Genomic DNA, 97,489 nt, shown 5'->3' on the forward strand with positions numbered 1-97,489 from the left:
CATTGGGCCCAGCTTCCGAAACCTACGACATGATCCGCAGCCTGCATGAAGCCGGGGCAGACGTGTTCCGCCTGAACATGAGCCACGGCAGCCACGACGAGATTCGCGAAAAGCACCGGATCATCCGCCAGGTCGAGAAGGATCTGCAAAGCCCGATCGCCATTTTGGCTGACCTTCAGGGGCCAAAATTGCGGGTGGGTGTGTTTGCCAACGGCGAAGAAGAACTTGTGGATGGCGCGAAGTTCCGTTTGGACCTTGATAAAGCAGAAGGCGACGTGAACCGCGTGTGCCTGCCGCACCCCGAAATTTTTGCCGCCCTGAAAGACGGCGCAAACCTGCTGGTCAACGATGGCAAGATCCGCCTGAAAGTTGAAAGCTGTGGCGATGACTTCGCCAACTGTGTTGTGACCACCGGCGGCACCATCTCCAACCGCAAAGGCGTGAACGTGCCGGACGTGGTTCTGCCGCTGGCCGCGCTGTCAGAAAAAGACCGCGACGATCTGGAATTTGTCTGTGGACTGGGTGTGGACTGGCTGGCGCTGTCCTTTGTGCAGCGTGCCGAAGACGTCGCTGAAGCGCGTGAGTTGGCTCAAGGGCGTGCAGCGCTTTTGTCCAAAATCGAAAAACCTGCGGCTGTTGAAGCCTTTGATGAAATCCTTGCCGCGTCCGATGGCATTATGGTGGCCCGTGGCGATCTGGGTGTGGAACTGCCGGTCAGTGCAGTGCCGCCAATCCAGAAACGTCTGGTGCGCAAGTGCCGCAATGTGGCCAAACCGGTGATTGTGGCGACACAGATGCTGGAAAGCATGATCGAAAGCCCGATGCCAACCCGCGCCGAAGTGAGCGACGTAGCCACAGCGATTTACGAAGGCTCCGACGCCATCATGTTGTCGGCTGAATCAGCGGCAGGCAGCTTCCCGATTGAAGCCGTGACCACAATGAACAATGTGGCCATCGAAGTGGAAAGTGACCCGACCTATCGCGAGATCATCGAAGCCAGCCGCAGCGCACCACGCTCCGGTGTGGCGGATGCTATTGTTGTTGCGGCACGGGAGATTGCGGAAACCACCGAGGTTGCGGCGATTTGCTGCTTTAGCCAATCCGGCACCACCGCCCTGTTGATTGCCCGCGAACGCCCTCGGGTACCCATCATCGCGATGACCTCTTTGCGTGGCACTGCGCGCCGTCTGGCGCTGAGCTGGGGCACAAACTGTGTGATCACCTCCAACGTCAGCCGCTTTAAAATGGCAGTTGTGGCGTCGGCCCGCGCGGCCCGTGATTTGGGCTACGCAGAGGAGCAGGATCAGATTGTTGTGACCGCCGGCCTGCCGTTCAACGTGCCCGGTACCACCAATATCCTGCGGGTGTCTCCCTGTGACGAGCGTTTGATTTTCAACCTCGAGTCGGAGTAGCGTCAGCCGAAAGGGCGTCCCTCAAGAAGGGCCAAGGGCAGGCATGGCAACAGACTATCTGATCACCGCTGGACTGGTTGTGGGGTTATTTTCCATTCCCGCCATGCTCGCGGCCTATGCCGACAGCCGTTTGCCACACAGAGCAATGGCGGCGTTTATCCTGTCAGCAGCGGTAATCACCGTGGCAATAACCTTGGATCCGACACGCTACAGCGTGGCAGATTTGCCCAATGTGGTGATCCGCGTGATCGCGGACATCATCCGCTAGAAACCTCACAAAAACGAGTCGATTAGGCCTTGCGTGCCTGACCCATGCGCTCTATACGGCGCCTCTATTCGCGCGACCGGCTGTATGGCATGCCGAGTCGCGTTTGTCACCGACCGAATACAAAGGAGACGGAAATGCCTAAGATGAAGACTAAGTCGAGCGCCAAAAAGCGCTTTAAGGTCACTGCCACCGGCAAAGTGCTTGCTGGCCAAGCTGGTAAACGCCACGGCATGATCAAACGCACCCGTAAATTCATTCGTAACGCCCGTGGCACTACGACCCTGTCCGCCCCCGACGCTAAGATCGTCAAGGGCTTCATGCCCTACGACCGCTAAGAGGAGATAAGATATGTCCCGCGTTAAAGGTGGTACCGTAACCCACGCCCGTCACAAGAAGATCATCAAAGCCGCCAAAGGTTATTATGGTCGTCGCAAGAACACTTTCCGCGTTGCATCGCAGGCCGTCGACAAGGCGAACCAGTACGCAACACGTGACCGTAAGAATCGGAAGCGTAATTTCCGTGCGCTCTGGATCCAGCGTATCAACGCTGCTGTGCGCGCACACGACGAAGCCCTGACCTACTCCCGCTTCATCAATGGCCTGAACCTGGCCGGTATCGAAGTGGACCGTAAGGTTCTGGCTGACCTGGCCGTACATGAGCCAGCCGCGTTCAACGCGATCGTGGATCAGGCGAAAGCCGCTCTGGCTGCCTAAGCCAAGTCGCTTCAAAGATTAGAAAAGCCCGTGCCATTGGCGCGGGCTTTTCTTTTGCGATTTGGTCAAAGAGAGAACATTAAACGATCTTAGGCCGCACAAAGATAGAACAAAAGAAAAACAAGTTACGCTTTATTTACCATTGCACCCCCATAATGCCTCCACGGCGTGTGTTTGCCGCGAGAGTTACCAGTTATTTGGAGGTTAGAATGGCCCGTATCAGCGAGCTGCATTATTCCAATGCCTATGCGCAGCGTTCCGGAGTTGAGGAGTTTTTAGAAGTCGCCTTGGCGTTTGACGAAGACCCCGGCGACTTTGTGGTATCTTTTTATCAGGCGGACGGCTCTGTTGGCATTGAGATCCCCCTGACCCACCCGGATGTACTGACCTCCATCGATCCGGACACAAACGAGCAGGTGCTGGTGATTTCTGGCTCGCATTTTCCAATCCTGCTGACCGATCCGGACGGGCGGGGCGAAGGGAACTACGAGGCCTATGCCCTGATCAACAGCAGCACCGGCGAGGTGGCGGATTTCTACGACATTGGCGGCGGCACACAGAACATCCTCGCCATTGACGGTGCGGCAGCGGGCGCCACGTCCCAAAACCTATCGGTACTGGCCTCCCCCGGCAGCACAACAACCAGCATTCAGTTTAATCAACCAACTCCGGACCAACGCAGCGATGCGGCTGTCGGCGCAGGTGATACCGGGGTGGCGTGTTTTGTCGAAGGCACCCGCATCCGCACCGAGGTTGGTTATCAGCTGATCGACACATTGTGCGAAGGTGATCTGATCTGGACACGTGACAATGGGTTGCAGCCGGTTCGCTGGATCGGGCGGCGCACGGTGCCGGGCACCGGGAAATATGCGCCGGTGCAAATTGCGCCGGAAACTTTTGGCGCCATCAAGCCGCATCAGGTCTCTCAAAACCATCGCATGCTGATCACCGGCTGGCGGGCGCAGTTGCTGTTTGGCGAGGACGAAATTCTCGTGGCAGCCAAAGCGCTGGTGGATGATTGTGACGTGCGAATTTGCGAGTGTGACCGGGTCACCTACTACCACCTGCTGTTTGACGACCATCAGATCATCAGCGGAGACGGAGTGTTGAGCGAAAGCTTCTTCCCTGGGAAGGAAGCGATGAAGGCGATCAACTGCAGCACCCAGCGGGAAATGTTTGCCCTGTTTCCGGAACTGGCCACCGGTGTTCTGGTGCAAACGCAAACCGCGCGTCCAGTGGCGCCAGCCAGCCTTGGGCCGCTGTTGATGCGCAATTGATCCAACAGGGGGCAGTTTCCATGGCGGCGCGCCTCAGCACGCTTGCAATCAAGGGGCCGTATGATAGGAGGTCTGCGGTAATTTCTCATCTTGGGACGGCCCTGCCATGGACGAACTGCGCACCAAATACATCGAAGCAATTGCTGCCGCGGCAGACGAAGCCGCGCTCGAAGAGCTGCGCGTGCAAGCCGTGGGCAAGAAAGGTGAAGTCAGCCTGAAAATGCGCGAGCTGGGCAAGATGACCCCGGAAGAGCGCCAAGTCGCTGGCCCGGCCCTCAATGCGTTGAAGAATGAGATCAACTCCGCCCTTGCCGCCAAAAAAGTGGCGCTGGCTGACGCCGCACTAGACGCGCGCCTGGCCACAGAGTGGCTGGATGTGACATTGCCCGCACGGACCCGCCGCGTGGGCACCATCCACCCGATCAGCCAGGTGACCGAAGAGGTCACCGCGATCTTTGCCGACATGGGGTTTGCCGTGGCCGAGGGCCCGCAGATCGAGACCGATTGGTACAACTTTGACGCCCTCAACATTCCCGGCCACCACCCGGCCCGCGCCGAGATGGACACGTTCTACACCCACCGTGCCGAAGGGGACGAGCGCCCACCACATGTGTTGCGCACGCACACCAGCCCGGTGCAGATCCGCTCCATGGAAAAAACCGGCGCGCCAATCCGCATCATCTGTCCGGGTCGCGTGTACCGCGCGGACTATGACCAGACCCACACCCCGATGTTCCACCAGGTTGAAGGTCTTGCCCTTGGCAAAGACATCTCAATGGCGAACCTCAAGTGGGTGTTGGAAGAGTTCTTCTCCGCCTTCTTTGGCACCGATGTGAAAACCCGCTTCCGCGCGTCCCACTTCCCCTTCACGGAACCATCCGCCGAGGTCGACATCCAGTGCAGCTGGGAAGGTGGCACTGTGAAGGTTGGCGAAGGCGACGACTGGCTCGAGGTGCTGGGTTCCGGCATGGTGCACCCCAACGTGCTTAAGGCAGGTGGGATTGACTCAGACGAGTATCAGGGTTTTGCCTTTGGCATGGGCATCGATCGTTTGGCGATGCTGAAGTACGGCATCCCGGACCTGCGCGCCTTCTTTGACAGCGACCTACGCTGGCTGCGTCACTACGGCTTTGCAAGCTTGGATCAGCCGACGCTGCATGGCGGCCTAAATCGGTGAAGAAAGCCATCCTACTCCCCTTCAAACGCGTTACCGCGGATGATGGTTCGGAGTGGGTGGCTGCCTGGGGCTTGGAAGACGCCGATATAGCGCTGGCCAGCGCCTATGTTGGCGTAGAGCTTTCCGCCGGTGATCGGGTCGGAACAATATGCCTCGTCGATCCAAAACATCGGGAACGCCACAACTTCCAAGTTTATGATTGTGAGAGCCATTTGTGGGCGTACACAGAGTTGAGCAATGGTGTCTGGGCGCAGGCCATTCGCGGCAAAAGCGCGCCAGCACCAAAGTCAATCGGCAATCTAATTTGGCAATGGCTCAGCAGGAGATAGGCTTCAGGCTGCCGCAACCTCAGAGGCCATCGCCATTTTTTTACTGAGCGCGGTCATTTTGCTGACCCGGTTTTCCTTGTCCGGCTCGATGATCCCACGTACTTTTTTGTTCACCATACCCGCCATCAATTTGCCCATCAGCTTGGAGGAGGTGATCTTGGTGTAGCGCAGCTTCACCATCGTCCCGTCGCCCATTTCATTGAGTTCAATGGTTTCCAGCATGCGCATGCCCATCGGCATGTTATAGCGCCCGGTGACATATTCGCCCGGATTCCAGTCCAAAATCTCAAACGGGAACAAATCATCGCCGTGATAGCAATGATAGAGCGTGCCCGGCTCGATTTTGCCCTTGTTGGTGTTGAGCATGTCGACTTTATCCGCGCCAATCCATTCGGCGCGCAGATCGGGGCGCGTCATGATTGTGAAAGCCACCTCCGGTGATACCGGCAATGGCACCATCCATTCCTCAAGCAGCAGATCATCGCCGGGTTCCACAAACGTGCGTTCCGTATGACGTCGCCGCTCCCAGGCCGCGCGCATGTCACGCACCACGTATTCGACCTCGCCGATGTGCTCGATATCCTCGGTGAAGAACTCTTTTTCATCAAAGTAGTCGACAATATCCATGGCCTTCAGCGCCTTACACGAAATCAGCGTGTAGGCAGTCAAGCCGGTATTCTCTTTCACCAAGTTCTTCAAAAGCCGGAAAGCGGTGATCACATCTTGGCCTGCCAGTTCCTGACGTCCGCCGGTATCCTGAATCACGCATTCGCCATGGTGAACAACAATCTTAAGCTCCAATTCGTCCAGGTTGGCGCAGGCATCACAAGGACAACTGGTGTTGAGGATCATCTTTTCTTTTGCGCGGGCGAATACACAATAAAGTTGCTCAGAGAAGTCGAGGATGAATTGCTTTGTCAGTACATCGCTTTCAAAGGCATAGGCAAAAACCGCATCGCCTTGCAAACCTGAGACTTCAAGCGGCGCCCGGATTGCCGGGACCAATTCCCCAAACAGCGCTTCCAATATCCCTTTGGCATGCTCAATTGGTGTTTCGGCCATAAACTTGGTGTAGCCGGAAATATCCGCGATAACAAAAAAGGCCGTCTGAATGCCACTGTCTTGCGGTGCCATTTCTCCCTCCCTTACTGCGTCTCCCGCCACTATGCGCCAGATTTGCGGAATCGCAAAATCGGGCTGAAGTTTCAGGCCAAACGGCGCCTTCCGTGGCACGCTTTCGATCGTTTGCATTCAATGTGGTCTTTCCCCTATGGCGCTAATCCGTTAAACGGCTTTCTGACCCTTATTTGACTGGCGGACCGACGCGATGAAATTCACTCTTTCCTGGTTGAAAGACCACCTTGAGACCGACGCAAGCGTTGACGAGATTGTCGAAGCGCTGACCGACCTTGGCCTTGAAGTTGAAGATGTCTCCAACCCTGCTGAGCGGCTTGCTGACTTTACGCTGGGCAAAGTTGTACATGCCGAGAAGCACCCGGACGCTGATAAGCTGCGGGTGTGCAAAGTGGCCACCGACGAAGGCGAGCTGCAGATCATCTGTGGCGCGCCCAATGCTCGTGAAGGCATCACCGTCGTTGTCTGCAAGCCTGGCATGTATATTCCAGGGCTGGATATCACCATTTCCGTTGGCAAGATCCGTGGTGTTGAAAGCTATGGCATGATGGCCTCTGAGCGCGAGTTGGAGCTGTCTGACGAGCATGATGGCATCATTGAACTGCCATCTGGCGAAGTCGGCGACAGGTTTGTCGATTGGCTGGCGCAAAACGATCCGTCCAAAGTCGACACTATGATCGAGATTGCGATCACCCCCAACCGTCCGGATGCGCTGGGTGTGCGTGGTATTGCCTTGGATCTGGCCGCGCGCGGCTTGGGCCAAATGAAACCTGCCAAGACAGCCTCAATCGAGGGTGGCTTTGAAAGCCCGATCTCCATCGCGATTGACAAAAGCGCGGCCAAAGAGGGTTGCGAAGTGTTTGCCGGACGCCTGATCAAAGGTGTGAAAAACGGCCCGTCGCCGCAATGGTTACAAGACCGCCTGACAGCCATTGGCCTGCGTCCAATTTCGGCACTGGTGGACATCACCAACTTTTTCACATTTGATCGCAACCGCCCGCTGCACGTGTTTGATGCGGACAAGGTCAAAGGCAACCTGCGTGTCCATCGCGCCGCAGGCGGTGAGACCCTCGTTGGTCTTGATGAGAAAGAATACACGCTCAATGAAGGCATGGTTGTCATCTCTGACGACGTAGGTGTCGAATCCATCGGCGGCATCATGGGCGGTTTGCCCACCGGCTGTACCGCGGACACAACCAATGTCTTCCTAGAGGCAGCCGTTTGGGATCACATCCAAATCGCCTACACGGGTCGTGGTTTGAAAATCAACTCAGACGCGCGCTATCGCAACGAACGTGGCATTGATCCGGCCTACAATATGCAGGCCATGGATGACGCAACGCAGATGATTATTGATCTTTGTGGTGGCGAGCCCAGCAACATTGTGACCGCCGGCGAAGTGCCGGATGTGTCCCGCGCTTATAAGCTGGACACCGATCGAGTTCAGTCCTTGGTGGGCATGGAAATTCCAGCTGAAACGCAGCACGCCACTTTGGAAGCGCTAGGCTTCACCATCGAAGGCGACATGGCCCATGTGCCAAGCTGGCGTCCCGATGTCCGTGGGTCCGCTGATCTGGTTGAAGAAGTGGCGCGCATTGCGTCGCTGACCAAATTGGAAGGCAAACCGTTGCCACGGGTCAAAGCTGGAGTGCCTGAGCAGATCTTGTCGCCCATACAGAAGCGCGAGCAGATCGCGCGCCGCACAACGGCGAGCCTTGGCTACAATGAATGTGTGACCTACAGCTTCATCGACAAAGCCGCAGCTGAGCTCTTTGGTGGCGGCAGTGATGCCACAATGCTTGAGAACCCAATTTCCAGCGAGATGAGCCACATGCGCCCATCCCTGCTGCCTGGGCTTTTGCAAGCTGCAGCGCGCAATCAGGCGCGCGGCTTTATGGATATGGCCCTGTTTGAATGCGGCGCGGTATTCCATGGCGGCGAACCAGGTGAGCAGGAAAACCTGCTGACCGGCATTTTGGTGGGTCGCACCGTTGGCAAAGACATTCACGGTGAGAGCCGTGGCGTCGACATCTATGATGCCAAGGCCGACATGGAAGCGGTGATGAATGCGCTCGGCGCGCCAACCAAACTGACCTACAATCGTGGCACAAATGGCTGGTGGCATCCCGGTCGCAGTGCGAAGGTGGGGCTCGGTCCGAAAAAGATCCTCGGTGCCTTTGGCGAAATTCATCCCAAAGTGCTGGACGCGTTGAACGTAAAAGGACCTGTTGTGGCCTTTGCCATTCACACCGCGGAAATCCCGATGCCGCGGAAAAAGTCTGCGTCTAAGGGCGCTGTGACCATGGCGGACCTACAGGCGGTTGAACGTGACTTTGCCTTTGTGGTGAATGCTGATGTCGAAGCGTTGACGGTGGTCAATGCCGCCGCTGGCGTCGACAAGGCGCTGATTGAAGACGTGCGCGTCTTTGACGAGTTCATTGGCGGCGCACTTGGGGAAGGAAAAAAATCTCTCGCCATCACCGTGCGTCTACAACCAACAGACAAGACGCTGAAAGAAGCCGACATTGAGGCCGTAGCCGCCAAGATTGTCGCCAAAGTTAGCAAGGCCACCGGCGGTACGCTGCGTGGCTGATGCATCACAGCCGCGTCTGGCGCGGGCCGAGGAGGCCCCTGCCATCGCGCGGCTGATCGATGCCGCCTACCAACCTTATCGCGATCAAAACATTGCTCTGCCGGATGTCTCCGGCGGAGTATCTAATGCTATTGGCGACGGGCAGGTTTGGGTTATGGACGACCTTTCCGGTGCCCTCATGCTCTCTACCGCACCGCCGACAGCGCACCTGATGAATGTGGCTGTGGCCGCCCAAGCACGGGGACGGGGCCTTGGAGGGGTGTTGATCCGATTTGCCTTGAAGCTGGCTCAAGACGCTGGCTGCGAAAACATCGCTTTGGCGACGCATGTAGATATGCCGGACAATATCGCGCTTTATACACATCTAGGCTGGAAAGAGACCGAGCGTGACGAGAGCCGCGTGAGAATGATGCGCCCGCTTTCCTAGTTTTCCGTCAGGTAATCAGCCAGCGTGTCAAACACCAGACGTATGCGTCGACTGGTGTGCAGCTCGCGGTGCGTGGTCAGCCAAATTGGGAATACGATAGGCGCCAAATCGGGCAAAATCCGCTCAATGCCAGGCGTGGTTTCCGCCACATCGTCAGCCATGGGTGCGATGCCAAACCCCTGCTTGCACATCTCCCAGGCCACCAGCCCGCTGTCTGATCCGGTGCGGAAGTTGTCCAGATCAATCGGGAAGCCCATCGGTTTGAGATACTCTAACATGCGGGGCACATCACCGGAGCCAATAAAATCATGGTGTTTGAGATCCGCTACGGTTTTTGGGCGTCCGCGCAAATCCAGATACTCGGTTGACGCGTAGAAATATCCTTTCGCTTCCCGCACCAGTCGCGCGATCAAATCCGGTTGCTCCGGTCGCACATGGCGGATGGCGATGTCCGCTTCGCGCCGCATAAGATCCTGCACATCGTCTGACGCAACCACGTCAATAATCAAACGTGGCGCTTTCACTCGCAGCTCTCGAAGGATTGGGGGCAAAAGATGCACCGAATATACATCCGACGCCGTAATGGCCACACGTCCCTCGACATCCTGATTTTGCCCGGAAGCCACCAAAGCCACCCGGTCGGCGGCTTCCCGCATGGCGCGGACATGTTCCAAAAGCTCTCCGCCAGCGACGGTCAATTCAAGTGTTCTGCCGACCCGCTCAAACAGCATAACACCCAAGTCTTCTTCCAACGACGCGACTTGCCGGCCCAAAGTCGGCTGTGTCTGACCAAGCTGACGTGCCGCAGCCGACAACGAGCCCTCCTCCGCCGTGGTCAAAAACGCGCGGATGTGGTTCCAGTCAAAGGTGGTCTTGGGATCAATCATGCAAATACGTATATCAACACTGCGAATTTCGGCAATTTATATTGCATTCCTGCATAGGTATCTATGTCCTCGAAAGGAGAACAGCCATGCAAGCAGCAGCAAAGTTTTGGGATGGGGTGGCACAGAAATACGCCAAGTCCGCCATCAGTGACATGCAATCTTATGAGTATACGCTGGGGCGGACACGGTCTTACCTCAAAGAGACCGACGTGGTGATGGAGCTTGGGTGTGGCACCGCGTCAACAGCCATCAAACTCGCGGACGCCGTGACCGAGATGGTAGCGACGGATGTGTCGTCAGGCATGTTGGAGGTTGGCCGGGAGCGGGTGAACGAAGCCGGCGCCAAAAACATCCGCCTGGTCCAAGCCACGCCGGAAAGCGCGCCGGAAGGTCCGTTTGATGTGGTGTTGGCACACAACCTCATCCACCTCCTGGAAGATGGCGACATAGCAGTAGCCGAGATCGCCAAACGGGTGAAACCGGGCGGGCTATTCATCAGCAAAACCCCATGCCTGAGCGAGAACATGCGCTCCATAAAGTTTCGCCTTTTGAAAACGGCAATTCCGTTGATGCAATTTTTTGGCAAAGCCCCGTTTGTGCGGTTCTTTTCCATTGCTGAGTTGGAGCGTTCGATCACCGACGCAGGGTTTCGCATCATCGAAAGTGGAAATTTTCCCGCCGACCCGCCCAGCCGCTATCTGGTGGCACGCAAGCTTTGACCGGCGGCATTTGAAACTGCTTCAAGTCGTGAGGGATTGGAGCACAGCGCCGGACAGGTTATGACCTTGCGCAAGCAAGAGAGGATACCCCATGAGCCTAAACGTCTACCTGTCCGGCGAAATTCACACTGACTGGCGAGAACAAATCACCAAGGGGGCTGCTGATCTCGATGTCAGCTTCAACAGCCCTGTCACCAACCATGAGGCGTCCGATGACTGCGGCGTCGCCATTTTGGGCACCGAAGAGAACAAGTACTGGCACGACCACAAAGGCGCGATGGTGAACGCTATTCGCACACGCAAAGGCATTGAAGACGCGGATGTTGTCGTGGTGCGGTTTGGCGAGAAATACCGCCAGTGGAACGCCGCCTTTGATGCGGGCTATGCAGCGGCACTTGGCAAGTCCATCATTGTCCTGTCGATGCCGGATCAGCAGCACGCGCTCAAAGAAGTGCATGCCGCAGCTTTGGCCGTGGCAGAAGAACCCGCGCAAGTTGTTGAAATCCTGCGCTACGTCCTGACAAGCGAACTGCCAAACAGCTAAGTCCGCTGAGCGGTAGCTGCGCGCTTACGTCGCGTTAGACTTGCCTGATGAAATTGCCCCCTCCTAGGCTAAGGTTCAGCACGGGAGGGTGGCATGGAATTTGACTACATCATCGTGGGCGGTGGATCCGCTGGATGTGTGCTTGCCGCGCGTCTCAGTGAAGATCCCAAGACCACTGTCTGCTTGATTGAAGCTGGCCGCAAAGGCGAAAGCATCTTTATCCGCGCACCGGCATTGATCGCTGCCATGATTTCTGGCCGGCCCAAGATCAACAACTGGGCGCTCAAGACCGTTCCGCAGAAACAGCTCAACAATCGCCGCGGTTTTCAACCGCGCGGGAAAGCCTTGGGCGGCAGCTCAGCCATCAATGCTATGCTGTACGTGCGGGGGCATAAATCTGACTATGATGAATGGGCGCAACTTGGGTGTGACGGGTGGGACTGGGACAGCGTTCTACCGTATTTCAAAAAATCGGAAGGCAACCAACGTGGGGGCGATGCCCTGCACGGTGACGATGGCCCCCTCCAAGTGGGGGATCAGGCTGAACCGCGCGCCATCAATGATGCCTTTATCGCGGCCTGCAACGCCCATCAAATTCGCACCAACACTGATTTTAATGGACCGGAACAGGAAGGCGCCGGGCATTATCAGGTCACACAATTCTTTGACGGCACCCACAAAGGCGAGCGCTGCTCGGCGGCGGCGGCGTACTTGCGTGACAGCCTGCATCGGCCAAATTTAACGGTCTACACTAAAACGCTGGCGCGCAAGGTGCTCATGGAAAAGAGCCGTGCGGTTGGCTTGGAGATAGAACGCAAAGGAAACGTCGAGGCACTGAAGGCCAAGAAGGAGGTCATTGTTTCCAGCGGGGCGTTTGGCTCACCTCAACTCCTGTTGCTGTCAGGCATTGGACCACGAGAGGAAGTCGAGCAACACGGCATTTCCTTGGTCCACGATTTGCCGGGGGTCGGACAAAACCTACAAGATCACCTCGACCACATCCTGAGCTATCGCAACAAAAAGAAGGACACCGTTGGCCTGACACCCTCCGGTTTGGCAAAAATGACCAAGGCGGCATTGCGCTGGCGAAAAACCGGGACCGGGCTGTTTGCCTCTCCATTTGCCGAAAGCGGCGCGTTTTTCAAAACGGATCCGAGCCTAGAGAAGCCCGACATTCAGCTGCACTTTGTTGTCGGGATTGTTGACGACCATAACCGAAAGATGCACCTGCCATATGGCTACAGTTGCCACGTGTGCGTGCTGCGCCCACAGAGTCGCGGCACGGTTACGTTGCGCTCATCAGACCCCTCCAAGCCGCCCAAAATTGACCCGCGTTTTCTAGAGGACAACCGGGATCTGCACGTGTTGAAGAGAGCTGTGAAGATGCTCAACAACATCATGGAAGACAGCGCGTTCGAAGGCTGGCGCGGGGAACGGTATTATGAACATGATGGGACTGATGCGGCCTGGGAAGCCGACATTCGCGCCCGTGCGGACACAATCTACCATCCGGTTGGCACCTGCAAAATGGGGACCGATGAATTGGCAGTGGTTGACTCGCACTGCCGAGTGCGCGGGCTAGAGGGACTTCGGGTTGTGGACGCGTCGATTATACCAACCCTGATTGGCGGAAATACCAATGCGCCCACGATTATGATGGGCGAGAAGATCGCCGACCTCATCCGCGCAGGCACCTAAAATGGGGAGCCTAAGCTCCCCTCGTGTGCTTAAGCCGGAACGGCTGGTGTTTTCAGACCACCCTGCACTGCCGGACGGGCCAAGAAGCGCTCCAGGTAGGCGTTGACGCTTGGATAGCCTCCCCAGCCAACCGCATCTTTTGCCCCATAATAATCCAAGGCACGGAGCCAGGGCGCGGTGGCGATATCCGCAATCGAGTACGTGCCGGTGATCCAGTCGCGCCCTTCCAGCTGTTTCTCCAGCACGGACAGCAACCGTTTGGCCTCATTCTGATAGCGTTCGCGTGGACGCGGGTCTTCGATCTCGGCGCCGGCAAATTTGGTGAAAAAGCCAAGCTGGCCAAACATCGGGCCAACGCCAGCCATCTGGAACATGACCCACTGGATGGCTTCATATTTTTCGGCCGGTGTGCTGCCAATCAGCTTGCCGGTTTTTTCCGCCAAATAGATCAGGATGGCGCCGCTTTCGAACAAGCTCAGCGGCTGCCCATCCGGGCCATCAGGGTCAATGATGGCCGGGATCTTGTTATTAGGGTTCAGCGCCAAGAACTCAGGGCTTTTGACATCTGCATCACTCAACGTGACCAAATGGGCCTCATACGGCAGGCCAATTTCCTCCAGCATGATCGAGACCTTCACACCGTTTGGCGTTGGGAAAGCATAAAGCTGCAAAACACTTGGGTCGTTTGCCGCCCAGCGGCTGTTGATCGGGTGGTCCGTGACAGTTGTCATCATTTCTCTCCTGTTGCGCGTTAGGGGATAGATAAGGGCTTTTTCCCATCACACCACCGCGCTATTCGTGCAAATCAGAGCATATACCTGTGCGCATGTGCAGAGTAAGCTCATCAAATAACGCCCAAAAAGGGCACGTTAATCGGGGGAAGTCCGTTGGAATCCATTGTAGAACAGGCACAGGGCTTTGGCCCCTTGCTGATCACCGCAGCCAAAGCTTTGGTTGTCTTGATTATTGGTTGGATGGTGGCAGGTGCGATCAGCCGCATGGTGCGCAACCGTGTAAACAATACACCAGAAATTGATGCAACGCTTGGCAACTTTGCCGCCAGCATCGTGCGCTGGGTCATCTTGTTGATGGTGCTGGTCGCCATCTTGGGTATTTTTGGCATTGAAGCCACGTCATTGGTCGCAATGATGGGCGCAGCCACATTGGCCATTGGTCTGGCTTTGCAAGGCACGCTTGCCGATCTGGCCGCTGGCTTTATGCTCATCCTGTTCCGTCCTTACAAAATTGGGCAGTATGTTGATGTTGGTGGCACTGCTGGCACAGTTGTTGACCTGAACCTGTTCGTGACCGAGTTGGTCACCCCGGACAATGTCCAAATCATCATCCCAAATGGTCAGGCTTGGGGTTCCGTCATCACCAACTTCTCCGCGCATGAAACCCGTCGTGTGGATGTGGTGTTCGGCATTGACTACGGTGACGACGCCGAAAAAGCCAAACAGATCATTCTGGACACAGCCAACGCGGACGAGCGTGTGCTGAAAGACCCAGAGGCCTGGGCCCGCGTGACCAACCTGGGTGACAGCTCGGTGGACATCACCATGCGCGTTTGGTGTGTGGCGGACGATTTCTGGGAACTGAAGTTTGGTCTGACACAAGCGATCAAAGAAGCCTTCGACAAAGACGGCATTTCGATCCCTTACCCACACACCGTAGAAATCAAGCGCGAAGCTTAATGCTTCCAAGCGTGGAAAAGGCGGCCAAAGGGGCCGCCTTTTTTGTTTGCGCTACATGAGAATGATGTTTGAAGATCCAGACTCTTCGCGCAGGGCGTGCACCTCTGCCAGCTCCGGATCGTTGATCCACGCTTTGGCAGCCGCGCGATCCGGAAAGGTCAGGATCACAGCCACAGTGGGGGCAGTTGCGGTCCCTTCGATCACCTCAGAGTCCTTGGACACTTCCAAAGGTGCACCGCCATGCCTCTTAAGCGCGTCCCCTGCCCGCTCGCGATAGGCGGCAAAGCTGTCGGGATTGGTGATGGTCAGATTGACAAATGCGTATGCGGTCATTTTGAACTCCTTAGCGTGTACCCGCATAAGTAAGGGTCTCAGCTTGAGAAAAAACGATCATTGATGCACATCGCTTGTGCAAATATGGTCACCCCATGCTAAATTGGGATGACCTGAAATTTGTACTGGAGACCGCGCGCAATGGCGGAACAAGCGGCGCGGCCCGTGCTTTGGGTGTGAACCACGCCACCGTTGCCCGGCGCATCACGGCCGCGGAAGAGGCCCTTGGGACACGGCTGTTTGATCGCCTGGCCAGCGGGTATGTCCCAACAGAAGCCGGTTTGGAAGCGGTGCGCACCGCCGAATCGATGTCCAGCTTAGAACGCGGGTTGGATCGGCAGATTGCGGCACGAGACACAACGGTCAGCGGACCCCTGAAGGTCACAGCTTCAGAGCTGATCATTGAGCGTGTTCTGGCCCCTATTGTCGCGGATTTTGTCGCTGACCATCCAGAAATCGATCTGACGTTGCTGGCGACAAACGACACGCTCAATCTGGCACAACGAGAGGCGGATGTTGCGATCCGGTTTGCCAAAACACCACCAGACACATTGGTGGGCCGGCGCCTGTTTGATTTGAAGGGGGCTGTTTATGCCAACCGTGATGTGTTGGCGCGCGATCAAGGCGGAGCGGCGCCTTTGGATTGGATTCGATTTGCCCATTGGCCGGGACCACCTGCCGAAATCAGAGCCATTCGGCCCAACTTAAACACACGATTGACCGTGGATGACATGAGTGCCGCCATTGGCGCGGCCCGTGCAGGCATAGGAGCAACGCGCATGGCTTGCTTCTTGGGGGATACTGATCCGCAGTTGGCGCGGGTGCCGGACCTGCCGCTGTTTACGCAGGCGCCGCTGTGGATTTTGACCCACGCGGATCTGCGCCGCGTGCCTCGGGTCCGGGCGTTCACAGAGTTTGCTGCAGCGCGGCTAAAAGCGCTGCAGCCGTTGTTTGAAGGGATGACCCCTTAAGATTTCAATGCCAGCGATGGCGAGATCACATCAATGCCCAGCGCTTTGCCAACTGCGTAATAGGTCAACTGACCTGCATGCACGTTTAGGCCGTTCAGCAGATGTGGGTCATCTTCGCAGGCCTGTTTCCAGCCTTTGTTGGCCAGGTTGAGCAAAAACGGCAGTGTCGCATTGCCCAGCGCCTGCGTGGAGGTGCGCGCAACCGCACCCGGCATGTTGGCCACACAGTAGTGCATGACGCCGTCAACTTCGTAGATCGGATCTGCGTGCGTCGTGGCGCGGGAGGTTTCAAAACACCCGCCTTGGTCGATGGCAACGTCTACCAGCACCGCACCGGGTTTCATTTCAGAAAGCTGCGCGCGGGCCACCAGCTTTGGCGCTGCCGCACCCGGGATCAGAACCGCGCCAATCACCATATCAGCCTCACGCACCAAATCAGCTGTCGCACCGGCGGTGGAATACTGGTTTTTAAATGTGCCACCATAGACGTCGTCAAGATACCGCAAACGCGGCAAGGATCGATCCAACACGGTCACATCTGCGCCCATGCCCGCTGCAATTTTCGCCGCGTGTGTACCAACCACACCGCCACCGATCACAACAACTTTGGCCGGTGCCACGCCAGGCACGCCGCCCATGAGCACGCCGCGACCCCCATTGGCTTTTTGCAGGGTGTATGCCCCGACCTGTGGCGCAAGACGACCAGCAACTTCAGACATTGGAGCCAGCAATGGCAAGCCACCACGATCATCCGTCACGGTTTCATAGGCAATTGCGGTACATCCGCTTTCCAGCAAATCGACAGTTTGCTCCGGGTCCGGTGCCAGGTGCAGGTAGGTAAACAGCAACTGACCTTCGCGAAGCATCTTGCGCTCCACAGCCTGAGGTTCTTTCACCTTCACGATCATATCGGCTTGGGCAAAGACCTCCTCTGCGGTGCCGATCATTTTCGCACCAGCAGCAACGTAGTCTTCGTCGGTGAAGCCAGCGCCAACACCAGCACCAGACTGGATCAGCACCTCGTGACCGTGATTAACCGCTTCACGCGCCGCATCAGGTGTCATACCAACGCGGAATTCCTGGGGTTTGATTTCTGTGGGGCAACCGATTTTCATGCGCCGTCTCCAATGTAAACTAGGATCACCTTAGGAAGCTTCGACACGAAGTTGCTTGAAATTTAGGCAGTTTAAGAACTCGCGATTGCAAGAACCTTCGAATACTGTATTCAAACGCGCAAGGAGCTTTCGCCATATGTCACTTGATCAAACAGATCGTCGGATTCTCACCGTCTTGCAAAAACAAGGTCGGATTTCAAACGCCGAGCTTGCCGAGCGTGTAAACCTGTCCCAATCCGCCTGCCACCGCCGTGTGCATCGGCTGGAGAAAGACGGCTACATCAAGGACTATGTTGCGCTTCTGGATCCGCGCAAATTGGATGTGCCCACAACGGTGTTTGTCGAAATCACCCTCTCTGGTCAAGCCGATGAGGTGCTGGATGCGTTTGAAAAAGCTGTGTCACGTATTCCCGATGTTCTGGAATGCCACCTTATGGCCGGCACAGCGGACTACATTCTAAAAGTTGTGGCGGAAAACACCGACGACTTTGCCCGCATCCACCGGCGACACCTCGCGCGCCTGCCCGGCGTGGCTCAGATGCAATCCAGTTTTGCGCTGCGCACTGTGTTCAAAACCACGGCTCTGCCGGTTTAATTTCACAACAGCTGTCACAAACTCAGGGCCTGCATCGTCTTCTTTACAACACAAAGGAGACCAAACCATGAGCAGACCCCTTTTGTATGGGTTGTCCATCTACTTTTTCACAAATGCAGCCCTCATGTGGGCGGCACCGCAATTTTGGTATGAAATGGTGCCAGGCGTGCTGCAGACTGGCGGCTTTAACAGCCACTTTATCCGCGATGTTGCGCTGGCTTTTGTTGTATCCGCGCTCGCCCTCGCCTCTGCGGCCCACCTCAGAGATCAAAGGCTGGCCCTGTTTGGTGCAGCCTGGCCGGGGTTACATGCAGTGTTCCACATCTGGATTTGGGCGATGCACCGGGAGGCCACAATCGACCTGATTTCCCTGACCAACCTGCTGGGCATTCAAGTGCCAGCCTGGGCCGCGTTTTACGCAGCGATCCAACTCAACACCGAGGAGGCATCCCAATGATCCGTTCCTTTCTACATTCCGGCACCCGAAGCTTTGGCAAAAAATTCGACTATGATGTTGGCTATATGCATGAGGTGATCGATGCCTCCAGCAAAGCCGGTATCGCCCTGACATTGTTGCCGATGTTGACCCAATACAAAGGCCCCGAAGAGGCTCGCGCTGTTTGGGCTGGAGCGCTCCTGGCGTCCACGTTGGACGGGGATTGCGGACCTTGCGGACAATTGGTGGTGTCTTTCGCCCTGGAAGAAGGCGTTGACGAAGACGCCTTGCTTTCCGCCATTGAAGGCCGGTTTGAGGAGGCCGGCGATGTGGGACTGGGCTTTCAATTTGCGCAACACACAATCTCCGGCTCATATGAGACAAACACATTTGGGGACACCATACGCACACGCTATGGCAAGCAGGCCCTGATCGCAGCCAGCTTTGCTGCGGGATCAGGGCGGTTTTACCCGGTCTTCAAACGCGGGTTGGGCGAAGGACAGGCCTGCCAACAATTGACGGTCAATGGCCGTATCGGAAAGGTGGCGGTCTAAATGGACCACAACACATCAATCTTTGAACAGGAGCGCCCCGCGCTCCTGTCGATCTCCTACCGGATGCTGGGCGAGATCAGTTCTGCGGAGGACGTTGTTCAGGAGGCTTGGCTTCGGTTCTCGGCCTCCGACGTTGCGAACATCGAAAACCCCGGCGCCTGGCTGCGCCGTGTGGCCACAAATATCGCTCTTGATACGCTGAAGTCTGCACGTGCGCGGCGCGAAAACTATGTTGGACCCTGGCTGCCAGAACCGGTCATTTCAGAGCACACCCCTTCCACCGAAAGCCAATTTCAATTGGCGCAGGAATGTGAGTTAGCGTTGCTTTGGGCGATGGAGCGGCTCGCACCAACAGAGCGCGCGGCTTTTGTATTGAGAGAAGCTTTTGATGCCGACTACTCTGAAATCGCAACAACGCTTGGCAAATCAGAGGCGGCCTGTCGGCAAATGGTCAGCCGGGCGCACAAACGCTTGCAAACCAGCGGTCCGCGATTTGACGTGAGCCCTGAAGAGGCGGCCAAGGCTGTAGAAACCTTTTTCTTCGCGGCCACACAGGACCATGAACAGGCCATCAAAATGGTTTCCAAGGAAGCCGTGGCAATCACCGACGGGGGTGGCAAGGCGTCTGCGGCCTTCCGAATTCTGTACGGGCCGCAGGATATCGTTACGGTCACCCAAGCTGTGATGGAGAAATCGAAAGACTTGCCCAACGTGTCCTACGCTCTGGTTTTTGCAAATTCTCAGCCCGCATTGGCGCGTTATACCGGCGGTGTCTTAGACACATTGACCCTGGTTTTGCCGGATTCCAATGGGGCTGCGCAGTGGATCTACGTGATGCGCAATCCTGACAAACTGGCAATGCCCTCTCCCACCGCTCCAAATGTCAGACAAATGAATTGACTTACCCGCCGCTTCGCCGTTTTCTCCTCTGTGGAGCGAGGGGAAGTGAAATATGGACTGGGATCACATTGTTGTAGGTGCAGGCAGCGCAGGCTGTGTTGTCGCGGCACGGCTTGCGGAAGCTGGGCGGCGGGTTTTGCTTTTGGAAGCGGGCGGCAAAGACAACTACCACTGGATACATATCCCGATGGGTTACCTCTATTGTATTGGCAACCCGCGCACCGACTGGATGTATAAGACAGCGCCGGAGCGGGGCTTGAATGGCCGGCAACTGCTCTATCCACGTGGCAAAGTGCTGGGCGGCTGCTCCTCCATCAACGGGATGTTGTATCTGCGTGGGCAAGCGGCGGATTATGACGGCTGGCGGCAAATGGGTTTGCCTGGGTGGTCCTGGCATGACGTGCTGCCCCTGTTCAAAAAGTCCGAGGACTACATGGATGGCCCCTCCGATTTGCACGGTGCCGGCGGCCCCTGGCACGTGAAAAATCAGCGCCTGCAATGGGATGTGTTGGACGATTGGATGGCGGCAGCCGAAGCCATCGGCGTGCCACGCACAGATGACTTTAATCGCGGCAACAACGAAGGGGTTGGCTATTTTAAGGTGAACCAGCACCGTGGTTTCCGCTGGAACACCTCCAAGGCCTTCCTGCGACCTCAAAAAGACGGCCGCATCAAAATCGAAACCAACGCCCACACCACGCGACTTCTGATCGATGGCAGCAAGGTTGTTGGCGTCGAGTATCGTCAGAACGGCACTTTGCATCATGCGCGCTGCGGTGGGGATGTTGTGCTCTCGGCAGGTGCGGTGAACTCCCCACAGATTTTGCAGCTTTCTGGCATCGGGTCTGGCGCATTGTTACAAAGGCACGGCATTGATGTGCAGGTTGATCAACCTGAGATCGGCAACAATCTGCAGGATCACTTGCAACTGCGGTGCGCGTGGAAACTCGATGGCGCCAAAACCCTCAACACCATGGCCAATTCACTGTTTGGCAAAGCCAAAATTGGCATGGAATACCTGCTGAAGCGCAGCGGCCCAATGTCGATGGCCCCAAGTCAGCTTGGGGCATTTACAAAGTCGCGTCCGGACGTGGCGACGCCTGACCTTGAATACCATGTGCAACCGCTGTCGTTGGAGGCCTTTGGACAACCGCTGCATGACTTCCCGGCCGTGACCGCCAGCGTGTGCAATCTGCGCCCCGAAAGCCGAGGGACCGTGCAAATCACGTCACCTGATCCAACCACACCTCCGAAAATCGCGCCCAACTACTTGTCTACCGAAGGCGACCGCGCCACAGCGGTTGCCGCAATCCGCCAAGCGCGCAGCATTATGGCGCAGGGTCCAATGGCCAAATATGCGCCTGAGGAAATGAAACCCGGCATCACTGCACAAGATGATACAGACCTGGCTCAAGCCGCTGGGGACATTGGCACCACCATTTTCCACCCAGTTGGGACGGTGCGCATGGGCAGTGATGCAGCCGCGCCTCTGGATGCGGAGCTTCGTCTGCGTGGCGTCGGTGGCTTGCGTGTCGTGGATGCATCAATCATGCCAAAGATCACCAGCGGAAACACAAACTCGCCTTGCATTATGATTGGGGAGAAGGCGGCCGAGCTGATGCTGTCTGCAGACTAGAGGCTGGCCCTCAAAGTGGCCAGCTTCACGCCAAAGCCCACAAAGACCGCTCCTGTCACACCTTTCAACACCCGCTGAAATCGGCCGCTTTGCGCTGCCTGCGTGAGCTGCGCAAACAACAGGACCATGACGGCGAACCAAATTGCGTTGATGCTGGCATGTACGGTCACCAAGGTAAAAGCCGCGTAGACCGACGACTCGCCAACTGCCAGGAACTGTGGAAAAGCAGCCAGATAGAACATTGAGACTTTGGGATTGAGACCATTGGTCAAAGCGCCTTCGCCAAAAGCCCTCCATAGTGTGCGTTTGCCTTTAGCGGGCGCAACCTCTGCCGCTGGTTCCACACCACGGCAAGCTGCCAAAAGCGCCTTAATGCCGATCCAGCAAAGATAAGCAGCGCCCAAAAACTTCAGGATGGAAAAAGCTACGGCGGACTGCACCAACAGGACCGAAATCCCCAACACGGACAGTGCCCCGTGGCCGTAAAAGGCGGCGACAAAACCCGCGACGTTGGCGAACCCCGCCGCACGGCCAGACGTTGGGACAGTTTTGGCAATCAAAACCCCGTTGGGACCAGGGGACATCACCAACAGGCTGGCGACCAGTGCAAACGTCAAAACCTCAGACCACGCCATTGGCACACCTCTCTGTTGTTTCGCCCAAACTGAAAGGAAAGGTCGCGGCGCAGCAATACAATCATTGTGTCGGGCACAAAAAAGGCGCTGCCTTTGTAAGCAGCGCCAAGAATTCACATTCCGAAAATATCCCAGAGTTGTCACATCTCTGATGTGACGGGGGCAGCGCCCCTTATTCAGCCGCCTCTGGCTCGAGCTTATCCTGCGTGCGCGCTTCGAAGTCTTCAGCGGCATGGCGCTCGCGAAGTTGTTCATTCAACTCCCCCCACGCACGGTTCACCATACGGCCACGTTTCACAGCAGGACGGGCATCAATCGCCTCAGCCCAGCGCACCACGTTTTTGTAGCTCGCCACGTCCAGGAATTCGGCCGCCTCATACAAGCGCCCCAGAGCCAGCTGCCCGTACCATGACCAAATTGCGATATCAGCGACCGTGTACTCTTCACCGGAAATGTAAGTGTTTTCCGCCAACTGACGATCCAACACGTCCAACTGGCGCTTCGCTTCCATTGCAAAGCGATCAATTGGGTACTGCCATTTTTCCGGTGCGTAGGCATAGAAGTGACCAAAGCCACCGCCCAAGTAAGGCGCGCTGCCCATCTGCCAGAACAGCCAGCTGATCATCTCGGCACGGTTTTCTTTTGGACCGAGGAATGCGTCAAATTTCTCGGCCAGATGCAGAAGGATCGCGCCGCTTTCAAATACGCGCACCTCTTTTTCGCCGCTCACATCCATCAGCGCCGGAATTTTGGAGTTCGGGTTCACGTCGACAAACCCAGAGGAAAACTGATCGCCTTCGCCGATGTTGATTAGATAGGCGTCATACTCCGCGCCTTTGTGGCCTGCTTCCAGCAGTTCCTCAAACATCACGGTGACTTTAACGCCGTTGGGCGTGGCCAGAGAGTAAAGCTGGAACGGGTGCTGGCCGCGCGCCAGCTCTTCGTCATGGGTCGGCCCAGCAATGGGGCGGTTGATGTTGGCAAATTTTCCGCCGCTCTCGGCGTCCCAAGTCCAAACTTTTGGAGGAGTGTATGTGTCGGTCATGTGATCGCGCCCTGTAGCATGATTGATTTCTGTTAACTTAAGGCATTCTCAGCGGTTTCAAACCGCGTGGCGCAAAATGTTAGAAACTTTCACCTCACATCCTTGTTAACGCTTTTTGTCACAGCCCTATACATGCCTAAAAAATTGGGCTAAACGCTGCGCTTCTTGCCACATATGATGTTGAGAGCGGTTCAGAGTTTGAGGGAGCCCGCCGACGCCGTCACGCTGGCACCCCTCTGATACAAAGTAGACATCACTGTGAAACAAGCAATCCAAGCCGCGCTGGACGCCAAAGGCTATGACAAACTGACGCCGGTTCAAGAAGCCGTCATGAACCCAGAACTAGAAGGCAAAGACCTTCTGGTGTCCGCCCAAACCGGCTCCGGCAAAACCATTGGCTTTGGCCTTGCCATTGCCTCCACACTTTTGGGCGAAGGCGAAAATTTCCCACAGGCAGGTGCACCGCTTGCCTTGATCATTGCCCCAACCCGTGAACTTGCGCTTCAAGTGAAACGCGAGCTCACGTGGCTCTATGCTCAAGCTGGCGCCAAAGTTGCGTCCTGTGTGGGCGGCATGGACATGCGCGATGAACGTCGCGCCTTGGCACGGGGTGCGCATATTGTTGTCGCAACACCGGGTCGCCTTCGGGATCACATTGACCGTGGTTCCATTGATCTGCTGGACGTGCGTGCTGTGGTTCTGGATGAAGCCGATGAAATGCTGGATCTTGGCTTCCGCGAAGAGCTGGAGTTCATTCTTGAGCAGGTTCCGGAGGATCGCCAGACGCTGCTGTTCTCAGCCACCGTGCCAAAAATGATTGCGCAGCTGGCCAAAAGCTACCAGCGCGACGCCATTCGTGTGGAAACCAAATCCAAAGAGAAACAGCACGCCGACATCACCTACCGCGCCATGACGGTGACCGATCGCGACGGCGAAAACGCCGTGATCAACACTTTGCGGTATTACGAAGCGCCCAACGCCATTGTGTTTGCCAACACCCGCGCCATGGTGGCCCGCCTGACCACGCGCCTCTCAAACCGCGGTTTTCAGGTGGTATCATTGTCTGGCGAGCTGTCGCAATCAGAGCGCACCAACGCACTTCAAGCCATGCGCGACGGTCGCGCACGTGTGTGTGTTGCCACCGACGTAGCTGCGCGCGGCATCGATTTGCCCAACCTTGATCTGGTGGTGCATGCGGAACTGCCCAACAACCACGAAACTTTGCTGCACCGATCCGGCCGTACCGGTCGTGCTGGTCGCAAAGGCGTCTCTGCGCTGATCGTGACCCGCAAGTCGCGCAACAAAGCTGAGCGTCTCTTGCGCTTTGCCAAACTAGACGCCGAATGGTCTGGCGCGCCTTCTGCGGAAGAAGTCAGCACGCAAGATCACGCCCGCATGTTTGCGGACCCGGATTGGACCGTCGACATTACAGAGTCCGAAACGCCTCTAATTGAATCTTTACTTGGAACATTTAGCGCCGAGCAAGTGGCTGCCGCCTACCTGCGCCTTTACAATTCCAAACATTCCGCACCGGAAGAGATCACCGCCTCCGACGCAAAACCAACGCCGCGCAAAGACTTTGGCAAAAGCGTTTGGTTCTCCATTGAAGGCGGCCGTGATAAAAACGCCGAGCCACGCCGCCTGCTGCCAATGCTGTGCAAAGCTGGCGATCTGACCAAAGACGACATTGGTGCCATTCGCATCAATCAGTCCGAAAGCTACGTGCAGGTTCTCGAAAGCAGCGTTCCAGGCTTCCTGGCTGCGGTTGGACCGGCGATGACACTGGAAGAAGGGGCCAAACTGGCTCAAATGGACAAAGACCCCGTCTTTGATCGTGGTCCGGCCCGTGCCCCGCGCGAAGGCGGCGACCGCAAGCCTTACAACAAGAACAAAGGCCCGCGCAAAGAGCATCGTGGCGGTGGCAAGTTCGATAAAGACAATTCTGACCGCCCTTATCGCGGCAAATCATCGGATGACAAGCCTGCTTACGACAAGCCAAAGTCGGAAAAATTTAGCGAAAACAAAGGTAAAAAGCCCAGCAGCGGTGCCAAGCGTGGGAGATCTACGCCGCCAACCGACTGGAATGACGATCCAGCACCGCGCTTCAAGAAACCGAAGTCCTCAGCCAAGTTCTCCAAGCCCAAAGCAGGTGGCGATGCGGCTCCACGACGCAAGGCCATGTCAGACGGCGCCTTGAGCGAAGCCAAACCAAGCCGCAAGCCCAAAGGCCCACCGCCGCCAAAAGGCAAAGCCAACAGCAAGAAGAACAAAGCCCGCGCCGCAGCAGCCAAAGCCGCAAAAGGCAAGAGCGGCAAGTAAGTCTCAGCCGGACATGACACCGGACGGGAGCGCCTCAAGCGCGCTTCCGTCCGGCCCCGTGAGAGTAAGCATTTTGGTCGCCTCTGCGCGCCCTCTCAGCGTAGCCTCCTCGACCACATCAATGCCCATCCCCATAGGCATTGTGATGCCACGCGCGGTCTCCGCATCCAAAATCACCGACAAATCGTGACGCTTGCAGGCCTCCTGCATACGCTTGGCTTTGTTGATGGTGTCGCCAATGTAGACCACTTGGCGTTTTTCCCAGCCACACTCCCCGACCGCCACAGGACCACCTGCGATCCCCAAACGTAGCGTTGGCGCCACCCCGTACTTTCTTAGGTAATGGGCTTGGCGGACCGACAGGATCTGAAAAACCTCATCGATGCATTTTAACAATCGCATATTGCCGTCTGGTCCACGATCCAGCCAGCTCATGATGATTTCGTCACCAACGTAGTTGTGGATTACACCTCGGTGCTTTTTGATCGCGGGGTCAATGTCCAGAAACACGCCGGTAATCAATTCCAGCGCCTTCTGATCCCCCAGTTTCTCCGTAATCGATGTTGAATCCTTGAGGTCAGCTAATACAAAAATCCGGCGTTCTTCTGTTGGCCGCGCATACCGTCCCAACAGGAAATACGTCAGCGTACGTCCACCAATCAGCCGTCGGGCTTGCAACATGATCTGAATGACCACCCCTGCTCCCAGGGCAAACAAGAAATCAGGAGCAAACCCGTTTTGGAACCACTGAACATAGATTTCCTTGTCGGCGATCAACACAAGGTGCGATCCCGCCAAGGCGACATAAATGATCAAACAGGTGATGATCACGCGCAATGCCACGCCACGGCGGAACTTCACACTGCGCTGCCACCGCCCGATGGCGCTGTTGCTGATCCACACCTCAAGCACCACGGCCACTGACGCAACCACCATACCGCGGACGGCACCACGAATTGGCGCCTTTAGCCCCCAATTGCGGTCTAGAATCTCATTTATCATGAGGCCGTAGAGCGCGCCAATGATGGCGCCCGCCACCAGCACAAACACAAACGAGCCAAAGGTGCGCTTCATTTTTAGTCCTGTCCTACTCTCTTCAGAGCCTTTGCCCGGTGGTTACACGCATGTAAGCACAAATTCTGTCGCGACAACAAAAGAGAAACCCCCATGGCCGGGCCATGGGGGTGTCAATTCTTGTGTCCAAAGCTGGAAAAGATGTGCTTAGAGCATACCTTCGCGCTGTGCTTTCTTACGTGCCAGTTTACGGGCACGGCGGATCGCTTCAGCTTTTTCGCGTGCTTTTTTCTCGGACGGCTTCTCGAAATGTTGCTTGAGCTTCATTTCGCGGAATACGCCTTCACGCTGCAGCTTTTTCTTCAGAGCGCGAAGCGCCTGATCGACATTGTTGTCACGAACACTAACCTGCATGTGGTTTTCACCACCTTTCTAAGTTTGAGTTGCAATGAAATTGCAGGAAGCGCGCGTATAGCAACTTGCCTGTGCTTTGTCTAGTATGGCTGCAACAGCCTCATCGCAAAGCGAGTTCCGCCATGTCAGAAACAGCGCAAACCGACGTCAAATCCCTTCTTTTGGATGCCGCAGAGATGCATGTGCCCTTTGATGGTTGGTCCGACGCAACATTTAAGGCCGCCATTGACGACAGTGGAGTGGACCCGGTTGTGGCCAAAGCGCTCTGCCCGCGTGGCGCGGTGGATTTGGCGGTGGCCTATCACAAGCGCGGTGATTCTCAGATGGTCGCGGCCCTCAGTGAAGACGTACTTTCCGAGATGAAAATCCGCGAGAAAATTACCTTTGCGGTGCGCACCCGGCTTGAGCTGTGCCCCGACCGTGAAATTGTACGCCGGGGCAGCACGCTCTTTGCCCTGCCCCAACATGCAGCCACGGGCGCGCAGCTGATTTGGGGCACGGCGGATGCCATTTGGACCGCCATTGGCGATACGTCACAAGACATCAACTGGTACTCCAAACGGGCAACGCTTTCTGCAGTTTACTCTGCAACGGTGCTATATTGGTTGGGAGATGACAGCGACGGACACGCCGCCACTTGGGCGTTTCTGGACCGGCGCATCGAAAATGTTATGCAGTTTGAAAAAACCAAAGCGCAATTCAACAACAGCCCTGTTGGCAAATTGATGTCAGGCCCACTGGGCGCGCTCTCCAAACTGCGTGCGCCAACCTTCCCGGGAAACATGCCGGGCCACTGGGGACAGAAGGGCAGCTAAGCCGACCTGTCTCGCATCACATCCCGAAGGCCTAAAAACACAAAACCCGATAGAGTCCGCACTCTATCGGGTTTGTTTTTTTGTAGCTTGAAGTGTTTGGCAGCTTTAAGCGGCCAACCCTTTGGAGCCAATGTCGAGGAATTTTTTGCGACGATCGGCCACCAGGTCCTCTTTGGACTTGCCTTCCAGCTCCCCAAGCATTGTTTCAATCGCAGAGGCAACACTTTGCATGGTTGCCTCGCGGTCACGATGCGCGCCGCCCATTGGCTCTGCAATCACGCGATCCGCCACACCGAGCTGCTCCAGATCTTGTGCGGTCACACGCAACGCTTCGGCCGCTTCGCGCATCTTGGTGCTGTCTTTCCAAAGGATCGACGCGCAACCCTCTGGGCTGATCACCGAGTATACAGAGTGCTCCAACATCGCGACCCGGTTGGCCGTTGCGAAGGCCACGGCACCGCCGGAGCCACCTTCACCGATGATCACGGAGATCAACGGCACACCGATCTGCAGACACATCTCAGTGGAACGCGCGATCGCTTCGGATTGACCACGCTCCTCGGCGCCTTTGCCGGGGTAGGCACCAGCCGTGTCGACCAACGTCACAACAGGCAGGCCAAACTTATCCGCCATTTCCATCAAACGCACCGCTTTACGGTAGCCTTCAGGACGGGCCATGCCAAAGTTGTGGGAAATCCGCGACTTGGTGTCGTGGCCTTTCTCCTGGCCAATCACCACAACCGGTTGATCGTTGAATCGCGCCAAGCCACCCATGACGGCAAGATCATCAGCAAAGTTTCTGTCCCCAGCCAACGGCGTGTAATCTGTGAACAGTTCATTGAGATAGTCCCGGCAATGCGGGCGCTCCGGATGACGCGCCACCTGGCATTTACGCCAAGGGGTCAGGTCTTTGTAGAGCTCTTCGAGCAGTTCCGCCGCCTTGCGGTCCAACGCCGCGGCTTCGTCTTTGACATCCATCTCTTCGTTCTGCTGCGCAAGCGCCCGCAGTTCTTCGGCTTTGCCCTCAATCTCTGCGAGCGGTTTTTCGAAGTCGAGATAGTTGGTCATTGTGCACTCCACACACTGGTTTCTTGACAAGGCTATATGACGCTGACTTTGGGCAATTGCAACGGGAAGCGCACTTTGCCCTGCCAGATCGGCCCCTGAAACCTGTTTCTAGCCAGCTGTTATCATCGGAGCGACCACCGGATAAAGAGACAGAACAAGCAATCCTGCCATGGTCCAGTTGAACGCCGTCAAACGTGCCGGGGAGGTCAGCCAGCGTCGCATTTGCTGCCCCAACACCGTCCAGCTTGAGACACATGGCAGGTTCACGGCCCCAAAGGCGGCAGACACCAAGAGCACTGCAGTCAAAGACCGGTCGGGGGCATAGAGCGTGACAGCGGTGAGCGCCATGGTCCAAGCCTTTGGATTGACCCACTGAAAGGCCGCGGCCTGCAGGAAAGTCATGGGGGTGCCGCCGGTTCCCTCCCCTTCGTCAGGCGCGCCGGCGTTGGCAACTTTCCACGCCAGCCAAAGCAAGTAGGTCACAGACGCAACAGCCAAAACCGTGTGAGCAACCGGGTAGCGGTCAAAGACCTGCATCAGCCCGACGCCCACCAGGGCCACCATGACCACAAAGCCAATACCGACGCCCAGCATATGCGGAATGGTGCGGGCGAAGCCAAAATTGGCACCGGAGGCCATGAGCATGAGGTTGTTGGGCCCCGGTGTGATTGAAGACACGAAGGCAAACAGAAGAAGAGCGGTCAGGATATCGTAGGTCATGGAAAAAGCCTGACGCAAAACCCGCGCATTTGAGTTGCGTTTTTGTGCGCAAGGCATGTAAATTCACAACTTATGACGACGCTTGATCAAATTGACGAACATATATTGCGCGAACTCTCCAAAGATGGGCGCATGAGCAATCTGGCTTTGGCAGAGAAAGTGGGCCTGTCGCCCTCTGCCTGTTTGCGGCGGGTCGCCTCTCTGGAGAAGACAGGGATCATCACTGGCTATCGCGCGGTTCTGGATCGAGCAGCCTTGGGGACCGGGTTTGTCGCCTACATCACCGTGGGGTTAAACAAACACACCAAAGACTCTCAACTGGCGTTTGAACGGGCGATGGCGTTGGCGCCGGAGGTGCGGGAGTGTCACAACATCACTGGGCAGGTGGAGTACCTGTTGCGGGTAGAGGCGGCGGATTTGCCGTCTTACAAGCGCTTCCATACCGAGGTTTTGGGCACAGTCGAACAGGTGCATTCGATCACAAGCTACGTGGTGATGGGCTCGCCAAAAGACGAACGCGCTTAAGCGATTTCGCCAAAAGGAAAACGCCCAAAAATTTAAAACTCACGGGCGCTTCTGCATTCTTATCAAAGCCTTACGGTCATCCTGCGGCGATCAATTCCGCCTGTGCCACGATCACTTCGGCTTGTTTGATAGACGCAATATCGACCAAGCGGCCTTTGTACACAGTGGCACCCTCGCCGTTGGCTTTGGCCTGTTCCATTGCAGCGAGGATCTCACGCGCTTCGTTAACTGCGTCGTCAGACGGTGTGAACACGTCGTTGGCAAGGCCAATCTGTTTTGGGTGGATTGCCCATTTGCCCACCATGCCCAGAGTGGCAGAGCGTTTGGCCTGCGCGATGTAACCTTCATCATCAGAGAAATCGCCAAATGGGCCGTCCACTGGCAGCACGCCGTGAGTCCGACACGCAGCCACAATTGCGGCCTGCGCCCAGTGCCATGGGTCTGACCAGTGCTTCTGTCCATCATGCATCATGTAGTAATTTTCTTGCGTGCCACCAATACCAGTAGTCTGCATCCCCATGGACGCGGCGAAGTCGGCGGCGCCGAGGGACATGGCTTCGAGTCTTGGGGAAGCGGCGGCGATGGCTTCTACGTGGGCGATGCCGGCGGCCGATTCGATAATGACTTCAAATGCGATGCGCTTTTTCCGACCTTTGGCGGCTTCAATCGCCGTGACCAAAGCGTCCACGGCGTAGATGTCTTCGGCGCAGCCTACCTTGGGGATCATGATCTGATCGAGGCGCTCACCGGCCTGCTCCAGCAGGTCGACCACGTCGCGGTACCAGTACGGCGTGTCCAGACTGTTGATACGCACCGACAGGGTCTTTTTACCCCAATCGATTGAATTGATTGCCTCAATTGCGTTGGCGCGGGCCATGTCTTTGTCCGAAGGGGCAACGGAATCTTCCAGATCGATGTTGATCACATCCGCAGCAGAGGCCGCCATTTTGGCAAACAGCTTGGTGTTGGACGCCGGACCAAACAACTGACAGCGGTTGGGGCGGGCGGGGGCGGCAGGCTGAAGACGGAAGCTCATGACGTCACTCTCTAGGTAAGGATATTACGTTTTTCTGACGCCGATTGTTAGGAAGTTGCGCGCTTGACCGCAAGTAAATTGTGCGCGCGCGGCATTAATTTCGCTGCGTCGCGGCGCAAATGCGTGGTTTGGCACGTCGGTATTACGTCGGTATCGCAGCTGTAAAACGGAGGTGCGAAATTCGCGCTGGCGCAGCAAGGTTCTTTCATTAACGCGACTCTATTTCGAAGATTTTTGCAAAGACATGCTGCATGGCAGCAACATTTGAGAACCTGATCCACCGCCCAGCGCATAAACTTTGTCCGTTAACTGGGGATGATACAAAAAGGACGCGCGATGATCGAAACTCCATACCTTCTGTTCTTGGGTGATGCACCGGACCAACTGGCCGCCAAAGTGGCGCAGGGCATCAAAGACTGGCGTCCAGAAAATGCCGTGGGTCAATTCCGCATGGAGGGCTGCAAGGCCGATATGGGACTGACCGACATGAGCCTGGTGGAAGCCCGTGAAGCGGGGGCAAAAACGCTGGTGATTGGCGTGGCCAACCGCGGCGGCGTGATTTCCCAGGAGTGGAAAAAAGTGCTGGTGATGGCGCTGGAGGAGGGTTTTGATCTGGCCTCCGGCCTGCACAACCTGCTGTGTGACGAGCCGGACCTGGTCGCTGTGGCTGAAGCCACCGGCCAGAAGCTGCACGATGTGCGCGTGCCGGACGTGGAATACCCGATTGCGAACGGCAAGAAGCGCAGCGGCAAACGGGTGCTGGCCGTGGGCACAGATTGCTCTGTGGGCAAGATGTACACGGCGTTGTGCATGGATGCGGAAATGCGAAAGCGGGGCATGAAGTCGACCTTCCGTGCCACCGGTCAGACCGGCATTCTGGTGACCGGCGACGGTGTACCTCTGGACGCGGTTGTGGCTGACTTTATGGCTGGCTCTGTCGAGTGGCTGACGCCGGACAATGACGCAGACCACTGGGACCACATCGAAGGTCAGGGCAGCCTGTTCCACGTGTCTTACTCAGGCGTAACCATGGCGTTGATCCATGGCGGCCAGCCGGACGCATTGATCCTGGCGCATGAGCCAACCCGCGAGCACATGCGTGGCCTGCCGGAATATCAGCAGCCAAGCCTGCAAGAGCTGCGCGATCTCGCGCTGCCGCTGGCCAAAGTCGCCAACCCGGCCTGTGAGGTTGTGGGCGTGTCGGTGAACACCCAGCACATGGCAGAAGACGAGGCAAAGGCCTATCTGGCCAAGGTTGAGACCGACATGGGCCTGCCCGCCACCGATCCGTTCCGTTTTGGCGCGGGCAAGCTGGTGGATGCACTCTCAGCGCTGTAAAGTTGCGACAACAAGCCGGGGGTGCTGCCCCCGGATCCCCGGGATAATCCGGCAAGAAGAATATGGGCAGGCGCGTCTGAACGCCTGTCAAATGGCAAAAGCGCGACCTGAAAGGCTGTCCATGCAAATTTCCGTCACCCCTGATGTGTTCAAACTGGCGCAGGTGTTCACCATTTCCCGTGGCTCGCGCACCGAGGCCAAGGTTCTGACCGTGAAGGTCGAGGAAGACGGATATGTCGGTTGGGGCGAATGTGTGCCCTATGCGCGCTATGGCGAGACATTGGAGAATGTCACGCAGCTGATCGAAAGCGTGAAAGGCCCGGTGAACCGTGAAGGTCTGTACACCCTTCCAGCGGGCGCGGCGCGCAATGCGCTGGACTGTGCGCTGTGGGATCTGGAGTGCAAGAAGGCTGGCAAACGCGCCTGGGAATTGGCTGGCTTGCCCAAACCGGGACCGGAGATCACCGCCTATACGCTGTCCTTGGCGGAACCGGCAGAGATGCAGGCCCAAGCGGCGAAAAACGCGCATCGGCCATTGTTGAAAATCAAACTGGGCACGCCGGATGACATGGCGCGTCTGGAAGCGGTGCGCGCGGGTGCGCCAAAATCCACCATCATTGTGGATGCCAACGAAGGTTGGTCCGCCGAAGTCTATGCCGACCTGGCGCCACATCTGGTAAGGCTGGGTGTGGCGCTGGTGGAGCAGCCGCTGCCTGCTGGGGATGATGATGCGCTGATTGGTATGGAACGTCCGGTGCCTGTGTGCGCGGATGAGAGCGCGCATGACTGTTCAACCCTGTCCAAGCTCAAAGGCAAATATGATGTGGTGAACATCAAACTCGACAAAACCGGCGGGCTGACCGAGGCGCTGCGTCTGCGCGAGGCGGCTTTGGCAGAAGGCTATAAGGTGATGGTTGGCTGCATGGTTGGCAGCTCCCTGGCGATGGCCCCGGCGACATTAGTGGCGCAAGGCGCGATGGTGACTGATCTGGACGGACCTCTGTTGTTGGCCGAAGATCGGGACGTGCCGTTGGTGTTTGACGCAGACGGCGTGCATCCGCCCAGCGCGGCGCTTTGGGGCTAAGCCATGGCAGACCGGTGGGCAGTGATGTCCGACGTCCATGGCAATGTGGACGCGTTGCGGGCGGTGTTGGCCGAGGTTGACCGGCTGGGCTGTTCCCGCATCCTGAACCTTGGCGACCACGCAAGCGGGCCTTTGGCGGCAGCGGAAACGCTGGATGTGCTTATGGCGCGGGATGATATGGTTTCTGTGCGCGGCAACCATGACCGCTATCTTTTGAAACCACCGGAGACGCTGGGCCCATCGGATGCGGTGGCGGCGGCGCAGTTGACGGACGCCCACATGGAATGGCTTGCGGCGCTGCCAACAACAGCCTTGGTGGACGACGTCTTCCTGTGCCATGGCACACCGGACAGTGACGAGACCTATTGGTTGCATGATGTGACGCCACGGGGGGATTTGGTGGACCGCAGCGGTCCCACAGTAGCGGCATTGGCAGCAACCGCACCAATTGAGGCACAAGTGCTGCTGTGTGGCCATACCCATTTGCCGCGCATTGTGCAGCTTTCCAATGGCGCAGTGATGCTCAACCCCGGCAGCGTTGGTTTGCCCGCGTATGATGATGTCACTCCGGTGCCGCATGTGGTGCAAAGTGGCGATCCGGCGGCGCGGTTTGCGATGATGGAGCGTAGATCCCGTGGCTGGGACCTCTCGCTGCACCGCGTGGCCTATGACGCGAGCCGGATGGTGGCGCTTGCGCAGGCGCACAACCGCCCAGACTGGGCGCACCCGTTGCAAACCGGATGGTTTGACAGCTGAGATTTCGAAACACGCTTGACCTGTGGTGCAGCGCACCCGACAAAGCAGCAAGATTGCTAGGAGAGACACATGAGCCGCACTGTTTACGTCAATGGCGACTACCTGCCCGAAGAAGACGCCAAGATTTCGATTTTCGACCGGGGCTTCCTGATGGCGGATGCGGTCTATGAAGTGACCTCCGTGCTGGACGGGAAGCTGATTGATTTTGACGGCCATGCGGTGCGTTTGAAGCGCTCGCTCGATGAGCTGGAGATGGCGGAGCCCTGCAGCAAAGATGAGCTGCTGGCGATCCACCGCAAGCTGGTGGAAGAGAACGCCATTGTGGAAGGGCTGATCTATTTGCAGGTCACACGCGGGTCAGACGGCGACCGGGATTTTGTCTTCCCGTCTGAGGACACGCCGCCGTCCATCGTGCTGTTTACGCAGAACAAACCAGGTCTGGCGGACAACCCCGCCGCCAAGAAAGGTGCCAAGATCATCTCGATTGAGGACATTCGCTGGGGTCGTCGCGACATCAAGACTGTGCAGTTGCTGTACCCGTCGATGGGTAAGATGATGGCGAAGAAGGCCGGTGCGGATGATGCCTGGCTGGTGGAAGACGGCTTTGTGACCGAGGGCACCTCCAACAACGCGTATTTTGTGAAAGACGGTGTGATTGTGACACGTCCGCTGAGCAATGACATCCTGCACGGCATTACGCGTAAGGCGGTGTTGCGCATGGCAGCAGAGGCGCAGCTAAAGATCGAAGAGCGGCTGTTCACGATTGAGGAAGCGCAGGGCGCGGATGAGGCGTTTACCACCTCTGCCAGTGCGTTTGTGATGCCGGTGGTGGAGATTGACGGCGTGGCGCTTGGCGATGGCACACCGGGGCCAATTGCAACCCGTTTGCGCGAAATCTATCTGGACGAGAGCCTGAAAGCGGCGATCTAAGATTGGCCTTACAGCGAGAAAATGGGAAGGGCTGGAGTGGCAACGCTCCGGCCTTTTTTGTGGGCTTAAACCTGCGCAAATTACAGTAAAAGCGCGAAGCGTCCCGTGAGCGGGGCATGGCATGCTGATTGTAAGCTAGCGTGAGTGGTGGCAATCAGCATGGATAGAATTGAGTAAACCCATGGTCGCCGAGATTGGATCTCAAGTCAACCATTGGTTGCTCTAGCCGCGCCACACACCCTAGTTTATTGGATTGCTTAGCTTGTGCTGCGCGCTTGATGGCGTTGCCACAGCCACTCTGCCAGACGGCGGATGCCGATGCCGGTGCGAATCTCAAACGCCTCGTAGTGGAAATTGCGCTGGGAGACACCCTGTTTCGGCAGGCCTTTGGACAGCGCGCGGCGCATCGGGACGGGGCCACAGAAGAGCACTTTGTGGTTTGCGATGTCCGCGACAAACTCCGGCAGAGCGGCGGCAGTGAAACGGCCACGGTCGGCGCTTTGCCAGATTATCAGCGTCAGGTTGGGTTTTTCTGCAGCCAATGCCTCGAGCTCGGCCAGATGTGGGGCATTCGATGTGTCACGCACACAGTAGATCAGCGTGACCGGTGCGGCCTCAGCCGGCAGAGCCTGAGCCAACGCCACAAACGGGGTGACCCCAACGCCAGCAGCAATCCAGACCTGCGCGCCTTTGGCCCGTCCGAAGTGGCCATAAGGACCATCGGCTTGCACCGCTTGCCCGACGGCAAGGCTGCGCGAGACGCGGTTGGTCAGATCGCCCAGCGGTGCAACCGTGATGCGCAGGGCGCCGTCATCGGTAGGCGCGGAGGAAATAGTGAAGGGATGCGGCTCGTTCAGGCCTGCTCCGGAGAAGCGGAAGAAGGCAAACTGACCTGCGCGATGGCGCAAGGGACGGCCGGTGGCTTTCATGTCCACGGCGATCGCGTCACCCTGCTTGGTCACAGCGGAGATTTTGTACTGCTTACGGGGCCGCATGCCGCGCGGTGCGGAGGTCCAGGCATAGGCCACGGTGCCAATGATGCAGACCGCCCACATATAGAGCCCCAGCGGATCGCCATTTTTGAAAGGCTTCAGAATGTAGAGATAGTGAAAGGCGCCAAACAGGAAGAAAATCCCGATGAAGCGGTGGGTCCATTTCCACAGGTGATAGGGGATGAAGGTCGCAACCGTGATCACCACAAGCATCAGCAGGCCGTAGAGGCTGACTTCGCCGAGTGTTTCCGCCAGATCGACCAGCATGGTTTCACGCCCTAGCCCCTTCATGTCGGCATCAATTGTGTCGTGCAGCAGAATTGCCACCATCGATCCGATGCCGAGCCATTTGTGCAAACGGTAAGACTGGTCCATTGGACCAAAGATCATCTCAACGCCGGGCCAGCGGGTGGCGATCACGTGGGAAAACGCCATGGCAATCAGCGCGCCAAGACCGAGATACTGACTGAACAATGCCAAGCCGTCGCGCCCTTGGGCAATTTCAGGCCACCACACAAACGGCAGCGCCAAAGCCACTGCCACCAAAAGAAGTCCAAGTTTTTTCACGGTTCTGTTCCCACTTCGTGCCTAGGCCACACATGACCATCAGTTCGCGCGGACTACATGCCCCAAGGGCAGCCTTGGTGGGAAGGGGGTATTCCGCCAAAAATAGCGGAAAAAACCGGAGTTTAGGCCACTTTCATCACGATTTTGCCGATATGGCCGCTGCTTTCCATACGTTGGTGCGCCGCCACGGCATCCGCCAGGGCAAACTCACTGTCCATCACTGGTGCGACGCGGCCGCTTTCCAGAAGCGGCCAGACATCGGCGCGCAGGGCGTCGGCGATCTTGGCTTTGGCGAGATCACTTTGTGGGCGCAACGTGGAGCCGGTGATGGTCAAACGGCGCATCATCACATGGGCAAAGTTGAGTTGAATCTGCGGACCTTGCAGGAAGGCGATTTGTACCAGTCGCCCGTCATCGGCGAGGGCCTTCACATTGCGCGGCAGGTAGTCGCCGCCAACCATATCTAGGATCAGGTTTGCGCCACCTTCGGCACGCAGCACATCGACAAAATCTTCTGCGCGGTAGTTGATCGCTTTTTCAGCGCCAAGTTTCAGGCAAGCTTCGCATTTTTCGTCAGAGCCTGCGGTGGTGAACACACGCGCGCCAAAAGCACTGGCAAGCTGGATGGCGGTTGTGCCAATGCCAGAGGATCCGCCGTGTACGAGAAATTTTTCGCCAGCTTTGAGACCCCCACGTTGGAAGACGTTGGAATAGACGGTGAAGAAAGTTTCCGGCAGACAAGCCGCTTCTTTCATGCCCATCCCTTCGGGCACTGGCAGACAATGCGCAGCTGGGGTGAGGACATATTCGGCATAGCCGCCACCAGGAAGAAGGGCGCAAACCGAGTCGCCTTCGGACCATTCACTCACGCCTGCCCCAACTGCGGCGATGGTGCCCGAGGCCTCAAGCCCCGGCAGGTCGGAGGCATTGGCAGGTGGGTTGTAAAGTCCGGCACGTTGCAACACGTCCGGGCGGTTCACGCCAGAATAGGCCACTTTGATCAGCACCTCACCAGGACCGGGAGTGGGAATGGGCCGTTGCACCATTTTGAGCACATCCGCGGCACCGGGTTTTGAAATTTCAACGGCGTTCATGGTCTGTGTCATGGTGGTCTCCCTGTGTTGCGCTTTCTGTCTAACAGAGCGCAGGCATTGGGGAACAGGCACTTTTGTCGCGCTGACGTGGCGACGGGGTCTCTTGCCCTTTGACACATCAAGACTAGGGTGGCGCTATGTTACGAATTCTCAAACACCCAGCCTTCGCCAAGTTGTTTGCCGCCCAAGTTGTGGCCCTAGCTGGCACCGGACTGTTGACCATCGCCCTAGGCCTCTTGGCTTATGATCTGGCAGGCCCAGCCGCCGGTGCCGTTTTGGGCACCGCTTATGCCATCAAAATGGTGGCCTATGTCGGCTTGTCTCCGGTTTTGGGGGCACTGGCGGCGCGCCTCCCCCGCCGGGGTGTTTTAATTTTTGCAGATTTGGTGCGCTTTGGCGTGGCGCTGTTTTTGCCGTTTGTCGACTCAGTGGCACAGATTTATGTGCTGATCTTTTTGCTACAAAGCGCGTCAGCCCTGTTCACCCCCACGTTTCAGGCGATCATTCCGGACATCCTAACCGAAGAAGACGACTACACGCGGGCGTTGTCATTGTCGCGTCTGGCTTATGATCTGGAGAATCTGTTGTCGCCAGCACTGGCCGGTGTTCTGCTGTTGGTAATGAGCTATCATGGGCTGTTTGTGGGCACCGCCGCAGGCTTTTTGATCTCAACTCTGTTGATCTTGATAACAACGCTGCCGCCCCGTCCCGAAAGCAAAGACCGACCGTTTCGCGAGCGCCTGACCCGTGGTGCATGGATTTATCTTGCCACTCCGCGCTTGCGCGGATTGCTGGCGTTCAACATGGCAGCAGCGGCCAGTGTGTCCTACGTGCTGGTGAACACCGTGGTGTTGGTGCGCGACGCCTATGACCTGGGCGAGACAGGCCTGGCGCTGGCCATGGGCGCGTTTGGCGCGGGCAGCATGGTGGCCGCGGTGTCATTGCCGCGCTTATTAGAGCAACTGCCGGACCGGCGGATCATGGGCACCAGCGCGGTGGCCTTGGCCGGGATTACGGTGGTGCATGGGCTTTGGATGCAAAGCGTAGGCATATTGAGCTGGCCTGCGTTTTTGGTGCTCTGGGCTGTTGTTGGAGCGCTGTTCAGTGCGATCTTGACCCCTTCGGGCCGCCTATTACGCCGATCGGCACATGCGGCGGACCGCCCTGCGGTGTTCACCGCGCAATTTGCTTTGAGCCACGTGTGCTGGCTCGTCGCCTATCCACTGGCTGGATGGAGCGCGACACAGGGGTCGCAAGCGGTGTCTCTGTTGGTGCTGGGCGTGGTTGGCTTGATCAGTGTGGCGGTAGGTTATTGGGTTTGGACCCCGGCCCCCAAAGAGGTGTTGCATGAGCATCCCGAGCTTCCTGAGGATCATCCTCACCTTCAGGAACATGGTGGGCGGCGCCATGCACATGCGTTTGTGATTGATGACGAACATCATGTGTGGCCGACACACGGCTGAGGCCAGTTAGCGGGCCAGAAGGCGCAGACCTTGGGTCACGTCAGAGCGCACCGCAAGGCGCAACCCAGGTTCATCGCCGGCTTTGAGCGCGGCGATGATCAGACGATGGTAGTGCGGCGGTTCGGTTTGGCGCAAGCGGCCGTAAAGCGCGCGCATGGTGGGGCCAAGCTGGAGCCACACGGTTTCTGCCATGGCCAGCATCGCTGGGGCTTGGGCGCGTAAGTACAGCGTGCGGTGGAACTCAAGATTGGCGCGAATATAGGCCACAGAGTCGCGGCGGCTGACCGCATCAGCCACGGTGCCATTGATTGCAATAAGGCGATCTATCAGTGCCATATGGGCCCGCGGCAAAGCCCGGCTGGCCAATTCAACTTCGATGAGAGCCCGCAGAGCGGCAAGTTCTTCAAGACGTTCGCTGCTGAGTTCCGGCGTGGCTACGCGGCCAGAGTTGGATAGGGTGAGTGCGCCTTCCGCGACCAAACGTCGTACGGCCTCACGGGCCGGGGTCATAGAGACGTCAAACTGCTTGCCAATGCCGCGCAGGGTCAGTGCAGCGCCTGGAGCAAGCTCGCCATACATGATGCTGGTGCGCAAAGCACGATACACGCGGTCATGCGCGGCGGCGGACTGATCTGGGGCGGGACGACTGGATGGGATCATGTCGCCTTTGTGATCACAAAGACGAAAAAGGTCAATGCAGGGTCACGTTGCGAATTGGTAGCGGTGCAGTTCCTGACCCTGGGTGCGCAGCCACAGACGTGGGGTCTCATAAGGTCCATGGATGATGGTGACCTCGTTCCAAAACGCCTGTGAGTGGTTCATTTCCTTGAGATGCGCCACTTCATGCGCGGCGACATAGTCCAGCACATCAGGCGACGCCATCACCAAACGCCACGAAAACATCAACGCCCCGGTGGAGGTGCAGGACCCCCAACGGGAACGGGTGTCGCGCAGGGTGAGTTTGGTCGGCTGTCGGCCAAGACGCGCGCCGTAATGGTCGACGGCTTCGACAAGTCGGTGGCGGGCCAGCTCTTTGAGAAAGCCCTGTACCTTACGCCCCACCTGCTCCGGCTTGCCGGGCACGGCAAGCTCATCCGCCCCCAACTGCACAGAGCGCCCTGCCCCTGGCACAATCAAGCGCGCGCGCCCCGCAACGGGCACCGCAGCCCCATGCGCCACCACAACTGTCTCCGGCTGTTGCGCTACCTGCCTGCGCAGCCAATCTTGCTTTTCATGGGCAAAGGCCATCGCCTCGTGTTCTGACACGCTGGAGGGAATCGTCAGCGTCACCTTGCCATCAAGTCGCGAAACTCTGAGGCTGATGCGCCGCGCCCGGCTGGATCGGCGCAAAGCCACCGTCACGGGAGGTGTTCCGGAGATGATATGTTGCGCCATCTACGCTCCTATAGAGACAATGCGATGTTACCCTTTGACACGGGGCCATTGTTATGGCACCTCCCCCAAATCGTCGAGAGAGACTCAACCGATTGAAGGGGACAACCCATGCCCAAGGAAGAATGGGGCGTCAAGCGCGTTTGCCCAACCACCGGCAAGCGATTCTATGACCTGAACAAAAACCCAGTCATCAGCCCCTACACGGGCGATGTCGTGGAAGTAGAAGCCGGCAAGAGCCGGATGATTGCTGCTGACGAAGCCGATGCAGCAACACTGAAAGCCAAAGCGGCTGACGCGGACAACGCGGATGACGTGTTGGATGATGATGACACCGTTGATCTGGAACTCGATGATGATGTTCTGGACGACGACGAAGATGACGACAACGTTTCGCTGGATGAAATCGCGGATGTTGCGTCTGACGACGAAGAAAACTGATCGTCGAAAAAAGTTACACCGGGGCGGAATTTTTCGCTTGAACCCGCCCCGGGATGCGCCTAATTAGGCGCCCACAGGCAGAGATGCCTGACTGGTTTGGGGCCTTAGCTCAGCTGGGAGAGCGCTTCGCTGGCAGCGAAGAGGTCAGGAGTTCGATCCTCCTAGGCTCCACCAAACCACCTTCAAAAAAGTCAACAAACCGCCGCGTTCATAGGCAGGGTTTGCGCCCGCTATCTCGCGAAAACGCGATCTTGGGCGTCACACCTTGGGAACATCGCAGCAGCAAGAATACCCCGTCAAGCGTCCACCCTGGCGGCAACAAGAGCGCGCATCCGGGTCTTGATTTCGGCGTATTTTCGACGACTGATCGGAGCTTCATCGCCATTGCTCAACAGGCACATGTAGGCACTGCCTTTTTTCTTGATCTCCACGACGTGGGACAAGCGGACCCAATGGGAGCGATGACAGTGGATGCCGTCGAGGTCCGCTAGCTTTTCGACACACTCTCCAAACTGCTCAGACAGCAGGCTGCGTCCTTGTGTCGTGACCACCTCAACATAGTGGTCTTGGGCGTGTATGCGAATGATGTCGTCGCCCAAGTGTGCTGGTGCGGTTGCAATAAGACTTCTCAGCGCAACAGTTTTTGGCGCATCCGGTGACACGGGCGAAACTAAGGTGTCACGCGGAGACGGCTCACCGCGCAGCAGGTATATCAATGCCCCGGCGATCACAAAGCTTGCCGGCGTGATAGCTACGATCTCGTCGCGCAGTAATCCGAGAAAAGTTGCCGCCTCTTGCTCGCCTTCTTCTGGATTGCCAAAGCCATAGTCCAGCGCCATGGAAACGCAGCCAAACAGGATCGGCAATAGCAGAGTTGAAACAATGGTTGGCCAAGGGCGGGGCCACCCCAGGCGTTGGAAACCAGCCACGCCAGACAAGAAGAGCAAGGACCCAAAAAACAAGTGTGTCACCCACAACCCATATGCCGCCAAAATCGGCAGGCTTGACGTGTGTTCGGGCTGCAAAACCAACACAACGACAGCCCCGGCAGCAGATGCGATGAGCGTGGTTTTCACCATTTGGGGAGTGAGGGCAATCTTCTGCGAAATCATGTCCCTTCGTTAACACCTGCTCCGCGACCGGTCCAGAAACGACCGTTCGCGAAATCCGCATAACCACACACGGAGATAGCAGGCCGCTCAAGCATCTGTGCTGGATCGAGACCTGCCCTTTGCGCAAGTCCTCCCTCACCGCCGCTCTGCGCCGCCAGCGCACTGTCGCGACCCAATACAAATGGCTCAGCAGCAGCAGTACCGATGAACACGAAGTGCGCTCACGCCGCCGCAACAGGCACGCAGGGAACCAGAACAGGATGGACTTGATGACGTCGACACAACTCGCCCAAAGCGATCGTTTTTCCGATAACGCTCATCGCAGATGGAACACAACAACGCGGCAAGCGCGCCTTCGAGCCTTGCTCTGGCTACTCTTGATGACGGCAGTGTTTCAGGCATTGTTCGCCTCCGTGCCTTCCTTCGATTTGTGGGTGTCATCGTTGTTCTGGACCGCGGAAGGCGGGTTCCACTTTACCAGCCTCGACAGCCTGAAACAGCTTCGAGCGATTGGATACCACGCCTTCACCGCGATGGCGGTGCTGGCGTTGATCGGCGCTTTGGTGGCGCTGAAGCAACTCAAACTCCTCACAATTCCAGGCAGCGTTTGGCTCTTCATCGTCGGAGTTTATGTCTTTGGGCCGGGCTTGCTGGTGCACAGCATCTTAAAGGCGCACTGGGGGCGCGCGCGACCGGCGCAGGTTCTGGAGTTTGGTGGAGACCTGTTGTTTTCGCCACCCTTTGAAATCGCAGCTCAATGTACCGCCAACTGTTCGTTTGTGTCCGGAGAAGCGGCAGGCGCCACGGCCTTTGCAATTGCCGCCTACTCTTTGACCCGCTTTGTAAGTTCTCCAGCTCTACGACGCACATTGTTTGGTCTGGCGCTTTGCCTTGCCGTATCCTGCGCCTTTCTCCGCGTGGTTTTTGGCGGGCACTTCCTGTCTGACGTGATCTTTTCAGCGCTGTTTGTGTCTCTGATCGCTGTAGGGCTCTCGTTCTTCCTTAGCGATCGGACAGGTGCTCTCACCTCGCGCCCAAAATGGACCACACAGAAATAGAGACCGCTCTGGCTGTTTCAGAATGCAAAAACCCCGGCGCATCGCTGCACCGGGGTTTCGTTTTTCTTCACTGCGCCGGAGCGCCGCGTGGCTTTAGAAGTGTGCCGACTTGGTGTTTGCAGGGGCCAGTGGCGGGGCAAATTTGGTCAGGTCGATGCCTTCAACAGCAGCCTTGTACTCTTCCAGCGTTGGGGTGCGGCCCAGGATGGCAGAGAGTACAACCAGCGGTGTGGACGCCAGCAACGATTCACCTTTTTTCTCAGGCAGGTCGCCCACAACACGGCCCTGGAACAGGCGGGTCGAGGTGGCCAGCACGGTGTCACCCTTTGCGGCTTTTTCCTGGTTACCCATGCAGAGGTTACAGCCCGGACGCTCGAGATAGAGAATGTTCTCATACTCTGTACGTGCCTGCTGTTTTGGGAACATGTCGTCAAAGGTGAAGCCTGAGTAGCGCTCAAGGATTTCCCAGTCGCCCTCTTCCTTCATCTCGTCGATGATGTTGTAGGTTGGAGCCGCCACAACCAAAGGTGCCTTGAACTCGACTTTGCCGTTGGTTGCTTCGAGGTTCTTCAGCATCTGCGCCACGATCTTCATGTCGCCCTTGTGCACCATGCAGGAGCCCACAAAGCCCAGATCGATCTTCTTATCAGCGTTGTAGTAGCTGATTGGGCGGATGGTGTCGTGGGTGTAGCGCTTGGACACGTCGTCGTTGTTCACGTCCGGGTCGGCGATCATGGGCTCAACGATCTGGTCCAGATCCACAACCACTTCAGCGAAGTACTTGGCGTCCGCATCCGGCTTCAGTGCAGAGTTGGCGCCGGATTTGATGTCGGCAATCCGCGCGTCAGCTTTGTCAACCAGGCCTTGCAGCAGCGCAGCTTCGTTGTCCATGCCTTTGTCGATCATGATCTGGATGCGGCCTTTGGCCAGTTCCAGCGAGCCGATCAGGGTCTCATCGTTGGAGATACAGACAGAGGCTTTGGCCTTCATCTCGGCGGTCCAGTCGGTGAAGGTGAAGGCTTGGTCCGCCAGCAGCGTGCCAATGTGCACCTCGATCACGCGGCCCTGGAAGACGTTGTCACCGTGCTGATCCAGCATCTGCGCCTGGGTGGCGTGTACCACATCGCGGAAGTCCATGTGCTCCGCCATTTGGCCTTTGAAGGTCACCTTCACAGATTCAGGGATCGGCATGGAGGCTTCGCCGGTGGCCAAAGCCAAAGCAACGGTGCCAGAGTCCGCACCAAAGGCGACGCCCTTGGACATACGGGTGTGGCTGTCGCCGCCCACAATCACGTCCCAGTCATCCACGGTGATGTCGTTCAGCACCTTGTGGATCACGTCGGTCATCGCGTGATACTCGCCCTCTGGGTCACGCGCGGTGATCAGGCCGAAGTCGTTCATGAACTTCATCAGCTTAGGAATGTTGGCCTGCGCCTTGGTGTCCCAAACCGACGCAGTGTGACAGCCGGACTGATAGCCCACGTCCACGGACGGGGAGATCACGGTGGCGGCCATTGCCTCAAGTTCCTGCGCAGTCATCGGACCGGTGGTGTCCTGAGAGCCAACAACGTTCACTTTCACGCGCACGTCAGAGCCGGCATGCAGGGTGACACCTGGGGTGCTGCCCAATGCATTGCGGTTGAAGATTTTTTCAACGGCGGTCAGGCCCTGGCCTTCAACAGACAATTCTTTGGATGGCGCATAGGCAGATTTCAGCTCCTGACCAAGTGCGCCTGCGGCAAATGTCTGCAGCTTCTTGCCAAAGACCACAGCGTAAGAACCGCCCGCCTTCATGAACTCCACTTTTTGTGGGGTGAAGGCAGCTGAGATGTCTTTCAGCACATTGCCGTCTGCATCCTGCAGGGTCTTGGTTTTGGTATTGATGGTCAGCACGGTGCCGGTGGCCACGGAATAGGCCTCTTCCAGCACGGCTTCGCCGTCTTCATCGACCACAACATTGCCGTCCGCGTCGGTCTTTTTGACCCAGTTGTCCAGATCAATGCCGATGCCGCCGGTCACGCCAACGGTGGTCAGGAAGATCGGGGAGATGCCGTTGGTGCCCGCCACAACAGGGGCGATGTTGATGAATGGTACATAAGGCGATGCCTTCTTACCGGTCCACAGCGCCACGTTGTTCACGCCGGACATACGGGAGGAGCCCACACCCATGGTGCCTTTTTCCGCAATCAGCATCACACGTGCATCAGGGTTCTGTTTCTGCAGTTCCTGAATGGCCACCTGATCTTCCGGCGAGCACATGCATTTGCCGTGCAGCTCACGGTCGGCGCGGGAGTGCGCTTCGGCACCGGGCGACAGAAGGTCGGTCGAGATGTCACCGATACCGGCGATGAAGGTCACAACCTTGATCTCTTCGTCCACTTCGGGAAGCTTGGTGAAGAATTCCGCCTTGGCGTAGCTTTCCAGCAGGTCCTTGGCGACTGCATTGCCCGCCTTAAACGCTTCTTCAAGACGGTCCGTGTCCGCTTCATAGAGGAAGACCTGAGTCTTCAACACGTCCGCAGCCTGAGCCGCAATCGCGGCATCTTCGCCCAGCGCCAGGTCGAGCAGCACGCGCACGGATGGGCCACCCTTCATGTGCGACAGCAGTTCAAAGGCGAACTCAGGGGTGATTTCGGCCACGTCAGCCGCGCCGAGAATGATCTCTTTGAGGAAGTCTGCCTTCACGCCGGCAGCGCTCGTGGTACCTGGCAAAGTGTTGTAAATGAAGAACTTCAGAGAGTCTTCGCGGTGGGCGTTGGCGGTGTCTTTGATCTGTTCGATCAGTTCGCTGACCAGCGCGCCGCTATCAATTGGCTTTGGATTCAGACCTTCGGATTTCCGGGTCTCAATCTCATTCAGATAATCTGTATACAAGCTCATGATGATCCTAGCGATTTGAGGTTGGCTTAAGCATGAACGCCCTGTCTTTAAAGCAATAGCGAGTCACAGGGCAGGTATTGTATGCCGATGTATACCAAGCTTGGAAAAGACGCAAGTTGCCCTTCGGAACAATTGTCTTGGCCTCCCCCAAATGTGATGGCGCAGTGCGGCGTATGGCCCCCAATGTAGGCTGCCCTGTCCGGTTTTTCCAGCGCACGACCACCTTCCAAGCCGCACAGATTGGGAAGCAGTTTCCGGTTAAGACACGCTTTGCCAAGCTGTGGGGATTGTATTCAAACAATATCTTGTGATCCATGACGCGAGGTGTCGCAGCATTTTGTTTTCGTCGGCGTAGAATGGCTATTGACTCAGGCGCCGGTTTGCCCGACTTGGAAAGGGATGGTTCCCGAACGACGTCAGTCAACCGGGATGAAAAGGGAATACGGTGCGGCCCATTTAGTGAGCCAATTCCGTGACTGCCCCCGCAACTGTAAGCGGTAAGCGACCCCGAGAATACCACTGAACGCACCGCGTTTGGGAAGGTTCGGGAAAGCCAAAATCCGCGAGTCAGGAGACCTGCCATCAAAACAATAACTTCAACCCGGGCGGGGCGTCCGGACAGGAGGCCATGATGGCTTTACGGTTTGAACCGTGTGAAAAATTGACTGTGCTTGCCCCGCGCTATCGCGGAGGGCGAGATGGCCACCCCCAATCACCGAATTTCGATATGCACGTCCTGCAAACATGTCGGCGAAAACTGCCGGCCTGGCTATGAGCTGATCAAGCGCTTGCGCGCTGCCATCGATATGGCGGGCGATGCGATCACGGAAGAGTTCGAGATTTCCGGCGTGGCCTGTATGGCGGGCTGCAAACATCCTTGCACGGTCGCCTATCACAGCACCCGCAAGGCGACCTATCTGTTTGGCGACATAACACCGGAACAGGACATCGAGGATCTGGTGTCCTTTGCGCAGCAATATGCGGTGCTGGGTGATGGCTGGTGCTCCTCCGTGGATCGACCCGGCAAGTTGCGCAAACACACGTTGGCACGGGTGCCATCGATGATGTTGGCGATTGAAGACAGCGCGGAGCGGCTGACGTGAGTGCCGGACATTTGGTGGCCAAAGACATCTGTTGGCGACCGGGTAAAAGCCAGCCCTTCCTGCTGCATCCAGTGAGCTTTGAGGTTTACCCAGGTCGCGTGCTGGGCGTGGTGGGTCCCAATGGCGCGGGCAAGTCAACGCTTTTGCGGATGGTCTATCACTATCAAAAGCCGACCTCGGGGCAGATCATGGTGGATGGACAAGACCTCTGGGGCATGTCCGCCAAAGTCGCAGCACGCAAGGTGGCGGCCGTGTTGCAGGAACAACCGGGCGCCTTTGGTCTTTCGGTACGCGATATTGTGGCGCTCGGGCGCACGCCCCACCGCAGTGGCTTTTCGTCAGATGGCGCGCGTGACGCGGAGATCATCGACGCTGCGCTTAAACGGATGCAGTTAGAGCCTTTGGTCAACCGCGATTTTGACACCCTATCAGGGGGCGAGCGGCAACGGGTGATGGTGGCACGGGCCTTGGCGCAGCAACCGCAAGTGCTGGTAATGGACGAGCCCACCAACCACCTCGACATTCGCCATCAGCTCGAAATCCTCTCATTGATCCGGTCGCTTGGGCTGACCATTGTGGTCTCCCTGCACGATCTGAACATGGCCGCAGATGTCTGTGACGCCATTCTGCTTCTGAAAGACGGACACTGCCAAGGTTTTGGCAGCGCTGATGACGTGCTCAGCGAACAGCTTGTCTCTGACACGTTTTCCGTCAACGCCCAGCGCCAAATGCTGAGCGTCAGCCAAAACCAACACCTTACTTTTCACCTCCCGACCTAAAGGACCCAATTTATGACCTCCAAATTGACCACCGTCGCTGTCAGCGCCCTAATGGCCCTGACCACCACCGCTGCGCTGGCGGAAACCACCGTGGACAGCTGCAACCGCCAAGTGACCTTTGACGCGCCGCCCAAGGCCGCCATTTCCAATGACGTGAACCTGACCGAGATGATGCTGGTGCTGGGTCTGGCGGATCGCATGGTCGGCTACACCGGCATTTCCGGCTGGAAAACGCTGGACGAAGAGATGCGCGCTGGTGTGGAAGAACTGCCGGAGCTGTCCGCAAAATATCCGTCCAAAGAAGTGCTGATCGGTGCGGATGCGGACTTCTTCTTTGCCGGTTGGAACTACGGCATGAAGGTCGGCGGCGAAGTCACGCCAGAGACGCTCGCGCCGTTTGACATCAAGGTTTATGAGCTGACCGAGAGCTGCATACACATTGGCGAGAAAGACGCCGCCAGCATGGATGACATGTACACCGACATCCAAAACCTCGGCGCGATCTTTGACGTAAAAGACAAGGCGGATGCGCTGGTGGATGGCTACAAAGCGGATCTTGCGGCCTTCACCGATGGTTTGGCCCCGCTGGAAAGTGCGCCACGTGTGTTTGTCTATGACAGCGGCGAAGACACGCCGTTCACTGCTGGCCGCTATGCGATGCCAAACGCGTTGATTGAAGCGGCGGGTGGCACCAACATCATGAACGATCTTGAAAAGAGCTGGGCCAAGGTCGGCTGGGAGCCTGTTGTGGAGCGCAACCCGGAGGTCATTGTGATTGTGAACTACGGTAAGGTGACGGCTGAGGAAAAACGCGCCTTCATGATGAACAACCCGGCTTTTGCGGAGATGGACGCGGTGAAGAACGACCGGTTTGTGACGCTTGAGTATGTTGAAGCGACCCCGGGTCCGCGCAACATCGCTGCGGTCAAAACCCTCGCAGAAGCGTTCCGGGCGAAATAAATGACAGGAAGAGCAGCAGGACAGCCAAAGAGCAGGTTTCCTTATGTGATCGGCGCAGGGGTGCTCCTGTTGCTTTTCTCGATTTCGGTCGCAATCAGTGTGGGGGCAGTCTCTGTGCCCCTGCACACGGTCTGGAGCATCCTGATCAACCAGGTGACGCCGGGAATAATTGAACAGGACTGGTCCAAGGGACGCGAATCGATTGTCTGGGACATTCGCTTTCCACGTGCTTTGCTGGCCTGTCTGGTCGGTGCGGGTTTGGCGGTTGTGGGCGGCAGCTTGCAGGCCGTAACACGCAACCCATTGGCAGATCCACATTTGCTGGGGATTTCTTCCGGCGCGGCCTTTGGGGCGATCATGGTCCTGATGCACACAGGCATGTTTTGGGGGCTCATTACAGTGCCGTTGTTTGCCTTTGGCGGGGCCTTGGCGGCAACTTTGCTGGTGCTGGCTGTGTCGCAATTTGCTTCGGCCACCAGCGCGGATCGGTTGATCCTGGCGGGCGTGGCGGTGTCGTTCATAGTGATGTCGCTGGCCAATGTGTTGATTTTTCTCGGCGATCCAAGGGCCACCCACACGGTGGTGTTCTGGATGCTGGGTGGTCTGGGTTTGGCGCAGTGGAGCCATTTGGTTTTCCCACTGGCGGTGCTCGTCGTCTGCGGCACCTACATCTGGCTTAACGCACGGAAGCTGAATGCGATGACGGTGGGCGATGAAACAGCCTCTACACTGGGCATTCCAGTGGCGCGGTTTCGATTGATCATCTTTGTTGTCGGCGCGCTGATCACCGGGGTGATGGTTGCGTTTTCGGGCATGATTGGTTTTGTTGGCCTGATGGTGCCACATATCGTGCGTATGCTTGTGGGCGGGGACTATGCCCGCGTGATCCCGGCCTCCGCGCTCTTTGGGGCGATCTACCTTTTGTGGTCCGACATCATCGCGCGCACCATTATGGCACCAGAAGACATGCCAATTGGCATTGTCACCGGCTTGGTCGGCGGCATGTTCTTTGTCTGGCTTTTGCGGCGGCGGGCGCGGTAAAGCGCCCTGCCCTATTTGCGTCAGAGAAGCGGATAGTTTTCCGAGTTCTCCAACGCGTAGTGCCACCATTCATAGGGGTTCATCTCAAAACCGGCACCCACCATGAGACCCAGCAGAATCAAGCGATTTTGCAGAGCTTCACGGCAGATGTCGATCCTGGAGTGATGCGATTGTTGCAATGCAGCGTCAAAGTCTGTGCCCATATCGAGTACAGTGCCACCTGACGTGGTCAGCGTCAGATCCACGGCGGTGCCGCGGCTGTGATCTGAGCCAATGGCCGGATCTGCAACAAATTCTGGGTCGGGCCGTACCTCCCACAAGCGGCGTTGCACCGCTTGTGGGCGATAGGCGTCCAGCAACAGAAGGCGCAGTCCAAGGGCGGCAGCGCGATCAGCGGCATGAAAGAGGGCATCGGCGGCATGTCTGTGCAGGCGCGCCTGTTGATCCTCCGGCGTGGTATAAAGCACCTCACCGGCGAAGTTTTGGGTGGTCGCATAAGCCAGCTGCACGTCGATGGCCGCGTGTTGGATCGGGACCAGCGTCATGCGGGCACCTTTTGTGGGGTGGTGGCCGTTGTTTGACAACAGCGCACCTGGGCCTGCTCGGTAGGCACCATGTTTTGTCGTACGTCACAGCCCGCGCCCGCCTGTTCACAGCGGTCTTTAAAGAAACAACCAGTGGGCAGGTTTCGGTTGGACGGCAGATCTGTGTTGCTGAGCGCCTCTCCCAGCCCGCCGGTGGCGCGCATGGTGGGGATCGAGTCCAGCAGGAGACGGGTATAGGGGTGTTTGGGCGCGGCAAGCACAGCTTCTGACGCGCCATGTTCCACCACCTGCCCGAGATACATCACCGCCACCTCATCACAAAGGTAGCGCACAACAGAGATGTCGTGGGAGATGAAAATGTAGGTCAGACCACGTTCCGCCTGAAGGTCTTTCAGCAGGTTGAGGATTTGCGCTTGAATCGAGATATCAAGCGCCGAGGTCGGCTCGTCGAGCACAATCACATCTGGATCTGAGGACAATGCACGGGCAATGGCGATTCGCTGACGTTGACCGCCGGAGAACTCATGGGGGTAGCGGTCGAGCACCTCCGGGCGCAGGCCCACTTTGGCGGCAAGATCGGCTGCCAATGCACGTAGCTCGGCTTTCGGGCGTTTGGACACCGCAAAGACTGGCTCGGTGATCACCCGCCAGACCGGCATGCGGGCGTTGAGCGAGCTTTGCGGATCCTGGAACACAATCTGCACGTCATGATCCGCGCCAAAGTTGCGGATCACTTCGCCCTCAGACGGCTTGCGGATGCCCATCAGCACCTGCGCCAAGGTGGATTTGCCGCAGCCGGATTCGCCAACGATGCCCAGCGTTTTGCCCCGCAAAATATCGAGATCGATGCCATTAAGCGCATGTACAAAGCCACGCGGGCGCCCCCGCCAGTCTTCGCCAAACGGGAAGCGCATGTGGATGTTGGAGAGCGTCATCACGCTGTCAGTAGTCATGCGGAGATCTCCTCGCGCAGCCAGCAGGCGGCTTGGTGTTTGGTGCCAACATCGGTCAACACGGGGCGCGAGTCGCAGGCGGCGTGCGCATGGCGACAACGGGCCTGAAAGGCGCAGCCTTTTGGCGGATTGACCAGATTGGGCACGGTGCCGGGGATGGAGGCCAGCGGCGCGCCCGGATCCGCGTCTTCTGGCAGGGCTTCGATCAAAGCGGCAGTATAGGGATGCTGCGGATTGCCCAGCACTTTCTGCGCCGGTCCAGATTCCACCACGCGTCCTGCATACATCACATAAATGCGGTCACAGAACTGGCTGATCACGGCCAAATCATGGGAAATGAACAGCACCGAGGCCCCGGTTTGACGGGCTTTGGCGTGCAACAGTTGCAGCACCTGCCGTTGCACCGTCACATCCAAGGCGGTGGTGGGCTCATCCGCCACCAGAAGCTTGGGAGAGCAGGCAAAGGCCATGCCGATCAGGATACGCTGCCGCATACCGCCGGAGAGCTCAAAGGGGTAGCGTCCCAAGATTTCTTCTGCATCGTTGATGCGCATGTCTTTGAGCAGCTCGATCGCCCGATCCCGCGCCGCCATGCCGCGCAGATCGGAGTGCAGCTCGATCACCCGCAGCATCTGTTTGCCAATGGTCTTGGTTGGGTTCAGCGCGGTTTGCGGCTCCTGAAAGATCATCGCCACATCACCGCCGCGCAGCTTGTTCATCTCGCGCTCAGACATGGTGGCCACGTCGCGCCCCAGGATGCTGATGGTGCCCGCAGATTGGCGGAACGCGCCGGAAGGCAGCAAGCCAAGCGCGGTCATGGCGGTGACCGATTTGGCCGACCCGCTTTCACCAACAAGACCAACAATCTCGCCCGGTTGCACATCCAAGTCCACGCCGTTCACCGCGTGCACGTCACCTGCGAAGCCCGGAAACAGAACTTCCAGCCCGTCAATTTTCAATACTGGGTCCGCCATGTCAGCGTGCCTTCTGTTTGGGATCAAGGATGTCGCGGATGCCGTCACCCAAAAGGTTGAAGGCGGTGGCGGTGATCAGGATGGCAAAGCCGGGGAAGGCCGAGTACCACCACTGGTCCAAGATGTAATTACGTCCGGTGGCCACCATGGCGCCCCATTCGGCGGTGGGCTGTTGTGCGCCAAGGCCAATGAAACTGAGCGCAGAGGCCAAGAGAATGGTGCTGCCGAGGTCCAGCGTGGCTTGCACCATGACCGGGGACAGGATGTTGGGCAGGATATGCCAGCGCAGGATGTGTAATTTGGACGCTTTGAAGGTTTCGGCGGCGGTCACAAAGGACATTTCCCGGATCAGCAAAGTTTGGCCGCGTGAAATGCGCACGTAGACCGGGATGCGCACCAAAGCGATGGCGATGGCCGCGTTGATCAGACTTGGGCCAAGCGCCGCTGCGAGCGCCATGATCAGCACCAGAGATGGCACAGACAACACCACATCCATCAGACGCATGATCACCACATCCACACGCCCACCGATCAGGCCGGCAAAAGCGCCAATAAACGTGCCGATGAAACCAGCCACAACCACAACAAAGAAACCCACGGCCACGGATTGCCTCCCACCGTAAAGAATGCGGGAGTAGAGATCGCGCCCAACTTCGTCGGTGCCAAAGAAATGGTCCCAGCTTGGCGCTGCCAGCCGGGCGCGCAGGTCGATGGCGTTGGGATCATGGGTGGCAAACACCGGTGCAAAGATCACCAGAAACAGCACGATCAAGACCACAGCGCCGCCGCCAAGTGTGAGCGGGCTTTTCTTGACTTGGTACCAGAGGTAGCCCCAATCCACCCGCGACAAGGCGCGTTTGATTGGGTTCACAGAGATGGTTGCGTCGCTCATCACGAGACCTCCCGGATGCGCGGATCAACCGCCATATAGATCAGATCAACCGCCAGGTTGATCAGCACGTAGGCCAGCGAGACCACCACGGTGAAACCCATGACCGCCGGGAAATCCAGCGCTTGGATCGAGTTCACCACATAGGCGCCCATGCCGGGCCAGGCAAAGACGGTTTCGGTCAACACCGCGCCGTAAAGCAGATCGCCCAGCGCAAGGCCAAGCACCGTGATCGAAGGGATCATCGCGTTGGGCAGCGCTTCGGTGAAGACCACTTTGAAGCGGCTGAGGCCGTTGGCCTTGGCGGTGCGGATATAGTCTTGCTGCAGCTCTTCGAGCATGGCGGCACGCACTTGGCGGGCCACCACACCGAGGTGCACAAAGCCGAGGGTAAAGGCAGGCAGCAGGATGTGTTTCAACGCGGAGCCAAAGGCGGTCAAATCACCAGCCAACAGGCTATCGATCATCAGGAAGCCGGTGACGCGGGTGGGCATCTCCAAAGATGGATCAATGCGTCCGCCGCTGGGGAGCCAACCAAGGTTGCCGTAGAACAGAAGGATCACCAGCAGACCAAGCCAGAAGGCCGGTGTGGAGATGCCGGTCACGGCAATCACCCGCACAAAGTGGTCGATAGGCTTGTCTTTCCACACAGCAGAGGCCACGCCCAGTGGGATGCCCAAAGCGGTCGCGAAGAACAGCGCGGTCAACGCCAATTCCAACGTGGCCGGGAAGAAGATGCGCAGATCTTCCAACACTGGACGACGGGTGCGGATCGAGTTGCCAAAGTCGCCTTGAACCACGCCTTCGAGGTAGCGCAGGTATTGGACGGGAAGCGGTTTATCGAGGCCGAGATCCTCGCGGATATTTTGCACAATCTCCGGCGTCGCGCGGTCGCCCGCAATCATGCGGGCCGGGTCGCCGGGAATGAGATTTGAGATGGTGAAGGTGATGACCGTCACGCCAAAGAGAACCAGTATCAGGAACATCAATCGGCGGCGGATGACATTGAGGAAGGACATCGGCGCGTTTCTTTATTGGCTGAAGGCCCAAGACCACCGCAGCGGTCTTGGGCCGTTTGCTTGAGGCTTAGTCGGAGAGTGACATGCCGCCGAAGTTGAAGATGTCTTCGAGCATTGGGTTGAAGACAAAGCCTTCGACATCATCACGCACGGCGATGCGGTAATCTTTCTGGAACAGATAGACGTAGGCCGCTTCGTCGGTCACGATTTCCTGCAGCTCACCATAAAGCGCGGTGCGTTCCGCTGTGTCGGAGCTCACAACCGCTTGCTGCAGCAGGCCGTCAACTTTGTCGTTGGAGTACCAGCTGCGGTTGCCCGCCAGACCGTGACGCTTGCTGTCAAACCAGTAGTTGGTGAACATGTAAGGGTCCGCAAAGTCCGGGCTCCAGTTGCCAGTGGCAATGCCAAACTCGCCGGTGTCAAAACGCTCACGCATGGTGGCGTTGGCCAGTTTTTCCAGCTTCACGTTCAGGCCCAGCTGGGACAGATATGCTTGGGTTGCGATGGCAATTGGCTCCCACAGTGGGTCACGATCGGAATAGAGGAAAGAGATTTCCTCGCTTGCGCCGCCAGCCACGTCGAGGGCCTTTTTCGCAGAGGTCAGATTATAAGAATACTGGGTCGCGTTTTTGTTCTGACCCCACATGCCTTCAGGGATCGGGCCGTGCATCTGCACACCGTTGCCGTCCAGAATGCCGTCGATGATGCCCTGATAGTCCACGGCTGCGGAAATCGCGCGACGCACATCAACGTTGTCCAGAGGCGCCACTTTGTTGTTCAGGTAGAGGTAGGTCACCTTGAGGCTTGGGTAGTTCTGTACCTCAACACCATCTTTGCTACTCAGCGCATCAAGTTGATCCACCGGCAGGCTTTCAGCAATGTGGACGTCACCCGCTTCAAGTTTCAGACGACGGGCGGCCGCTTCTGCAATGATGTCGACGCGGATTTTTTCGATTTCCGGCGTTGCACCACCGTAGTTCGGGTTTGGCTCCAGCACCAAGCTTTGGCCACGCTCCCAACCGGTCAGCATGTAAGCACCGGAGCCCGCGGAGTTGGCGGACAGCCATTCGGTGCCGTGATCGTCACCCTTGTCTTCAACAGCCGGGTTCACAATGCCCGCGCCGTTGTTGGCCAACGTGTAGAGGAACGGCGCAAAAGGCTGCTCCAATGTGAAGGTCACCTGCATGTCGCCGGTGGCTTCGACTTTCATGCCGCCTGGGAAGGCTTCAGACGGGCCGCGGCCCAGAGCCATCAGGCGGTTGAAAGAATATTCCACCGCAGCTGCGTCCACGGCGGCGCCGTCGCTAAAGGCGTTGCCGGAGGCCAGATCAAACGTCCAGACCGTGCCATCATCAGAGGCAGACCACTCGCTGGCCAACTCGCCAACCACGGAGGTCAGGCCTTTGCCGTCTTCTGACACGTCGTAGGCTACCAACCGTTGGTACAACGGATATGTTACGGTCCAATCATTGTTGTCCATGGTTTGCGCTGGATCGAGTGTTTGCGGATCAGACGCTTTGGCCACAACCAACAGGTCTGCATCGCCATCTGCCATGGCTAATGGCGCGTTTACCGCCATGCCAACCGTGACGGCTGCTGCGCCAACCACTTGGAACCAATGTAAATTTTTCATCTTCGCTGTCCTCCCCAGAACGATGTCTTTGGCCGTTTGGCCATGTCTTGTTGGGGGTGTTCCCCAACGGCAAGTGGCCTGACCCTCTATGGTATTGCTATAACAGTCAACACCGTTATGGTACGTGCATACCAAATATTTTTGATATAGTCCTCCCAATGGGGACAGCGTCGGACAGAAGGGTCTGAGAATGGGCGTGAATATTTCGGAGGCAATTGCCAATGCGAACCAGTCGTTTACCAAGCTGGAACAACGCGTTGCCACTTATTTAAGCAGCCGCCCTGAGGCGGTGGCTTTGGAAACCAGCGCGGAAATTGCTGAAAAGTTACAAGTCAGCCCAATGACGGTGAGCCGTTTTTTTAAGAAGCTGGGATTTAGCAATTTGAACGAGCTGCGCGCGGATGCGCGGCGCGATCTTTACGGCCCGACCTCCGCACGAATCGGCAGCCGCTTCAAAAGCTTCAAACAGGCCAACCAAACCCGCGACGCAACGCAGGACCATGCCATCGCCAATGCCGCCATTCGGACAGCACTGGATCTGCGGGAAACCGAACGATGGCAAGACGCGGTGAGATATGTCGCCCACTCCGACAGCGTCATGGCGGTGGGCTTTCAGGTGATGCAATATCTGGCCAATGGCTTTGCCATGCGGTTAAAATACCTGCGCTCCAATGTGATGTTTCTGGACGGCACCGACGGGGTCTATGCCGAAGTGTTTGGCGATGATTCCGAGAGCAAAGCGCTGATCCTGATTGATACATTCCGGTACGGCAATCACGGGCCGATCCTGGCCAAAGCGGCGCGGGAGCGCGGCTTCAAGGTGATCTTGTTTTGCGATGAGTTCTGCGATTGGGGCTCAAACCTGAGCGACGTGATGCTCCCCTATCCTAACGAAGGCCATATGTTCCTGCCGTTCCCAACCGGCATCCACTTTGGTTTGAACCTGATGTTTCAGGATGTGGTGACCGAGCTTGGCGACAAGGCGCGTGACAAGGTGGAACAGGTCGCCAAGTCTCAGGATTTGTTTGATAATTTCCTGCCGGAATAGGTGACCCTTACACCAGCTTTCCGTCCTGCAACTCCAAGGTGTTCGGGGCCAATGCGGCGCGGAACGCGGGGTTGTGGCTGACCAAGAGAATGGCTTGCGGCAGGCCTTGCAGGATTTCCAGCAAGCGGGCCTCGTTTTTTGTGTCGAGCGCGTTGGTTGGCTCGTCCAGCAGGAGCGCTTCGGGCTCCATGGCGAGCACAGTGGCCAAGGTCACAAGACGCTTTTCGCCACCAGAAAGCTTATGCGTGATGCGGTCGCGCAGGTGCATCAGGTTCAGATCCGTCAGCACCTTATCGACAATCGCCAAAGCCTCGCCTTTGGTGCGACCAAGGTTGAGCGGGCCGAAAGCGATGTCTTCGGCCACAGTGGGGCAAAACAGCTGATCATCCGGATCCTGAAACACCAAACCAATGCGGCGGCGCACTTCGTGAAAATCCGCCTCCACCCGGCGCTCTTTGCCAAAGACGGTCACGGTGCCGGAAGTTGGATGCTGCAAGCCCAGCGCAATGCGAAATAAGGTCGATTTGCCTGCGCCGTTGGGGCCTGCAATCGACAGGCGCTGACCAGCCTCCAACCGCAACGACGCGCCGTCCAGCACCGGCGGTTGCCCGGCGTAGGCAAAGTGGATGTTCTTTAGCGCGAGGATCGTCATAGGTAGTCCAGAAACAGCAGGCCGACGCAAACCCCACCCAGCAACACAGCAAAGCGGTGATCACGGCGGGTCATGCGGAACTCTTGTAACAAGATCAACTGCCCTGAGAAGCCCCTGCATTTCATTGCGCCCAGAATGCGTTCGGAGCGCTCGATGGCGCGCACCAGCATCATCCCAACAAGATAGCCGAAGCTGCGGTAGGTGTGCCAATTGGTGCCAGGACGGAAGCCACGGATCTTCATGGCGCCGCGCAGGCGTAGGTATTCTTCGCGCAGCACCTCGATGTAGCGTATGGTGAACATCAGAAGGTGCACCAACACCTCGGGACAGCGCAATTTGTGCAAGGCATGGCCAAGCGTGACCGGCTCCATTGTCCCAACGAGCACCATAAGCGTAAGGATCACCGCGTTGGCGGTCAGGCCGATTTCAATGGCTTTCCAGAGGCCTTGCCAACTGGCGGGGAAGCCAAAGAGGCTAAACATTGGGTCGCCCGGCATGGTGAATGGCAAGAGCACCAGCATGAAGATGATAAAGCTGTCCATCATCGCCATGCGCTTGAGCGTGCGGCGGATTGGCAGGCGCGACATCAGCAACAGGGAAATGGCCGTAGCGAGTGCAGCAATCAGCGCCGGGATCGTGGCCAGCGCCACGGTGGTGATGGCAAAGACACAGGCCAGCACAACCCGCAAACGCGGGTCGAGATCACCGATCACGCCATAAGGCGCATCGCTGCCCGCCTCGACCAGGGTTTTGGCCTTGGGTTCCAGCGCGTGGGCCATCAGGTGGCCATCTTCCGACGGGCGGCGAGGTAGAACCCAAAGCCAAACAGGCCCACGATATAGCCGATGCCCCCCAGGATGCTCTGCATGTCGTTTTTCTCACGATAGGCGGCAATCTCGCGGCGCAAAGGGCGAATTTCATCGCGCACCGCCTTGGCAATGGCCTGGCGCTCCTCATCAGACAGGGAAGCGACGGTGACCATGTTTGCGCCTTCGACTGGTCCGTCGGAGGCGGCCACCGGCGTATCTACGATCTCTGCGGCAACGCCCATAATGTCGGCGACCTCTTCGGCAGGCATGACAACTTTGGCGACGTGACCGGCGCCCATGTCGGCGGTAAAGGTATGCGCCACGGGGCTGGTGGGGGTATAGAGAAAGAAGCCATCTGTGTCGGTTACGGTGCGGCCCAGCTCTGTGCCATCGGGGCCGAACACGATGACCTCCTGGCCCACCGCCATGTCGCCGTTGGAGAAGCCAAGTTCACCTTCGATGGCGTCGCCAGCCGGGAACACACCGGCAATCACCTTATGCGCCAGCGCAGGCAGCGGGGCGCAAATCAGGCTCACAATCAGGATCAGCTGTTTCACGCGGAGGATCCCTTCAAAAACAACTCCGGCTTAACCTTACGCGCCAAAAGCACGGCAAAGCCAGTCAGAACGGCTTCGATCACCATGACAGGAATATGAGCAAAAAACACAAGTTTGGCGGCGGGCAGGAACTCATCCCCGGTCAACGCAAGAGACACCGCCACAAAGAGGGTCGTGGCGGCAATGGCAAAGGCCCCGCCAAGGCCACCCCAGACCGCCCCCTGCACAGGAGAACCGCGGCCGATCAAGCGGCCAAAGATCATCCAGGCCAGCACCGCGGGCATGGCAATGTTGAAGGTGTTCACCCCCAGCACCGTGAGCCCGCCAAAGCCAAAAAACACAGCTTGCAGCAACAACCCGACAAACAGCGCCGGAAAGGCGGCCCAGCCAAGCAAGAGCCCGGCCAGACCATTCAGGATCAAATGCACAGAAGACGGACCAATCGGCACGTGGATCAGCGATGCGACAAAGAAGCTGGCCGACAACACCCCAGCTGTGGGGATGCGGTCGATGTCCAGCGACTTGAGGCCCACGGCAATCCCGCCTGCGGCGGCAATTGCACCGCCGATCACAACAGGGTTGGACAAGGCTCCGTCAACGATGTGCATATGGGGTTACTCCAGATCCCAGGCGCGAATCCAGATGATCGCGTCTTGGCTCAGCTCTTTGCCCTCATGCTCGGTTGCCGGGCCAGAACCCAGAGCCGCGAAACCCCAGTAGCCAGCCTTTGGCACACCAAAGGTGAAGTAGCCATTGTCGTCAGAAATCGCGACAATCGCACCGCCAGGCAGTGGAGACACGGTGGTGGCCTTCGCGCCGGTGCCCGACAGGTCAGGCTCTGCTGCCATGTACTCGATCTCGATCTCCGCACCGGCAACCGGCTTGCCTTCGCTCAGAACGCGACCGGTGAAGGTGCCGCCTGCAATCACGTTGTAGGGCTTGTTCAGTGGCAGGATTTCAGTGGCGAGGCCCTGTGGCTGATCCCAATCGGTGGGCAGCTCGTTGCGGTTCAGATAGGCCTTGGTGATCTGCTGGATGTAGATGTCCTCGGACTCTTCGTAATAAGGCGCAGGCACGGTCACGAGCACATAGTCACCGGAGCGCTTCACCGGCACGGAGCCCATAAAGGCTTTGGCACTGTTGTCAGGACCGTCAAAGGTGGTCTCTTCCAATGTGTCCATCAGGTCGGTCTTTTCACCGTTGTGGATCACGTAAAACTCTTCCGGCTTCTCCAGGGTCATTACGTGACCGGCGTCATGTGGGTGCCAGAAAATCAGCTTGACCGGTACATCGCCGGGGCGCTCGATCATGGTGTCTTCGGTATACTCAAGCAGGAAATGCGCTTGTGCCATTACAGGCAGGGCCAGTGCAGCGGTGGCCGCCAAAAGCAGTTTTTTCACAAATAAAGTCCTTATCACGTTGCGCCTTCCCCGGCGCATTTGGTGTGTGACTTGGAGTGGTTTGGAACCGAATATCGCGCGCGACACACAGATCCAGCGCACACCCCGTCGCCGATGATGCACGCCCCTTCCGGGGGCGCGTGTTCGGCAGGTCTCCTGACTTGCGGGTCAAAACACAAAGCTGGCCTTCCCGGAGCGTCCCAGTGGCATGATCAGCTGTGCTCGCCGCTTACAGTTGCGGGGGCAGTTGCAGAGTTGGCCAATACATCAGCCGCACTGCATTCCCTATTGCTTCCGGAGGATTCTCCGGAACCGAACATGCTGCGTGTTTGCCAGAGCAAGGCAGGATTGGTCAATAAGGGAATGCGACGCAGTGCGGGCAAATTGCGAACGGCGTGATGATGCGGTGCATGGCAGTCGCCAACTCGGTCGCGTTTTGTCAGCCAGATCAGCGGGAGGAGAGGTAAACGAAGTGCTGACGGAACATCAGGCGCCGCTTGCTAAGAATACATCCTTGCCTCCCAAAGGAGTCTCGTCGCGCGACACGGCTCCGGCTGTTCATTCAGCATTTAAAGAACGCAGTCGAAGTGTGGACCCGGCAAAAACACCTGGAGTTGCTGGGTCTGTTATTGGCTTTGAAGCTCAGTTGGCCGCGATTGCCGGTGACGCCAGCCGGGTGCCGGTGACTTGAGCAACGGTTGCAGGGGCACCGAGGTCAGCCACGTTTGGAGCAGGGCAATACTCGATCGAGCAGGGCAGGTAATAGAGATCCGCTTCGGCCGCGAAAGTGTCGGCGCTTGGCTCCATCTCACCACGATAGACTGTGACGTTCATGCCTTTAGGCGCCCCGCTGTCGGCGTCTGCGAGAAACGCAAACATCTGGATTTCAAAACGGTTGCCATCGACCTTGGTGATGCTGGCTGGACTGTCGGTGAACTTGACGCCCGCCGCGCCAAACATCCAGCCGCCCACGACATCGGCGGTGCCGCCCGCATCGACATTCATGATGTTCTAATAAGCGCCGCCGTCGGGCAGCACACCGGTGACTTCAACAAACCAAGTGCCAATAAGTTGGTCGATCCCTGGTGTCGTGTCGTCTGATGCGTGACTTGCAGTTGCCGTCATGAGCGCAAGTGTGGTGGCGAAGGATTTGAGAACCGTGAATTTCATTTTGGTGTTCCTTTGTGAGAAGTTAGGCAAAGTCAGGCGTGGACAGGATTTGCCCGTGCATGTCGCCGGTGATTGCGGCGAGACAGCTTTTGGCGGTATCTGCAGCGGACAGTCCGCCATCGGTGGGCAGGCCAAACAACGCCATGCTTTCTTTGACAAAAATTGGGGAGACCACGTTCAAACGGACGGCATCTATCTCTGTGGCGGCGGTGCGCGTGAAGGCTTCAAGCGCACCGCAGGAGGCGGCAATCGCGCTGTTGGGTGGCATTGGTTTTTGCGCTGCAACACCGGAGGTCAAGGTGATTGATCCCCCAGAGGTGACCGCGTCTAGCCCGAGGCGTAGCACTTTGATCTGGCCTTTCATCTGGGTGTCCAGCGTGCGGTTGAGGTCTTCGTCACGCATTGTGGCCAAGGGGGCCATCAACGCGTCGCCAGCAACACTGATGATCGCATCCAGCGGACCGGTCTGTGCAAACAGTGCGCGCAGGCCGTCCGGGTTGGCCATATCGACCTGAAAATCCCCGGATGAACGGGAGGCGGTGATAACGTCATGGTCAGAAGACAAGGCGTGCGCCAGCGCGCGGCCGATCATGCCGGACGCGCCGATAAGAAGAACTTTGGAAGCGGCGTTTGGGTGAGCCATTCTGAATAGTCCGCCACCGCGCGGGCAACATGTTCCGGCTTGCCCAGTACCGGCACGTCACGCGGAAAAACATAGATCGGTTCGCGGCTTTTGACGGTTGGAAAAGGTGCGAGGTAGGCCGCCATTTCCTGCTTGCTCAGATCGCGGTTGATCCAATCGGGCAGCATTTGTTTCACAAAGCTGTTCATCACGCCAAGCATCAGCCAGCTGGCAAAAGGGGCGCGGATCAAGTGCATCAACAGTTTGTCGGCGGTTGCCATGGCGTGAAAATCAATTTCACGCCATGGCCTCCATAAAGACAATGCCCTTGACCCTGTCGGGGTGGCGATTGGCAAAATAGGACCCCAACCCGGAGCCCCAATCCTGCACCACCAGAGTGACGTTGCGCAGGTCCAGCGCCTCGATGAAGGCTTCGAGGTAAGCGTAGCTGTCGTCAAAGCCGTAAGCGATGGCCGGTTTGTCGGATTTGCCAAAGCCAATCAGATCCACGGCGATGGCGCGGGCGTGTGGGGTCACATGTGGCAAGATATTGCGCCAGGTGTAAGACGAGGCTGGATTGCAGTGAATGAACAGGATGGGATCGCCAGAGCCTTCGTCCACGTAGTGCATTTTGCTGCCTTTCAACTGCACAAAGCGTGCGGCAAATGGAAAGTCGGCAGAGATCTCTGTGCGTGTCATGGGCAAGTCCGCGTTTGGAGTGTCTGCCCATGGAATAGATCTGCACTACGTCAGGAAAAAGCATAGGCTTTTGATCAAGATGGTCTAATAGTTAGACATGACCAATATCGACCATCTCAACGTTGTCGCCACGATTTACGACATGGGCAGCTTTCAACTGGCCAGTGAAAAGCTGAACAAGGCGCGGTCCGCTGTGTCTTACTCGGTCAAGCAGGTCGAAGATTTCTACCAAGTCCAAAATTTTTGACCGGTCGACCTATCGCCCGACTTTGACGCGCGACGGCAAAGCCTTGATCGCGCGAATTCGCCATTTGCTGGACCAGGCACAACAGTTTGAGGCGTTTGTTCGCGATCTGAAAGGTGAGGTAGAGACCGATCTTCGTATCGGCGTAAGCAGCAATTTCCCGATTCCGCGTCTCGCCAAGCTGCTGAAAGAGCTGAAGCAGGCGTTTCCTACCACGACGTTGCATTTGGAGATTCAGACAGCATCCGGTGAGCGCCTGTTGATGGCAGAGAAAGTCGACATGGCGATATTGGGCGCGCCGGCGCGCAGCCCATTCATTGATTATCGCCAGATCTCTGAAATGAGTTTCCCGCTGGTGGCTGCGCCGGATCTGTTTGCGATGAAGCCCGAGGCTGTCAGCAAAGCAGAATTGGAGCGGCATCCACAGGTGGTGGCCAAATCGAGTGACGAAAAGGCGCCAAACACCGGCTTGTTGGAGGCGGCGCCCAAATGGTTCGTGAATGACATGTCTACCAAAAAAGACCTGCTGCTGGCCGGCTTGGGCTGGGGGCGGTTGCCAGATCACATGGTGGAGGCGGAGATTGCACGGGGGGATTTGGTGTGCCTGCCGACACTTGGTGATTTGACCCTGCCAATCTGCCTGACAAAACGCGCCGGCCAGGTATTGGGCCCCGTGGGACGACGGATTTGGGAGCAGTTGTAAGGAAATAGGGGGATACCCCGCCATCAATTGGCACCGTGAGGAGACAGACGTGAGCGTGAACGGCTCCGTCTGATTGGTCCAATTGAACAGGCAGAAAAGACCAAACTCCACGCCGGTCCCGCCTAAAACCTAGGGAGCACATCACATCCGCAGGTTACACATTGTTTCGATAGGCCTGGGGAGACAGCCCGACGTGTCGAGAAAACGACCGCGTGAAATGGGCCTGATCACTGTACCCGGACAAGAAGCCAACCTCTGCAAGCCCTCTCCCCGGCTCCTCACACAGAAGCTTGGCGGCACATTGCAATCGGGTGTCTGCGATCAAGCGAGAGAAAGTTGTGGCCTGTTTGGCGAGGTGACGTTGCAAACTGCGCTGTGACAGACAAAGTTCTTCAGCAACCTCACTCAGATACCACCTGCGCAATGGATCTGCGGCCAATAGAGATCGGATGCGCGCCGTAATCTCTGTTGGTTCCCCGACTGAAGCACCGGCCTGTCTTGGCACGGCAGGGACCTCACTTACCTGCAGAATGACCCTCCTGTCATCCGCAGGTTCGGCCGGTGGAAACCACGTTTCATTCTGCCTCCAAACCTGGCCTCGTAAGGTGGCAACCTCCACAGGCGCTGTGGATACCATCTCCATAAGGTTGGTCAAAACCCCAACAACCAAAAGAGTCTCGGACTGTGCTGGAAGCACCGACCCGGAATTGGCTTGATGGTGAAGCACATACTTCCCCTGCGCCTTGGCTTCAAAATGCAACCTATGCCGCCCATGGGTGTAGGCCTCCATGCGCGTCCAACGGCGATGCAGATCCTCAACGGTTTTTGCCTTTAGCAAAGCCTGCGCCAAAGGCTCCGGCGGAAGTTTGCGAACGGCATCGGAGACACGCAGAAGCGACACTGGCCCAAGTCTTGTCACAACCTCATCCAAGACCCTGCGTTTCTCCTGAATTGGCACGCGCGCGCCTTTTGAGGACGGCACATCAAAGTGAATCCACTCTTGCTTAAACCCCAAGGCAAGGATGCGCATCATGGCAGCGGACGCGAAATTGTCACCAGAATCGTATGAAGTCATGGGCACCTGTCGCTCATTTTCGCTGCAGGTAGTAAACAGAAGCCGGCGGCAGATTTCGAGGCACAAATGCCACGCGATGCGCAACCAGACCAAGCTGTTCCAACACGACCTGTTTCACCGGACAACGCACCCCATATGTAAACAGTCGAAAGCGGCTTTCAGGCTTTAGAACAGAAAAACTTGCCCGGAGAATGCCAAAGACTTTTTCAGGCGGCATGGATAGCAACGGCAATCCACACAGAACCGTCGCAGCCGGAGTATCAAACGGCATCAGGTGCGCGACGGACTCGGCGTCATCACAAACTATCCGGAGGCCAGGCGTGCGCGCGGCCAACGCCTCGGCAAGACACGGGTTGCATTCCATTGCAAATATCTGTTCCGCGGCAATGCCTCTCCGGATGAGCGCCGTTGTGAACGCCCCTGTTCCCGGTCCCAATTCAATGACCGGCCCGTCCTCAGCCTGAATATTTTGGGTGATCTTGGCCGCCAAGTCCGGTCCTGAGGGAGCAATAGCGCCAATGGACAGGGGTGACTTCACCCACTCGCGGAAAAACAAGCCAGCGGGGCTCGCGGACCCGTTCCTGCCTCCTGCCTCATTTGGCACCCCCGTCATAACGCGATCTCCGACGGCGCGATGGGAAACCGCGTTGGGCGCAGGCCCGTGGCCGCACGGATGGCATTGGCAATTGCACCCGGCCCGGCCACAATCACCGTTTCGCCCGCGCCGGAGGGGGCGTGTGATCCCTCAACCAGGTTCACGGTCATCTTTGGCACTTCAGGCATGGCCGGGATGGGCGTTTCCGAGAAGTAATCCACAGCAACGCCGCCGTCTGACACCGGCAACCCGTCATGCAGTACCAGACCGACACTCCACACCAAATTCCCCTCACATTGCGCGCGCACCTGATCGGGATTGATCACCATGCCACAATCATGTGCGCACCAAAGTCGGGTGACGCGAATTGTGCCATCTGGCGCAACAGACACATCGGCAACCACCGCCGCATAGCTATGCTCTTTGTAAATCCCACATGCGACCCCACGTCCTGTTCGGTCCGTTCCGTCTTGGATAGGAGCATGACCCTGCCAGTTTGAGCTCTCCGCAACACGCTGCAAAACCGCTTTAAGCCTCGCATCCTGCAAATGCCGTAACCGAAACTCGACAGGATTGGCACCAAGTGTACAGGCGGCCTCATCAATCGTGCTCTCAATCGCCAAATTATTGGGCCCCGCCCCAAGCCCACGCCACGGTCCGGAGTGCACCGGAAGGCGCACCAAATCATAAGACGCTCGCGCCCGGTCCACCTGATAGGGCATCTTCATGCCACGTGCGACACCCGGATCGCCAGCAACCAAATTTGTGCCCGCTTGCATCCAGGCAGGAATGCCTGCGGAGGTAAAAATAATATGTGATGACATCTGCTGGTGATCCCAGTCCGTGATCCGCCCTTCAGACAGCCTGAACCGCACCCGATGAGAGGACGGCGGTCGGTGATAGGCTCTGGAAAGCTCCTGTGATCGCGTCCATTGAACTTTGACGCGCGTGCCGCTTTCCCGCGCCAGAAACGCAGCCTCCACCTCGGCGCGGCATAAAACTTTGCCGCCAAAAGCGCCCCCGACCCGCATGGACTGAACCCGAACGTTTTCAGGCGCCATCCCAAACCGATCGGCCAGCTCATCGCGAATGTAAAACGCGTCCTGCGACCCTGTCCAAACTGTCAGCGCGCCATCTTGCCATTCCGCCACTGCGGCGCGTGGCTCAATCTGCCCATGCGGCGCAAAAGCGAAATCATAGCGAAAGCTCGCGTCCCAAACGCCCTCTTCCACAGGGTCATTCATAACCGCATTTTTTAGTCCGGCGGGAGACAGCGCCTTGTCGATGTCGATCGCGGCCTCCATGTCCATGATCTCGGGTGCACTGTCCATATCCCACTCAATGGCGAGCGCGTCGGCAATTTGGCTCAAAGCGTCTGGATGGCGTGCAATGATGCCAAGACCAACCGTGTGTCCTTGCGGCCCCGGCACTCCCTCAACCAAAGCCACATACCCCGGCACTGCCTTGGCCGCTGCAGCGTTCCACTGAACGGGACGCGATCCAACATCCGTTGTTACAGGACCAAACAAAACCCGACCATGACGCATGTCGGCCCCAACAATATCCGCGGCATACAAGGGCCGTCCCTGCACGATGTCCCGCCCATGGACCAGTTCCGGAGACGCACCAACGAGCCCTTCCCCCTTGAAGGCGCTCAGCTCAGAAATCGGGCGTGACGTCACAGACACCATGCCGTCATGGCGCCCCTCTTTGATCGCGTCTCTCAAACTCGCGCAGGCCTGGGCAAGCGGTTCCGCAAACTGTGCAACTGACTCGCTGCCAACGGTCGCCTTCACCCGCGGCAAGTCCGTGTCATGTAATTGAACCTGCACCTTGTCCCACGCGACGCGCAATTCGGAACATGCAATCTGCTTCAGCGCCGTGGCAATCTGCTGACCCATTTCGACTCTGGGAAGGGTAAGGTCGTATGCGCCGTCTTTGAAACGAATCCACCCAAGCGCATCAACGGCAGTAGGCGCAGGCCGCTTTGGCAAGACAGGCATCTGGCTCCACACCGCCGCGCCCAGACCAATCACCGCTACAAGACCGCCCCCAGCGGCGCGCAACACATCACGTCGGTTCATCTTTTTGCCTCCGCAACACCGTGAATTGCAGCGCGAATACGCTGATAGGTGCCACAACGGCAAAGGTTCCCCTCCATAGCATCCTCGACCTCGCCTGCCGTTGGTAGCGCGGTTTCACGCAACAATGCGACGGCCGACATGATCTGTCCGGCTTGGCAATACCCGCATTGCGGCACAGCATGATCCAACCAGGCTTGCTGCACGGGATGCAGGGAGCCGCTGTCTCCGGCCAGCCCTTCTACTGTCTCAATGCGCGCGCCCTGCACGCTATCGGCAGGCGTAATACAAGAGCGTGTGGCGACACCGTTCACGATGACCGTGCAAGCGCCACACACGCCTTCACCGCACCCCAATTTGGCACCAACCAGTCCAAAATGGTCTCTGAGCAGAAAAAGCAGGGTGTCCTGCCGCCAAGACTCAGGAATTACCCGGCTTTCATTGTTTAGAAGAATTTTCATCACAGCCCTCACTCGTGCTTTCGGTCACTAGATAGGCTGCAGTGCACGTCCGGTATTGAACGATCACGCCATTCTCAAAGCCTTGGGGCACGGTGCTGGACAAGACATGATTGGCCCTTACGTCGTTCCAGCTTGGGCGATACCCTTGACGGTATCGCTTGGCTGCGTTGACCTTCATTACAATGCGTATTCCAGAGTAAGCAGGCGGGCGTTCGCGTCGGACAGAAGGCTGATCAACACCAACTAGGCGGGCGCCCCGGTGTAGTGAAACACTTTGATTCCGTCCCACCCGGAACGCAACCGCCAGCAGGCGCTTGAGCTTGGCATTCCCCTCTTCGAGCGCCTTCAGCTGGGCTGCGTGAGATACCAGCACGCCGCCATGCTCCGATTTGGACATGTGGAGCGTCCCTTGGCTCAGGTCACAGCCTGCACGAAACCTTGCGAAGGCTCCGCTTGCAACGCTTGTAGTTGGTTGGCGAATTAGGAGGTTTTTTCGCGTTTTGTTTTTTGGGAGCGGGATTTGAGCCTACGCGCTTCAGGTTATGAGCCTGCCGAGGTGAGGACGTTAAGCAATTTGATACGGGGGGATCAGTTGTCCTCCGAACTGCGTTTTTGATATATTCGAGTTGGTTTCAGGAACTCGATTTGAACACTGTTTGCGGGAGATTGGGACTGCCTGGGTTCATTCTTCTGCATTTGCCTTAAGGTCAATAGCATACGGTCGCGCTCGGCCCAAACCTGTCGTTCACAACAATGATGTGCTCTGCGGCGCAGCTTACCCAAGCCTGCCATTCGACACGTTGTGCCGCATTTTGTTTAGCAGGACGGCTGCAATGCGGACGAAGCTGCCGTTGCCGGAAACTGCTACAATGTCTCCTGTCAGCCGAAGCAGAAATTGCCCTTCTGCTGAATCGACGAAGAGCAGCCATTCGCTGCAATTCTGCGATTTCAGGGGACCTGAGCAAAGTAGGCATTCACTGAGTGGTCAGGCACAAGAGTGCTAAGATCAATCACATTTCGGAATGTGCCCGAAGTTGACACTGGCGCATCGTTGCACTTTTGCCTCAAGAGCAAAAAAACAGGGAATAAGCTCATCCAGCCTGACTTCGGAGAGGTTGGTTTTGTGAATGTGGAATGACCCCTAAACCAAAAGCAGGGGATGATTGAAATAAGACATTAGCTGCGGCATTGTCTGGGCATGGAATTTCTGGACTTCGGACATAACAATTGGTTGGTGGCTACATCCTTCGTCGTGGCGCTGGTTGCAGGGGCCACTGGATTGTCTTTGACAAGGGATCTGTCCGAAAAATCGCTTCCGCAGCGCAGGCTGGCCATCGCGTTGGCTGCCGTTGCCTTGGGTGGCGGTATTTGGTCGATGCACTTCGTGGCTATGCTGGGCCTAAAGCTGCCAATCCTGTTTTACTATGATGCCGCAATCACGCTCGCATCCGCGCTTATTGCTATACTGATGGTCGCCCTGGCTCTGGTACTTCTGCATTTCACGGATCGCTCCAGAGGGATCATAGTTGCAGCCGGAGCAATCGTAGGCGCTGGTATCTTGGCGATGCACTATGTCGGAATGGCAGGCATGCAGCTGTGCGAACCTGTGTATACTCTACAAGGTGTGCTCGGTTCGTCCGGCTTGGCAATTGCCCTCTGCATTCTAGCGATTGGCGTTGCGTATAATGAGCGCTCCAACAGGACCATCGTGATTGGAACATTGTGTTTCGGCGTCGCTGTCTTTTCAGTTCATTTCCTAGCCATGGCTGGCACCAACTTCGTGGCCCTGGAAAACATCCGGGAATTTGGTCCCGTGATCAGCAATGAAGTCATGGCCGTTGGCGTGATCCTGTCGAGCTTTGTCATCTTCGGCGCGTTTTTGTGGGTCGGCACAACCTATCTCGTGCCACCCCCCCCCACGGAGATGGAAAAGGACGGGATGGACGACGTTCCTTCACTGGATCGACCCGCGCCTATTCGCATACCCTGTGAAAGAGATGGCGGCAAAGTCTTTGTCGCCGCGCCGGACGTAGTATTTGTCAGGGCGGATGGGCACTACACGCAGGTCTACACCCTCACGGATAAGTACTTTTGCGTTTGGCCGATCACCGAAGCAGTCAAACGGTTGGAGCCGACCGGCTTCCTGCGTGTGCACCGCAGCTATATCGTGAACCCCAACAAAGTCGCGCGCTTTGAGCGCACCAAAGATAAGGGGCAGTGTACCTTTGGTGAGGCTGACCTGCCCCCGGTGCCGGTCAGCAGATCGAACCTCAAAGCGACGCAGACTGCCTTCGGTTAACTCTCGGAAACGTCACTCGCGCAACTCGTGCATCCTGAGGCGCATTTCGTGCAAAATGTACGAAAACAAAGTGTTTTCTCGGGCCATCGATCCTACCTCGCGCCAGCCTCACCGACAGCCAGAACAATTGCTGTAGGGAGGAGAGGCAATGATTCCAGCTGCCTTTGAATACTATCGACCGAAAGATTTAGAGGGCGCATTGTCCGTTTTAGTTGAACACGGAGACGATGCGCGTGTGCTCGCGGGTGGGCACAGCCTGATCCCGATGATGAAGCTGCGTATGGCCGAGGTGCCGCACTTGATCGACCTTCAGGATGTGGACGGTTTGAGCGGTATATCGGTAGACGGTGACACGGTTCGCATCGGGGCCATGACCACACAACACGACATCATCGACGACGCCGCGCTGGCCGCCGCTGCGCCGATTATGCGCGAGGCGTCGCTTCAAATCGCGGACCCGCAAGTGCGCTACGTGGGAACGGTTGGTGGCAACGTCGCCAATGGCGATCCGGGCAACGACATGCCGGGTCTGATGCAATGCCTCGGCGCAACGTTCACATTGTTTGGGCCAGAGGGTGAACGCACGGTTGAGGCGCGCGACTTCTATGAAGCGGCCTACATGACCGACCGCGAGGATGACGAGATCCTGACCGCGGTGTCTTTTACTGCGTCAAAAGGTGGATATGCCTACGAGAAGCAGAAGCGCAAAATCGGTGACTACGCCACCGCCGCTGCTGCTGTGCTGATCACCAAAGCGGATGGCAAATGCACCGCCGCGTCTATCGCTATGACGAACCTCAGCGACACACCAATCTGGTCCGAGGATGCGTCCAATGCGTTAATTGGCACAGCACTGGATGCCGCCGCGATCGCCGCCGCCGTAACCGCCATGCTTGGCGACATCGACCCAACCGACGACAACCGAGGCCCGGTCGAATTCAAACGTCACGCCGCGTCCATCATCCTGCGCCGCGCCATTGAAACCGCCTGGTCGCGAGCTTGAGGGAAAGACACATGTCCAACAAGAAACACATCAAACTCACCGTAAACGGCGAAGAGCAGGAGTTCCTTGCAGAACCCCGCGAGCTGTTGATCCACACCCTGCGCGAGCGCCTGAACATCACCGGGCCGCACATCGGCTGCGAAACGTCTCACTGCGGCGCCTGCACCGTGACGCTGGACGGCAAGTCCGTGAAATCCTGCACTGTCTTTGTGGCGCAGGCCGATGGCGCGGACATCACCACCATCGAAGGTCTGGGTAATCCGGACAGCCTGCATGTGCTGCAAGAGGCGTTCAAAGAGCACCATGGGCTGCAATGCGGTTTCTGTACGCCGGGGATGATCACCCGCGCGTCCAAGCTGCTCGAAGAGAACCCAACCCCGACCGAAGAAGAGGTCCGCTTTGGCATGGCAGGCAATATCTGTCGCTGCACAGGTTATCAGAACATCGTGAAATCCATCCTCGCCGCCGCGAGCGAGATGAATTCGGCAAAGGAGGCGGCAGAATGAACAAAGAGCTGACCCGCGAGGAACGCACCGATGCGCTGGGTGGCATGGGCTGCAAGCGCAAACGCGTCGAAGATGCCCGGTTCACCCAAGGCAAAGGCAATTATGTCGATGACATCAAACTACCCGGCATGTTGCAGGGCGACTTTGTACGCTCGCCTTATGCCCACGCCAGAATTATCTCGATTGACGCTTCTGCCGCGCTCGCTCTTGATGGCGTAGTTGCAGTGTTGACCGCCGAAGACCTCGCCCCGCTGGGCCTGCATTGGATGCCCACCTTGGCGGGCGACAAACAGATGGTTCTGGCGGATGGCAAGGTGCTGTTCCAAGGCCAAGAGGTTGCCTTTGTGGTCGCCAAAGACCGATATATCGCGGCGGACGCCGTGGAACTGGTTGAGGTCGAATACGAAGAGCTTCCGGTCCTGACCGATCCATTTGCTGCGATGGAATCTGACGTGGTTCTGCGCGAGGATTTGCTGGGCGAAGGCGGCAGCCTTCCCGATGGTGCACACGGACCACGCAAACACCACAACCACATTTTCACTTGGGAAGTGGGCGAGAAAGACGCCACCGAACAGGTGCTGCAAGAGGCCGATGTGGTGGCCGAAGAGACGGTCTACTACCACCGCACCCACCCATGTCCGCTGGAAACCTGCGGCTGTGTGGCGTCGATGGACAAGGTCAACGGCAAGCTCACGCTGCACGGCACCTTCCAAGCGCCGCATGCGATCCGCACCGTGGTCAGCCTGATCTCCGGCATTGAGGAGCACAACATCCGTGTGATCTCTCCTGATATCGGCGGCGGCTTTGGCAACAAAGTGGGCGCGTATCCCGGCTATGTCTGCTCGGTTGTGGCCTCCATTGTTACCGGCGTGCCGGTAAAATGGGTCGAAGACCGCATGGAAAACCTGATGACCACCGCTTTTGCGCGGGATTATTGGATGAAGGGCAAGATCTCCGCCACCAAAGAAGGCAAGATCACCGGTCTGTGGTGTCACACCACGGCGGATCACGGCGGCTTTGACGCCTGTGCCGACCCGACAAAATTCCCGGCAGGCTTCATGAACATCTGCACCGGGTCTTACGACATCCCGACCGCCTATCTGGCCGTCGATGGCGTCTACACCAACAAGGCACCGGGCGGCGTGTCTTATCGCTGTTCCTTCCGCGTGACCGAGGCGGCGTATTTCATCGAACGCATGATAGAGATCCTCGCGATTGAGTTGAACATGGATGCAGCAGAGCTGCGCCGGATCAACTTCATCAAAAAGGAGCAGTTCCCCTATCAGTCCGCGCTGGGGTGGGAATATGACTCGGGCGATTACCACACCGCTTGGGACAAAGCACTGAAGGCGGTCGACTATGACGGTCTGCGCGCAGAACAAGCCCAACGGGTCGAGGACTTCAAGGCGGGCAAAACCCGTAAACTAATGGGTATCGGCTTAACGCATTTCACCGAAATCGTCGGCGCGGGTCCGGTCAAGAACTGCGATATCCTTGGATTGGGCATGTTCGACAGCTGCGAAATCCGCATCCACCCGACGGGTTCTGCGATTGCGCGCCTAGGCACAATTTCGCAAGGCCAAGGCCACGCAACGACGTTTGCACAGATTCTTGCCACGGAGATCGGCTTGCCAGCAGACAGCATCACCATCGAGGAAGGCGACACCGATACCGCGCCTTATGGCCTTGGCACCTACGGCTCGCGTTCCACGCCAGTTGCCGGTGCGGCCACCGCGATGGCAGGGCGCAAAATCCGCGCCAAGGCACAAATGATCGCCGCTTACCTCTTGGAAGTGCACGACGACGACGTAGAATTCGATGTGGATCGCTTTGTGGTCAAAGGCGCGCCTGAAAAGTTCAAAACGATGAAGGAAATCGCCTTTGCAGCTTACAATCAGGCCATTCCAGGCATCGAGCCGGGTCTGGAAGCGGTCAGCTACTATGATCCGCCCAACATGACTTATCCGTTTGGTGCCTATGTCTGTGTGATGGACATCGATGTGGACACCGGTGTCACCGACATCCGCCGTTTCTATGCGCTGGATGATTGCGGTACACGCATCAATCCGATGATCATTGAGGGACAGGTGCACGGCGGTCTGACCGAAGCGCTGGCTGTCGCGCTGGGACAAGAGATTGCCTACGACGACATGGGCAACGTCAAGACCGGCACGTTGATGGACTTCTTCCTGCCGACCGCGTGGGAAGTGCCCAACTACGAAACCGATCACACTGTGACCCCAAGCCCGCACCACCCGATTGGCGCCAAAGGCGTGGGCGAAAGCCCGCATGTGGGCGGTGTGCCCTGCTTCTCCAACGCCGTGAACGATGCCTTCCGCGCCTTTGGACTGCGCCATACACATATGCCGCATGACCATTGGCGGATTTGGAAGACCGCCAACGGGCTCGGCCTGCACGGTTAACAAACCGGCGCGCGCTGCTCTGAGGTGGCGCGCGCCAAGACGTATTGAGGCTTTCATGACTTCTTGGACCGACCTTCAATCTGCCCTCGCGGCGGAAAACTATGTGGCATCCGATGACCTCGCGGTGTCCCTGCACCTGGCCCTGTCGCTGCAGCGTCCCTTGCTGCTCGAAGGCGCAGCAGGCGTGGGCAAAACCGAGGTCGCACGGGTGCTGGCGACGGCGCGAAACACCAAGCTGATCCGCCTGCAGTGTTACGAAGGACTCGATGCCGCCCAAGCCATCTACGAGTGGAACTACCAACGCCAGCTGCTTGCCATCCGCGCCAGCTCCGAAGCTGGCGAAACCGGCAAACAGGTCGAAGACCGCATCTTCTCGCGTGAATATCTGTTGGAACGGCCTTTGTTGGCAGCAATCACTCAAGACCAAGCGCCGGTGCTGTTGATTGACGAGATTGATCGCGCGGATGAAGAATTTGAGGCGTTCCTGTTGGAAATCCTCGCCGACTACCAAATCACTGTGCCGGAGCTCGGGACCATCACGGCGACTTCAATTCCTACGGTGATCCTAACCTCCAACGGCACACGCGACCTCTCGGACGCGCTGCGCCGTCGCTGTTTGTTCGCCTATGTCGACTACCCCGACCGAGAAACTGAACTGGCAATTCTGCAAGCCCGCTGCGCCGGCATTGAAACGCGCCTCGCCGAACAGATCATTGGTTTTGTGCAGACCCTGCGCAAAGAAGACTTGGAGAAAGTGCCGGGTATCGCCGAAACGTTGGACTTTGCCGCTGCGCTTTTGGGGCTGGGTATTGCCGACCTGACCGCCGATCCCTCCGCGCTGCAAGCTACACTCACAACCTTGCTAAAAACCCAAAGCGATCGCGCGCATATTACCACCGAGGTGGCGCAACGGATCGCGGGGAAGGCCGCATGAGCCGCGTCACCCGCTTTGCAGGACGTGATCCCGGCGCCACCGCGCGCATGGCGGGGTTCATAGCGCATCTGCGCGAAAACGGCCTACGCCTCGGGGTGCAGGAAACTGAAGCGGCTCTCACCGCGCTCACATTTGTGGACGCGGCCCAGCCCGCTGAAACTCGCCGCGCGCTGAAAGCGATTTGCACAGGCTGCAAAGACGACGCGGCGCAGTTTGACGCGTTGTTTGATGCCTTCTGGATGGACGCAGGCCGCGTGCGCAGCAAGGTCATGCCGAAAAAAACACCCCCAGCCAAAGGTGACGACAGCGTGCATTCCTCCCGCGATGCCACAGGCGATGACGCAGGTGGCGCAGGCGACTCCACCGCGCCCGAAGCAGGACAAGGTGAGGCTGAGAGCGACGGCGAAGGCAAACTCATCGCCACCGAAATGCGCAACCTGTCGCGCCGCGATTTGCGTGACCTCATAAGGCCCGAGGAGATTGCCGAAGCCGAGGCCATTGCCCGGCGGCTCGGCCTTGCGCTACGCGACCGTCGTTCCCGTCGCCGCGTGGCGGCCAACAAAGGCGACCGCCTTCATTTTCGCAAAACCATCCGGCGCAGCTTGGCCACAGGTGGGGAACCCATCCACCTAATCCAACGCAAACGGCCGGATCGCAGCCGCAAGATCATCGCGCTTTGTGACGTGTCGGGGTCCATGACCGTCTATGCACAGGTTTATCTGGCCTTTTTGGCTGGCCTTATGCGGGGAGACTTCACAGCTGACGCATATTTGTTCCACACCCGCCTTGTGCGCATCACCGAGGCCTTGCGCGACAAGGATGCCATGCGCGCCATTGGCCGTATGTCTCTAATGGCGGATGGCTTTGGCGGAGGCTCAAAAATTGGCGAAAGCCTCGACACTTTCGCCCACACTTACGCCCGTAAGTTTGTAGATGGCCGCTCGGTTGTAATGATTTTCTCGGATGGCTACGACACTTCGCCGCCCGCGCACATCGACGCCGCTCTTGCCACGTTGCGCAAACGCGGGTGTCGCATCATCTGGCTCAACCCGCTCAGAGGATGGCGCGATTATGCACCGGTTGCGGCAGGAATGGCAGCTGCCTTGCCACATCTGGATCGGTTTGCCTCGGCCAATACGCTGGCTGACCTCGCCGAGTTGGAAAAGGAGTTGGTATCGCTATGACCCCCGCAGAGGTGTTTTCAACAGATCTTGCCGAGACAGCCCAAAGCCTTCGTGCCGAAGAGCAACCATTTGCCTTCGCAACAATCGTGCGCACCGCAGGCACCACTGCGGCCAAGCCCGGCGCGAAGGCGATCATAGGTGCAGATGGCACAATCCTGCACGGGTTTCTGGGTGGCGGTTGTACACGGGGCGCCGTCAAGCGGGCCACATTGGAAGCGCTGGAAACAGGCGCGCCAAGACTGGTGTCCGTCGCTCCCGAAGATTTTTTGAACGATATCGGCGTCAGCGCCGGAGCCATGGTGGAGGGCATACAATATGCGCGCAATGGTTGCCCCTCGCGTGGCACAATCGACATCTTTATTGAACCCTGTCTTCCGATGCCGGAACTGACAGTGCTCGGGACCTCGCCAGTTGCAGAGGCTTTGGCGCAAATCGCTCCGCAGTTTCACTGGTCGATATCTCGTGCCGTCGACGAGGGGAGTATTCCTGGAAAGCTGAAGGCGGTCGTCGTGGCGACACAAGGACAGGGCGATCTGGACGCCTTGCGCGACGCACTTGCTTCTGAAACGAACTACGTCGCCTTTGTTGGCAGCAAAAAGAAATTCTCAGCTCTGTCTAAGAAGCTCTCCGCAGCTGGTGTGTCCGAGGCCTCACTTGCGACCGTCTCAGCCCCGGCAGGTTTGGACATCGGTGCCGTCACACCCGAAGAGATCGCACTCTCCATTTTGGCGGACCTGATCAGCGTACGTCGGACGTCCGTAGAGCGAGGTCAAAATGCGTAATCTCTTCAGCCGCCTATCCCGCTTTTTCAAGCCTTCGCCAGAACAGGCCGAGGTCCTTGCCAAGATCAAATATCCCTGTTGTTGAACAAAGAAAGGAACTGCCATGGAATTGGCTGACGAAATCACCATCGAAGCCCCGCGCGACGTGGTCTATGCAGCACTGAACGACCCTGAGATCCTCAAACGTTGCATCCCTGGTTGCGAAGAACTGATCAAAAAGTCCGACACCGAACTTGAGGCCAAAGTGGTTCTCAAGGTTGGCCCCGTGAAAGCGAAATTCAGCGGCGAAGTGGTGCTAAACACCGATGGCGCACCAGAAGCGTTTTCGCTGGAAGGCCAAGGCAATGGCGGCGCTGCCGGACATGCAAGGGGCGGCGCCGATGTCACCCTGACCGAGGATGGGTCTCAGACCATTTTACGCTACGAGGCAAAGGCAGTGATCGGCGGCAAACTGGCACAACTCGGGAGCCGTTTGATTCAGAGTACGTCCAAAAAACTCGCGACTAAATTCTTCAAATCGTTTGCGGACATTATGGCGGAAGAACCCGTTGTCTGAACCTCACGTTTATACGGAGCACGCGGTTGATGTCTTGGGCCACGCCGTTGACTTGCTAAATGCAGGTCAACGGTTCGTCCTGATCACCTCGGTTGGTATCCAAGGTGGCGCCGCGCGTGAGGTTGGGTCGCTGGCCGTTGTCTGCGAAAGCGGGATTATGGTCGGCTATATGTCAAACGGCTGTATCGATCGGGACATCCGACTGCAGGCGCGCTCTTTGCTTGAAACTGATGAAGCCGCCAAAACGCTCCGATACGGCGAAGGCTCGCCTTTCTTTGATCTCAAACTGCCATGTGGCGGGTCTTTGGAGTTGTTGCTGAACGCACGACCAGATCCCGAGGCCATTCGCACGGCTCACAAAAAGCTTACGGGCCGGAACGCGACGTTAATCGACCATAGGGTGCCCGACGCAACCGGGATCGCGCGCTTTCTTTACTCGCCGAAACCAAGGCTTGCGATCGCAGGAAGAGGTGCGGTGTTCCGTGCCACCGTTCAAATTGCCGAGGCCGCAGGTTTTGAAACCCTCACGTTCTCGCCGGACGACGCTGACCTTGAGGCCATCAAACATATCTCCGCTTTGAACCCGGTGTTCATGTCAAGTCCACTGGCCCACCAAAACTTGCCTTTGGACAGCTACTCCGGATTTTTGACATTGTTTCACGACCATGATTGGGAGCCAGAATTGCTGAAGGCGGCGCTACTAACCGATGTTCGTTTTATCGGTTGCCTTGGGAGCCACCAAACCCATCAACAGCGCCTTAACAACCTTCTGGCAGATGGGGTCGATGCTCAGTCACTCGACCGCCTAAAGGGCCCAATCGGTCTGGTGCCATCCCTTCGCAACGCACCGTCAATTGCGGTCTCCGCAGTGGCACAAGTCATTAATGAGTTTCCTTCAAGCATTCGCAGCTTAAGGAGTGAGCGACAGGAAAAGGCAGCCTAGTCCTGTACTTTTCCAACTTGGAATGAAGTGGAAAATACTAAATTTCTGGAGGAATTTTGAGGGTAAAGATGCGCTCGAGCCTATTATCGCAGAAAGGGTTTGAAATTAGCAAAAACCGCGAACGGCGGCAATGTTGGCAAAGAGGGCACTCGGCTTATCCACAATTATGCCGCCTCGACCAAAGTCGGTGTGACGGGATACGCCGTTATTTTTGCAAGCGGTAGCGGATGCCGGCTCTGTGTCGCTCGCGTGACTTAGCAAAGTTCGTTTTCTGCGCACTACTGCCCTTAGGGATTGGGGCAGCAATGAAGTCGGTTACCTCACCTTTGAAGGGCCGCTTCCTCAATCTGAGGCAGCACCTTTGCGGGTGCAGCTAACGGCTCCTAACCGCCCAGAACAGCAGTGGTCAATGAAGGCGGAAAGCAACCCTTCGCTGCACGCCCAATCAATGTCCGCCAAGACTTGCGCTCCACCAAACTCTGTCATTGCCTAAAAGCTGAACCCGTAAGGGTCAAAAAAATGTCTACCCACCGTCCAACAACAGAATAACACTCTCAAAAGAAACGCATCATCTGATTCCGCTTTTGCAGCAGCGATTATCAGCGCACAACCGCTCTCTCAACTTGCTGAAGCTTTAAGTTACCCGCAAACTCCGCCAAGTCCTGATAACACACCAATCGCAGCCAGCGTTCGATGGCCATCGTACCCACCGAGGTTGCGCCAAAGTTGGTTGTGGCAGGATAGGGACCGCCATGCACCATCGCGTCACAGACTTCCACTCCGGTTGGGAACCCATTGGCCAAAAGGCGGCCTGCTTTTCGTTCCAAAATGGGCAGCAGAGATTGGACGGCAGCTAGGTCCCCCTGATCGCACTGCACCGTGCAGGTCAACTGACCTTTCAGTGATTTCGCCACCTCGTGCATCTGTTCCAGACTGGAAAGTTTCACCACAAGACCAAAGGGACCAAACACCTCTTCGGACAGGTCGTCGTTGCGGAACCAGTCTTCCACCGAGGTAACAAATACGGTTGGCGTAGCGGCCCGATCTGACGCAACCTGCCCCTTCACAAGACAGGTCACGCCATCCATGCGAGCTATATGGCCACGGCCTTTTTCAAAAGTTTCGGCAATGCCAGGCGTCAACATGGTTTGCGCGGCCTGGCCCTCAAGCGCGCCTTTCGCCGCCGCAAGGAAGGCGTCCGCGCCGTCACTCTCAAGCAGGAAAACAACACCGGGATTGGTGCAGAACTGCCCCGCACCCATGGTCAGGGAGGCGGCCCAGCCCGCGCCAATCTCTGCGCCGCGCGCAGAAAGCGCTTCTGGCATCAGGAACATTGGGTTCACGGAGCCAAGCTCGCCAAAGAATGGAATGGGTTCTGGTCGCTGTGCGCACAGGTCATAAAGCGCGCGGCCACCCCGCAGGGAGCCGGTAAAGCCCACTGCTGCGATCAACGGGTGCCGTACCAACGCTTGGCCCACCTCAAAACCGCCCCCTTGGATCAAAGAAAAGACCCCGGGGTGCAGGTCGCACTTTTGGATGGCGGCATGCACAGCTTGCGCGATGATTTCGCCGGTGGCCGGGTGCGCCGCATGTCCGCGCAGCACAACCGGACAGCCCGCCGCCAAGGCCGAGGCGGTGTCGCCGCCCGCGGTGGAGAAGGCCAGCGGGAAGTTTGAGGCGCCAAAAATGGCCACCGGGCCAATGGGGCGCTTGGTCATGCGCAGGTCAGACCGGGGCAGTGGCTGCCGATCCGGCAGGGCAGGATCGTGCTTCTCGCCCAGATAAGCTGCGTCCAAAATGTGGGAGGCAAACAGGCGCAATTGGCCGGTGGTGCGCCCACGTTCCCCTTGCAGGCGGGCTTCGGGCAGGCCGGTTTCCTCACAGCCAAACTGTGTGACCAGGTCGGCGCGGGCCTCAATTTCATCGGCAATGGTGTTGAGGAACGCGGCACGTGTTTCCGCCGATGTGGTGCTGTAGCTCCAAAAGGCGTCTTCGGCAGCTTGCGCCGCCTGGTCCACAAGCGCCGTGGTACCCGCTGCAAAGGTGCGGCTTTCGCCAAAGACCGGATCAGAGGCAAAGGAGGCGTCTGCCCCCAGCCACGCGCCCGCGATCAAATGTTTGCCGTGCAATGCCATGGCTTGCCCTCTTTTTTTTTGGGGGGGAAATGCCGCCGAGACCAAATGGCCTCAGCAGCAGTGGTGTGCTTAAGAGAACAGCATGCCGCCATTGATATCGACGTTGGTGCCGGTGACAAACGACGCATCGTCAGACGCCAAGAACACCGCCAATTTGGCCACTTCTTCCGAGGTGCCTTCGCGCTTCAGCGGCGTGATGTTGGCCACATGGGTGCGCACTTCTGGCTTGGTGAAGATGTTGTGGAAGTCTGTGTCGATCATGCCGGGGCACAAGGAATTCACCCGGATTTTGGGACCAAGCTCTTTGGCAAGGCCACGGGTCAGGGTCATCAGTGCGCCTTTGGACGCGCCGTAGGCTGAGGCACCGGGGCCGCCGCCGTCACGCCCAGCTTGCGAGGCCAGCCCCACGATGGAGGAGCCTTCTGGCATGTGGGGAATGCATTCGCGCACGGCAAGCACAAAGGAGGTGAGGTTCACATCCATCACCGCATTCCAGTGTTCCAGCGTCATTTCCGCCATCGGCACACGGGCCAGAATGCCTCCGGACACATGGATCAGGCTGTCTACCTGCCCGTAGGTTTCAACGGTTTTGGCCACGAGCGCTTTGACGTCCGTCTCTTTGGTCATGTCGCCTTGCAGGGCAAAGGCTTTGCCGCCAGCGGCGGTAATCTCCGCGACCGCGCTATCTGCACCTTCCGAACTGGCGAAATAGTTGATCGCCACGTTGGCGCCGCGCGCAGCGAGCTCCATGACACAGGCCCGACCAATGTCACGTCCGCCGCCGGTCACGATGGCTGTTTTGCCGTTCAAGTCCATTTTCATCTCCATCTAGGCTGGCGGCAGGTTCGTCCGCGATTTGGGCCGCTTTGATCACGCGCCGCCGCCAGGCCCCGCTCACAACAATTCAATGCATAGTGAATCCGCCCAAAACCGGATTTACCTCAGATCTAGCCTACGGCAAACAAATCGACAATACAAATTTTTACAAATTCGAAAATTCATCAAACTCCTGTTTTCCAGAGAGTTCCTGAAGCGAAAAAAAAGGGTGCCTCAAACAAGAGGCGCCCTTCTAACAAATCCTAACAACAAGACCGCTCCACGAAAATCGAGACAGGCCACAGCCTGCTTGCGGCGGCTGCTTACCCCTCAAAAACCCGTTTACGTGCATTCTCCACATGGGCCCGCATGGCGATCCGCGCAGCATCCGCATCCTGCTTCTCAATCGCGTCAAAGATCTCGTAATGCTCGCGTTGCACCATCTCCATCCGCTCCTGCGGTTTGGTCAGCGAGAGGTTGCGGGTCAGGTTCAACCCTGTGAGAATATTGCTCTTCATCGACGACCGCGCCGCAGAGAAATACTGATTGCCGGAAGCGGCACAGATCGCTTCGTGGAAGTCTTCATCGGTGTCGACCCCCAACTCCCCTTCCCGGATACAGCGGTCCAGCTCCGTCAATAGCGCACGCATTTTAGTGAGATCCACGTCTGTGCGCCGCTGCGCCGCCAGATAGGCCGCCTCCCCTTCAATTGCGGCGCGAAACTCAAACGTCCGCTGAATATCGGCAATCGACCCAACCGGCGCAAAATCTAGCACCGCACCTTCGGGGCGGCGCTGAACAAAGGACCCGGAGCCCTGACGGGACACGATCACCCCGTCCTCACGCAGCTGCTTCAATGCTTGCCGCAGCACCGGACGGGACACCTCTAACTGCTCACTCAAGGCGTGCTCGGTTGGAAGTTTCGCGCCCACCGGTTTCTCGCCTTTGGAGATCATGGCCAAGATCTTTTCATAGACCTGATCCGACAGGGTTCGATCCCGCCCCGACTTGGTTGCGATCTTTACCGGTTGTTTTGCTGTCGCCATTGCGCAAACTTATCCATCGTTCCGGGGTCCGTTGGCGGGTAAAGGCCAAATGTCGACGCCCCTTGCTGCACCATCTCCAGAACGAAGTCCTCAAAGACAGTCATTTCCTTGGCCTCTGCGGCCACTTCATCAACTAGGTGCTCGGGAATGCAGACCACCCCCTCATTGTCGCCCACCAGTATATCGCCGGGAAACACAGAAACACCACCACATGCAATCGGATCATTGATCGCAACCGCGTGGTGTTTGGTCAAGTTAGTTGGTGCGCTGGGGCGGGTGTGATAGGCGGGCATGTCCAATTCGGCAATTTCCGGCGTGTCGCGAAAGCCGCCATCGGTCACAATGCCCTGACAGCCCAATGCCTGCAGGCGGGTTACCAAGATGCAGCCGGCCGAGGCGGCGGTGGCATCCATCCGGGAGTCGATCACAAAGATCGCGCCTTCGGGGCACTCTTCGACGCCTTTGCGCTGAGGATTTTCGCGGTCTGCAAAGGACTCCAGTCCATCCAGATCCTCCCGTGCGGGGATGTACCGCAGGGTGTACGCCGGTCCGACCATGTTTTTGCCGGGGTTTATGCGGTGCGGTCCTTGGATAAAGATGTTGCGGAAACCACGGCGGAACAGGGCGGTTGTCAGCGTTGCGGTGCTGACGGTCATCAGAATTTCCCGAGTTTCTTGTTTTAAGTTGGTCATGGGAGACGCCTTTGATTTTTGGGGTCGGGGAGTGAATGCTTGTTAGAGGGCGTGGCCGGATCAGTGCCCGGCCACGCGTGCCAAGATCATTTGATCAGCAGGTTAGGCAGGTAGAGCGACACCGCTGGAACATAGGTGACCAGGATCAGCGCCGACAAAATCGCCAAATAGAAAGGCCAGATCGTTTTTAGAGTTTCTTCGATCCGGATCTTGCCCACAGCGCAGCCAACAAAGAGGCAGGTGCCCACTGGCGGCGTACACAGGCCGAGACCAAGGTTGACCAGCAGCATGATGCCAAACTGGGTGGGATCCATACCGAGGTTTTTCACCACGGGCAGGAAGATCGGCGTACAGATCAAAATGAGTGCAGCCATATCCATGATCATGCCCAGAACCAGTAGCATCACGTTGATCATCAGCAGTACAAAGATTTTCTCCTGCGAAATGCCCAGCATAAATTCGCTCAGTTTGGTCGGCACCTGATAAAGCGCCAGCAGATAGGCAAAGGAGCTGGCAAAGCCGATCAGAACCATCACCATGGAGGTGGTGCGCACCGAAGAGATCACCGCGGTTTTGAAGCCATGCCAATCCAGCGTCCGGTAGACAAAGAAGGTCAGCAACAGCGCATAGATGGCTCCGAACGCGCCGGATTCAGTGACGGTGAACACGCCAGACAGAACGCCACCTACGATGATCACGGCTGTGATCAGGCCTGGGATCGCGCCCAGCGCAGCCACACCCACAGCACGCCAGCCGGGGAAGGCTTCGGCCGGATATTCGTGTTTGATGGCAATGACATAGGCCGCCACGGCAAGACAGACACACATCAGGATGCCGGGGATCACACCTGCTAAGAACAGCTTGGAGATAGAGATGCCGCCGCCCGCCGCCACAGCAAAGATGATCATGTTGTGGCTTGGCGGGATCACGATGCCCGCAATCGAGGACGTCACGGTCACGTTCACCGCATAATCCGGCTTGTACCCGCGCTCTTTCATCACCGGCACGAGGATCGAGCCCAACGCGGAGATGTCCGCCACGGCAGAGCCGGAAATGCCACCAAACAGCATGCTGGAGAAGATGTTCACCGAGGCGAGACCACCGCGCACATGGCCCACCAATGCAGAAGCAAATGTCACCAGCCGTTTGGCGATGCCGCCGTGCATCATCAGCTCACCGGCAAAGACAAAGAAAGGAATTGCCAACAGCGAGAACACAGAGATGCCTGACACGGACCGCTGGAAGGTCAGCAGCAACGGAAAGCCTTCGTAGGCAAAGGTGACAAGCGCAGCGATGCCCATGGCAAAGGCCACCGGCAGGCCCAGAATGACGGTGCCAAAGAAGACACCCAATAGAATAGCCAAACCCATGGTTAGTAGACCTCTTTTCCGCTGTAGGATTGCCCATTCAGCAAGTAGATAAAGCGCAGTACGGCGCGGGTACCGGCGAAGACAAAGACAAGCCCACCGCACAGCAGTGCAGACAATGTCCGAAAACTTTCAGGGATATCGAGCATCGGCAGCAACGTGGCCCAGCCAAAGCTGAAGAGCTCCATACAGGCTATCATCATGACCAGACCAAAGGTGGCCAGGATGACGTCGTTGAGCAGTTTCAGCAGGTTGCTGACGGTGTCGCCAAGCATGTCTCGAAACAGGGTCACGCCCAAGTGGCTTTGCTCATGCACGCCCGCGGCAGCGCCAAGATAGGCGATGTAGCAGATTAGCAGCAGCGCCAGTTGTTCGACCCATGTCGGGGTGGAGTTCAGAACGTAGCGCCCGAAAACCAGCCAGCCAAAAGTCGCAATCAGCACAACCAGAGCAATGGAAGCGAAGAAGATACAAAGGCCGCTCAGTCGATCGAGAAACCACTCGACCTTGGAAAGGGAACCTGATTGCTGTTCCAATCGCCCGCTCCTTTATTGTTGGTTCTTTTTAGGAAGGACGTGCCCCGCACAAAGCGGGGCACAGCCAGGGTTTAGGATGAGCTTGGATTATTGGGAGCTACGGAACAGATCCACGAGCTCTTGCATCTGTGGATTGGCCGCCAAGTAGTCATCATAAACCGGCTTCATCGCCGCTTGGAATGCGCCTTTGTCCGCCACCTGGTTCACTTCAACACCACCGGCTTTCACCTTATCCATTGACGCTGCTTCGCGCTCTTTCCACAGTTTACGCTGCAGCTCCGTGGAGTTGCGGCCGGCTTCGCGCACAATCTCTTGCTGCTCTGGTGTCAGCGCATCAAAGGTCTTTTTGCTGATCGCCAGAACCTCCGGGATGATCAGGTGCTGCGACAGAGAGTAGTATTTCGCAACTTCGAAGTGGTTGGTGGATTCATAAGACGGTGGGTTGTTTTCCGCGCCGTCCACAACCTCGGTCTTGATGGACTGATACACTTCAGAGAAGGCCATTGGCGTGGCGTTGCCGCCCATAGCTTCGACCATGCCTACAAACAGATCGTTGCTCATCACGCGCACTTTCAGGCCCGCTACGTCGTCTGGTGTGTTGATTGGACGGATGGAGTTGTAGAAAGAGCGGGCGCCGGCGTCGTAGTAGCCCAGCGGCACGATGCCTTTGTCTTCCAGTGCGGAGGCCAGCGCTTCGCCACCTGCGCCGTCCATCAGTTCATACATCTCAGGCACGCCCTTGAAGATGAATGGCAAGGACACAACATCGGTTTCAGGCACAGCGCGACCCATTTGGCCGAGGCTGAACACTGCGAAGTCCAGCACGCCGAGGCGCAGTTGTTCGATGGCGTCAGGCTGGTTGCCCAGAACACCGGCGTGAAAAGTTTTACCTTTAAGCGCACCACCGGTCTTTTCTTCCACTTCTGCCATAAAGGCTTCCATGCCGTGGGACACCGGGTAGTCCTCAACGTGGATGTTCCACCCACGCCAGTCTTTGGCGGACGCCTGCATTGGCGCGGTTGTGATGGCTGCGGCTGCGGCAACGGCAAAGGCCCCGCGAGCGATAAGGTTGCTGAACGTCATTGTCATCTCCTCCTTAGACAATTTGTTGTCGACAATCTCACAGCAATTACAAATTTTTACAACTATTTTCTTTTGAAATAGAAATTAGAACAAATAGGCCCCCAAGCCCTCGACACCTAAGACATTAATTTTTTGGGAAAATTTCCTATTTGCTTGAGCGACAATCACCAACCAACCACGCGCAAAACTTGTCAAATCCACAAAATCAATTTGGCAAACCCACCGCGCGCTGCTCGGTGCATGCCACTCCACCACCTCCGTGAAGCCGCGAGATTCGCGCTTCGCGGCCCGACAACACTCCGCACTCTCAAGCGGAACGCCTTAATCTTCGAAATGCCCTGCCGCAGCAAAGCCTCCGCCCTGAAATTTGATCGCCGGATCGTTGGGATCTGTGGTCTCATTCACAATGTGCGGCTCTTGCGAAAATGCCGCTGAGCTATCCAGCGGCCGCCACCCAAGGAAGGCGGTTTGTCGGTTGTCCCACCACTGCGGTTCATTGTCCGATGCGCCGTAAACCACAGCAAACCCAACCCTGTCCGCCGCAACAACGGATTTCACTAGACTGGTGAAGTCGCGAGAGCTCAACCAGGTAGACATCATCCTGCGATTCATAGGCATTTCAAAACAGGACCCAATCCGTACACAGACCGTCTCGATGCCAAATTTGTCAAAGTAATACCGTGCCAGGATCTCTCCGAACCCCTTGGACACCCCATATATGCTGTCGGGACGCAGCTCAGCTGAGGCATCCAACAGGGTCTCTCGGGTGTGAAAACCAATGGCGTGATTGGAACTGGCGAACAGCACCCGCCGCGCCCGGGTTTTGCGGGCCGCCTCATAGACGTTGTACGTGCCGCGAATGTTGGAATTGAGGATAATCTCAAAGGTACTTTCCACCGACATCCCTCCCAAATGCAGGATGGTGTCACAGCCGTCTACCGCGGCCTGAACCGCCTCAGCATCCGCTAGGTCACAACGCACAACCTCCTCACCCGGCCCCGCCGGGTCCATGTCAGACACGTCTGACAAGCGCAACAAATCGTAGCTCCCCGCCAAAGACTGCCGCAGAACCCTGCCCAATTCCCCCCCTGCTCCGGTCAATAAAACACGTGTCATCCCGTCCCTCCCTAAATTAACTTCTGTGCACTTCGCACGGCAAAACAACTTAGGTCAACTTTCTAAACAAATATTGACAACAAGCCATCCAGTTGCGTTAGGTGGCGCGCAAACCCACCAACGCGGCCTTTGACCTGCAGCCCTGGTCCCGAATTTTGGAGCCCAACATGACACCAGACACCTTGAAATCCAAAATGGCCGAAGGCCTGCTGTCCTTTCCGGTCACCCATTTTGATACGGATCTGGAATTTGACCAAACCGCTTATCAGGATCACGTTTCCTGGCAGTCCCAATTTGACGCCGCCGCACTTTTTGCCGCTGGCGGCACCGGCGAATTGTTCTCCCTCACGCCCACGGAAATCCCCTTCGTGGTGCAAGCCGCAAAAGAGGCTGCAGGCGACACACCCATCATTGCCGGCTGTGGTTATGGCACCAAAATGGCAACAGAGCTGGCACGAGACGTCACCGCTGTTGGCGCAGACGGCATACTGCTGCTGCCGCACTACCTGATCGGCGCCAGCCAGGATGGCCTCTATGCGCACATCAAGGCCGTTTGTGACGCCACGGAGATCGGCGTGATCATCTACAACCGCGCCAACTCCGTTGCCAACGCCGACACCGTGGCCCGGCTGGCAGAAGACTGTCCCAACCTGATTGGCTTCAAGGACGGCACCGGCGACATCAATATGGTGCGCAAGATCGTCGCCAAATGCGGCAACCGGCTGACTTACATTGGCGGCATGCCCACACATGAGGTCTTTGCCGAAGCCTACGACGCGATCGGCGTCACAACCTATTCTTCCGCCGTGTTCAACTTTGTGCCGCAGCTCGCCCTCGATTTCTATGCTGCCGTCAGAACCAACGACAAAGCCACGATAAACACGCTGCTCGGGCAGTTTTACTATCCGTTTCTTGACTTGCGCGATCAGGTTCCAGGCTATGCTGTGTCTGCTATCAAAGGCGGGCTCGCCGCCGCCGGCCGGCCATTCAGCCCGGTGCGCCCGCCTTTGACCAATCTGACAGAGCACGAAATCGCGCGACTGGCGGAGATCATCAAAGGGTCCAACGGATGAAGATCACACGTGTTCAAACGCACATCCTGCACCATCAACTGGACGCCCCGTTTCAGTCGTCCTTTTCCACCTTCCGGGCGCGTCGCCATCTGTTGGTCGAGATCGAAACGGACACGGGAGTGACTGGATGGGGCGAATGCCTTGGGCCCGCAGACATCAACGCGGCGGTGGTTTCGGCTATGGCGCCCATGCTGATTGGCCGCCCTGCGCTGGACATCGAACCCATTTGGCTGTCGCTCTACAACGAGTTCCGGGACCAAGGCCAACGGGGCAACATCCACACGGCAATAAGCGGGATTGACGTCGCCCTGTGGGACATCGCCGGAAAGCACTTTGATGCTCCGATCCATCAGCTCATGGGCGGGGCCTGGCGCTTAGACATTCCCGCATACGCCACCGGCGGCTTCCGCCCCGAAGGCGGCGACCATGCCAGCGCATGCGCGAAGGAAATGGCCGCTTATGTGGCCGCGGGTTTCAAGGCTGTCAAAATCAAGATTGGCTATGGCGTCGAAAGTGATCTGGCCGCCATCGCAGCCGTGCGCGCGTCCATTGGGCCGGAGATCGAGCTGATGATCGATGCCAACCATGGCTATGACGCCGTCGACGCCATCGAGGTGGGACGCCGCGCTGCCCAGTACAACATCCATTGGTTTGAAGAACCTGTCGTGCCCGAAGCCTTGCGGGCGTATCAACAGGTCCGCGCAGCTCAGCCCATTCCTGTGGCCGCAGGGGAAACCTGGCACGGCCGCTGGGCCATAGGCGAAGCCCTGCAACAAAAAGCCGTGCAGATCCTGCAACCCGACGTGTGCGGCGTCGGCGGATTGAGTGAAGCCCGCAAAATCATCACTTTGGCGGACATCCACCACGTGCGTCTGGTGCCCCATGTCTGGGGCACGGCGGTGGCACTGGCCGCCGGGTTGCAGTTCCACGCCATCCTGCCCCCTGCTCCGCCGTCCCATGAACAGCGCTCGCCTCGGCTGGAGTTTGACCAAACCCACAATCCCTTCCGACAGGACATTGTCACAAAGCCCATCGAGCACATCAACGGCAGCGTGCCGGTGCCACAGGGGCCGGGCCTTGGAATCACCATCAACCGCGACGCCCTGCGCACCTATGCGGGATAAAGCATGACCTTTCGCACCTTGACCGGCCGCCCGCCAAAGCTACCATTGCCGCCGTTGGCCACCGATTGCCACATCCATCTGTTTGACAGCGCCAAGTACAGTGGCCAGCCCGGCGGGCCACCGGTTCCGGCCGACGCGCTGATCGCACACTATGAGAGCGTGCAGCACTGGCTTGGTCTTGAGCGCGTGGTTCTGGTGCAGGGCAATGCCTACCAAACAGATAACCGCTGTATTCTGGACGGGTTGGATCATTTTGGCGACTCCGCGCGGGGCATTGTCGCCATTAACCCGGACGTGACGGATCAAGACCTTGACGCCATGACCGCACGCGGCGTGCGCGGCGCCCGGATTATGGACATCCTGCAAGGCGCAGTCGGTTTGGACGCATTGCTTGATGTGAACGCGCGGGTGGCGCCGTTTGGCTGGTCGCTGATTGTGCAATTTGATGGCTGCGAGATGCTCCAGCACTACGACCGTCTTACGAGGATAGAAGGCCCCTATGTGATTGACCACGCGGGCAAGTTCCTAACTCCGCCCAGCCTCGAGAGCGCCGAGTTCCAGGCCTTACTGCGCCTGATTGATCGCGGCAACTGCTACGTGAAAATAGCTGCATGCTATGAAACCTCGCGCACTGGCTATCCAAGCTACGATGACGTCGCCGCGCTCTCCAAAGCACTCATTCGACACGCCCCTGACCGCATCATTTGGGGCAGCAACTGGCCTCACAATATGGCGACCTCCGCAGGAACCTATCCAGACGACGTGCATTTGCTGGATTTGGCCATGGACTGGGCTGGGTCAAATGAGACCCTTCAGCAGATATTTGTGGACACCCCCGCAAAGCTTTACGGGTTCTAAGGTCGTGAAACCTGAAAAACGTGCCAGCAAACTTAGGGAGCGCGAACTCTTTATTCCCCTCGCTCAAATCAAAGGACCAATTGTTTCCATTAGTTTGGATCAAGCATTTTCAGACACACGATTGCGTACTATCCCGCTGGCGAGATGGTAGGTGCCTCGGAATAGAAACGGACATTTGCCGCAGGCAAGAGCTATGTCCGACATGGGCCGGCAACAGAAGTCGTTCGAAAGGCGGGCAGCGGTCAATTACGGCAAGACAGAACCGCGACCCACATTCACCCGCGTCCTCGAGTGCGAAGGGACGCGCAGGCGTTGATCAATAGCGCCACTCACTCTAACACTTTCAAGTAAACCACAGAGCAAACCGCCGCTTATGCGTGTGCTACAAACCTGGCGGTTGAAAAGGGAAGCCAAAATTGGGGAATACTTCAATCCGTCTGGCCGTTATTGATGATCATGTGCTGTTCTTGCAGGGCCTCTCTTATGTGTTTGAGAATTGTTATCTGGATCTCGAAGTGCAGAGTTTCACAACGGCGACCAGCTTTTTGAATGCGACCGATGATGGCCAAAAATGGGATGTGGTCGTCACGGATCTGGCAATGAAACAGATCAATGGGATTGCACTGATCGGCGCCCTGCGGGCCCGTGACATGGGGGTGCAGGTGATTGTGCTCTCCGCCTCCGAGGATGCGATAACCCAAAACAACGCAGAGATGGTAGGCGCGTTTTGTTTTGTTCACAAATCCAGTGATGAACAAATTCTACTTGCAGCCATCAAATCGGCGTATGAAGCTGGCCCGCTCCCTATGCGGTCCGTCCAAAACGGGACGCGCCGTATGATCTTCCACCCAGACGGCACCGACACTATTGTGCAGCCCAAACTAGGTCCGCAACAGCAGCGTATCCTGGGGATGATGGCTGAAGGGGCCACCAACAAGTACATCGCCCGCGCGCTCTCCATCAGTGAAAACACTGTCAAAACCCACGCCAAGGCGATTTTCCGGGAGCTGTCGGTCAGCAGCCGTGCTGCGGCTGTTCAAAGAGCACGAGAATTAGCGCTGTTCTGAATGCAGCACTCTAATGTCTGCCGAAGCTCGGTTTCCAAATCAGGCAAGGCGATTGTCGTGTGGTTTGAAGGTTGGGCTTCCTCTTGCGAAGAGCGTCTGAGTTGCACGATAGGCGCATGTGCGCCAATGGTATGCACGTCGTCTGCCGAGAATGTTTGACCCACCGCGGGATCCAGAACAATCAAATCCGGGACTTGTCCCAAAACAGAGATCATCCCCAATGCGCCTTCACAGGTTTCGGTATGGGCAAACATCCAGGCCCACGAAGAAATCAGGTCTGCCCAAGCGCCCATGTTGGGCAGAGTCTCTTGCCCGACAATCAACACAAAGGCCTGTTCTTGCACTTCAACGGTTTTAAAGTGTGGTAGGCGCAGCAACGCTTTCGTTCCATAGTCTTTGCTTGAGGAGATCTCAACCGATCCGCCAATCTCTTGGGCCAACCTCCGGGCAATGCCTAGACCAAGCCCTCCGCCAAACGACGTTGCCTCAAGGTCCTCACCACGCTCTACGGCACGCAGCTGCGCTTCTGACATGCCTGGGCCACAATCCGTAACTTGCCAAACGCTTTCATGATCTTGCGCGGTAATTGACAGATCAACGCGCCCTCCAGACGCACCATATTTCACTGCGTTGCTGAGAAAATTGCGCAAAATACGCTCAAGTCGGGCGCGATCACTTTCAACGACACCCAAGTCCATGTTGACGGTAAACGCGCACCCCAAAGCCGCAAATTGCGAGCGGTACTCATCGTTCAGCTGTGCCACCAGCGCCGGCACGTCGATCTCAGACTGCACCCGCTCTTGCGCTGAACGGTCGACATGTGAGAGTTCCTCAACAAGCGTTTCTTGGCTGATCAACGCAAGACGAATTTGCCTTACCAGAACGGCTTGCTCCGGCGTAGTCGCCTTCCGGTCCATCTCAGCCAGAAAATTTCGGAGCGCCAGCAATGGCTGCGCCATGTCGTGGCGAATGGCTTGCAGGGAGCGCTTGCTCGCGCGCTGGCGTTTCGCAGCCTCGGCAAACTCATTGAGAGCCTCTTCCGCCTTCCGGCTTGTCAGCTTTGCGGCCAAAGCATCGCGCGATTTCTCGCTGGCGGTCTTGTTGGTGGTGAAGCAGAAGCTCAGGAAGAACAGGAGGAAGCCGCCATAAATCCGCTGAACCCCTTCCATGGTGATCAACAGGTAAAGGCTAAACGGCAGAAGCGCGCAGAAAGCAAGAGCGAGGTATCCTGGCCGATACACGGTGCCCGCCATCACCCCTCCGGCGGTGATCGATGTCAGAAACAGTCCCGCCAGAAATGTCTGAAGTTCAGAGGCGGGGCTAGCCAGTTGCATAGCGCCCAAGGCCCACAACAGACCGGTGCATACTGAAATCGCAATGTGTCCTATCAGATAGCGGTTCACGTGTCGCACGTCGGTCTCGGAAAACTGCGAGAACCGCGCGTACAGAACTGTAATCGCGACCATGACTGAAGCCAGGCCAGTCCAGAGTAAAGCCTCTCGATAGAGATGCACAGAAGCCAAGCTGATCGCGATCAATCCAATTAGGATCAGCACCGAACGGGCAGACCCCATCGCACGCGCGCGCAGCATCTGCGCCTCTTCTGCCCGTATCTCGAGCGCTGTTGGCGGTGAAAACGCCTGGCTCATGTAACCAGCACCGTCAAAGCAGTCTCCTCCTCGCAGCACGCGCTGAAATAGAGAATAACCCAGCTCTTCACGGTCCGATTGCAAAATGTCATGTGTATTCTCTAAGTCCCCAACGGCATCTTGAACGCATTGCTGTTTCCAAAGAAACAACTTTCTGTTTTGTCGATAACAACCACCCGTTTGGGTGATTGCCGCCGCGGCACTCAAATTCCTAAAATTTAATCTGTTTTTGCGATTTCCGCCTTGGGTCCGGGCACACACATTTTTTTTGAGGGTTGGGGCGCGCAAGCGATCCCGTGACAAATTTGGAGGGGTATCATGGGATATCGTGGTCGTGGTTATCTGAGGAACAAAGACATGGAGGTGGATGCCTCGGGTGCGTTCCACGGGCAATTCATCTGGACCCGAAGAGGAGATGATGAGGTCTTTGGGTCTGACCATGGCGACTTTATTTTCACGGGCCGTGGGGACGATACGGTTGAAGGCGGCGGCGGCAACGACGTGATGTTTGGCGGCCGCGGCACAGATACCGCGGTCTTTTCAGGCTCTGTACTGGATTACAAAGTGCTGAGCTTTGGGTGTGGGCGCTGGAACCTTGTCCAGGGGGCCGACGGCTATGATTTCCTGCATAGCTTTGAGGTCTTGCAGTTTGACGATTTCACGCTGGACTTGAGGTCCAACAACGATCCGCTGGTCATCCTGCGAGATGACGGCTTGGAGGCGTCGCAAGGCGAGCCTCTGAGTTTTCAGGTGGATTTCTATGATCTGGACGGCTCCACCGTGGAACTGGTTTCGGCCAGCGTAACCGGCAGCGGCACTCTGTCCACGCAGAACAGCGGTGCAAGTCAGGTTGGGCACATCGGTGTTGGCGGCGGAACAAGCGTCTCCTTTGATCCGGGCAGCGCTTATGACAACCTTGGCGCCGGTGAAAGCATCACCGAAACAGTCACACTTGTCATCTCTGATGGGCAGGGCGGCACCACAACTGTGACTTATGACATCACAATCGAAGGGCAAAACGACGCCCCTTTAGCTTTGGCGGTTTCGGCGGCCGCGACCGAAGACGCCGCCATCGTTGTGGCGGCTGATTACAGCGATATCGACACCAACGACACGCACAGCTTCTCCATCGATACGACCGGCACCCTGGGCACTGTCACAAACAACAGCGACGGAACTTTCAGCTATGACCCGACCGCCGCATTTGACAGCCTTGCCGCTGGAGAAACCGCAACGGATACATTCACTTACACTGTGGATGACGGCAATGGCGGCACCGCAACCGAAACGGTGACCATTACAATTCTGGGCCAGAACGATGCCCCCGTCGCCATGGCTGTCAGCGACACCTCCGATGAAAACGGCCCCACAATCACCGTTTCCGCGGATTTTTCAGACATCGATGCTGCCGACAAACACACGTTTGGTGTTGGTACCACCGGCACGCTTGGGGCTGTGACCAACAATGGCGATGGCACCTTTAACTATGATCCCAACGGGGCCTTTGAAAGTCTCGCAGTTGGGGAAACCGCCACAGACACGTTCACTTACACGGTGGACGACGGCAATGGCGGCACCGCCATTGAGACCGTGACCATCACAATTCAAGGCCAAAATGACGCGCCGGTGGCGCTGGCGGTTGGGGCCGCCGCCAGTGAAGATGGACCGGTTGTGACAGTTTCAGCCAATGTTTCAGATGTAGATACCTCCGACACCCACACCTTTACCGTCGACACCACCGGCACACTTGGATCGGTGACCAACAACGGCGACGGCACCTTTGACTATGACACCAACGGCGCTTTTGAGAGCCTAGGGGTCGGAGAGACCGCAACCGACACGTTTACGTACACGGTGGATGACGGCAACGGCGGCACCGCAACGGAGACTGTTACAGTGACCATCACCGGCCAGAATGACGCTCCGATTGCGGAAGCGGTGGTTGGCGAAGTTGGCGAAGACCCTGCGGCTTTCAGTTCTGCAAACGTCGGAGCCTACACAATCCCAAACTACGGGCGGTTTTACGTCTATGACTTTGACACGGGCACAGCCATTTCGATCCCGCGGGACGGCGGTGCGAATAACACCTATGACCAGCTCGCAGCCCAGTATCTGAGCGACGGCAACGGCGTTGTCTTGCAAGCCAACCCCAACAATGTGGGATGGGGGTTTGCAGCTGTCGTCTATGTGGATGGGGTCGGAGACTTCGTTGATGCCTCCACCTTTGATGTCTTAGGCAGCAACGGCGATGAAGACCGCTCCAATGGAGACTGGATTGCGTTTGGCGACAGCAACGAGAACATTGACAGCATCGAATTTGCCATCGTTGGACTAGATCTGGGAAATGGTTACTCAGTGGATGCGCAGGTTTCGATTGGGCCATTGAACTATGAATTCTACACGACAGACGACCTGCGCGTGGATGGCGCACAGTTCAGTTCCACAATGAATGGCCCAAGTCCGTCGGTCACAGTTGCGGCTGGCGTCACCGATCCGGACAGCGACAATTTTGTGTTTAGCGTTGACGACAGCGGAACCCTTGGGTCCGTTGTCAATAATGGCGATGGCACGTTCACTTATTCGGCTGACGGCATGTTTGAACATCTGGACAGTGGCGAAACGGCCACCGATAGCTTCTCTTATACGGTTGATGACGGAGAAGGTGGTTTGGATACCGAATTGGTCACCATCACCATCACAGGTTCTGACGATTTCTTGTTTGCCTAGTTGGCAAAGCCGCGGTTACAGGCAGGCGCCACTTAAGCGAGGCGCCTCCAGCGGCTTGGCAAAAACCAGTTGTTTAGAGATCTCTGGCTCGCTTTGGGAATATCCGAAACTCTGTGTATGAGGCTTAGCCCATGCGAGTTTAACGGCTCATTTGTTGAACCGTTGTGGGTATAAGTTAGCGAACTGGTTGCGCGCAAGGTGCTGGCTTGGCGCATCTCGAACACGATGGAAGCTGACGTCTGCGTGGAGGCGTTGAACGAGGCCATCGCGAACTTCGGACCGCCCGAGATCATGAACACTGACCAAGGGTCACAGTTCACGCCATTCGCCTGGACTGACAGACTGCGCCGATCCGGCGTCCGCATCTCGATGGATGACAAGAGCTGTTTTGTCGACATCGCCTTCATCGAGCGACTCTGGCGATCCTTGAAATACGAATGCGTCTACCTGCACGCTTGGGAAACCGGATCGGAAGCAAAGGCTGGCGTCAAAAAGTGGGTGGAGCTCTACTACCAAAAGCGCCCCCATTCTGCCCTCGGCGGCAAACCACCCGCTGTGATCTTTGGCAGCGAAGTGGAACTACCAACACCAATCAGCAGGAGCAAAGAGTAGCTTAATCTACGCCGGAAACTGCCCAAAGATTGGGGTTAGCTCCGCCAACACATTTGATCTGGTGATCAGTGAGGCGTTTGACAGTTTGTCACGCAACCAGGCTAACATCGCCCAATTGTTCCAACGCCTGATGTTTTTGAACGTCGCTATTGAGCCCCTCTCTGAAGCGTGCATTTCGGAGATGATTATTGGCCTTAAGGTCACAATGAACGCACTCTCCCTCAAAGGCCTCGCGGCCAAAACCCATCGCGGTTTGAAGGCGCGCGCACGTGCTGGGAAGTCAGTTGGAGGCAAAGCCTATGGCTACAAGGTTGTCCACGAGTTCGACGAAGCCGGTGCCCCCGTGCGGGCCGTCGGATCATCGCACCTACTGAATCCAAGATCGTCTGGCGGATCTTTGAAGACTATGCCGCCGATATCTACCCGAAGAAGATAGCAGCAGCTTTTTATGAGGAACGTGCACCCGGCTCGACTGGGCGTTGTTGGGGAGCCTCGACGTTGCATGACAATCGGGAAAGCGGCACGGGTATTTTAAGTAATAGGCTCTATTTCGGGCGCCAGGTGTGGTACCGTCTGCAATACGTCAAGGATCCTGACACCGGCAAACGCCATGCCCGCCTTCATCTGCCTGACGACTGGGTCAATTCGGTTGGAAAGGCGAACTACGGCTGTGCCAACACGCGCAACAAGGGAACCTGCTCCAACCGCCTCACGATCAAACGCACCGATCTGGAAGACCGCGTTCTGTGCGGTCTCAAAGACCAGTTGCTGCACTCGGATTTGATTGCGGAGTTTGTCAAATCCTATCAGGAGGAGCACAACCGCCTCACAGCCC

99 protein-coding genes, 1 tRNA gene, 1 pseudogene and 2 riboswitches (1 of these 103 only partly in view) are annotated in these 97,489 nt (G+C 57.4%); of the genes and pseudogenes, 52 read left to right on the forward strand and 49 right to left on the reverse strand.

The window, feature by feature from the left end:
• From pyk to pheS, 6 genes are all read left to right on the forward strand, one after another.
• A protein-coding gene (gene pyk / locus JXR15_RS19875) for a pyruvate kinase (protein ID WP_422054936.1) crosses the window boundary here: on the forward strand, positions 1–1,412 show its 3' portion. The gene continues 34 nt to the left of window position 1, outside the view; the window shows 1,412 of its 1,446 coding nt (coding positions 35–1,446); its start codon lies off the left edge, out of view; it ends in the stop codon at positions 1,410–1,412.
• Between the two features lie 43 nt (positions 1,413–1,455).
• Positions 1,456–1,680, forward strand: a complete 225-nt coding sequence (locus JXR15_RS19880) for a hypothetical protein (RefSeq protein WP_422054937.1) — start codon at positions 1,456–1,458, stop codon at positions 1,678–1,680.
• A gap of 134 nt (positions 1,681–1,814) precedes the next feature.
• The gene (gene rpmI / locus JXR15_RS19885; protein ID WP_054000659.1) at positions 1,815–2,015 is read left to right on the forward strand and encodes a 50S ribosomal protein L35; all 201 of its coding nucleotides are present in this window, start codon (positions 1,815–1,817) and stop codon (positions 2,013–2,015) included.
• A gap of 13 nt (positions 2,016–2,028) precedes the next feature.
• Entirely contained in the window at positions 2,029–2,394 is a 366-nt protein-coding gene (rplT, locus tag JXR15_RS19890; RefSeq protein ID WP_422054938.1) for a 50S ribosomal protein L20, read from the forward strand.
• 209 nt (positions 2,395–2,603) lie between these two features.
• Positions 2,604–3,671: a Hint domain-containing protein gene (locus tag JXR15_RS19895; RefSeq protein ID WP_422054939.1), complete on the forward strand. Its 1,068-nt coding sequence runs from the start codon at positions 2,604–2,606 to the stop codon at positions 3,669–3,671.
• A 106-nt stretch (positions 3,672–3,777) separates the two neighbouring features.
• Complete coding sequence (gene pheS / locus JXR15_RS19900) at positions 3,778–4,848, forward strand: phenylalanine--tRNA ligase subunit alpha (protein WP_422054940.1); 1,071 nt, start codon at positions 3,778–3,780, stop codon at positions 4,846–4,848.
• Between the two features lie 11 nt (positions 4,849–4,859).
• Here the strand turns inward: pheS and JXR15_RS19905 are convergent, their stop codons facing one another.
• Entirely contained in the window at positions 4,860–5,018 is a 159-nt protein-coding gene (locus JXR15_RS19905) for a hypothetical protein (RefSeq protein ID WP_422054941.1), read from the reverse strand.
• 162 nt (positions 5,019–5,180) lie between these two features.
• A complete protein-coding gene (locus tag JXR15_RS19910; RefSeq protein WP_422054942.1) occupies positions 5,181–6,311 on the reverse strand; it encodes a DUF2652 domain-containing protein in 1,131 nt (376 codons plus the stop codon).
• 193 nt (positions 6,312–6,504) lie between these two features.
• Here JXR15_RS19910 and pheT point away from each other — a divergent pair, with 193 nt between their 5' ends.
• Positions 6,505–8,904: a phenylalanine--tRNA ligase subunit beta gene (gene pheT / locus JXR15_RS19915; RefSeq protein WP_422054943.1), complete on the forward strand. Its 2,400-nt coding sequence runs from the start codon at positions 6,505–6,507 to the stop codon at positions 8,902–8,904.
• Positions 8,897–9,331, forward strand: coding sequence for a GNAT family N-acetyltransferase (locus JXR15_RS19920; protein ID WP_422054944.1), 435 nt, complete (start codon positions 8,897–8,899; stop codon positions 9,329–9,331). The genes pheT and JXR15_RS19920 overlap by 8 nt, the downstream gene beginning before the upstream one ends.
• Here the strand turns inward: JXR15_RS19920 and JXR15_RS19925 are convergent.
• The gene (locus JXR15_RS19925) at positions 9,328–10,218 is read right to left on the reverse strand and encodes a LysR family transcriptional regulator (RefSeq protein ID WP_422054945.1); all 891 of its coding nucleotides are present in this window, start codon (positions 10,216–10,218) and stop codon (positions 9,328–9,330) included. The genes JXR15_RS19920 and JXR15_RS19925 overlap by 4 nt on opposite strands.
• A gap of 86 nt (positions 10,219–10,304) precedes the next feature.
• On the opposite strand from JXR15_RS19925, the gene JXR15_RS19930 reads away from it, so the two are divergent.
• The 3 genes from JXR15_RS19930 (at position 10,305) to JXR15_RS19940 (ending at position 13,179) form a co-directional block, all read left to right on the forward strand.
• Positions 10,305–10,937 (forward strand): class I SAM-dependent methyltransferase, encoded by a 633-nt coding sequence (locus JXR15_RS19930; RefSeq protein WP_422054946.1) that lies wholly within the window; start codon positions 10,305–10,307, stop codon positions 10,935–10,937.
• Between the two features lie 91 nt (positions 10,938–11,028).
• The gene (locus JXR15_RS19935; RefSeq protein WP_422054947.1) at positions 11,029–11,481 is read left to right on the forward strand and encodes a YtoQ family protein; all 453 of its coding nucleotides are present in this window, start codon (positions 11,029–11,031) and stop codon (positions 11,479–11,481) included.
• A 93-nt stretch (positions 11,482–11,574) separates the two neighbouring features.
• Positions 11,575–13,179, forward strand: coding sequence for a GMC family oxidoreductase (locus JXR15_RS19940; protein WP_422054948.1), 1,605 nt, complete (start codon positions 11,575–11,577; stop codon positions 13,177–13,179).
• 29 nt (positions 13,180–13,208) lie between these two features.
• Here the strand turns inward: JXR15_RS19940 and JXR15_RS19945 are convergent, their stop codons facing one another.
• Positions 13,209–13,910, reverse strand: a complete 702-nt coding sequence (locus JXR15_RS19945; RefSeq protein WP_422054949.1) for a glutathione S-transferase family protein — start codon at positions 13,908–13,910, stop codon at positions 13,209–13,211.
• Between the two features lie 156 nt (positions 13,911–14,066).
• Between JXR15_RS19945 and JXR15_RS19950 the strand changes: the two genes are divergently transcribed.
• Entirely contained in the window at positions 14,067–14,873 is an 807-nt protein-coding gene (locus JXR15_RS19950; RefSeq protein WP_422054950.1) for a mechanosensitive ion channel family protein, read from the forward strand.
• Between the two features lie 51 nt (positions 14,874–14,924).
• Here JXR15_RS19950 and JXR15_RS19955 read toward each other — a convergent pair whose 3' ends face one another.
• Positions 14,925–15,206: a DUF1330 domain-containing protein gene (locus JXR15_RS19955; protein ID WP_422054951.1), complete on the reverse strand. Its 282-nt coding sequence runs from the start codon at positions 15,204–15,206 to the stop codon at positions 14,925–14,927.
• Between the two features lie 95 nt (positions 15,207–15,301).
• Between JXR15_RS19955 and JXR15_RS19960 the strand changes: the two genes are divergently transcribed.
• On the forward strand, positions 15,302–16,177 hold the full coding sequence (locus JXR15_RS19960) for a LysR family transcriptional regulator (RefSeq protein WP_422054952.1): 876 nt from the start codon (positions 15,302–15,304) through the stop codon (positions 16,175–16,177).
• On the opposite strand, the gene ald is transcribed toward JXR15_RS19960, so the two are convergent.
• Positions 16,174–17,292: an alanine dehydrogenase gene (gene ald / locus JXR15_RS19965; protein ID WP_422054953.1), complete on the reverse strand. Its 1,119-nt coding sequence runs from the start codon at positions 17,290–17,292 to the stop codon at positions 16,174–16,176. The genes JXR15_RS19960 and ald overlap by 4 nt on opposite strands.
• 136 nt (positions 17,293–17,428) lie before the next feature.
• Between ald and JXR15_RS19970 the strand changes: the two genes are divergently transcribed.
• The 5 genes from JXR15_RS19970 (at position 17,429) to JXR15_RS19990 (ending at position 21,413) form a co-directional block, all read left to right on the forward strand.
• The gene (locus JXR15_RS19970) at positions 17,429–17,887 is read left to right on the forward strand and encodes an Lrp/AsnC family transcriptional regulator (RefSeq protein ID WP_422054954.1); all 459 of its coding nucleotides are present in this window, start codon (positions 17,429–17,431) and stop codon (positions 17,885–17,887) included.
• 67 nt (positions 17,888–17,954) lie between these two features.
• A complete protein-coding gene (locus JXR15_RS19975) occupies positions 17,955–18,344 on the forward strand; it encodes a hypothetical protein (RefSeq protein WP_422054955.1) in 390 nt (129 codons plus the stop codon).
• Positions 18,341–18,877, forward strand: coding sequence for a hypothetical protein (locus JXR15_RS19980; protein WP_422054956.1), 537 nt, complete (start codon positions 18,341–18,343; stop codon positions 18,875–18,877). Before JXR15_RS19975 ends, JXR15_RS19980 begins: the two co-directional genes overlap by 4 nt.
• Complete coding sequence (gene sigJ, locus JXR15_RS19985) at positions 18,878–19,777, forward strand: RNA polymerase sigma factor SigJ (protein ID WP_422054957.1); 900 nt, start codon at positions 18,878–18,880, stop codon at positions 19,775–19,777.
• Between the two features lie 52 nt (positions 19,778–19,829).
• Positions 19,830–21,413: a GMC family oxidoreductase gene (locus JXR15_RS19990; protein WP_422054958.1), complete on the forward strand. Its 1,584-nt coding sequence runs from the start codon at positions 19,830–19,832 to the stop codon at positions 21,411–21,413.
• Here the strand turns inward: JXR15_RS19990 and JXR15_RS19995 are convergent.
• Positions 21,410–22,048, reverse strand: coding sequence for a LysE family translocator (locus tag JXR15_RS19995; protein WP_422054959.1), 639 nt, complete (start codon positions 22,046–22,048; stop codon positions 21,410–21,412). The genes JXR15_RS19990 and JXR15_RS19995 overlap by 4 nt on opposite strands.
• A gap of 172 nt (positions 22,049–22,220) precedes the next feature.
• The gene (gene yghU / locus JXR15_RS20000; RefSeq protein WP_422054960.1) at positions 22,221–23,093 is read right to left on the reverse strand and encodes a glutathione-dependent disulfide-bond oxidoreductase; all 873 of its coding nucleotides are present in this window, start codon (positions 23,091–23,093) and stop codon (positions 22,221–22,223) included.
• Positions 23,094–23,351: 258 nt separating this feature from the next.
• Here yghU and JXR15_RS20005 point away from each other — a divergent pair, with 258 nt between their 5' ends.
• Positions 23,352–25,412 carry a DEAD/DEAH box helicase gene (locus JXR15_RS20005; protein WP_422054961.1) on the forward strand — a complete coding sequence of 687 codons (2,061 nt, stop codon included), beginning with the start codon at positions 23,352–23,354 and terminating at the stop codon, positions 25,410–25,412.
• 3 nt (positions 25,413–25,415) lie between these two features.
• Here JXR15_RS20005 and JXR15_RS20010 read toward each other — a convergent pair whose 3' ends face one another.
• Positions 25,416–26,486, reverse strand: a complete 1,071-nt coding sequence (locus JXR15_RS20010; protein ID WP_422054962.1) for an adenylate/guanylate cyclase domain-containing protein — start codon at positions 26,484–26,486, stop codon at positions 25,416–25,418.
• 147 nt (positions 26,487–26,633) lie between these two features.
• Entirely contained in the window at positions 26,634–26,840 is a 207-nt protein-coding gene (rpsU, locus tag JXR15_RS20015) for a 30S ribosomal protein S21 (RefSeq protein ID WP_008207378.1), read from the reverse strand.
• Between the two features lie 122 nt (positions 26,841–26,962).
• Here rpsU and JXR15_RS20020 point away from each other — a divergent pair, with 122 nt between their 5' ends.
• Positions 26,963–27,655 (forward strand): COQ9 family protein, encoded by a 693-nt coding sequence (locus tag JXR15_RS20020; RefSeq protein ID WP_422054963.1) that lies wholly within the window; start codon positions 26,963–26,965, stop codon positions 27,653–27,655.
• A 105-nt stretch (positions 27,656–27,760) separates the two neighbouring features.
• On the opposite strand, the gene JXR15_RS20025 is transcribed toward JXR15_RS20020, so the two are convergent.
• Entirely contained in the window at positions 27,761–28,723 is a 963-nt protein-coding gene (locus tag JXR15_RS20025; RefSeq protein ID WP_422054964.1) for an acetyl-CoA carboxylase carboxyltransferase subunit alpha, read from the reverse strand.
• A gap of 108 nt (positions 28,724–28,831) precedes the next feature.
• Positions 28,832–29,443, reverse strand: a complete 612-nt coding sequence (locus JXR15_RS20030; RefSeq protein ID WP_422054965.1) for a LysE family translocator — start codon at positions 29,441–29,443, stop codon at positions 28,832–28,834.
• Positions 29,444–29,515: 72 nt separating this feature from the next.
• On the opposite strand from JXR15_RS20030, the gene JXR15_RS20035 reads away from it, so the two are divergent.
• Entirely contained in the window at positions 29,516–29,968 is a 453-nt protein-coding gene (locus JXR15_RS20035) for an Lrp/AsnC family transcriptional regulator (protein ID WP_422054966.1), read from the forward strand.
• Positions 29,969–30,044: 76 nt separating this feature from the next.
• On the opposite strand, the gene JXR15_RS20040 is transcribed toward JXR15_RS20035, so the two are convergent.
• Positions 30,045–31,004, reverse strand: a complete 960-nt coding sequence (locus JXR15_RS20040; protein WP_422054967.1) for an L-malyl-CoA/beta-methylmalyl-CoA lyase — start codon at positions 31,002–31,004, stop codon at positions 30,045–30,047.
• 336 nt (positions 31,005–31,340) lie between these two features.
• Here JXR15_RS20040 and dgcN point away from each other — a divergent pair, with 336 nt between their 5' ends.
• From dgcN to JXR15_RS20060, 4 genes are all read left to right on the forward strand, one after another.
• Positions 31,341–32,342: an N-acetyltransferase DgcN gene (dgcN, locus tag JXR15_RS20045; RefSeq protein WP_422054968.1), complete on the forward strand. Its 1,002-nt coding sequence runs from the start codon at positions 31,341–31,343 to the stop codon at positions 32,340–32,342.
• 121 nt (positions 32,343–32,463) lie between these two features.
• On the forward strand, positions 32,464–33,426 hold the full coding sequence (dgcA, locus tag JXR15_RS20050; RefSeq protein WP_422054969.1) for an N-acetyl-D-Glu racemase DgcA: 963 nt from the start codon (positions 32,464–32,466) through the stop codon (positions 33,424–33,426).
• A 24-nt stretch (positions 33,427–33,450) separates the two neighbouring features.
• Entirely contained in the window at positions 33,451–34,182 is a 732-nt protein-coding gene (locus JXR15_RS20055; RefSeq protein ID WP_422054970.1) for a metallophosphoesterase family protein, read from the forward strand.
• 69 nt (positions 34,183–34,251) lie between these two features.
• Entirely contained in the window at positions 34,252–35,112 is an 861-nt protein-coding gene (locus JXR15_RS20060) for a D-amino-acid transaminase (RefSeq protein WP_422054971.1), read from the forward strand.
• Positions 35,113–35,369: 257 nt separating this feature from the next.
• Here JXR15_RS20060 and JXR15_RS20065 read toward each other — a convergent pair whose 3' ends face one another.
• Both JXR15_RS20065 and JXR15_RS20070 read right to left on the reverse strand, forming a co-directional pair.
• The gene (locus tag JXR15_RS20065) at positions 35,370–36,671 is read right to left on the reverse strand and encodes a ferric reductase-like transmembrane domain-containing protein (RefSeq protein WP_422054972.1); all 1,302 of its coding nucleotides are present in this window, start codon (positions 36,669–36,671) and stop codon (positions 35,370–35,372) included.
• Between the two features lie 122 nt (positions 36,672–36,793).
• Complete coding sequence (locus tag JXR15_RS20070; RefSeq protein WP_422054973.1) at positions 36,794–37,777, reverse strand: NAD(P)H-quinone oxidoreductase; 984 nt, start codon at positions 37,775–37,777, stop codon at positions 36,794–36,796.
• Between the two features lie 125 nt (positions 37,778–37,902).
• On the opposite strand from JXR15_RS20070, the gene JXR15_RS20075 reads away from it, so the two are divergent.
• On the forward strand, positions 37,903–39,228 hold the full coding sequence (locus JXR15_RS20075) for an MFS transporter (protein ID WP_422054974.1): 1,326 nt from the start codon (positions 37,903–37,905) through the stop codon (positions 39,226–39,228).
• 6 nt (positions 39,229–39,234) lie between these two features.
• Here the strand turns inward: JXR15_RS20075 and JXR15_RS20080 are convergent, their stop codons facing one another.
• Positions 39,235–39,888, reverse strand: coding sequence for a GntR family transcriptional regulator (locus tag JXR15_RS20080; RefSeq protein ID WP_422054975.1), 654 nt, complete (start codon positions 39,886–39,888; stop codon positions 39,235–39,237).
• A 42-nt stretch (positions 39,889–39,930) separates the two neighbouring features.
• Positions 39,931–40,623, reverse strand: a complete 693-nt coding sequence (locus JXR15_RS20085; RefSeq protein ID WP_422054976.1) for a M48 family metallopeptidase — start codon at positions 40,621–40,623, stop codon at positions 39,931–39,933.
• A 108-nt stretch (positions 40,624–40,731) separates the two neighbouring features.
• On the opposite strand from JXR15_RS20085, the gene JXR15_RS20090 reads away from it, so the two are divergent.
• Positions 40,732–41,061 (forward strand): TIGR02300 family protein, encoded by a 330-nt coding sequence (locus tag JXR15_RS20090; RefSeq protein ID WP_299425094.1) that lies wholly within the window; start codon positions 40,732–40,734, stop codon positions 41,059–41,061.
• A gap of 98 nt (positions 41,062–41,159) precedes the next feature.
• Positions 41,160–41,235 (forward strand) — tRNA-Ala (locus JXR15_RS20095).
• A gap of 122 nt (positions 41,236–41,357) precedes the next feature.
• Here the strand turns inward: JXR15_RS20095 and JXR15_RS20100 are convergent.
• Positions 41,358–42,173: a LytTR family DNA-binding domain-containing protein gene (locus JXR15_RS20100; RefSeq protein ID WP_422054977.1), complete on the reverse strand. Its 816-nt coding sequence runs from the start codon at positions 42,171–42,173 to the stop codon at positions 41,358–41,360.
• A gap of 380 nt (positions 42,174–42,553) precedes the next feature.
• Here JXR15_RS20100 and JXR15_RS20105 point away from each other — a divergent pair, with 380 nt between their 5' ends.
• The gene (locus tag JXR15_RS20105; protein WP_422054978.1) at positions 42,554–43,231 is read left to right on the forward strand and encodes a phosphatase PAP2 family protein; all 678 of its coding nucleotides are present in this window, start codon (positions 42,554–42,556) and stop codon (positions 43,229–43,231) included.
• Positions 43,232–43,324: 93 nt separating this feature from the next.
• Here the strand turns inward: JXR15_RS20105 and JXR15_RS20110 are convergent, their stop codons facing one another.
• Positions 43,325–46,111, reverse strand: coding sequence for a bifunctional aconitate hydratase 2/2-methylisocitrate dehydratase (locus JXR15_RS20110; protein ID WP_422054979.1), 2,787 nt, complete (start codon positions 46,109–46,111; stop codon positions 43,325–43,327).
• Between the two features lie 383 nt (positions 46,112–46,494).
• Positions 46,495–46,709, forward strand: a riboswitch (cobalamin riboswitch).
• Between the two features lie 100 nt (positions 46,710–46,809).
• Between JXR15_RS20110 and JXR15_RS20115 the strand changes: the two genes are divergently transcribed.
• The 4 genes from JXR15_RS20115 to JXR15_RS20130 are packed head-to-tail and all read left to right on the forward strand — an operon-like array spanning position 46,810 to position 49,994.
• Entirely contained in the window at positions 46,810–47,214 is a 405-nt protein-coding gene (locus tag JXR15_RS20115) for a DUF1636 family protein (protein ID WP_422054980.1), read from the forward strand.
• Positions 47,211–47,993, forward strand: coding sequence for an ABC transporter ATP-binding protein (locus JXR15_RS20120; protein ID WP_422054981.1), 783 nt, complete (start codon positions 47,211–47,213; stop codon positions 47,991–47,993). The genes JXR15_RS20115 and JXR15_RS20120 overlap by 4 nt, the downstream gene beginning before the upstream one ends.
• 51 nt (positions 47,994–48,044) lie before the next feature.
• Positions 48,045–48,953, forward strand: coding sequence for an ABC transporter substrate-binding protein (locus JXR15_RS20125; protein WP_422055035.1), 909 nt, complete (start codon positions 48,045–48,047; stop codon positions 48,951–48,953).
• The gene (locus JXR15_RS20130; RefSeq protein ID WP_422054982.1) at positions 48,954–49,994 is read left to right on the forward strand and encodes a FecCD family ABC transporter permease; all 1,041 of its coding nucleotides are present in this window, start codon (positions 48,954–48,956) and stop codon (positions 49,992–49,994) included. It begins immediately after the preceding gene.
• A 20-nt stretch (positions 49,995–50,014) separates the two neighbouring features.
• On the opposite strand, the gene ddpX is transcribed toward JXR15_RS20130, so the two are convergent.
• From ddpX to JXR15_RS20160, 6 genes are all read right to left on the reverse strand, one after another.
• Positions 50,015–50,539, reverse strand: a complete 525-nt coding sequence (gene ddpX / locus JXR15_RS20135; protein WP_422054983.1) for a D-alanyl-D-alanine dipeptidase — start codon at positions 50,537–50,539, stop codon at positions 50,015–50,017.
• A complete protein-coding gene (locus JXR15_RS20140; RefSeq protein WP_422054984.1) occupies positions 50,536–51,492 on the reverse strand; it encodes an oligopeptide/dipeptide ABC transporter ATP-binding protein in 957 nt (318 codons plus the stop codon). The genes ddpX and JXR15_RS20140 overlap by 4 nt, the downstream gene beginning before the upstream one ends.
• On the reverse strand, positions 51,489–52,466 hold the full coding sequence (locus tag JXR15_RS20145) for an ABC transporter ATP-binding protein (protein ID WP_422054985.1): 978 nt from the start codon (positions 52,464–52,466) through the stop codon (positions 51,489–51,491). Before JXR15_RS20145 ends, JXR15_RS20140 begins: the two co-directional genes overlap by 4 nt.
• Before the next feature lies 1 nt (position 52,467).
• Positions 52,468–53,358 carry a D,D-dipeptide ABC transporter permease gene (gene ddpC, locus JXR15_RS20150; RefSeq protein ID WP_422054986.1) on the reverse strand — a complete coding sequence of 297 codons (891 nt, stop codon included), beginning with the start codon at positions 53,356–53,358 and terminating at the stop codon, positions 52,468–52,470.
• Positions 53,358–54,374: an ABC transporter permease gene (locus JXR15_RS20155; protein WP_422054987.1), complete on the reverse strand. Its 1,017-nt coding sequence runs from the start codon at positions 54,372–54,374 to the stop codon at positions 53,358–53,360. The genes ddpC and JXR15_RS20155 overlap by 1 nt, the downstream gene beginning before the upstream one ends.
• Before the next feature lie 67 nt (positions 54,375–54,441).
• Positions 54,442–56,007, reverse strand: coding sequence for an ABC transporter substrate-binding protein (locus JXR15_RS20160; protein ID WP_422054988.1), 1,566 nt, complete (start codon positions 56,005–56,007; stop codon positions 54,442–54,444).
• Positions 56,008–56,197: 190 nt separating this feature from the next.
• On the opposite strand from JXR15_RS20160, the gene JXR15_RS20165 reads away from it, so the two are divergent.
• A complete protein-coding gene (locus tag JXR15_RS20165) occupies positions 56,198–57,055 on the forward strand; it encodes a MurR/RpiR family transcriptional regulator (RefSeq protein WP_422054989.1) in 858 nt (285 codons plus the stop codon).
• Between the two features lie 7 nt (positions 57,056–57,062).
• Here JXR15_RS20165 and JXR15_RS20170 read toward each other — a convergent pair whose 3' ends face one another.
• From JXR15_RS20170 to JXR15_RS20215, 10 genes are all read right to left on the reverse strand, one after another.
• A complete protein-coding gene (locus JXR15_RS20170; RefSeq protein ID WP_422054990.1) occupies positions 57,063–57,707 on the reverse strand; it encodes an energy-coupling factor ABC transporter ATP-binding protein in 645 nt (214 codons plus the stop codon).
• Positions 57,704–58,486, reverse strand: coding sequence for a cobalt ECF transporter T component CbiQ (gene cbiQ / locus JXR15_RS20175; RefSeq protein ID WP_422054991.1), 783 nt, complete (start codon positions 58,484–58,486; stop codon positions 57,704–57,706). Before cbiQ ends, JXR15_RS20170 begins: the two co-directional genes overlap by 4 nt.
• The gene (locus JXR15_RS20180; RefSeq protein WP_422054992.1) at positions 58,486–59,073 is read right to left on the reverse strand and encodes a cobalt ABC transporter permease; all 588 of its coding nucleotides are present in this window, start codon (positions 59,071–59,073) and stop codon (positions 58,486–58,488) included. Before JXR15_RS20180 ends, cbiQ begins: the two co-directional genes overlap by 1 nt.
• A complete protein-coding gene (gene cbiM / locus JXR15_RS20185; RefSeq protein WP_422054993.1) occupies positions 59,070–59,681 on the reverse strand; it encodes a cobalt transporter CbiM in 612 nt (203 codons plus the stop codon). The genes JXR15_RS20180 and cbiM overlap by 4 nt, the downstream gene beginning before the upstream one ends.
• 6 nt (positions 59,682–59,687) lie before the next feature.
• Positions 59,688–60,473, reverse strand: a complete 786-nt coding sequence (locus JXR15_RS20190) for a DUF4198 domain-containing protein (protein WP_422054994.1) — start codon at positions 60,471–60,473, stop codon at positions 59,688–59,690.
• A 129-nt stretch (positions 60,474–60,602) separates the two neighbouring features.
• Positions 60,603–60,805: riboswitch (cobalamin riboswitch) on the reverse strand.
• A 310-nt stretch (positions 60,806–61,115) separates the two neighbouring features.
• Positions 61,116–61,478 (reverse strand): hypothetical protein, encoded by a 363-nt coding sequence (locus JXR15_RS20195; protein WP_422054995.1) that lies wholly within the window; start codon positions 61,476–61,478, stop codon positions 61,116–61,118.
• A 6-nt stretch (positions 61,479–61,484) separates the two neighbouring features.
• Positions 61,485–61,643, reverse strand: a complete 159-nt coding sequence (locus tag JXR15_RS20200) for a hypothetical protein (protein ID WP_422054996.1) — start codon at positions 61,641–61,643, stop codon at positions 61,485–61,487.
• A 22-nt stretch (positions 61,644–61,665) separates the two neighbouring features.
• Entirely contained in the window at positions 61,666–62,286 is a 621-nt protein-coding gene (locus JXR15_RS20205) for a short chain dehydrogenase (RefSeq protein WP_422054997.1), read from the reverse strand.
• A complete protein-coding gene (locus JXR15_RS20210) occupies positions 62,232–62,546 on the reverse strand; it encodes a hypothetical protein (protein WP_422054998.1) in 315 nt (104 codons plus the stop codon). The genes JXR15_RS20205 and JXR15_RS20210 overlap by 55 nt, the downstream gene beginning before the upstream one ends.
• Positions 62,547–62,562: 16 nt before the next feature.
• Positions 62,563–62,964, reverse strand: a complete 402-nt coding sequence (locus JXR15_RS20215; RefSeq protein ID WP_422054999.1) for an alpha/beta fold hydrolase — start codon at positions 62,962–62,964, stop codon at positions 62,563–62,565.
• A 97-nt stretch (positions 62,965–63,061) separates the two neighbouring features.
• On the opposite strand from JXR15_RS20215, the gene JXR15_RS20220 reads away from it, so the two are divergent.
• Together JXR15_RS20220 and JXR15_RS20225 are read left to right on the forward strand one after the other, a co-directional pair.
• Positions 63,062–63,211 (forward strand): LysR family transcriptional regulator, encoded by a 150-nt coding sequence (locus tag JXR15_RS20220; protein ID WP_422055000.1) that lies wholly within the window; start codon positions 63,062–63,064, stop codon positions 63,209–63,211.
• A 43-nt stretch (positions 63,212–63,254) separates the two neighbouring features.
• Entirely contained in the window at positions 63,255–63,911 is a 657-nt protein-coding gene (locus tag JXR15_RS20225) for a LysR family transcriptional regulator (RefSeq protein WP_422055001.1), read from the forward strand.
• A gap of 154 nt (positions 63,912–64,065) precedes the next feature.
• On the opposite strand, the gene JXR15_RS20230 is transcribed toward JXR15_RS20225, so the two are convergent.
• The 5 genes from JXR15_RS20230 to JXR15_RS20250 form a co-directional block, all read right to left on the reverse strand.
• On the reverse strand, positions 64,066–64,986 hold the full coding sequence (locus JXR15_RS20230; RefSeq protein WP_422055002.1) for a helix-turn-helix transcriptional regulator: 921 nt from the start codon (positions 64,984–64,986) through the stop codon (positions 64,066–64,068).
• Between the two features lie 13 nt (positions 64,987–64,999).
• Positions 65,000–65,476: a class I SAM-dependent methyltransferase gene (locus tag JXR15_RS20235; protein ID WP_422055003.1), complete on the reverse strand. Its 477-nt coding sequence runs from the start codon at positions 65,474–65,476 to the stop codon at positions 65,000–65,002.
• Positions 65,477–65,595: 119 nt separating this feature from the next.
• Positions 65,596–67,665, reverse strand: a complete 2,070-nt coding sequence (locus tag JXR15_RS20240; protein WP_422055004.1) for a molybdopterin cofactor-binding domain-containing protein — start codon at positions 67,663–67,665, stop codon at positions 65,596–65,598.
• Complete coding sequence (locus JXR15_RS20245) at positions 67,662–68,123, reverse strand: (2Fe-2S)-binding protein (RefSeq protein WP_422055005.1); 462 nt, start codon at positions 68,121–68,123, stop codon at positions 67,662–67,664. Before JXR15_RS20245 ends, JXR15_RS20240 begins: the two co-directional genes overlap by 4 nt.
• Positions 68,101–68,520 (reverse strand): hypothetical protein, encoded by a 420-nt coding sequence (locus tag JXR15_RS20250; RefSeq protein ID WP_422055006.1) that lies wholly within the window; start codon positions 68,518–68,520, stop codon positions 68,101–68,103. Before JXR15_RS20250 ends, JXR15_RS20245 begins: the two co-directional genes overlap by 23 nt.
• An 801-nt stretch (positions 68,521–69,321) precedes the next feature.
• Between JXR15_RS20250 and JXR15_RS20255 the strand changes: the two genes are divergently transcribed.
• From JXR15_RS20255 to JXR15_RS20295, 9 genes are all read left to right on the forward strand, one after another.
• Entirely contained in the window at positions 69,322–70,422 is a 1,101-nt protein-coding gene (locus JXR15_RS20255; RefSeq protein WP_422055007.1) for an MHYT domain-containing protein, read from the forward strand.
• Between the two features lie 148 nt (positions 70,423–70,570).
• A complete protein-coding gene (locus JXR15_RS20260; protein ID WP_422055008.1) occupies positions 70,571–71,425 on the forward strand; it encodes an FAD binding domain-containing protein in 855 nt (284 codons plus the stop codon).
• Positions 71,426–71,436: 11 nt separating this feature from the next.
• A complete protein-coding gene (locus JXR15_RS20265; RefSeq protein ID WP_422055009.1) occupies positions 71,437–71,931 on the forward strand; it encodes a (2Fe-2S)-binding protein in 495 nt (164 codons plus the stop codon).
• Complete coding sequence (locus tag JXR15_RS20270) at positions 71,928–74,354, forward strand: aerobic carbon-monoxide dehydrogenase large subunit (RefSeq protein ID WP_422055010.1); 2,427 nt, start codon at positions 71,928–71,930, stop codon at positions 74,352–74,354. The genes JXR15_RS20265 and JXR15_RS20270 overlap by 4 nt, the downstream gene beginning before the upstream one ends.
• Before the next feature lie 55 nt (positions 74,355–74,409).
• On the forward strand, positions 74,410–75,288 hold the full coding sequence (locus JXR15_RS20275) for an AAA family ATPase (protein WP_422055011.1): 879 nt from the start codon (positions 74,410–74,412) through the stop codon (positions 75,286–75,288).
• Positions 75,285–76,472, forward strand: coding sequence for a vWA domain-containing protein (locus tag JXR15_RS20280; RefSeq protein WP_422055012.1), 1,188 nt, complete (start codon positions 75,285–75,287; stop codon positions 76,470–76,472). Before JXR15_RS20275 ends, JXR15_RS20280 begins: the two co-directional genes overlap by 4 nt.
• Complete coding sequence (locus tag JXR15_RS20285) at positions 76,469–77,254, forward strand: XdhC family protein (RefSeq protein WP_422055013.1); 786 nt, start codon at positions 76,469–76,471, stop codon at positions 77,252–77,254. The genes JXR15_RS20280 and JXR15_RS20285 overlap by 4 nt, the downstream gene beginning before the upstream one ends.
• A gap of 103 nt (positions 77,255–77,357) precedes the next feature.
• Positions 77,358–77,810, forward strand: a complete 453-nt coding sequence (locus JXR15_RS20290) for an SRPBCC family protein (protein ID WP_422055014.1) — start codon at positions 77,358–77,360, stop codon at positions 77,808–77,810.
• The gene (locus tag JXR15_RS20295) at positions 77,803–78,753 is read left to right on the forward strand and encodes an XdhC family protein (protein WP_422055015.1); all 951 of its coding nucleotides are present in this window, start codon (positions 77,803–77,805) and stop codon (positions 78,751–78,753) included. The genes JXR15_RS20290 and JXR15_RS20295 overlap by 8 nt, the downstream gene beginning before the upstream one ends.
• A 599-nt stretch (positions 78,754–79,352) precedes the next feature.
• Here the strand turns inward: JXR15_RS20295 and JXR15_RS20300 are convergent.
• The 8 genes from JXR15_RS20300 to JXR15_RS20335 all read right to left on the reverse strand — a co-directional run bounded on the left by JXR15_RS20300 (position 79,353) and on the right by JXR15_RS20335 (position 87,544).
• The gene (locus JXR15_RS20300) at positions 79,353–80,888 is read right to left on the reverse strand and encodes an aldehyde dehydrogenase (NADP(+)) (RefSeq protein WP_422055016.1); all 1,536 of its coding nucleotides are present in this window, start codon (positions 80,886–80,888) and stop codon (positions 79,353–79,355) included.
• A 69-nt stretch (positions 80,889–80,957) separates the two neighbouring features.
• Positions 80,958–81,704, reverse strand: a complete 747-nt coding sequence (locus tag JXR15_RS20305; RefSeq protein WP_422055017.1) for an SDR family NAD(P)-dependent oxidoreductase — start codon at positions 81,702–81,704, stop codon at positions 80,958–80,960.
• Positions 81,705–82,027: 323 nt separating this feature from the next.
• Positions 82,028–82,750 (reverse strand): FadR/GntR family transcriptional regulator, encoded by a 723-nt coding sequence (locus tag JXR15_RS20310; protein WP_422055018.1) that lies wholly within the window; start codon positions 82,748–82,750, stop codon positions 82,028–82,030.
• Positions 82,726–83,406, reverse strand: a complete 681-nt coding sequence (locus tag JXR15_RS20315; RefSeq protein ID WP_422055019.1) for a ribonuclease activity regulator RraA — start codon at positions 83,404–83,406, stop codon at positions 82,726–82,728. Before JXR15_RS20315 ends, JXR15_RS20310 begins: the two co-directional genes overlap by 25 nt.
• 122 nt (positions 83,407–83,528) lie before the next feature.
• Complete coding sequence (locus JXR15_RS20320) at positions 83,529–84,812, reverse strand: TRAP transporter large permease (RefSeq protein ID WP_422055020.1); 1,284 nt, start codon at positions 84,810–84,812, stop codon at positions 83,529–83,531.
• 2 nt (positions 84,813–84,814) lie between these two features.
• Entirely contained in the window at positions 84,815–85,345 is a 531-nt protein-coding gene (locus JXR15_RS20325; RefSeq protein WP_422055021.1) for a TRAP transporter small permease, read from the reverse strand.
• Positions 85,346–85,432: 87 nt separating this feature from the next.
• Positions 85,433–86,428, reverse strand: a complete 996-nt coding sequence (locus JXR15_RS20330; RefSeq protein WP_422055022.1) for a TRAP transporter substrate-binding protein — start codon at positions 86,426–86,428, stop codon at positions 85,433–85,435.
• 321 nt (positions 86,429–86,749) lie between these two features.
• On the reverse strand, positions 86,750–87,544 hold the full coding sequence (locus JXR15_RS20335; RefSeq protein WP_422055023.1) for an NAD-dependent epimerase/dehydratase family protein: 795 nt from the start codon (positions 87,542–87,544) through the stop codon (positions 86,750–86,752).
• Between the two features lie 167 nt (positions 87,545–87,711).
• Between JXR15_RS20335 and kdgD the strand changes: the two genes are divergently transcribed.
• The 4 genes from kdgD (at position 87,712) to JXR15_RS20355 (ending at position 91,666) form a co-directional block, all read left to right on the forward strand.
• A complete protein-coding gene (gene kdgD, locus JXR15_RS20340; RefSeq protein WP_422055024.1) occupies positions 87,712–88,617 on the forward strand; it encodes a 5-dehydro-4-deoxyglucarate dehydratase in 906 nt (301 codons plus the stop codon).
• Positions 88,614–89,741: a mandelate racemase/muconate lactonizing enzyme family protein gene (locus JXR15_RS20345; RefSeq protein WP_422055025.1), complete on the forward strand. Its 1,128-nt coding sequence runs from the start codon at positions 88,614–88,616 to the stop codon at positions 89,739–89,741. The genes kdgD and JXR15_RS20345 overlap by 4 nt, the downstream gene beginning before the upstream one ends.
• 3 nt (positions 89,742–89,744) lie before the next feature.
• Complete coding sequence (locus JXR15_RS20350) at positions 89,745–90,599, forward strand: amidohydrolase family protein (protein WP_422055026.1); 855 nt, start codon at positions 89,745–89,747, stop codon at positions 90,597–90,599.
• Positions 90,600–91,015: 416 nt separating this feature from the next.
• The gene (locus tag JXR15_RS20355; protein ID WP_422055027.1) at positions 91,016–91,666 is read left to right on the forward strand and encodes a response regulator; all 651 of its coding nucleotides are present in this window, start codon (positions 91,016–91,018) and stop codon (positions 91,664–91,666) included.
• Here the strand turns inward: JXR15_RS20355 and JXR15_RS20360 are convergent.
• Complete coding sequence (locus JXR15_RS20360; RefSeq protein WP_422055028.1) at positions 91,636–93,315, reverse strand: sensor histidine kinase; 1,680 nt, start codon at positions 93,313–93,315, stop codon at positions 91,636–91,638. The genes JXR15_RS20355 and JXR15_RS20360 overlap by 31 nt on opposite strands.
• Before the next feature lie 318 nt (positions 93,316–93,633).
• Here JXR15_RS20360 and JXR15_RS20365 point away from each other — a divergent pair, with 318 nt between their 5' ends.
• From JXR15_RS20365 to JXR15_RS20375, 3 genes and pseudogenes are all read left to right on the forward strand, one after another.
• Positions 93,634–96,042 (forward strand): VCBS domain-containing protein, encoded by a 2,409-nt coding sequence (locus tag JXR15_RS20365; protein WP_422055029.1) that lies wholly within the window; start codon positions 93,634–93,636, stop codon positions 96,040–96,042.
• A gap of 183 nt (positions 96,043–96,225) precedes the next feature.
• Positions 96,226–96,654 (forward strand): transposase, encoded by a 429-nt coding sequence (locus tag JXR15_RS20370; protein ID WP_422055036.1) that lies wholly within the window; start codon positions 96,226–96,228, stop codon positions 96,652–96,654.
• Between the two features lie 417 nt (positions 96,655–97,071).
• A pseudogene (locus JXR15_RS20375) lies at positions 97,072–97,489 on the forward strand (recombinase family protein); the annotation flags it as partial.

This window comes from Shimia sp., from assembly GCF_049116215.1.
In the GTDB taxonomy this organism is placed as follows: domain Bacteria; phylum Pseudomonadota; class Alphaproteobacteria; order Rhodobacterales; family Rhodobacteraceae; genus Shimia.

Bases quoted from the DNA above. Each gene is read 5' to 3' on its own strand.
- JXR15_RS20130 (WP_422054982.1), top strand. From the start codon at position 48,954: ATGACAGGAAGAGCAGCAGGACAGCCAAAGAGCAGGTTTCCTTATGTG.
- JXR15_RS20160 (WP_422054988.1), bottom strand. From the start codon at position 56,007: ATGAAAAATTTACATTGGTTCCAAGTGGTTGGCGCAGCAGCCGTCACG.
- JXR15_RS20210 (WP_422054998.1), bottom strand. From the start codon at position 62,546: ATGGCAACCGCCGACAAACTGTTGATGCACTTGATCCGCGCCCCTTTT.
- JXR15_RS20195 (WP_422054995.1), bottom strand. From the start codon at position 61,478: ATGAATGTCGATGCGGGCGGCACCGCCGATGTCGTGGGCGGCTGGATG.
- JXR15_RS20285 (WP_422055013.1), top strand. From the start codon at position 76,469: ATGACCCCCGCAGAGGTGTTTTCAACAGATCTTGCCGAGACAGCCCAA.
- JXR15_RS19895 (WP_422054939.1), top strand. From the start codon at position 2,604: ATGGCCCGTATCAGCGAGCTGCATTATTCCAATGCCTATGCGCAGCGT.
- JXR15_RS19945 (WP_422054949.1), bottom strand. From the start codon at position 13,910: ATGACAACTGTCACGGACCACCCGATCAACAGCCGCTGGGCGGCAAAC.
- JXR15_RS19960 (WP_422054952.1), top strand. From the start codon at position 15,302: ATGCTAAATTGGGATGACCTGAAATTTGTACTGGAGACCGCGCGCAAT.
- JXR15_RS20105 (WP_422054978.1), top strand. From the start codon at position 42,554: ATGACGGCAGTGTTTCAGGCATTGTTCGCCTCCGTGCCTTCCTTCGAT.
- JXR15_RS20125 (WP_422055035.1), top strand. From the start codon at position 48,045: ATGGCCCTGACCACCACCGCTGCGCTGGCGGAAACCACCGTGGACAGC.
- JXR15_RS20070 (WP_422054973.1), bottom strand. From the start codon at position 37,777: ATGACACAGACCATGAACGCCGTTGAAATTTCAAAACCCGGTGCCGCG.
- JXR15_RS20060 (WP_422054971.1), top strand. From the start codon at position 34,252: ATGAGCCGCACTGTTTACGTCAATGGCGACTACCTGCCCGAAGAAGAC.
- JXR15_RS19930 (WP_422054946.1), top strand. From the start codon at position 10,305: ATGCAAGCAGCAGCAAAGTTTTGGGATGGGGTGGCACAGAAATACGCC.
- JXR15_RS20040 (WP_422054967.1), bottom strand. From the start codon at position 31,004: ATGAGCTTCCGTCTTCAGCCTGCCGCCCCCGCCCGCCCCAACCGCTGT.
- JXR15_RS20055 (WP_422054970.1), top strand. From the start codon at position 33,451: ATGTCCGACGTCCATGGCAATGTGGACGCGTTGCGGGCGGTGTTGGCC.
- JXR15_RS20035 (WP_422054966.1), top strand. From the start codon at position 29,516: ATGACGACGCTTGATCAAATTGACGAACATATATTGCGCGAACTCTCC.
- JXR15_RS20260 (WP_422055008.1), top strand. From the start codon at position 70,571: ATGATTCCAGCTGCCTTTGAATACTATCGACCGAAAGATTTAGAGGGC.
- JXR15_RS19905 (WP_422054941.1), bottom strand. From the start codon at position 5,018: ATGTTTTGGATCGACGAGGCATATTGTTCCGACCCGATCACCGGCGGA.
- JXR15_RS20025 (WP_422054964.1), bottom strand. From the start codon at position 28,723: ATGACCAACTATCTCGACTTCGAAAAACCGCTCGCAGAGATTGAGGGC.
- JXR15_RS20155 (WP_422054987.1), bottom strand. From the start codon at position 54,374: ATGTCCTTCCTCAATGTCATCCGCCGCCGATTGATGTTCCTGATACTG.
- JXR15_RS20090 (WP_299425094.1), top strand. From the start codon at position 40,732: ATGCCCAAGGAAGAATGGGGCGTCAAGCGCGTTTGCCCAACCACCGGC.
- JXR15_RS19880 (WP_422054937.1), top strand. From the start codon at position 1,456: ATGGCAACAGACTATCTGATCACCGCTGGACTGGTTGTGGGGTTATTT.
- dgcA (WP_422054969.1), top strand. From the start codon at position 32,464: ATGCAAATTTCCGTCACCCCTGATGTGTTCAAACTGGCGCAGGTGTTC.
- JXR15_RS20230 (WP_422055002.1), bottom strand. From the start codon at position 64,986: ATGACTTCATACGATTCTGGTGACAATTTCGCGTCCGCTGCCATGATG.
- rpmI (WP_054000659.1), top strand. From the start codon at position 1,815: ATGCCTAAGATGAAGACTAAGTCGAGCGCCAAAAAGCGCTTTAAGGTC.
- JXR15_RS20145 (WP_422054985.1), bottom strand. From the start codon at position 52,466: ATGGCGGACCCAGTATTGAAAATTGACGGGCTGGAAGTTCTGTTTCCG.
- JXR15_RS20300 (WP_422055016.1), bottom strand. From the start codon at position 80,888: ATGGCATTGCACGGCAAACATTTGATCGCGGGCGCGTGGCTGGGGGCA.
- JXR15_RS20200 (WP_422054996.1), bottom strand. From the start codon at position 61,643: ATGAAATTCACGGTTCTCAAATCCTTCGCCACCACACTTGCGCTCATG.
- pheS (WP_422054940.1), top strand. From the start codon at position 3,778: ATGGACGAACTGCGCACCAAATACATCGAAGCAATTGCTGCCGCGGCA.
- dgcN (WP_422054968.1), top strand. From the start codon at position 31,341: ATGATCGAAACTCCATACCTTCTGTTCTTGGGTGATGCACCGGACCAA.
- JXR15_RS20365 (WP_422055029.1), top strand. From the start codon at position 93,634: ATGGGATATCGTGGTCGTGGTTATCTGAGGAACAAAGACATGGAGGTG.
- JXR15_RS20140 (WP_422054984.1), bottom strand. From the start codon at position 51,492: ATGACTACTGACAGCGTGATGACGCTCTCCAACATCCACATGCGCTTC.
- JXR15_RS20335 (WP_422055023.1), bottom strand. From the start codon at position 87,544: ATGACACGTGTTTTATTGACCGGAGCAGGGGGGGAATTGGGCAGGGTT.
- ddpC (WP_422054986.1), bottom strand. From the start codon at position 53,358: ATGAGCGACGCAACCATCTCTGTGAACCCAATCAAACGCGCCTTGTCG.
- ald (WP_422054953.1), bottom strand. From the start codon at position 17,292: ATGAAAATCGGTTGCCCCACAGAAATCAAACCCCAGGAATTCCGCGTT.
- pheT (WP_422054943.1), top strand. From the start codon at position 6,505: ATGAAATTCACTCTTTCCTGGTTGAAAGACCACCTTGAGACCGACGCA.
- JXR15_RS19935 (WP_422054947.1), top strand. From the start codon at position 11,029: ATGAGCCTAAACGTCTACCTGTCCGGCGAAATTCACACTGACTGGCGA.
- JXR15_RS20250 (WP_422055006.1), bottom strand. From the start codon at position 68,520: ATGTCCAAATCGGAGCATGGCGGCGTGCTGGTATCTCACGCAGCCCAG.
- sigJ (WP_422054957.1), top strand. From the start codon at position 18,878: ATGGACCACAACACATCAATCTTTGAACAGGAGCGCCCCGCGCTCCTG.
- JXR15_RS20280 (WP_422055012.1), top strand. From the start codon at position 75,285: ATGAGCCGCGTCACCCGCTTTGCAGGACGTGATCCCGGCGCCACCGCG.
- JXR15_RS19955 (WP_422054951.1), bottom strand. From the start codon at position 15,206: ATGACCGCATACGCATTTGTCAATCTGACCATCACCAATCCCGACAGC.
- rplT (WP_422054938.1), top strand. From the start codon at position 2,029: ATGTCCCGCGTTAAAGGTGGTACCGTAACCCACGCCCGTCACAAGAAG.
- JXR15_RS20270 (WP_422055010.1), top strand. From the start codon at position 71,928: ATGAACAAAGAGCTGACCCGCGAGGAACGCACCGATGCGCTGGGTGGC.
- JXR15_RS20310 (WP_422055018.1), bottom strand. From the start codon at position 82,750: ATGGCGACAGCAAAACAACCGGTAAAGATCGCAACCAAGTCGGGGCGG.
- JXR15_RS19940 (WP_422054948.1), top strand. From the start codon at position 11,575: ATGGAATTTGACTACATCATCGTGGGCGGTGGATCCGCTGGATGTGTG.
- JXR15_RS20205 (WP_422054997.1), bottom strand. From the start codon at position 62,286: ATGGCTCACCCAAACGCCGCTTCCAAAGTTCTTCTTATCGGCGCGTCC.
- JXR15_RS20350 (WP_422055026.1), top strand. From the start codon at position 89,745: ATGACCTTTCGCACCTTGACCGGCCGCCCGCCAAAGCTACCATTGCCG.
- JXR15_RS20345 (WP_422055025.1), top strand. From the start codon at position 88,614: ATGAAGATCACACGTGTTCAAACGCACATCCTGCACCATCAACTGGAC.
- JXR15_RS20305 (WP_422055017.1), bottom strand. From the start codon at position 81,704: ATGGACTTGAACGGCAAAACAGCCATCGTGACCGGCGGCGGACGTGAC.
- JXR15_RS20320 (WP_422055020.1), bottom strand. From the start codon at position 84,812: ATGGGTTTGGCTATTCTATTGGGTGTCTTCTTTGGCACCGTCATTCTG.
- JXR15_RS20110 (WP_422054979.1), bottom strand. From the start codon at position 46,111: ATGAGCTTGTATACAGATTATCTGAATGAGATTGAGACCCGGAAATCC.
- ddpX (WP_422054983.1), bottom strand. From the start codon at position 50,539: ATGACGCTGGTCCCGATCCAACACGCGGCCATCGACGTGCAGCTGGCT.
- JXR15_RS19970 (WP_422054954.1), top strand. From the start codon at position 17,429: ATGTCACTTGATCAAACAGATCGTCGGATTCTCACCGTCTTGCAAAAA.
- JXR15_RS20085 (WP_422054976.1), bottom strand. From the start codon at position 40,623: ATGGCGCAACATATCATCTCCGGAACACCTCCCGTGACGGTGGCTTTG.
- JXR15_RS20080 (WP_422054975.1), bottom strand. From the start codon at position 39,888: ATGATCCCATCCAGTCGTCCCGCCCCAGATCAGTCCGCCGCCGCGCAT.
- kdgD (WP_422055024.1), top strand. From the start codon at position 87,712: ATGACACCAGACACCTTGAAATCCAAAATGGCCGAAGGCCTGCTGTCC.
- JXR15_RS20020 (WP_422054963.1), top strand. From the start codon at position 26,963: ATGTCAGAAACAGCGCAAACCGACGTCAAATCCCTTCTTTTGGATGCC.
- JXR15_RS20220 (WP_422055000.1), top strand. From the start codon at position 63,062: ATGACCAATATCGACCATCTCAACGTTGTCGCCACGATTTACGACATG.
- JXR15_RS20275 (WP_422055011.1), top strand. From the start codon at position 74,410: ATGACTTCTTGGACCGACCTTCAATCTGCCCTCGCGGCGGAAAACTAT.
- JXR15_RS20265 (WP_422055009.1), top strand. From the start codon at position 71,437: ATGTCCAACAAGAAACACATCAAACTCACCGTAAACGGCGAAGAGCAG.
- JXR15_RS19910 (WP_422054942.1), bottom strand. From the start codon at position 6,311: ATGGCACCGCAAGACAGTGGCATTCAGACGGCCTTTTTTGTTATCGCG.
- JXR15_RS19975 (WP_422054955.1), top strand. From the start codon at position 17,955: ATGAGCAGACCCCTTTTGTATGGGTTGTCCATCTACTTTTTCACAAAT.
- JXR15_RS20330 (WP_422055022.1), bottom strand. From the start codon at position 86,428: ATGACGTTCAGCAACCTTATCGCTCGCGGGGCCTTTGCCGTTGCCGCA.
- JXR15_RS20360 (WP_422055028.1), bottom strand. From the start codon at position 93,315: ATGAGCCAGGCGTTTTCACCGCCAACAGCGCTCGAGATACGGGCAGAA.
- JXR15_RS20010 (WP_422054962.1), bottom strand. From the start codon at position 26,486: ATGAAGCGCACCTTTGGCTCGTTTGTGTTTGTGCTGGTGGCGGGCGCC.
- yghU (WP_422054960.1), bottom strand. From the start codon at position 23,093: ATGACCGACACATACACTCCTCCAAAAGTTTGGACTTGGGACGCCGAG.
- JXR15_RS20115 (WP_422054980.1), top strand. From the start codon at position 46,810: ATGGCCACCCCCAATCACCGAATTTCGATATGCACGTCCTGCAAACAT.
- JXR15_RS20245 (WP_422055005.1), bottom strand. From the start codon at position 68,123: ATGAAAATTCTTCTAAACAATGAAAGCCGGGTAATTCCTGAGTCTTGG.
- JXR15_RS20075 (WP_422054974.1), top strand. From the start codon at position 37,903: ATGTTACGAATTCTCAAACACCCAGCCTTCGCCAAGTTGTTTGCCGCC.
- JXR15_RS19925 (WP_422054945.1), bottom strand. From the start codon at position 10,218: ATGATTGATCCCAAGACCACCTTTGACTGGAACCACATCCGCGCGTTT.
- cbiQ (WP_422054991.1), bottom strand. From the start codon at position 58,486: ATGGCCCACGCGCTGGAACCCAAGGCCAAAACCCTGGTCGAGGCGGGC.
- JXR15_RS20290 (WP_422055014.1), top strand. From the start codon at position 77,358: ATGGAATTGGCTGACGAAATCACCATCGAAGCCCCGCGCGACGTGGTC.
- cbiM (WP_422054993.1), bottom strand. From the start codon at position 59,681: ATGCACATCGTTGACGGAGCCTTGTCCAACCCTGTTGTGATCGGCGGT.
- JXR15_RS20255 (WP_422055007.1), top strand. From the start codon at position 69,322: ATGGAATTTCTGGACTTCGGACATAACAATTGGTTGGTGGCTACATCC.
- JXR15_RS20100 (WP_422054977.1), bottom strand. From the start codon at position 42,173: ATGATTTCGCAGAAGATTGCCCTCACTCCCCAAATGGTGAAAACCACG.
- JXR15_RS19990 (WP_422054958.1), top strand. From the start codon at position 19,830: ATGGACTGGGATCACATTGTTGTAGGTGCAGGCAGCGCAGGCTGTGTT.
- JXR15_RS20315 (WP_422055019.1), bottom strand. From the start codon at position 83,406: ATGACCGTCAGCACCGCAACGCTGACAACCGCCCTGTTCCGCCGTGGT.
- JXR15_RS20170 (WP_422054990.1), bottom strand. From the start codon at position 57,707: ATGACGATCCTCGCGCTAAAGAACATCCACTTTGCCTACGCCGGGCAA.
- JXR15_RS20215 (WP_422054999.1), bottom strand. From the start codon at position 62,964: ATGACACGCACAGAGATCTCTGCCGACTTTCCATTTGCCGCACGCTTT.
- JXR15_RS20165 (WP_422054989.1), top strand. From the start codon at position 56,198: ATGGGCGTGAATATTTCGGAGGCAATTGCCAATGCGAACCAGTCGTTT.
- JXR15_RS19995 (WP_422054959.1), bottom strand. From the start codon at position 22,048: ATGGCGTGGTCTGAGGTTTTGACGTTTGCACTGGTCGCCAGCCTGTTG.
- JXR15_RS20240 (WP_422055004.1), bottom strand. From the start codon at position 67,665: ATGAACCGACGTGATGTGTTGCGCGCCGCTGGGGGCGGTCTTGTAGCG.
- rpsU (WP_008207378.1), bottom strand. From the start codon at position 26,840: ATGCAGGTTAGTGTTCGTGACAACAATGTCGATCAGGCGCTTCGCGCT.
- JXR15_RS19980 (WP_422054956.1), top strand. From the start codon at position 18,341: ATGATCCGTTCCTTTCTACATTCCGGCACCCGAAGCTTTGGCAAAAAA.
- JXR15_RS20030 (WP_422054965.1), bottom strand. From the start codon at position 29,443: ATGACCTACGATATCCTGACCGCTCTTCTTCTGTTTGCCTTCGTGTCT.